Source organism: Microbacterium sp. NPDC089186, from assembly GCF_040685115.1.
In the GTDB taxonomy this organism is placed as follows: Bacteria; Actinomycetota; Actinomycetes; order Actinomycetales; family Microbacteriaceae; genus Microbacterium; species Microbacterium galbum.
Window position 1 is genome coordinate 731,104 of the sequence record NZ_JBFBHJ010000002.1, and the last position, 92,914, is coordinate 824,017.

Sequence of the window (92,914 nt, forward strand, 5' to 3'; positions counted from 1 at the left end):
TGAAGATCAGCAGACCGATCTGCTCGGGGATCGACATCGGCGCGCCCATCGCGGTGGCGATGAACAGCGAGGCCATCGTCAGGTAGATCGCGGTGCCGTCGAGGTTGAACGAGTACCCGGTCGGGACGGTGATACCGACCACGGGCTTCGAGACGCCGAGGTGCTCCATCTTCGCGATGAGGCGGGGCAGCGCGGCCTCGGACGACGAGGTGCCGACGATGAGGAGGTACTCGCGGCCCAGGTACTTCATGAGAGAGAAGATGTTGACCCGCGTGACGGCGTAGAGCAGTCCGCCGAGGACGATCGCGATGAACAGGAAGCACGTGAGGTAGAACGAGCCCATCAGGATGCCGAGGCTGACGACGGCGCCGAAGCCGGTCTTGCCCACCACCGCGGCGATGGCACCGAACGCGCCGATGGGAGCCAGCCACAGGATCATGCCGAGGATGCGGAACACGAGCACCTGGAAGTTGCGGATGCCCTCGACCATGCGGGCCCCGCGCTCGCCCATGCCCTGCAGGGCGAAGCCGCAGAGGAGGGCGATGAAGAGCACCTGGAGGATGCTGCCGCCGGTGAACGCCGAGAAGAACGTCGTCGGGATGATGCCCAGGATGAAGTCCTGCGTGGTGGTGGCCTCGGGGACGGCGTCGTACGCCGCGCTGCCGATGTTGAGGCCCTCGCCGGGGTGGATGATGTTGCCGACGAGCAGGCCGATGCCGAGGGCGAAGGTCGACATCACGAGGAAGTAGCCCAGCGCGAGGCCGCCGATCTTGCCGACCGTCGAGGCCTTCGCGATCGAGCCGATGCCGACCACGATCGTGCAGAAGATGACCGGGGCGATCATCATCTTGATGAGGTTGACGAAGCCCTTGCCGACCGGCTCGAGGCCGACGGCGAACTGCGGGGCGACGAGGCCGACGATCACGCCCGCTACGACGGCGACGATGACGGCGATGTAGAGCCAGTGGTTGCGATCGATCTTCTTACGCGGTCGACCGTCGCGAGTGGTGCGGAGTGAGAGAGCCATCAGCGCCTATCCCTTTCCTAACGTCTTCGTTGTCCGGCGGGATCGCCGGAGTGGATGACATGACTGTGGACGAGGGCGAACCGATCGGCGATTTGTGGTCGTATTGTTCACGGCAGGCGCGACGAAGGGCGGTGGACATGCGACTGAGCGTGGGTGGGCGACTGGCCCTGGTGTCGCTCGGCGTCGTCGTCCTCGTCGCCGGCGTCCTCGCCGCGCTGCTGTCGGTGCAGCTCAGCGACTCCGGTCAGCGCGAGGCCGAGAAGGTCACGCGCTCGGTCGCCGAGACGATCGCGCACGAGCCCGACGTGGCATCCCTCGCCGCCGCCGGCGACTCCGAGCGTCTGCAGCCGATGGTCGAGCAGATCCTCGCCGAGACCGACGTGTCGTTCGTCACGATCATGACGCCCGACGGCATCCGCCTCACGCACCGCAACCGTGCGGAGATCGGCCTGCCGTACATCGGCTCGCGCGACGAGGCCCTCGCCGGTCGGACGTTCACGGAGGTGTACGAGGGCACGCTCGGCCCGTCGGTGCGCACCATCGCGCCGATCCGCGACAACGGCGACGAGGAGGGCGCGATCGTCGCCCTCGTCTCGGTGGGAGTCACCCTCGGCGCCGTTCAGCAGGACATCGCCGCCCGCGCTCCGCTCATCGTGCTGGCATCCGCCGCCATCGTCGGACTCGGCGTGCTGGGGGCGCTGTACGTGCGCCGCAGCGCGCGCCGCGTGACGGGGTCGTACACGCCGGGGGAACTGTCGCGCCTGGTCGAGAGCTACGAGACCGTGCTGCACTCGCTGCGCGAGGGCCTCGTCGTCACCGACCGCTCCGGGCGCATCGTGCTCTACAACGACGAGGCCGCCGACCTGCTGGGTCTTCCCCCGGCGACGGCCGGGCAGGTCTCTCTCGACCCGCGGGATGCCGAGATGGATGCCGCTCTGGCCGAGGCCATCGCGACGGGACGCCGCATGGTCGAGGAGACCGTCGTGAACGGCGACCGCGTGCTGCTGATCAACCAGGAGGAGGCGCGCGACCTCACCGGCCGCCGCGCTCCCGCCCGCGGACAGGTCATGACGCTGCGCGATCGGTCCGAGCTGCAGGCGCTCCTCGGGGAGCTCGAGGGCGTGCGCACCCTCAGCGACACCCTGCGGTCGCAGACGCACGAGCACGGCAACCGCCTGCACGCACTGCTCGCGCTGCTCGAACTGGGCCGCGTCGATGATGCGCGGCGCCTGATCGTGGCATCCACCGGGGAACGCCAGGAGCTGGCGGATCGTCTCGTGTCGCACGACGAGGGGGCGATCGTGGTGGCGCTGCTGCTGGGCAAGCTCGACGAGGCGGCCGAGCGCGGCGTGCGGCTCGACCTCGACGTCGCCGAGCCCACCCCCTCGCTGCCGCTCGCCCCGGAGGAGGCCGTCACGGTCGTCGGCAATCTCGTCGACAACGCCCTCGATGCCGCCGCCGCCGGGGCCGAACCCCGCTGGGTGCGCGCCACGCTGCGCGAGAACGGCGACGACGTCGTGATCGAGGTGTCCGACGGAGGCGCGGGGTTCGACCCGACGCTGGAGGATCCGTTCGCGTTCGGCTCCTCGACGAAGACCGCCCACGCGCCCGGCGGTCGGGGCGTCGGCCTCGCCCTGGTGCGCGACATCGTGGCCGCCCGGGGCGGGACGCTGCAGGTGAGGGCGGACCCCACGACGGTCCGCGTCTTCCTCCCGGCGGTCGCCGAGGCGGTGACCGCGTGATCCGCGTGCTCGTCGTGGACGACGACGCCCTCGCGCTCGAGCTGCACAGCGCCTACGTCGCGCGCGTGCCCGGCTTCGAGGTGGTCGGGCAGGCCGCCGGCGCCCGCGCGGCGCTCACGGCGCTGAGCGAGCCGGACCGCCGCATCGACCTCGTGCTGCTGGACATGACGATGCCCGACGGCGCCGGCCTCGACGTCGCGCGGCGGGCACGCGCGATGGGCTCGCGCGCCGACATCATCGCCGTCACCGCGGTGCGCGATGCGGAGACCGTGCGCGCGGCCGTGTCGATCGGCGTCGTGCAGTACCTCATCAAGCCCTTCACCTTCGGCGCCTTCCGGGAGCGGCTCGAGGGGTATCGCGCCTACGTCGAGGGACTCGACCGTGCGGCGGGCGACGCCACGCAGTCCGAGGTCGACGCCCTGCTCGGCTCGCTGCGCACGGTCACCTCCCCCGCCCTGCCGAAGGGCCTCAGCGACGCCACGCTGCAGGCCGTCGCCGAGCGCGTGCGCACCACGGCGGGCGCCGTCTCCTCGACCGAGGTTGGCGAGAGCGAGGGCATGTCGCGGGTCACCGCGCGGCGCTACCTCGAGCACCTCGCCGACGTCGGCCGCGTCCGTCGCGAGCCGCGCTACGGCGGCCAGGGTCGCCCCGAGATCACGTACGCGTGGGTGCGCGGCTGAGCTGCCGGGCGTCCGCCATCTCCGTGCGCGCATAAGGCCGGGTGCCGAGTGTCCGAAACACCCGGACGGTTTCGAGATCCGTCCGGGTGTCGTGGACACTCGATCAGGGTCGGAGGCGCCGCGAGGCTCAGAGGTCGAAGGCGGCGCGGACGCCCTCGTTCACCACGACGCCCGCGCGCACGTTCAGGCCCTTGGCGAGGGCGGGATCGGCGGATGCCGCGGCCTCCCAGCCGGCGTCGGCGATGCGCGTGACATAGGGCAGGGTGGCGTTGGACAACGCGCGCGTGGAGGTGTGCGGGACGGCGCCGGGCATGTTGGCGACGCAGTAGTACAGCGCGTCGTGCACGCGAAACGTGGGCTCGTCGTGGGTGGTGGGGCGCGACCCCTCGAAGCAACCGCCCTGGTCGATCGCGATGTCGACCAGCACCGAACCGGGCTTCATCGCCGCCACCATGTCGTCGGTCACGAGCTTGGGCGCGGCCGCTCCCGGGATGAGCACCGAGCCGATCACGAGGTCGGCGTCGGCGAGCTGCTCCGCGATCTCGAGGCGCGTCGATGAGCGGGTCTCGATCGCTCCGCCGAAGCGCTCCTCGAGCTGACGGAGCTTCGGCAGGGAGATGTCGACGACCGTGACGCGCGCGCCGAGACCGAGGGCGTTGGCGGCGGCGTGCTCGCCCGCGACGCCACCGCCGATGACGACGACCTTCGCGCGCGGGGTGCCCGGGACGCCGCCGGGAAGGAGCCCCCGCCCGCCCGAGGCGCGAAGGAGGTGGTGCGCGCCCTCGATGATCGACAGACGACCCGCGACCTCGCTCATCGGCGCGAGCAGCGGCAGGGCGCGGTCGGCGGTCTGCACGGTCTCGTAGGCCACGGCCGTGGTGCCCGCCGCCATCAGGGCGTCGGTGAGGGGGCGGTCGGCCGCGAGGTGCAGGTAGGTGAAGAGGATGAGGTCGGGACGGAGGAAGCCGTACTCGGGAGCGATGGGCTCCTTCACCTTGACCAGCAGTTCGGCGCGCGCCCACGTCTCGTCGGCCGTCGCGACGATCTCCGCCCCGGCTACGGTGTACTGCTCGTCGGAGAACCCGCTGCCCTCCCCCGCTCCGGCCTGCACGAGCACCTCGTGTCCGCGGTGCACGAGGGCGTCGACCCCCGCCGGCGTCATCGCGACGCGGTTCTCGTTGTTCTTGATCTCGGTCGGCACGGCGACGCGCATGGGTTCCTCCTCGAGCGGATGAGCGTTGCCGGAAGAATCGCAGAAAGATGTATTTCCGTGGTGTTTCCCCGCAGATCATTCGGCGCAGTTCGCCTGAACACGCGTATCATCGACGCGGACGGGCTCACCGGGAGTCCTCACGCGAAGGATCTGCGATGGCCGACGACGATCTCCACCCGCTCGACGCCCGCATCATCGAGCTGCTCTCCGCCGACGCCCGGATGACGAACGCCGCCCTCGCCGAGACGCTGGGGGTCGCGGCATCCACCGCCCACGCGCGACTGCGCGCCTTGGTCGATCGCGGCCTCATCACCGGCTTCCACGCGGCCGTCGACCAGAGCAGGCTCGGACGCGGGCTCCAGGCGATCGTCGGGGTGACGCTGCGACCCGGCCAACGACAGGAGAGCATCCGGGCGTTCGCGCACGAGGTCCGCCGCCACCCCGACGTCATCCAGCTGTTCTTCCTGGGCGGCGCCGACGACTTCCTCGTGCACATCGCCGTGGACGACTCCTCGGCGGTGCGCCGCTTCGTCGTCGATCACCTCTCGGCGCGGCACAGCGTGGCATCCACCCGCACGAGCATCATCTTCGAGTACCACCGCAACGCCCTCGCCGCGGACTTCGACTGAGCCGCGGGCTCCCGCGTCAAGCCCGGGCACCGCACGTCGGGGCGGGCACCGGAGCGAGCATGATGGCCGTGGAGGCCTCCATGGTGCTGTCGATCGGACTCGCGGTGATGTGCGTCGCGCTCGGCGTGAGCATGATCGGCGTGATCCTGCCGCAGCTCGGCAGCCGCGTGCCCGTGCACTTCTTCCTCCGGGTCACCTCGATGGCGGGCGTGCTGGCCGTGGGCTCGACGGCGATGTACGTGCTGGCGTTCCAGGGCGGCGGCCCCGTCGCCCTGACGATGGCATCCACCGCGATGGTCCTCGCCCCCGCGATGCTCTGCATCGCCGTGAGCCCGCCCCGGTCGCGGCGCGTGCGGGCGCTCGTAGCGTTCGCGGTCGTCCTCGCGCTCACCGTGGGGATCACCACGACCGCGCTCGAGGCGTCGGCGGCGCTCACGGTGCGCATCCTCGCGGTTGCCGCGGCGTGCGGGCTGTGCGCCGTGCTCAGCGCGCGGGCGCGCACCATCCCCCGGCGCTCGGCGATCGTGCTGGCGGCGACGACGGGAGGCTTCGCCGCGTACTCGCTGCTGCGGGTGGCCGTGTCGCTCAGCCCTCTCGCGGGCACTCCTCTGGACCGCATGCTGTTCTCCGTCGAGGCCACGGGGGTCGCCGCGACGGCGTCGGTGCTGCTGACCGGCCTCGCGGTGGTCCTCGTGCGCCGCTCTCCCGCCCTCGGCGGACCGGACCGCACCGCGACGTGGACGCGGGTCGCGTTCGGCGACTGGCCTCGCGCCCGCACGGAGCTCGGCGCCGACGGTCTACTGGCCCTGCTCACCGAGTTGCGCATGGCCGCGCGCGAGGTCGACCCCTCGGCGGTCGACGTCTACCGGGGCGTCGAGGTGTCGCTCCCGTCGGCGCTCCCGGCCGTGCGCTCGCGCCTGCGCGACGGTTACGGCTGGCGCGCCGCGCAGCTCTCGCTGCTGACGGAGAGCGCCGACGCACCCCGCGGATCGTGAGCTGTCAGCCGCGGACCGCCGCGGCGATCGCGGCGATGTCGGCCGGCGTCGAGCGGCAGCACCCGCCGACCAGGCGAGCACCGGCGGCGACCCACGACGGCGCGTCATCGGCGAGCGGAGCCGTCCCACCGTGCCACGTGCGGGTGGCGGCATCCCAGGTCTCCCCCGTATTGGGGTAGACGACGAGCGGGATGTCGGGCGCCCCGGCGAGCGCGCCGGGCACGCTGTCGGGAGCGCAGCAGTTGACGCCGACCGCGACGACGGAGCGGACGGATGCCGCGGTCCGCAGCGCCGATGTGAGCGACCCGGTTGCCGAGAACCCGGTGCTGTCGGCCGAGAGACTGACGAACGCGGGGACGTCGAGGTCGGCGAGTTCGAGGGCCAGGGCCTCCACCTCGAGGGGAGACGGGATCGTCTCCACGGCCAGCACGTCGGCGCCGGCGTCGGCGAGCACGTGCAGGCGCCGGCGGTGCGCGTGCCGGAGCTCGGCGAGCGTCAGACCGTAGGCGCCGGTGTACTCGCTGCCGTCGGCGCGGAGCGCGCCCACCGGCCCGACGGATGCCGCGACCACGGCCTCGCCCGCGTCTCTGGCGAGCGACACCGAACGGCGCAGGAGCGCCTCGACGTCGTCATCCGGGATCTCGCCGGCGAAACCGAGCTGGTACGACGCGGTGATGACGACCTCGGCGCCCGCGTCGATGAAAGCCGCGTGCGCCGCGCGCACCTCGGCGGGATCGTCGCGCAGCACCCGCGCCGACCACAGCGCCGACGTCACGTCGTTGCCCCGCGCCTCGAGGAGGGTGCCGAGACCCCCGTCCAGGACGACGGGGCGGCGGGCGAGGGTGTCGACGAGGTCGATCACGCCTCGTGCGTCTCGCCGGCGGCGAGCACGCGCAGCGCGCTCGCGAGCAGGGCCTGATCGGCGCGACTGACGTCGCGCAGCGCCTCGGCCTCGAGGCGCACGAGCTCGGTCATCGCGGCATCCACCCGTTCGATCCCCTCGGGGGTGATCGCCACGAGGATCGCCCGCCCGTCGGACGGGTTCGGGCGGCGGTGCACGAGACCGCGGTCGGCGAGCTTGTCGAGGCGGTTGGTCATGGCCGCGCTGCCGATCATGGTGGCGGTGATCAGGCGCGTGGCGCTCAGTTCGGTGCCGGCGCGGCGGAGCACCGCGAGCACATCGAACTCCCACACGGCGATCCCGGCGCTCGCGAACGCCTTCGCGCGCAGCTTCGACAGGTGGAAGGCGGCGCGGCGCAGCCGCGACATCACGTCGAGGGGCGTCAGGTCGACCTCGGGAAGCAACTGCGACCACGCGTCGATGAGGAGGTCGACCTCGTCGTCCTTGCTGCTCGCGGTAGGCATTCTTCGACGGTACCGGAGCCGCGGGGTGGTGCGGCGCGCGGGGCGCGGTGTGGCGCCGGGCGTCTCCCCGTCGAGTGTCCCGGCCTCGCCGCGCCATCGCGCGGGATGCGGCGTGTCGTGGACACTCGACGAGGGGTGCGGGGAGCGCGGCTCAGCGGGTGCGCGGGGGCGCGGTCGTTCCGCGCGCGACGAGCCGCGTGGGCAGCTCGATGTGCGTCTCGGGCAGGTCATCGCCGGCGAGCAGCGCCAGGACCATGCGCACGGCCTCGGCGCCGAGCCGCTTCATCGGCTGACGCACGGTCGTGAGAGCAGGTTGGGCGCGCGCCGCCTCGGGAACGTCGTCGAAACCGACCACCGACAGGTCGTCGGGCACGTGCAGGCCGCGCTCGGCCGCGACCTCGACGATGGACAGCGCCGACAGGTCGTTCGCGGCGAACACCGCCGTGGGCGGGTCGGCGAGCGCCAGCATCTCGTGGGCGGCTTCGCGCGCGACGTCCTGCTCGTAACGACCGACCCCCACCAGCGCGGGGTCGAACGGGATGCCGGCGGCCGCGAGGCCGGCACGATAGCCCGACGCGCGTGCCACCGCCGAGCGCAGGTCGGGACGCCCCGCGATGAAACCGATGCGGCGGTGCCCGAGTTGCACGAGGTAGTGGACGGCCTGCTGCGCGCCGGTGTAGCTGTCGGATTCCACGGTGGGGACGTCTCCGCGGCCGGTGTGCGGGTCGATCGCGACGATCGGCACCTCGCTCGAGACGTTGACCACCGTCGGGGTGACGATGATCGCGGCGTCGATCAGCGTGCCGCTCAACCGGCTGAGCGAACGGCGCTCCCACCCCTCGCCGTCGCGACGGGCACCCGTGTACGCGAGCAGGTCGTACCCCGTGTCGGACAGCGCTCCCCCAACGCCCTTGAGGATCTCGGCCGAGAACGGCTCGATGTCGGCGACGAGCACGCCGATCACGCCCGTCCGGCGCGATCGCATGCTGCTCGCGACGAGGCTGGACTCGTACCCGAGGACTTTCACGGCCTCGAGCACGCGCCCGACGGTCTCGGGCGAGACGCCGTAGCGGCCGTTCACGGCCTTCGACACCGTGGCCACCGACACCCCGGCCGCCGCGGCGACGTCGTGGATGGTCGCTCGCCTCATGGCATCCGACCCTAGCGTGGAAATCATTTTCGAAAACGTTTGACGACCCTCCGGCGACGGGTGACACTGCTGACACCTCAGCGGGCCGCAGACCCCGGGGTGGTGAACGAACGGCACAGCAGCCGGAACCGACGCGTCTTCGGACGCACCTCGACGAAGAGAAACGGGACATCACATGAACACGCGCAAGATCATCGCCGGAGCGGCCCTCGCCGTCGCCGGCACCCTCGCCCTCGGCGGCTGCGCCGCCGGCGGGTCCGGCGGACAGAACGCCGACGGCAGCGTCACCCTGACGATGTGGCACAACTCCACCACCGGTGACGGCAAGAAGTACTGGGAAGACACCGCGGCCGCGTTCGAAGCCGCCAACCCGGGCGTCACGATCGAGATCCAGGCCCTGCAGAACGAAGAGGTCGACGGCAAGCTGCAGACCGCGCTGAACGCCGGCGACGCCCCCGACATCTTCATGGCCCGCGGTGGCGGCAAGCTCGCCGACATCGTCGCCGCCGGGCAGGCGATGGACCTCACCGACAAGATCACTCCCGAGGCGAAGGCCGCGCTGGGCACCTCCCTCGGCGCGTTCGAGGTGGACGGCAAGAACTACGGCATGCCCGTGGCCGTGCTCCCCTCCGGCATCTTCACCTCGCAGGATCTGCTCAGCGCCGCCGGCGTGACCGCGGCGCCCGCCACGATCGACGAGCTCGAGGCGGCGAACACCAAGATCCGCGCCACCGGCGTCGCCCCCATCGCCGTCGGGGCCAAGGACGCCTGGCCGGCCGCCCACTGGTACTACAACTTCGCCCTGCGCGCGTGCGCGAAGGACGTGCTCGACGCCGCTGCGCAGAGCCGCAGCTTCGACGACCCGTGCTGGATCGAGGCCGGCGAGAACCTGCAGTCGTTCCTCGCCACGCAGCCCTTCAACGACGGCTTCCTCACCACCGCCGCCCAGCAGGGTGCGGGTTCGTCGGCGGGCCTGCTCGCCAATCACCAGGCCGCGATGGAGCTCATGGGGGCCTGGAACCCCGGAGTGATCGCCTCGCTCACGCCCGACGAGCAGCCGCTCGCCGACCTGGGCTGGTTCCCCTTCCCCGAGGTCCCCGGCGGTGACGGGGAGGAAGGCGCCATCATGGGCGGCGTCGACGGGTACGCGTGCTGGGTCAACGCCCCCGCGCAGTGCACCGACTTCCTGAACTTCGCCGTCAACAAGGAGAACCAGGAGCGCTACGCCGACGCCTTCCAGACGATCCCCGCCTCGAGCGAGGCGACGGATGCCGTCACCACCCCCGCCCTCCAGTCCGCGCTGCAGGCGTACACCGACGCGCCCTACGTCTCGGTCTGGCTCGACACGCTGTACGGCCAGAACGTCGGCAACGCGCTCAACGTCGCCGTGGTCGACATGTTCGCCGGCAAGGGCTCGCCGCAGGGCATCGTCGACGCCGTCAACGCGGCCGCCTCGCGCTGAGGACACCGATCATGGCCACTCAGCTCGCCGCCTCGGCGGCCGACACCGGGTCTCGCCGCCCGGTCGAGGAGGGCGCCCGACGCGCCCCCTCGGCCGGGCGGCCGCCCGTGCGCCGGCGCCGCGAAGCCTGGCGTATCCGCGGCGAACTCGCGATCCTCCTCGGCCCCGCCCTCGTGGTGTTCGTGTCGTTCGTCATCCTCCCCGTCGCCCTGGCCGCCTACTACGGCTTCTACAAGTGGTCGGGCTTCGGCGCTCCCACCGACTTCGTCGGCATCCGGAACTACGTCACGATCCTCACCGACCCCGCCTTCCACGAGGCGCTCGGGCACAACGCCCTCATCGTGGTCGGCTCCCTCGTGCTGCAGGGACCGCTCGCACTCGGACTCGCCCTTCTGCTGAACCGCAAGATGCGCGCGCAGTCGCTCATCCGCGTGCTGATCTTCGTGCCCTACGTCATCTCGGAAGTCGTCGTCGGCCTCGGCTGGGGACTCATGCTGCAGTCGGGCGGCGCCCTGAACGGTGCGCTCGAGAAGGTCGGACTGGGCGCGCTCCGCGCCGACTGGATCTCCGACCCGGCGCTGGCGATCTGGACGCTGCTGATCATCATCACGTGGAAGTACATCGGCTTCGCCGTGATCCTCTTCCTCGCCGGCCTCCAGGGCATCCCCGAGGAGCTCAGCGAGGCCGCCGCGATCGACGGCGCGACCTACTGGCAGATCCAGCGGCACATCGTGCTGCCGCTCATGGGCCCGACCATCCGCATCTGGGCCTTCCTGTCGATCATCGGCTCGCTGCAGCTGTTCGACCTCGTCTGGATCATCTGGGGCCAGTACGTCGCCTCGACCGCGGGCACCTCGACCATGGCCACCTACATGGTCGCGAACGGCCGCAATGCCGGCAGCTTCGGCTACGGCAGCGCCGTGGCCGTGGTGATGTTCCTCATCTCGCTGGCCGTCGCCCTCGTCTACCAGCGGTTCGTGCTGCGGCGCGACACCGCCGGCGCCCTCACCGGAGGTTCGAAATGACCGCCACCGCCACGCTCGTCACTCCGAAGGCTCCGCGTCGGGTCGCCGCGGGCTCGAAGCGCTCCACGAACATCGTCGTGGCCTTCGTCGCCCTGCTGCTCATCGGCATGATGCTCGCGCCGGTCGTGTACATCATCCTCGGCGGCTTCCGCTCGAACGCCGAGATCACCGTCGATCCGGCCGGATTCCCGACCGCCTGGAACGGACAGAACTACCTCGACGTGCTCGCCAGCGGCGTCTTCTGGGGACAGGTGGGCAACTCCGCGATCACCGCGATCGCCACCACGCTCTTCGTCGTCGCCCTGGGTCTCATGGCCGCCTACGCCCTCGCGCGCTATCGCTTCCGCGGTCGGGGCATCGTGTTCGCGCTGTTCACCGCGGGGCTGATGTTCCCGATGACCGTCGCGATCACGCCGCTGTACATCCTCGTGCGCAACCTGGGTCTGATGAACTCCCTCGCGGGCGTCATCGTGCCGCAGATCGCCTTCGCGCTGCCTCTGACGATCATCATCCTGTCGCCGTTCCTCGCCGCCATCCCTCACGAGCTGCAGGAGGCGGCCTCGATCGACGGCCTGGGCCGGCTCGGGTTCTTCTGGCGCATGGTGCTTCCCCTCGCCGTCCCCGCGGTGGTGACGGTCGGCATCCTGGCCTTCGTCAACAGCTGGAACTCGTACATGCTGCCGCTGTTCATCCTCAACAACGAAGCCGCGTACACGCTGCCGCTCGGAACGCAGGCGTTCGCGTCGCAGTACTCCGTCGACACCGCCCGCGTGCTCGCGTTCACCTCGCTGTCGATGATCCCCGCTCTGCTGTTCTTCAGCGTGTTCGAGCGGCGCATCGTCGGCGGCCTCACCGGCGCCGTGAAGGGCTGACCCGATCATGACCATCCACACGACCGACGTCGGCGCTGCCCTCGAATCCGGGGTGTCCGCGCGCGTGCGGGACCTCGTCGCCGAGATGACCCTCGATGAGAAGCTCGCGCAACTCGTCGGCTACTGGGTCGACCAGGGCGACGAGGTCGTCGCCCCCCTCTCCGGTGAGAAGGTCACCACCACGGCCTACACGGATGCCACCGTGCACGGCCTCGGGCACCTGACACGCGTCTACGGCACGCGCCCGGTCGACCCGATCGAGCGGGCGGCGTGGCTGTGGGGCGAGCAGCGGCGTCTGCAGACCGAGACGCGGTTGGGCATCCCCGCCCTCGTGCACGAGGAGTGCCTCACCGGATTCGCGGCGTGGAAGGCCGCGACCTTCCCGACCCCGCTCGCCTGGGGCGCCTCGTTCGATCCGGATGCCGTGGAGCTCATGGCATCCGCCATCGGCCGCTCGATGCGCGAGCTCGGCGTGCACCAGGGCCTCGCCCCCGTGCTCGACGTCGTTCGCGACGCCCGGTGGGGACGCGTCGACGAGTGCATCGCGGAAGACCCCTACGTGGTCGGCACGATCGGCACGGCCTTCGTCCGCGGGCTCCAGGACGCCGGCGTGCACGCGACGCTCAAGCACTTCGTCGGGTACTCCGCCTCGCGCGCCGGGCGCAACCACGCCCCCGTCTCGGTCGGACAGCGCGAGCTGCAGGACGTGTTCCTCCCGCCGTTCGAGATGGCCGTGCGCGACGGAGGGGTGCGCAGCGTCATGAACTCGTACACCGAGATCGACGGTGTCCCCGTGGCCTCGTCGCGCGAGCTGCTCACCGACCTCCTCCGCCGCCGGTGGGGCTTCGACGGCACGGTCGTGTCGGACTACTTCGCCGTGGAGTTCCTGCGCTCGATGCACGGCATCGCCGCCGATCGCGCGGAGGCGGCCCAGCTCGCGCTCGAGGCCGGGATCGACGTGGAGCTGCCGGGGCCCGACGCCTATCCGCACCTCGCCGAGCGGGTGGCATCCGGAGCCCTTTCCGAGGCGGTCGTCGATCGCGCCGTCGCCCGCGTGCTCGCCGAGAAGGAGGACCTCGGCCTCCTGGATGCCGACTTCTCCGCGCCCCCGCAGAGCATCGACCTCGACGACGCCGAGCACCGCGCGCTCGCCCGCCGCCTCGCGGAGGAGTCGGTCGTGCTGCTGCGCAACGACGGGGTGCTGCCGCTGCGCGCACCGGGTCGGGTGGCGCTGATCGGTCCGAACGCCGACAGCACCGACGCGCTGATGGGCTGCTACTCCTTCGCGAACCACGTGCTCGCGCACCACCCGGGGGTGCCGCTCGCATTCTCCCTGCCGACGGTGCGCGACGCCCTCACCGAGCGCTTCGGCGAGGTCGCGTACGCTCCCGGCTGTGCCGTCGAGGGCTCCGACACCGCCGGCTTCGCCGCGGCCGTCGCCGCCGCCCGGGATGCCGACGTCGCGATCATCGTCGTGGGCGACCGCGCGGGCCTGTTCGGACGCGGGACCGTCGGCGAGGGCAACGACGCCGACTCCCTCGAGCTGCCCGGCGTGCAGCGGCAGCTCGTCGAGGCGGTCGTGGCCACCGGCACCCCCGTGGTGCTCGTGCTGCTCACCGGCCGACCGTACGCGCTCGACTGGGCGCTCGATGGGGCCGGGGCTCCGGCGGCGGTGCTGCAGGCGTTCTTCCCCGGCGAAGAGGGCGCCCCCGCGCTGGCCGCGCTCCTGACGGGGGATGCCACCCCCTCGGGCCGTCTGCCCGTCTCGCTCCCCCGCTCCGCCGGGTCGCAGCCGTACTCCTACCTGCACCCGCTGCTCGGCGGGCCGTCGGGGGTGACCAGCACGGATCCCACGCCCGTGCGGCCGTTCGGGTTCGGGTTGTCGTACACGTCGTTCCGCCGCGAGGGTCTCGCGGTCGACGGGGCGAGGGCATCCGCGACCGCCGAGGTGCGCGCGGGCGACACCTTCTGCGTCGCCGCGCGAGTGACGAACACCGGGGCGGTGCGCGGTGCCGACGTGGTGCAGGTCTACGCCCACCGGTCGGCGGCGAGCGTCACGCGGCCTCTCGCCCAACTCGTCGCCTACGCGCGGGTCGAGCTCGAACCGGGCGAGAGCGCCGAGGTGCGCTTCACCGTGCCCGCGTCGCGTCTGGCCTACAGCGATCGTGCGCTGCGGCGGGTGGTCGAGGCGGGCGAGGTCGAGCTGCGGCTGGGGTCGTCGTGTGCGGACGTCGATGAGGCCGTGGCGCTGCGGATCACCGGGCCGACGTACGAGCTGGGCGCCGATGACGCACGGTTCGTCGAGGTCGAGGTGCGGCGGGGGTGAGGCGCGGTTGCGGCGCGAGGCGGATGGCCCCGTCTCGCGCCGCGAGGGAAAGCCGGCTGCCCGAGACGGTCGCGTGATCCGCTGGGTCAGCTGGTGCGGTCGAGGATGAGTCGTGTCGCTTCGCGAGGAGCATCCCACTGGGGGAAATGGCCGCACCGTTCGAACCAATGGAGCGAGGCGTCCGGGAACAGTCGCGCGGCGCGATCAGCCTGTTTCGGCACCGTCACCAGATCGCGCCGGCCCCACCCGATCGTGACCCGGCCGGGTGCCGTCCCCGCCGGGGCGCCCTGTTGCAGGGGACCCTTGGTGAGGGCGTCCATCGCGGCTCCGACCGACGGGGAATCGGCCAGTCCGCGCACGTCCGGCAGCACGGTTTCGCGCGAGAGGGCCCAGGGTCGCGCCGACAACTGCGCCAGCAGCAGAGTCCTCCCCACGGGGGTACCGAGCAAGGCCGGCAGAGCGCCGCGCAATGCGCGGACCAGCACGATCGACGGCCGCAGCGTGGCGGCGAAGACCGCACGCTCGCGGGGACTCCAGAAGCCGCCGGGGTCCAGAGCCACGGTGTCCCCGCCGACTCCCCTCCGCGCGAGCTCGAGCACGATTCGTCCACCCATCGACTGGCCGACGGTGGAGACTCCGTTCAGTCCGTGCTCGCGGATGAAGTCCGCGACGGAATCGGTCAGCGCGGCGATGGAGACGTCACCGGACAGTGGCGGCGTCTCACCGAACCCCGGCAGGTCGACGGCGATGACCTCGCGGTGCCGGGCCAGGTCGTCGAGGATCGGAGCCCAGGATCGCCAGCCCGCGCCCAGGCCGTGCACCAGCAGCAGAGGACTGCCCGTCCCGCGTCGGATATGGTTCAGCGTCACACGTGCAACGCTAACCCGGGCAGCTTCCCCGTGGCGGGCGGCCCAGACGATTGCGTCGGTCAGCAGGGAGGCGTATAACCCGGGACTGCGTGACTCCATCCTCGGTCGTGCCGCGTCGGGCCGGATCGCCTCGATCGTCGCGCCCGCGCCGAACTCGTGCCGTCAACGGGAACGAAGGAGCAGACACCGCGCGTTAGCGTGGACACACGTCGTCGACGCCCCGAGAGGATCACCGTGCTCCCCGACCAGATCACTCCCCCGGCAGTCACCGCGCGCCTGGGGCACGGGACCGCCGATCAGGATGCCGTCGTCGGCAACGCGGCATCCCGGGTGTTCGCCGACCACGACGACGCCCGCGCCGACCCCTGGTCCATCGACCTCGAGCGCATCCAGTTCTCGCCGTATTTCTCGCGCCTGTCGGCGGTGACCCAGGTGGTGTCGCCGTCGATCTCGGGCGCCCCGGTGCACAACCGCCTCACCCACACCCTCAAGGTGAGCGCCATCGCGCGCGTCGTCGCTCTGCAGCTCAACACGATCTCGCGCCGGGCCGGCGAGGGCGACGTCTGCAACGCCACCGTCGTCGAGGCGGCGGCCTACGCGCACGACCTCGGTCACCCGCCCTTCGGCCACCTCGGGGAGTCGACCCTCAACCGCCTCGCGCGCGAGGAGCTCGACCTCCCCGACGGGTTCGAGGGCAACGCGCAGACCTATCGCATCCTCGTCTCGCTCGACGTGGTCGAGAACGCCCCGCGCGGACTCAACCTCACCGCCGCCGTGCGCGCGGCCTCGGCGAAGTACCCCTGGGCACCGTCGGTCGCGGCCGACGACGTCGAGCGCATCGGTCCTCCCCGCGGTATCCGTCGCTCCCCCGACGGCGCGTATCGCGTGCACAAGTACTCCGCGTACGACCTCGACCTCGCCGATCTCGACGAGGCCCGACAGGGAGTGGATGCCGAGCCCCTCCGGCAGAGCATCGAGGGGGCCGTGATGGACCTCGCCGACGACATCGCCTACTCGGTGCACGACGTCGACGACTTCTATCGCGCCGGCATCCTGGATCATGCCCCGATCGCGGCGGAGTTCCGCGGCTGGCTCGACGACGTGCTGGAGTGGCGCGCCCGTGACGACGACGAGGTGCGCGCCGAGCTCGCGCCGGGCGCGGGCCTGGAGCGCCTGCGTCGCAAGATGCGCCGCGACGACCCGTGGATCGCCGACGACGAGGCCTTCCTCGCCGCCGTCAGCGACGTGGATGCCGAGATGGTCACCGACCTGCTCGCCCGCCCGTTCGACGGCTCCCTGACGGCGGAGCGGCGGCTCGCCGCCTTCACCGACCGCTGGATCCGCCGGTTCCAGGAGTCGGCGCGCCTGCGCCCCCTCGACACGCCCCGCGCGGGACCCGTCGTGCTGTCGCCGTGGGCCTGGCATCACGTCGAGGTGTTGAAGTTCGTGCACAAGCGCTTCGTGCTCAGCCGCCCCGATCTGGCGATCCAGCAGCGCGGAATGAGTCGCATCCTCGCCCGCTCCGTGCGCGCCCTCGGCGAGTGGCTCGACGACGACCTCGACCGCGCACGCACGCCGCGGCGCCTGCGCGAGCTCATCGCCCTGGCACGCGAGCAGTACTCCGCCCTGCCCGCGGAGCACCGGCCGGCGGATGCCGAGCGCCTCGCCCGATCGCGTGGGATCGTCGACTACGTGGCATCCCTCACCGATGCACAGGCCTTCGCGCTGTCGGAGGCCATCTCGGGGCGCGCCGACCGGCTGTGGGCGCTGGGGCAGCGCCTGTGACGGGGAGGGTGATCTTCCGCGGTCCGACGCCTGGCGTGGACGACAGGGCTCAGCGGCCTGGGCTCTCCGACATCGCGGCCCACTGACGGGGCGTCTTCGCCTGCAACCAGGTGGTGAACGCGGAGAAGCCCCGGTACACGCTCATCACCTCGAAGAGCGTGCGCCCGCGCGCGTCCCTCCCCCGCAGCCGTCCCGACATGAGCGCCGCGAGCTCGGCGATGTCGGATGCCGGCACGACCCGTGCGCGGCGTCGCCCCGAACGGACGACGAGGTGGTCCTCGAACACGAGGACGCGCGCTCTGCCCAACGACAGGGCGAAGAAGAAGATGATCGCGCCGAGACCGCCCAGTGTGGTCAGCCACACGGTGACGCCGATGTACGCGAGACGATCCTGCTCGATGATCTCCGACGCGGCGAGCACCACGGCCCCGACCATGAACAGGATGCCGATCCACCGGGCGACCAGGTGCTGCGACGGATACCTCTGCACGACGAAGAGCGGTTCCGCCGAGGAGCGGTCCACGGCATCCTCAGGTTGCGACATTGTTCTCCGATGCACGGGCCGGGTGGCGCGGTTACGGGCCGTGAACAGACCCCGGACCATCGAATCATGCGCGCACGCTCCGACAGAGCGCGGCGGGCGAGCGTGGCGCCTCCCCGCGGTGGGGGGCGGGTCCTGTCACGCCGCCGTCATCGCCGGCTTCGCTGTGTGCGAGGGCATCGAGGCGCGGTGGGCGACGTGTGCGCGACGTCGGCTGGAACGGTGTCGAGGACGCCGCCCCGGCCGACGACCGCGACGAGGCTCAGGGGATGAGGCGTGCCGCGCGGTAGCGCTCGAACAGCCGGCTGAAGGAGTCGCGCGTGCGGTGGTGCTCGGTGAAGCCGGCGAGGCGGCTCTTCGACATATCGGTCATCACCTCGATGTCGCGTCCGAGGTCGGCGTCGGTGTGCCACCACGAGGCCACCCGGGTGATGTCGGGCTCGACGAGACCGTGCTGCGCGACGATCTCGGCCCAGACGGGCGCAGCCTCCGCCATCTGCTGCTCGAAGGGTCGCGGCTCGGTGTCGAAGCCCGCGGCCGCCACGCCCAGGTCGGCCGCGATCCGCGGCCACATCCACCGCCACCGGAAGACGTCGCCATTGGCGGTGTTGAACGCCTCGTCGGCACCCTCGGGGTGGGTCGATGCCCATACCATCTGGGCGGCGAGCAGGTCGGCATCCGTCACGTCCGTCAGACCGTTCCACTGCGTCTCACTCCCCGGGAAGACCAGGGGCCTGTCGAGGTGCCGGCTGATGGCGGCCGCCACGGCGATCGTGAGGCCCATGTTCATCGCGTTGCCGACCGCGTGGCCGAGCACGGTGTGGGAACGGTGCACCGACCAGGTGAAGCCCTGCCGCTCCGCCGCGGCGAACAGCTCGTCCTCCTGCGCGTAGTAGAAGTTGTCGACGTCGAGTCGGGGCTCGTCCTCGTGGAAGGGGGTGTCGGGCATGGCGCCCTGGCCGTATGCCTCGAAGGGACCGAGGTAGTGCTTGAGTCCCGTCATGAGCGCGACGTGGCGCACCGGGGCGTCGGCGAGAGCGGCGAGCAGGTCGCGGACCATTCCGCCGTTGACGGCGATGTTCTCCGCCTCGGTGTCCTGTCGCGACCACGCCGTGAAGAACACGTGGGTGAGGGGGACGCCGTCGAGGGCGGATGCCAACGAACCCGGCGACCGCAGGTCGGCAGACCGCCACGTGACCCCGGGCCGCTCCGCGCCGGGCCGCCGCGAGAGCGCCGTCACCTCCCAGCCGTCGCCGGAGAGACGGTCGAGCAGGGCGCCGCCGGCGATGCCGGTCGCGCCGACCACGAGAGCGTGTGAGGTGTGAGACAAGACGAGCCTTCCATCGGTTCGGGTGAACCGTCCGCAACGACCGGCGACGCGGCGGTATTCCGCCCCCGCGCGTCGTCTCATCGCCCCGCCGATACGGTGGGGCGATGAGACGACGCGCGATGGCCGCCTGCGCCACGACGGTTCTGCTCGGCATCCTCGTCGGGTGCGCGTCGGCCCCGCCGCCGCAGCGCGCGCTCGGATACGGCTACCCGGGCACGTGTCTCCCCGATCAGCTCAGGTGGCCGACCGATTTCCTGGAGTCCCTTCCGGGGGAGTCGACGGGCACCGTCGTGGGTCTGCGGCTCGAGTACCTCGATGAGAAGTGGGCCTGGCGCGTACGCAGCGTGACCGGGAACGACCCGGCCCGCGGCGAGGAGGCCCTGCTCGACGTGCAGACGCTCGAGAAGCGCGCGTCGCACGAGGTCGACCTCACCGATGCCGAGCAGAGAGCCGATGCCCCCTCCGCATGGGCCGCAGCGCAGCAATCGGGCGAGACGTACCCCAGCCCCCTCATCATCGACATGAAACGGATCGTCGACGATGGTGCTCCCGCGTGGCAGGTCACGACGTGCGACACCGAGACGAGCGCGCAGGCGAAAGTGATCGTCCGATGAGGAAGCCGGGGGCGTTCTCGATCTCGCGCCCACGAACCCCTCACAGACGGGGCACGCGCCATCACGAGTGGGACACGGGTCCCCGTCGACCGGATGCCACCGCCCGTCGCCCGCAGACCACGGCGGTGCCCGCGCTGAACGCAGAGATGCCCCGGAACCGCCGCAGCCCACCGCTGCGGAGATTCCGGGGCACGGTCCGCGCGCCGGTCGAGCCGGTGCGCGGCACGCGCCCCGAGAGAGCGAGGCGCGCGAGTGCCGCACCGCCCCCGGATCGGCGGAGGATCCGAGGACGGCGGGGTCTTACAGGCCCTGGGCCAGGCGGTAGTACGCCTGGTTCCAGCGCAGCTCGCTCTGGAAACCGCGGACCGTCGTGTCGTCGTCGATGACGACGAGCTCGGTCTTTGCGATCTCGGCGAAGTCGCGGAACACCTCGATGCCCACGGCCGTGGTCATGACGGTGTGGTGCGCGGCTCCCGCGGCGAGCCAGCATCCGGCCGAGGTGGCGAAGTCGGGCGCGGGCTTCCACACGGCGCGGCCGACGGGGAGCTTGGGCAGGTCGGGGGCGTCGACGTTCTCGACGACGTTGGCGACCAGGCGGAAGCGGTCGCGCATGTCGCTCATCGCGACGACGAGAGCGGGGCCCGCGTCGGCGGTGAAGACCAGGCGCACCGGGTCGTCCTTGCCGCCGATGCCGAGCTCGTGGATCTCGAGGCGCGGCTTCTTCGTGGTGAGCGAGGGCGAGACCTCGAGCATGTGCGCGCCGAGGATGCGCTCGGAGCCGGGGACGAGGTCGTAGGTGTAGTCCTCCATGAGCGAGGCGCCGCCGGGCAGGCCCGCGCCCATGACGTTCGCGACGCGCACGAGGATCGCCGTCTTCCAGTCGCCCTCGGCACCGAAGCCGTACCCCTCGGCCATGAGGCGCTGCACCGCGAGACCGGGCAGCTGCTTCAGGGCACCGAGGTCTTCGAACGACGTGGTGAAGGCGCCGAAGCCGCCCTCCTCGAGGAACGAGCGCAGGCCCAGCTCGATCGCCGCGCCGTCGCGCAGCGACTGGTGGCGCGCACCGCCGGGGAGCAGTTCGTCGACGACGTCGTAGCTGTCGACGTACTCCTGCACGAGCGCGTCGATGTCGGCATCCGACGCCTTCTCCACGGCCTCGACGAGCTCGTTGACGCCCCACGTGTTGACCTGCACGCCGAAGCGCAGTTCCGCCTCGGTCTTGTCGCCCTCGGTGACCGCGACGAAACGCATGTTGTCGCCGAAGCGCGCGAGCTTGAGGGTGCGGGCGGCGGTCCAGCCGGCGGCGGCGCGCTCCCAGTCCTCGATCTGCTGGCGCACGGCCGGGTTCGACACGTGCCCGACGACGGTCTTGCGCGACACACCGAGGCGCGTCTGGATGTACCCGAACTCGCGGTCGCCGTGCGCGGCCTGGTTGAGGTTCATGAAGTCGAAGTCGATGTCGTTCCACGGCAGCTCGACGTTGGCCTGCGTGTGCAGGTGCAGCAGCGGCTTCTGCAGGGCGTCGAGGCCGGAGATCCACATCTTGGCCGGGCTGAAGGTGTGCATCCACGCGATGACGCCGATGACGTCGTCGCGGCCGTTGATCTCCAGCGCCATGCGGCGGATGCTGTCGGAGTCCTTCAGTACGGGCTTCCAGACGACCTTCACCGGCAGGCCGTTCAGGCCCTCGACGACGGCCTGCGACTGCTGGGCGACCTGCTTCAGGGTCTCTTCGCCGTAGAGGTTCTGGCTGCCGGTGACGAACCAGACCTCGTAGCCGTCGAGGTCGTTCTTGAGCTTCGTGCGGGTCATCACTGTTCCTTTTCGAGTGTTCAGAGGGATGCCACGGCGGCGGCCTCGACGGCGAGGCCTGCGCGGTAGCGGTCGAGGTAGGACGCGAAGCCGGCCACGTCGGCCGGCTCGGGGTCGGCGGTGAGGATCGGGGCGGTGGCGAAGACCGCCTCGCGCAGCCACTGGTCGAGGTCGCGGCCGGAGTCGTCGGCGACGTACGCGGCCAGCACGGCCATGCCCCACGCGCCGCCTTCCGAGGCGGTCTCGGCGACCGCGACCGGGGCGTCGAGGGCCGCCGCGAGGAAGCGCTGCGCGACGCCGGCCGTGCGGAACATGCCGCCGTGCGCGTACATGCGGTCGAGCTGCACCCCCTCCCCGTGCAGCACGTCCATGCCGAGCGCGAGCGTCCCGAAGACGCCGTAGAGCTGCGCGCGCATGAAGTTCGGCAGGGTCAGGCGGCTGTCGGGCGTGCGCACGACGAGCGGGCGCCCCTCGTCGAGACCCGCGATGGGCTCACCGGCGAGGTGGTTGTAGGCCAACAGCCCGCCGGCGTCGGGTTCACCCTCGAGCGCGGCGGAGAAGAGCGCCGCGTACGTGGCATCCGGGGTCTGGGGCGCGCCCGCCGCGGCGGAGAACGCGGTGAACATGTTCGCCCAGGCGGCCAGCTCGCTCGCGCCGTTGTTGCAGTGCACCATCGCGACCGCGTCGCCCGAGGGCGTCGTGACGAGGTCGAGCTCGTGGTGCACCTCGCTGAGCGGGCGCTCGAGCACGACCATCGCGAAGATGCTCGTGCCGGCGCTGACGTTGCCGGTGCGGGGAGCCACGGCGCAGGTCGCGACCATGCCGGTGCCCGCATCGCCCTCGGGCGGGGCGAACGGGATGCCGGGACGCAGGGTTCCGGTCGGATCGAGCAGGGCCGCGCCCTCGTCGGTGAGGTTCCCGGCGGCGGTACCCGCGACGAGCACGCGCGGCAGCAGGTCGTTCAGCGCGGGGACGCGTCCGGCAGCCAGGCCGTCGTAGCGGGCGACCAGGGCGGCGTCGTAGTCGCGCGTCGCGGAGTCGATCGGGAACATGCCCGAGGCGTCTCCCACGCCCAGCACCTTCTCACCCGTCAGCGTCCAATGCACGTACCCGGCGAGGGTGGTGAGGAAGCGGATCTCGGGCACGTGGGGCTCGGCATCCACGACCGCCTGGTGCAGGTGGGCGATCGACCAGCGGAGTGGGATGTTCACGCCCAGGAGCTCGGTGAGTTCGGCCGCCGCCACACCGGTGTTGGTGTTGCGCCACGTGCGGAAGGGAGCGAGCAGCTCGCCGTCGGCGTCGAACGCGAGGTAGCCGTGCATCATCGCCGAGACGCCCATCGCGGCGTAGCGTTCGGGGGTGACGCCGTACTGCTGCTGCACGTTCCGGACCAGCTCGGCGTAGGCGGCCTGGAGGCCCGCCCAGACGGCATCCAGGGAGTAGGTCCAGAGCTTGTCGGCGTAGACGTTCTCCCACTCGTGGGAGCCGGTGGCGAGCACCTCGGCATCGGGGCCGATGAGGCAGGCCTTGATGCGGGTGGAGCCGAGCTCGATGCCGAGGCTGGCCCGGCCTTCGGTGATGGATGCCGCGGTGTCGGCGCCGACGGCCCGGGCGCCGGTGGTCGCGGATCCGGTGCCCGCGGTGTCGGGGTTCTGCGCGTTCATCGGCGGTCGTCCGTGCTCTGTCCGTAGACGTTCTGGTAGCGGTTGTAGAGGGCGTCGATCTTGTCCTGCGGGATCGGGATGAGGGGGCCGGCCTCGCGCGCGATGTGCACGGTGCGGGCGACGTCCTCGAGCATGACCGCGGCCTTCACGGCGTCCTTCGCGTTCGTGCCGATCGTGAAGGGGCCGTGGTTCTGCATGATGACGCCGCGCGAGCGGTGGCCGCGCAGGGTCTCGACGATGCCGCGGCCGATCGAATCGTCGCCGATGATCGCGAAGGGGCCGACCGGGATGGGGCCGCCGAACTCGTCGGCCATGGCCGTGATGACGCAGGGGATCTCCTCGCCGCGAGCCGCCCAGGCGACGCCGTAGGTGGAGTGCGTGTGGACGACTCCGCCGACCTCGGGCATGTTCCGGTACACGTAGGCGTGCGCGGCGGTGTCGCTCGAGGGACTCCGCTCACTGCCCGGGGTGCCCGGGATCGCGTTGCCGTCGAGGTCGCAGAGGATCATGTTCTCGGGGGCGAGGTCGTCGTACGAGACACCCGACGGCTTGATGACGAACAGGTCGGCGCCGGGAACGCGGCCCGAGACGTTGCCGCCGGTCCAGACGATGAGGTTGTAGCGCACGAGCTCGGCGTGCAGCTTCGCGACGTCGACGCGGAGGGCGTCGATCGCCTCCTGCACCTCGGGCGCGAACGGGGCGGCTTCGGACACGCGGGTCTCCTTCGACTCTGTCGGTGGCGGATTGCGCCTGCCATGTTACCGGTAACATCCCCCGGTGGCGAGCCCTCCTGCCCGTCGACCGGCCGGGCCCGCCCCTCGTGGGCTCCCCGCGGCTCCCCGGTCCGGGCGCGGTTCTCGCTGCAGGGCGGAGAACCAGCGCCCGACGAGAGGAACGCGCCCCGAACCGCCGCGAAGACGGATGCCGGTGCGACACGCCTCCCGGCGCGCGGCGATCAGCGCGGGGCTGCCCCGCGCGGCGCCGCCGTCGAGGCCCGCGGCACCAGGACGGGGTCGGCCGGCGGCTCGGCGACCTCGCCGAGCACGGTCGCCACGGCCTCCGCGGCCTCGCCCTCGACGTCGAGACGCACCGTGGTGAGCGCGGGCGTGTAGAACGCGGCATCCGGGTTGTCGTCGAAGCCGGCGACCGAGACGTCGCCGGGAACGGCGAGCCCCCGCTCGACCAGCCCCGCGACGAGGCCGAGAGCCATCTGGTCGTTCGCGACGGCGACCGCGGTCGCGCCCGCGCGGACGAGGTCGGCGACGGCGCCGGCGATCGCGGATCCGGACGCGGCGCTCCAGTCCCCCTCGACGCAGCCGTCGCGCTCGACGCCTCGACGATGCAGCGCGTCGGCGACGCCCCGGGTACGCGCGCGCGCCTCGCGCCAGTCGGCGGGACCGGCGACCTCCACGATCCGGCGGTGGCCGAGGTCGACCAGATGATCGACGACGAGCGCGGCCGCGGCGCGCTGGCGCGACCCGGACTCGCCGTACAGCGGCACGAGCGGCACGTCGTAGCCCTCGAGCGAGGTCGCACCGTGGGCGGCGACCAGCACGATGCCGTCGACGCCCTGGTCGAGCAGGTGGCGCACCGCGGCGTCGATGTCGGCCGGGTCGTCGGAGTCGGTGTACGCGGTCGAGATCCAGCGCCCCCGCCCTCGCGCCGCCCTCTCGAGCGCCGCGATCCCCGCCGACGGCCCGTGCAGGACGGCGTCGGACGCCACGACCCCCACGGTGCGCGTCTGGCTCGTGCCGAGAGCGCGGGCGGCGTTGTTCACGCGGTAGTCGAGGGCGGCGACCGCGTCGAGCACGCGTTCGCGAGTGACGTCGCGGATACCGGGGTAGCCGTTCAGCACCCGCGAGACCGTCTGCGTCGAGACGCCCGCCGCTGCCGCGACCTCGCGGACGCCGATGCGTTTCGCCCCGGTGTCGCCGCTCATGGTGACTCACAGTAGCGGCGCGCAACCCCCTCGGCGTGCACCGGGTTCGTGAGGTGCTCTCGGAGCGTGACCACGACCACCGGCATCCCGTCCGTCCGCCGATCGCCGCTCGCGCGCGCGATCGGGTCGGCTCTGTCCGCGGCCTTCGGCCTCCTGCAACGAGTGAGGCACCCCCGTCCGATCCACAGCCGTGGCGTGGTGCTGAGCGGAGAGATGCGGTGGATCCCGGGTGCCGCACCCTCCGGCATCGCCTTCATCGACGACGCCCCGGGCAGTCCGGTCCGGGTCGTCGCCCGCGTCTCGCGATCGCTCGGGCTGCCCGCGCCTCTGCCCGACATCATCGGTCTCGCGCTGAGGATCGACGTCGACGGCACCGCCTGCGACCTCGAGCTCGCCTCCACGGGGTGGAACGTGCCCGGGCGCTTCCTGCTGCTGCCGCACCGTCGGCCGGAGCGCGCCCGCCTGGGGACGCTGCTGCCGTACCGCGGACCGCGCGGACCCGTCGTGCTGATCGCCCGGACGCGGCGGGGGCGTCCCCCGGCGACCGATCCGCGAGAGCTGCCCGGGCACGACGACTCCGCCTGGACGCTCACCGTCGCTCATGCCACTCCGGCGGGCCCGTGGCATCCGTTCGCCGTCCTCGAGCTGCGACGGGATGCCGACCAGGACGACCACGGTCTGCGCTTCGACACGGTCCGGCGGCCGATCCCGGGCGCTCGGGCATACCGCTGGGTGAGCGCGCTCCGTCAGCCGTCGTACGAGCGGGTACAGCCGGCGGAAGGCGCCGCCCGGACGCCGTGACCGCCGCGCCCCTCAGCCCGCCGCCGCCGGGATGTACCGCGGCAGCCCGCCGATCTCGCCCGCGTGGGCCCAGGTCATCCCCTCGACCTCGACGAGGGGCTCCGCGTCGTCGACGTCGACGTCGCGCTGGAAGGCCGGGGACTCGAGTCGGATGCGCACCATGCGGCGACGCTAGGGCGCCTCAGGCCGAGGCGGTGAGGGTCTTGACGCACGACACCGGGAGCGCTCCCGTGAAGAACCCGCCGACGCCCCCCTTACAAGGCGTCGACGGGTCCGGTCCTACTCTGACGTATTCCGGCCGCCCGAATCCACTGCGAATGGCGCGATCAGCTCTCCTGGGCGCGCAGGGCCGCCACCGCGTCGTAGCGCGCCCGGATCTGCGGGCGGTGGTCGGGCTCGACCGCCCGGGTCGTGGCCACCGTCCACTCGACCGGTCCACCCGCCCGCACGCCCGCGGCCTGGCGCGCCGCACCGAGCGCGACGTACTCCCCCGCCGCCGGCACGACGATCTCGGCGTCGAACACCTGCGCGGCGATGCGCGCCACCCCGTCGTTGGCCGCCGCCCCGCCGATCAGCAGCACGCGGCGCACCTCGACGCCCTGCGCCTGGATCGCCTCGAGACCCACGGCCAGCCCGCTGAGCATCCCCTCGATCGCCGCGCGCGCGAGCGTCGGACGGTTCGTGGATGCCAGGGTCAGGCCGGTCAGCGAGGCCTGGGCGTTCGGCAGGTTCGGGGTGCGCTCGCCCTCGAACCACGGCACGAGCACCACGCCGTCGGCCCCCGGCTCGGCCTGCAGCGCCAGAGCGCCGAGCTCGTCGTGCGTGACGCCGAGCAGGCCCGCGAACGCGTCGAGCACGCGCGCGGCATTGAGGGTCGCGACCAGGGGGAGGAACTTCCCGGTCGCGTCGGCGAAGCCGGCGACCGTCCCGGTGGTGTCGCGACTCGGGGTGTCGGATACGGCGAACACCGTGCCCGACGTGCCGAGCGACACGACGACGTCGCCCACGCCCGCGCCGAGGCCGAGGGCCGCGCCGGCATTGTCCCCGGCGCCGGGGCCCACGAGAGCCCCGCCCGGGAGCGTCCCGGCGCTCTCCCACGGTCCCAGTACGCGCGGGCGCACCGCGTCGTGACCGAGGGCGCGCACGAAGAGGTCGTCGTCGTATCCGCCGGCGCCCCAGTACGCCGTGCCGGACGCGTCGGAGCGATCGGTGACCAGTTCTTCGAGCACCGCGTTGCCCGGACCGAACCCGCGAAGGCGCCAGGTGAGCCAATCGTGCGGCAACGCGACCGCGGCCACGCGCGCCGCGTTGTCGGGCTCGGCATCCCGCAGCCAGCGCAGCTTCGTGCCGGTGAACGAGGCGACCGGCACCGCACCCGTGCGCTCGGCGAACTCGGCCGCGCCGACCTCGTCGATGAGGTCGCGTGCAGCCGGGGCCGACCGCGTGTCGTTCCAGAGCAGGGCGTCGCGGATGACGGCCCCCTCGGCATCCAGCACGACCATGCCGTGCTGCTGCCCGGCGATCGAGACCGCGGCGATGTCGTCGAGCCCGCCCGCTCGGGCGATGGCGTCCTGCAGCGCGATCCACCATGCCTCGGGGTCGACCGAGGTTCCGGCGGGATGCGATGCGCGCCCCTCACGCACCGCGCGCCCGGTCTCGGCGTCGACGACGACGACCTTGCACGACTGCGTCGACGAATCGACTCCCATGACGAGCGCCATGCTCACTCCCTCTGTTCGCGCCGCAGCGGTGCGGCATCCCGTTCAGTGTCCACGACACGCCGTGCCGCGCGAGGCGATGCGGCGTGTCGTGGACACTCGACGGAAAGGGGCCCGGATGCCGTGGCATCCGGGCCCCGCGGGGCTCAGCGCGCGCCGAGCAGGTGCTCGGTCGCGAGCTGCTGCAGGCGGACGAAGCCGAAGCCCTTGCCGCCGAGGTACGCGTCGGTGTCGAAGTCCTCGTAGGCTGAGCGGTCGGCGAGGAAGTCGTCGTAGGTCTCGCCCTCGTTGAGCGTCGGCTGCGCGAGCTCGGCGACCTTCGCGGCCTCCAGGGCCTCCTGCACCTCGGGGTCGGCGCGGAAGGCCGCGGCGCGCTCCTTGAGCAGCAGGTAGGTGTTCATGTTGGCCGACACGGAGTCCCAGACACCGGTCTCGTCCTCGGTGCGCGAGGGCTTGTAGTCGAAGTGACGCGGGCCGTCGTAGGCGGGCACGCCGCCGGGGCCGCCGTTCTCGAGCAGATCGACGAGCGCGAAGGCGTTGTGCAGGTCGCCGTGGCCAAACACGAGGTCCTGGTCGTACTTGATGCCGCGCTGACCGTTGAGGTCGATGTGGAAGAGCTTGCCGTGGTACAGCGCCTGGGCGATGCCGGCGGCGAAGTTCAGTCCCGCCATCTGCTCGTGGCCGACCTCGGGGTTCAGGCCCACGAGCTCGGGGCGCTCGAGCGAGTCGATGAACGCGATCGCGTGTCCGAGGGTCGGCAGCAGGATGTCACCGCGGGGCTCGTTGGGCTTGGGCTCGATGGCGAAACGGATGTCGTAGCCCTTGTCGGTGACGTAGTCGCCGAGGAGGTTCACGGCCTCGCGGTAGCGCTCGAGCGCCTGACGGATGTCCTTCGCGGAGTCGTACTCGGCACCCTCGCGGCCACCCCACATGACGAACGTCTTCGCCCCGAGCTCGGCGGCGAGGTCGAGGTTGCGCAGCACCTTTCGCAGCGCGAAACGACGCACCTGGCGGTCGTTCGAGGTGAAGCCGCCGTCCTTGAAGACGGGGGCCGAGAAGAGGTTGGTGGTCACCATCGGCGTGACGATGCCGGTGTCGCTCATCGCGCCCTTGAGGCGGTCGATCTGCTTCTGGCGCTCGGCATCGGTCGAGCCGAAGGCGAAGAGGTCGTCGTCGTGGAACGTCAGGCCGTAGGCGCCGAGCTCGGCGAGCTTCTCGACGACGTGCACGACGTCGAGGGGCTCACGCGTGGGGCCGCCGAACGGGTCGGTGCCGTTGTAGCCGACGGTCCAGAGTCCGAACGAGAACTTGTCATCGCGGGTGGGGGTGGGCATTCCTGCTCCTTCGCATGGAGACGCACGAGTGCGCGGTGACGCGCGCCGGGTTTGTTGGTGCTCACAACATATACCCCGGATGCCACGGCGTCCAGCCCCGCGTCAGTCGCCGAGCGCGGCATCCACCACCGCGAACACCGCGGGGTCCCAGGTCAGGGCGCGCTCCCACGGCAAGCCGAAGGCCTCGGCGAAGAAGATGCTGTGCACGTGGTCGCCGAACGAATGGCGTTCGACCTTCGGCAGCACCGTCGTGGGCACCTCGTCGGCACGGCCGCTCGTGAGCGACACGAGGCCGTCATGCGGCCACAGCTGGGTCGGCTCGCTCGCCGCCGCGAAGTAGCCCGCGCCGACCGCGGTGACCGGGATGCCGTCGAGCACCCCCGCCTGCGCGTCGTTCCAGCCGCGCAGGAACCGGCGCGAGACCTCGGCCGCCGCCCCCTGGGAGTTGGCATCGGCGTACGGACGCGCCTCGGCGAAGATCTGCCGCGTGGCGGGGTCGCCGTGCGCATCGGCCTCCGAGAGCTCGCCGTCGAGCAGGTCGCCCAGCACCGAGCCGTCCCACGGGGTGCCGAGGGTCACCAGATGCTCGATGCGCGGGCCGCCGCCCCCGAGCTCGCGGATCGCGGCGCGCGAGAACAGCCCGCCCATCGAGTGACCGACGAGGTCGACGCTCCCGACCTCCCGCTCGTCCGCGAGCCACCGCAGGAAGGCGGCGAGCGCCACCCCCGCGTCGTCGACACGACCGACCGCGTTGATCGTCACCCCGGCCGGCAGCACGACGGGTACGTCGTCGAAGCCCTGCCACCCGGCATCCTCCCGCACCTCCCCCGCACCGATGCGGGCGGGAGCGGTGAAGACCCGGATGCCGCGTGCCACGAAGTGCGCGCGCAGTGCGGTCATCGTGTTGCCCGCCGCGAGCCCCGCGGCCGCGGCGCGCTCGGGGTCGGTGTACGGGGTGACGGCGGCTCCGCCGGAAACGAGGACGACGGCATCGGCCATGACGGCTCCTTCGAAGGTCGGGTTCCCGGTCAGGATAGGGCAGCCGTCGGGCGCCGTTTCCCCCCTCGAGTGTCCAGGACACGCCGTGTCGGCCGAGGCGCGACGGCGTGTTCCGGACGCTCGACGAGGTGCGACCGCGGGAGGGCGGGCGCCGGCGCAGGGCGCGGGTCAGCGCGGGAGGGCGTCCTCGATCGCGGCGACGACCTCCGGCGCGTCGGGCAGGGTGCGCGGGCTGAACCGCGTCACCCGCCCGTCGGGGGCCACGACGAATTTCTCGAAGTTCCACGAGATGCGGCCGGTCTTGCCCTCGGCATCCGGGGTCGAGGTCAGCTCCTTGTACAGCGGGTGGGCGTTCCGGCCGTTGATCTTGACCTTCTCCGACATCGGGAAGGTGACGCCCCACGTGGCGGAGCAGTATTCGGCGATCTTGTCCTCATCGCCGAGCTCCTGAAGGAACTGGTTGCTGGGGAAGCCGATGACCGTGAACCCGCGGTCGGCGTACTTCTTGTGCAGCGCCTCGAGCGCCTCGTACTGCGGCGCGAGCCCGCACCGCGAGGCGACGTTGACCACGAGCGCCGCCTTGCCGTCGGTCAGGTCGCCGAAGGTCGTCTCGTCGCCGCGGATGGTCGTGATGGGGATGCCGGAGAGGTCCATGCGTCGATCCTGGCACCGCCCGCTTTGCCCGGGGTGGGAATGCGCGAGTCGCGACGATCGGGAGGTGGACGCCCTCGCCGGAGGAAGCGCCGCGCGCCGCCGCTCGCCCCTCGGGAGGGCGTGCACACGGCGAGGTCGCGGCTCGCCGGGCTCCCGGGACGGACGGGAAGAGTGCCACGGTCGGACGCCGACGGCATGGCACAGTGGTCGGATGGTCACCGAGGGCACCCGCGGCGACGGCATGCGCCGCGCCAACCTGTCGCTGGTGCTGCGCACGGTGCACCGCCAGGGTCCGCGCTCCCGGGCCGCCCTCACCGAGGCAACGGGCCTGAATCGCTCCACGATCGCCGACCTCGTGGGCGACCTGCAGCGATCGGGACTCGTCGTCGAGCGCGCATCCGACGCGCAGGGACGCGTCGGTCGCCCCTCCCCCATCGTCGCGCCCGACCCGCGGGTGGTCGCGATCGCCGTCAACCCCGAGGTCGACGCCCTCGACCTCGGCGCGGTCGCCCTCGACGGCACGATCGTGGCGCGCGAGCGACTCGAGCAGACCGAACTGCTCACCCCCGAACGCACCGCCGAGCTGGTCGGCGCGCACCTCGCACGGTGGCGGGGCGACGTCCTCACCGACGCCCGCATCGTCGGGGTCGGCGTCGCGGTCCCGGGCCCCGTGCGCGCCGCCGACGGCGTCGTGCGCGAGGCTCCGCACCTCGGCTGGATCGACGCCCCGCTGCCCTCTCTCATGACGGATGCCACGGGCCTGCCCGCCCACGTCGGCAACGACGCCGCACTCGGCGCCCTCGCCGAGCACCTCTTCGGCGCCGCGCGCGGGGCGCACGACGTGGTCTACCTGAACGGCGGCGCGAGCGGGATCGGCGGCGCGGTGATCGTGGGCGGGGTGCCGCTGGGAGGCGCGGGAGGGTACGCCGGCGAGTTCGGGCAGAACCGTCCCGGCATCGTCGATCCCCGCGACCGCCGGGCGGTCGACGGCGTGCTCGAGGACGAGGTCAGTCGCGCGCTCCTGCTCGCGGCGGTCGGGCTCGACAGCGCCGACGAGGCGACGCTCTCCGCGGCTCTGGGCTCCGCCGACGATCCGGCCGTTCGCGCGGAGATCGCGCGCCAGCGACGGATCCTCGCGACCGCTCTCGCGAACGCGGCGAACGTGATGAACCCGGCGGTGATCGTGCTCGGCGGCTTCCTCGCGACCCTGGCCGAGCTCGATCTGGCGGGACTCGACGACGCCGTGCGCGCGCAGACCCTGCCCGCGTGCGCGGAGGGTCTGCGCCTGGCGGCCGCGGAACTCGGCGAGGACCGCCTGCTCGTGGGCGCGGCCGAGGCCGTCTTCGAGGCCGCCCTGTTCCCCGCCCGTTGAGGGCTCTGCACGGAACGAAACCCTTCCCGAAACCGCCCGCGCGGGCATCGACGTCGCGCGTCCGGGTCATGATGGGTGGGCGACGACGCGAGGAGACACGATGACCGAGACACGAGCCGCCGGAGCAACCTGGTCGGGCAATCACCACTATCGCGCCGCCGAGGTGCTGCTGCCCGCCGACGCGGGCGAGCTCGCCGAGGTCGTGGCATCCCGTCCGGCTCTGCGCGTGCAGGCGACGCGCCACACCTTCAACGACATCGCCGACGCCGACGGCGCCCTCGTGTCGCTCGAGCGGATGCCGACGCGCATCGACGTCACCGACGACCGCGTGCGCGTCGAGGGTCTCGTCACGTTCGCGCAGCTCGCCCCCGTGCTCGAGGCCGAGGGGCGCGCCCTGCACAACCTCGGATCGCTCCCCCACATCTCGGTCGCCGGGGCCGCCGCCACCGGAACGCACGGGTCGGGCATGGGCAACGGCAACCTCTCGAGCGCCGTCACGGCCCTCGAGATCTTGGATGCCGACGGCCGCACGCACCACATCGACCGGGGCCACCCGTGGTTCGGGGCCGCGGCCCTGGGGCTCGGCGCCTTCGGCGTCGTCACGGCCGTCGAGCTGCGCACCGTCCCGTCGTACACGGTCGTGCAGCAGGCGTTCACGGGCGTCGCCTGGGACGACCTCGTGTCCGATCCGGCGACGGTGTTCGGCGGTTCGCGCAGCGTGAGCGTGTTCACGACGTGGGGAGACCCGGCCGATGACCTCGTGTGGGCCAAGAGCGACACCGGGGCGCCGACGTGGGTCGAGGAACTCGGGGGCCGCGCGGTCGGGGACGACCTGCACCTCGGGCGCATCCGCACGCTCGACAACACCACCGAGCGCGGAACCCCGGGGCCGTGGCACACCCGTCTGCCGCACTTCCGCGCCGACGCGCTGCCCAGCGACGGCGACGAGATCCAATCGGAGTACTTCGTGCCGATCACGGCGGCCGCCGAGGCACTGGCGGCCGTGCGCGCGATCGCCCCCGCCTTCGACGCCCACCTGCTGGTGACCGAGCTGCGCACGGTGGCCGCCGACGGTCTCTGGCTCAGCCCGGCATTCGAGCGCGACGTGCTCGCGATCCACTTCACCTGGCGCAACGACACCGACGGCGTACTCGGGGTGCTGCCGCACATCGAGCGGGCCTTGGCGCCCTTCGACGTGCGTCCGCACTGGGGGAAGGCGTTCACGATGCCCGGCGAGGCGGTGCGCGCGACGCTGCCCCGAGCCGAGGACTTCCTCGCCGCGGCGCGCGAGGCGGACCCGCGCGGGGTCTTCCGCAACGCCTACCTGGAGCGCACGCTCGGCCTGTGACCACGGGCGCGGGCGAAGGTCCCTGAGCCCGGCGAAGGGACCGCAACCCCCGGAGGCTTCGACAGGCCCAGCCTTCTCGCGTCACCACCGCGAACCCAGGTCCCCGAGCCCGTCGAAGGGACCGCAATCCCCGGAGGCTTCGGCATGCTCAGCCTCCTTGCGTCGCGACCTCCGCGCGCCGAGACCGCGAAGCGGCGCCGCCCACCGCGGCGCCGCTCCGTGGCATCCGGATCAGCGGCTGGAGTAGCCGCCGTCGATCGGGAGCGAGACGCCGGAGATCATGCCGGCCCCGTCGCTGAGCAGGAAGACGATCGGGGCGGCGATGTCGTCCTCGGTCGCCCACTTGTGCAGCGGCATGGCCTCGAGGAAGGGGCCCTCGATGTCGGGACGACCCCAGTACCAGGCCGACATCGGCGTCATGACGACCGTGGGGTTCACGCTGTTGACCCGGATGCCGTAGCCGCCGAGTTCGAGGGCGGACACGCGCGTGATGTTGTCGAGGGCCGCCTTCGACGAACCGTACGAGATGTGTCCGGTGAGGGCGACGAGGCTGGCCTGGCTCGAGACGTTGACGATCGCGCCGCCCTTGCCGACGCGGATCATCTCGCGCGAGGCGTACTTGGTCACCAGCAGCGAGCCGCGGGCGTTGATGCTCATGACCTTGTCGAACACGTCGATGTCCGTCTCCATGGGTGTCGCGATCTCGCCGCCCCACCCGCCGCAGTTCACGACGCCGTAGAGGTCTCGGCCCTCGATCGCGGAGCGGATCTCGTCCTCGGATTCGAGGTCGAACACGACGGGCTCGGCTCCGGTCTCGGCGGCGATCGCCTCGACGCTGTCAGCCGTGCGGCCGGCGGCGAGCACGGTGGCGCCGGCGGCGACGAGGTGTCGCACGGTCGCCCCGCCGATACCGCCACCGGCTCCGGTGACGAGGATGGTGCGGTCGGTGAATTCGGTCATGGGAGGGCTCTTTCGCGGGTCCTGAGGGCGGGGACGACGGCGGTGTCGTCGCGGCCCATGATAACCACAGAATCCCGCGGATGACTTCGGTGTCATGACGAATTGATCACGGGTGTTGACACCGGTGTCACGGTGGGCTTACCGTAACCAACGTTCGACCGGTGGACAGCTCCACCGGACCGCTCCACCGGCGCAGCACTCCGACGTGCGGCGTCCCCGGAAGGACCACACCGCCGTGACCCGCACCTCGCAGAACGCCGCACCGATCGCCACCGCGACCGTGCACCTCGACGACCTCGTCGAGCGTGCGCGGCTGCTCGCGGCATCGGGCGAGCGCCGCGTGCTGGGACTCGCGGGAACCCCCGGCGCCGGCAAGTCCACCGTGAGCGACGCGCTGCTCGCCGCGCTCGGCTCCGACGCGGTGCTGGTCGGGATGGACGGATTCCATCTCGCGAACGAGGAGCTCATCCGCCTCGGTCGCCGCGACCGCAAGGGCGCCCCCGACACGTTCGACGTCGACGGCTACGTGGCCCTGCTCGACCGCATCCGCGCCGGGCACGAGGTCTACGCGCCGCGCTTCGATCGGGACCTCGAGGAGTCCATCGGCTCCGCGGTTCTGGTGCCCGCCGACGTTCCGCTCGTCATCACCGAGGGCAACTACCTGCTGCACGAGGGATTCGGGTGGGATGCCGTGGCATCCCGTCTCGACGAGGTCTGGTTCCTCGACATCGAACCCACCGCGCGCCGCGAGCGGCTCGTCGCCCGCCGCCTGTCCCACGGCCACCCCCATGACGATGCCGTCGCCTGGGTCCGCGACGTCGACGAGGCGAACGCCCTTGTCGTCGAGCGCGGCCGCCACCGCGCCGACCTCGTCGTCACCGTCTCCGACACCCCCGCCGGGGGCGCCGGCCACCACGAAGGAGCTTCCTCATGAGCACCACCACGGCTGTGCCCGTGCTGCAGGCACGCGGTCTGTCGCGCCAGTTCGGATCCGTCCGCGCCCTCTACAACGTCGACTTCGAGGTCTACCCCGGCGAGGTCACCGCCCTCATCGGTGACAACGGCGCAGGGAAGTCGACGCTCGTGAAGGCCCTGTCGGGCAACCTCGCCGTCGACGAGGGAGAGATCCGGTTCGACGGATCGCCGATCGACATGTCCAACCCCCAGGTCGCCTCGTCGCTCGGCATCGAGACGGTCTACCAGGACCTCGCGCTCGCGCCCCACCTCGACCCCGTGCAGAACATGTACCTCGGCCGCGAGATCCGTCGCCCGGGGCTCGCCGGTGCCCTCGGCTTCATGAAGACGAAGGACATGGCGAAGGCGTCGCGCGCGGCGTTCGACGAGCTCGGCGCCACGGTGCGCAGCCTGACCTCGCCCGTCGGCGAGATGTCGGGCGGCCAGCGTCAGGCGATCGCGATCGCCCGCGCCGTCCACTGGGCGTCGCGCGTCGTCTTCCTCGACGAGCCCACCGCGGCCCTCGGCGTGCGCCAGACGAAGAACGTGCTCGAGACGATCCGCCGCGTGCGCGACAAGGGCATCGCCGTGGTCTTCATCTCGCACTCGATGCCGCACGTCATCGACGTCTCCGACCGCATCCAGGTGCTGCGACTCGGGACCCGCGTCGCGAACATCCAGGCCGCGGACACCTCCATGGAAGAACTCGTCGGGCTCATGACCGGCGCCGTCACGAAGGACGACCAGAAGTGAGCACCACGACCCCTCCCACCGAGACCGTCGCGATCGGCACGTTCGACGACAACCAGAAGGTGAACCCGGTCCGCCGGATCCTGCGTACGCAGGCCTTCCAGATCCTCCTCGTGCTGCTGGCGATCATCATCGTCTTCAGCATCATCGCGCCCGACTCGTTCGCGCAGTGGACCAACTTCCGTCTCATCATCCAGAACGCCTCGATCCTCGCGGTGCTCGCCGTCGGCATGACCTACGTCATCATCACCGCCGGCATCGACCTCTCGATCGGGTCGGTCCTGGTCTTCTCCGGCGTCGTCGCGGCCATCGTCATGCGGGCGATGGGCGGCGAGGGCTGGGGCGTCGCGATCGTCGGCATCCTCGTCGCGATCCTCAGCGGCGTGTGCTGGGGGCTGCTGAACGGCTTCCTCATCGCCAAGGCGAAGATCCCGCCGCTCATCGTCACCCTGGGTTCCCTGGGCATGGCCCTCGGTCTCGCGCAGATCCTCACCGGCGGTGTCGACATCCGCGACGTGCCGACCGTGCTCACGGTCTCGATCGGCTACGGCAACGTCTTCGGCAGCGTCCCGATCATCAGCGTCATCGCCCTCGTGGTCGTCGCGATCGGTGCGATCGTGCTGCACTACACGCGCTTCGGCCTCTACACGCTGGCGGTCGGGTCGAGCGAGATCGCCGCCCGTCGCGTCGGCGTCAAGGTCGACGCGCAGCTGATCAAGATCTACACGATCTCCGGCGCTCTGGCCGGGCTCGGCGGCATCCTGTCGCTCTCGCAGTTCTCCACGACCGCGATCGCCGGCCAATCGCAGACCAACCTCAACGTCATCGCGGCCGTCGTGATCGGTGGCACGTCGCTCTTCGGCGGCGTCGGCACGATCATGGGCACCGTCGTGGGCCTGTTCATCCCGGCGGTGCTGCAGAACGGCTTCGTCATCACCGGTGTCCAGCCGTTCTGGCAGCAGGTCGCCGTCGGCGCGGTGCTGATCACGGCGGTGTACGTCGACCAGGTGCGCCGCACCGCCGCCACGCGCGGCAACTCGCAGGGCCTCTGGCGCAAGTTCCTCAGCGGAGGTCGGCGCGGCTGAGCCGCGGCGGCATCCATTCCCTCTCCACCCCTTACCCAACCCGACAGCAAGAACTCACAACAGAACGGTGATCACGATGAAGTGGAACAAGAAGGCGACCGCCCTGACGGTCTTCAGCATGGCCGCGACCCTGACTCTCGCGGGCTGCTCCGGTGGCACGGCCTCGGGCGGTGCGTCCGGCGGCTCCGACGGCGGCTACAAGATCGCGTTCGTGCAGGGCGTCGCCGGAGATGAATTCTACATCTCCATGCAGTGCGGCATCGAAGCCGAAGCCAAGACCGAGGGCGCCACCGTCACCACTCAGGGCCCGGAGAAGTTCGACCCGACCCTGCAGAAGCCGATCGTCGACGCCGTCGTGGCGTCGAAGCCCGACGCGCTGCTGATCGCGCCGACCGACGTGTCGGCCATGCAGGCGCCGATCGCGGCGGCGGAGGCCGCGGGCATCAAGGTCGTCCTCGTCGACACGACGCTCGAGGACCCCTCGGGAGCCGTGTCGCAGATCTCCTCCGACAACGAAGGCGGCGGAGCTGCCGCATTCGAGGCGATCCAGAAGGCGAACCCCAACGGCGGCAAGGTGCTCGTCGTCTCGACCGACCCCGGCGTGTCCACGACCGACGCCCGCGCCCAGGGCTTCGAAGACGCCGTCGCGAAGGACAGCAAGTTCGAGTCGGTGGGTGTGCAGTACTCGCACAACGAGCCCTCGACCGCGGCCGAGATCGTCACCGCCGCGCTGCAGAAGGACCCCGACATCGTCGGCATCTTCGCCGCCAACCTGTTCGCCGCCGAGGGCTCCGCGACGGGTGTGCAGCAGGCCGGCAAGCAGGGTTCGGTCACGATCGTCGGCTTCGACGCCGGTCCCGCCCAGGTCAAGGCCCTCGAAGCCGGAACCGTCCAGGCCCTCGTCGCGCAGGAGCCCGCCACCATCGGCTCCGACGGCGTCAAGCAGGCCATCGCCGCACTGAAGGGCGAGTCCACCGAGGAGAAGATCCAGACCGGCTTCACCATCCTCACCAAGGACAACATCAACGGCGACGGCAAGGACGCGGTCTACAAGTCCTCCTGCTGACCCACCTCGGATGCCGGGACCCCGCACACGCGAGGTCCCGGCATCCACCCCCTTCCCTTCCCCGGTTCGGGGCGGCTTCCTCACCTCGGGGCGCGTACCTCACGCCCCACGTGATGAAACACGTCCCGAACCCCGGGGCACCTCCGACGCGACGAGCACGCCCCGAACCTCCCGCCCCACCCACACGGAGCCCCGCATGACCGAACTCACCGCCGCCGCCCTCCCCTCCCTCGCGGCGGACGTCTCCGTTCCGACCTACGACAGGTCGGCCGTGCGCTCGCGCATCGTGCACGTCGGCGTCGGCGGGTTCCACCGCGCCCACGAGGCGATGTACCTCGACAGGCTCCTGGAGGCCGGGCGCGGCGACTGGGGACTGTGCGGGGTCGGGGTGCTGCCGTTCGACGCCGCGATGCGCGACGCCCTCGCCGCCCAGGATCGGCTCTACACGCTCGTCACCACCGCTCCCGACGGGTCGTCCGCGGCCCGCGTCGTCGGCTCGATCGTCGACTACCTCTTCGTCCCCGACGACCCCGAGGCGGTCGTCGCCAAGCTCGCCGATCCCGACACCGCGATCGTCTCGCTCACGATCACCGAGGGCGGCTACGGCATCGACGACGCCACCGGCGGCTACGCTCCGCGCGACGAACCCACCCTCGCCGACCTCGACGGGGCCCTGCCTCCGCGGAGCGTGATGGGCCTGCTGACCGAGGGGCTCCGCCGACGGAGGGATGCCGACATCCCGGCCTTCACGGTCATGTCGTGCGACAACATCCAGGGCAACGGCCACGTTGCGCGCGCCTCCCTGCTCGGGTTCGCCGAGCGTCTCGACCCGGAACTCGCCGCCTGGATCGCGCAGAACGTGTCGTTCCCCACCTCCATGGTGGACCGCATCACCCCGGTCACCACCGACGAGACGCGCGCGTCCATCGCCGAGGAGTTCGGCGTCGACGACCGCTGGCCCGTGCGCTCGGAGTCGTTCGCCCAGTGGGTGCTCGAAGACGCCTTCCCCCTGGGGCGTCCGGCCTTCGACGAGGTCGGCGTACAGCTGGTCCAGGATGTCGAGCCGTACGAGCTCATGAAGCTGCGGCTGCTGAACGCGTCGCACCAGGCGATGAGCTACCTCGGCATCCTGTCGGGCGCGCACTACGTGCACGAGGTGTGCACCGACGAGCTGTTCGTCGCGTTCCTGCAGGGCTACATGCACGCCGAGGCGATTCCGACGCTGCGACCGGTGCCCGGGATCGACCTCGACGCCTACTGCGACGAGCTCATCGCGCGCTTCGGCAGCGAGGCCATCCGCGACACGCTCGCGCGTCAGGTCGTCGACGGCTCCGACCGGCTCCCCAAGTTCTTGTTGCCCGTCGTCCGAGAGCAGCTCGCCGCCGGGGGCCGGATCGACCACGCGGCCCTCGTGCTCGCGGGGTGGAGCGTGTTCCTCGAGGGGCGCACCGAATCGGGCGAGGAGACCCCCGCGGTCGACAGTCGGCTCGACGAGCTGCGGGCCATCGTGGCCGACGACCCGGCGGCGCTGCTCGACTACGCGCCCGTCTTCGGCGACCTCGGGCAGGACGCGCGGCTGCGCGAGGCCTATCTCGCCGCCCGCGCGCTGCTGGCCGAGCGCGGCGCGCGCGGTGCGATCGCGGCGGTCGTCGACGCCTGAGTGCTGCGGCGGCCTCGACCCGGTCGAACCGAGGTCGCTGAGCCCGTCGAAGCCAGCGGAACCCGCCACGCCCCCGGTCCCTTCGACAAGCTCGGGGACCTTTTGCGGCTCAGCGGGCGCGGAGCCAGCGGGCGATCGCGTCGTGGAAGCGCTCGGGCTCCTGGTTGGCCTCGTTGCAGTGACCGGTGGCGTCGAAGGCGACCAGCTCGGCATCCGGATGCCGTTCGACGAACGCCACCGATCCCGAGAACGGCACGACCGGATCGACGCGGCTGTGCAGGATGATGGTCGGCACCCCCGGCCCGGGCCGGCCCTCGCCCACCCACGTGAGGGCGCGCGCGTCGACCGACTCGACGAGGCCGAGGGCCCGCGCCCCGATGCGGCTCGCGAGCACGCGCATCGACGCGGCGGCGACCGTGCGCGGCAGGTGCGCGTTCGCGACGGCGTTGTCGACCACCCGGGGCCAGTCCAGCGCCGGCGCGACGAGGACGAGTCCGGCGATCGCCTCGCGGTGCGCCGAGTGCTCGAGCGCGAGCATCGCGATCGTGCCGCCCATCGACCAGGCCACGAGCACGATCTCCCGGGCACCGCGCGCCAGGGCGTACCCGATCGCGTCGTCGACGTCGCGCCACTCGCGCGTTCCCAGGGTCGAGGGCAGGGCGTCGGCGGGGGCGCACTCCTCGTCGCCGGCGTACGACACCACGAGCGCCATCCATCCGGCATCCACCGCCGCCGGCGCCGAGCGAAGCGCTCCGTTGCGACTGGAGCGCAGCCCGTGCACATGGATCGTCCAGCGGCCGTCGGCGGTGTCGGGGTCGCCGATCTCCCACGCCTCGGCGACGCCGCCGCGCCGCAGCGGCACGGAGACGTGCCGCGTGGGCCCGACGTCTTCGGGGGAACCGATGCTCTGCGAGGTCCAGGTCGCCACGGCCTCACCGTCGACGAGTCCATCGGGACGCGACGCGAGCTCGCGCACGACCCGGTCCTTCCCGACGCGCAGCGGTTCGCCGACGACCACGTGCCGACCGTCGTCGAGCCACAGGCCGTAGGTGCCCGGCTCGCGGCTCTCGAGCGTGGCCGGCACGGTGACCGTGCCGCCCGCGAAAGTCACGGGTGCGTAGACCTTGGCGGCGCGCGGGGCGATGAGTCTTCGCGCGACATAGCCGGCGAGCGCGGTGTGGGCGAGCGCCACGGTGGCGACGGCGATGCCCGTGCCGAGGGCGAGGGGGCGGATCATGGGCGGGCTCCCGTGGATTGGCGGGTGAGGTGGGCGTCGACGTCGTCGAGGAGCTCGCGCTCCTGAGCGCTCAACGGCGACGAGGTGGCGATGGCGTCGTCCTCGACGGCCACGCGCAGCGCGTGCAGGCGCGTGTCGACGAGGGGGTCGTCGGCGAGGCCCGGCAGGCCCGCGACACCGCGCCGCCGGGCCACGGCGCCGAGATCCTCCAGCAGCGCCTCGCCCCGCCGACGGATGCGGCCGGTCACGCGCGAGGCGCGGAAGATGCCGATGACGAAGGCGAGCACGCCGAGGTAGAAGAGCGGGTCGAAGAGCGCGCTCACGATCGGAACGGGGGCGAAGAAGCGCGTCAGGGTGAGATCGGCGATCTCGCTCACGCAGCCCAGCACGATCCCGATCGCCCCGGCCCGGAAGAACCAGCGCACACCCGGGAGCGAGACGTGGGCCGAGACGCACAGCAGCACCCCGACCAGGGCGATGCCCGCCATGTGGACCACCCCGTAGACCCACGCGCCCGTCGAAGTGGCGGCGGCGTCCTCGATGAAGCGGAACGATGTCGGCCCGCGCTCGGGCAGGGCGACGAAGAACACGACGGCGAACACTCCCGCGAGCAGCGCCGGGAAGCGCCAGCGCAGTGTCGAGACGCGCGCCGTCACGGGGGCGATCCCGGCCTGGATGCCGAGCCACAGCGCCACCATCGTGAGCACGCCCTGCACGAGCTTGAGGATGTTCGTGCCCCCGAGCACGCCGTCGAGCACACCGAGCGGGATGACCGTGCCCTGGGTCAGCAGTGCGATGGCGCCGACCAGGCCGGCGAGCCATGCGATGCGCGCCCGCGGCTGACGCCGAGCGGCGCGCGCGCGGCCCACCACGAGCAGCAGCAGCGCGACGAGGGCCGCGTCGATGAGGAGAACGGTCACCACGATGACTCGGCCACCCGGGGGCTCGCGTACAGCAGGCGGGAGATGCGGTGGGCGACGTGCTCGGCGACGAGTTCGGCCTCGACTTCCGGCGTCGTCAGCGTCGGATCGTCGTACGGCGTGATCGAGGAGCGTTCGCGTGCACCCCGCTCGTGGAGGGCGCCGGTGCAGTGCGCGTCGTCGAGCAAGTGGCCGAGCTCATGCGAGGCGGCGAACTGGCTGTACAGCGCCGCATCCGATGCGCGCACGTGGATGCTCGCCTCTCCCCTGTCGGCGAACAAGGTGAGGTAGCCGGTGAGGGTCCCCCATCCGCTCGTGTCGGTCTCGCGGATCACCCGGAGACGGATGCCGACGGCTCGCTCGACCGCTCGCACCACGTCGTCGAACCCCATGTCGGCCGTCAATCGCGCGCGGGCGATCGCCCGATCGGCTCGCGCCCGCACTCTCGCCTGCATGTCCTCCGCAGCCACCGCTCTCCCCCCGTCGCGGTCGCTCATGTCGCCGGCGGCCTGCTTCGCAGCGACTGGGCGATGGCGCGCAGGGCGTCGGGCGACATCTCGCCGAGAGCCCGGAACTGGATGCTGCTGGCTCCGGCCTCGCGCATCGCGTCGCGCAGGTCGAGCTCGGCATCCGTTCGATCCGTCACCGCGGCATCGGTGTAGTCGGTGAGGTACTCGGTGGGCACGTCGCCCCAGTGGGTGATGAGCCGCAGGACCTCTTCGTCGAGCACGACGCTCGTCGCGCCCTCCGCGAGCAGCGCGCGCGCTCCGTCCGCGGCCTGCGGGTCGATGTCGTCGAGGTGCGCGAGCAGGTCGTCGGCGGTGGCGGTCTGCGCGGAGATGAGTCGTCGGACGCGGGATGCCAGGGGCCCGGCCGGCACGCGCATCTCGACCCGCGGCGCCGTGTCGGGGCTGGCGAGGTCCTCGGGCGTGACGCCGAGCGCCACCGCGAGGGCTTCCAGATCGTTCGTGTTGTACGGCAGCGAAAGGCCGGCGCGCGACTGGTAGTAGCTCTTCGTCATTCCGGCGCGGCTGAGCAGCTCGCCGACGGTGAGCCCCTTGGCCCTCCGCAGGCGATCCACGTTCGCCACCACTCGACGGGAGTACCGGGAGGGTGGTCCGACTGCGCCGCGACCCACAGTCCGATCGTAGACGACCCTCCGTTTCACCTACGGTCGTATTTACGATCACCCCTCGGGTGCTAATTACGACACGCTGTGCTTGTATGGATCAGACCGCGCGCGGGGCGGACGTGGGGGAACCCCTGCGCGCGAGCGATCGGGAGAGGCTTCCCGATCCGGTCGGTGACGGGCGCGGCACCATTGGGGGGTGCCGCGCCCGATCACTTCCGCCTGCCCCCGCGTGCGTCAGGCGATGCGCCGCTCCCCCGGCCGGATCACCCGCCACCACCGGTAGCCGTACCCGTCGAGCGACACGTCGAATCCGGATCCGTCGAGCGTCTCCGCCCCCGCCGCATCGTCGAGCAGGTTCACCACACGCCATTGCTCGGCATCCGCCCCCTCGATCTCGAGGCGGAACGTGCGCCCGTCGGGTGCGAAGTTGTGCGCCGCGACGAACAGGCCCAGCTCACTGCTGAGCGAGTGCGCGAGCACGCAGCTGTGGGGTTGATCCAGGATCCCGAACTCCCCCCATCCGATCTCGGGCGAGGCGCGGTAGTGACGCACGAGGTTCTGCACGAATCTGAGCACCGAGTCGGGATCATGACGCTGCTGGGCGACGTTGACGTGCTGCGGCCCGAACCCGCCCGGAACGATGTCGGCGATGAGGTCGTCGGCCGTCGAGAAGCCGGCGTCGGGGGCGCCCGTCCATTGCATCGGCGTGCGGACGGCGGCGCGACTGCCCTCGATCTCGGGGTTCTCTCCCATGCCGATCTCCTCGCCGTAGTACAGCACGGGCGCTCCCGGCAGCGAGAACATGAGGCTGTAGACCATGCGGATGCGGCGCGGATCGCCCTCGAGCATCGCCGGCAGCCGCCGCGTGATCCCCCGCCCGTGGATGCGCTGCCCCGGCTCCGGGGCGAAGGCGGTGAAGACCTCTTCGCGCTCGGCCTCCGACAGCTGATCGAGGGTGAGTTCGTCGTGGTTGCGCACGAAGTTGCCCCACTGGTTTCCCCGGGCGATCTCGGGCCGCGACTCCAGCGCCTCCCGCAGCGGCGCGGCGTCCTGACGCGCGAGGGCGAGGTAGAGCCGCTGATTGGCGACGAAGTCGAACTGCATCGTCAGCTCGTCGCCGTCGGCGTCGCCGAAGAAGCGCAGCTGCTCGTCGTAGGGGAGGTTGACCTCGCCGAGCATCATGGCGTGACCGCTGCGGCGCGAGACGTAGCCCCGCAGCGCGCGGAGGAAGTCGTGCTCGGGGCCCTCGTCGCCGTCGATGAGGTGGGGCACGGCATCCACGCGGAAGCCGTCGATGCCGAGCTCGAGCCAGAAGCCGATGACCTTGGCGATCTCCTCGCGCACCTCCGGATGGTCGGTGGCGAGGTCGGGCTGGTGCCGGTAGAACGAGTGCTTGTAGTACTGCCCGGCGGTGTCGTCGAAGAACCACACCCCGTCCTCGACGTCGGGGAACATGCTCGCCGGAGCGTCGTCGGGCACCTCGTCGCGCCACTGGTAGAAGTGGCGGTAGCGGCTGTCGGGGCTCTGCCGCGCCTGCTGGAACCACGGATGCCGGTCGGAGGTGTGGTTCACGACGAGGTCGACGATCACCCGCATGCCGCGGTCGTGGGCGGTGCGCAGCACCTCGACCATGTCGCCGGGCGAGCCGTACCGCGCATCGACGCCGTAGTAGTCCTCGATGTCGTAGCCGTTGTCGCGCTGCGGCGAGGGGTAGAACGGCGCGAGCCACAGGCACGTCACCCCGAGTTCGGCGAGGTGGTCGAGCCGCTGCGCGAGGCCGCGCAGGTCGCCCACGCCGTCGCCGTCGGCATCCAGATAGGTCTTGACGTCGAGGTTGTAGAAGACGGCGGTCTTCCACCACAGGTCGCTGGTGTCGGTGAGCCTCACGACGTCACCTCCGTCCGAGCGGCGGTGCGGCGTTCGGAGCGCGGGAAGGTCGTCATCGGAGCCCTCTTCTCGGGAGCGGTGGCGTTCTCTGACTGCCTTTCCTATCGCGCCCGCCCGATCGTGGACGGGCTCTTGCCCCGGCCCGGCCATTGTGCGTCGACGCGTCCGCGCCATTCCTCGCACCCCGAACACGGGTCCCTGCGCCCGCCGAAGGGACCGGTGGCCGCGTGCCCCGGTGGCTTCGACGAGCTCAGCCGCCTCGCGAGAAGCGGAGGGGTCAGAGCGCGCAGGACTCCCGCTCGACCAGCGACACGTCGATCACCGTCAGCTCGTCGAGACCCAGGCCGGCATCGGGCTGCAGCCGCGCGAACACCCGCTCGGCGGCGAGCGCGCCGATGCGGCGCGGGTCCTGGTCGATCACCGTGACGGAGGGGGTGAGCGTGTCGGCCATGGGGAAGTCGCCGAAGCCGACGAACGGCAGCGGATCGCCGCGCAGCACGTGGGCGAGCGCCATCGACGACCGGGCGTTGGCGGAGAACAGGGCCGTGGGGGGCTCGTCGAGGCCGCGAAGACGCGCGAGAGCGGATGCCGCCGATGCGCGGTCGGCGACCTGCGAGGCGACGAGTCGCTCGTCGACGTCGACGCCCGCATCGCGCAGCGCCCGCCTCCAGCCCTCGACGCGCTTGGTCTCGGTCGAGAGGTGCACCATGTCGCCGACGTAGGCGATGCGGCGGTGCCCGTGCGAGAGCAGGTGGGTGGTGGCCAGGTGCGCGCCGGCTTCATCGTTCTCGGTGAACGTGTCGGTCAGCAGTCCCGCCGGCGCACGGTCGACGAACACGATCGGCGTGTGCCCGCGCCACCGCTCGAGCCACGAGTGGTCGGTGCCGACGGGGGCGATGACCAGTCCCGTGAGCTGGCGACCCAGCAGCGACTCGAGCGCGGGCCTCTCGTCGTCGGGGTTCTCGCCCAGGCTCGTGACGAGGGTCGACAGGCCATGGCGGCGCGCGGTGTCCTCGACCGCGCGGGCGATGGCGGCGAAGAACGGATCGACCACGTCGGGGACGGCGACCCCGATGACCGAGGCGCGGCCGGCGCGGAACGTCGTCGCCAGGGCGTTGGGGACGTAGTTGAGCTCGCGCATCGCGGCCTCGACGAGGGCTCGCGTGTCGGGGAGCACGTGCGGATCGTCGTTGAAGACGCGCGACACGGTCTTCGTGCTCACCCCGGCGCGCTGAGCGACGTCGCGCATCGTGGTCACGAGGCACCTCCGGGGTTCGGGCAAGTGGGGGCTTCGACGTGCCACCCTATCCGCCGGACCGACCGCGCGCCCCGCACGGCGGCACGGACGACGGGCGCCGAACCCCCGCGCGCCGCGGGGGTGGGCGCCGCGCGACCGGCGTCGCGGATCGACCCGAGTGCCCGCCCGGCACGGCGGCATCCGTCTTCCGCGTGCACCCGCGGGGAGCCGGTCCGAGGGGAGTCGGACGCGACCGGACGACGCAACCGGTGCCGGGCGGACGGGCTCATGTCAGCGGCCGTCGACGGCGTCGGCGAGCTCGCGCAGGCGCGGCAGGGCGCGGCCCGAGAGCAGCTCCTCGCGGCGGTCGGCGTCGATCGAGAGGCTGTCCTTCCACAGCGACCGGCCGGCCATCGCGCCCGAGGCGCCGTTGGCGACGGCCGTGCGCACCTGCTCGATGAACGTCTCGTGGTCGACACCGGCCGACAGCACGGCCCACGGCACGCCCTGGGCGGCCTCGGTCACGCGCGCGCTCGCCTCGGCCGAGCCGGGGTACTGCAGCTTGAGGATCTTCGCGCCGCACGCGACGGCGAGGGCGGCTCCGTCGACGACGAGGTCGGCGAACTTCTCCGCGTACTCCTCGTCGCTCTCGCCCTCGAGCTGGTACGTGAGCAGCTCGACGATGAGCAGCAGGCCCTCCTCGTCGCACGCCTTCACCAGGTCGCGGATCTCCTGCGCGACGCGGGAGTCGGCATCCTGCTTGTCGGGACGCGTGTACCAGAGCATCTTGGCCACGTCGGCGCCCTGCTCGCGGATGGAGTGCGGCGTGGTGCCGGGAACGAAGCGCGTGTACTTCAGACCGTCGACCGTCTCGGCACCCGAGGCGTCGAGACCGACGACGAGCGCGGTGTCACGGGCGAGCACGCCGTCGTCGACGATCTGCGGCAGCGCGACCTCGGGGTCGAGCAGGATCGCCGGCGCATGGTTGGCGAGGTGGCGGACGAGGTCGGCCTTCACCTCGGCGAGCTCCTCGCGCGAGATCCCGTCGGAGCCGTTGGGGGCGTCCTTGATGGCGGCCTTCATGCCGTTGCGCTGGTCGGCGGCGACGATGAGCATGTGACCGTCGGGCGTGCTGATCGACTGCAGCGCGCGGCGCTCGATCGTGGTGAGTGCGTTCATGATCTCTCTTCTCTGGGGTTCTCGCGCGCGGGTGGGCGCGGGTGGTCTGTTCAGGAGGGGACGGATGCCGAGACGAGGCGCCGCGCCATGTCGGCGGCTCCCCACGCGACGTCCTGCTCGCGGGTGGACAGGGACGGATCGGGGAGCACCTCGGCGCGGGCGCGACGGACGGACGCCATGCCCGCCCACCCGCCGGTGAGGGTGGAGTGGGTGGCGGGAGCCACCTCGCGGTCCATCGCCGCGATGAGCGCGGCGACCTCGTCGTTGCTGTGCCGCAGCACCGCGCCGAAGATCTCGGCGGGGCTCGCCTCCGTGTGCAGCGTCAGCCGCAGCACGCCGTCGTCGTTGCGGGCGCCGGTGACCTCGATCGCCCCGGCCGGCAGCTCGCCCTCGTACGGGAGCGCCATGACCGCGTCGTCGAGCGCATCACGGCCCGCGCGGTCGCTGACCCCGGCGGCGTGCAGCGCGCGGCGCAGCAGGAGACCGGTCTTCACCCCGGCGACGAGCACGTGCTTGCCCGGGACGACGTGGCGGACCTCGTTGATGAGCGCGTCGGCCAGTCGTCGGCGCGCCGCGAAGCCGAGAGGCGCATCGAGCACCCTCAGCAGCACCTCGGCCGTGCCGAGCGAGACGTGGTAGCCGTCGGCATCCAGGGTGCCGTTGGCCTGAGCGGCGACGAGGTGGTCGTGCCCGGCGACGGTGAGCGCGGCCCCCGCGACGCGGGGTCCGAAGGCGGCGGATGCCGTGCCCCAGGCCGTCCCGCCTCCCCGCAACGGCGGCAGAAGCGCGTCGTCGACGCCGAGCGCCTCGAGCATCGCCGGCCAGGCGGCGCCGGAATCCTGGTCGATGAGGCCGGTGCGCGAGGCGAGCGAGAGCTCGAGAGCCACGTCTCCGCCGAGGGCGGCGACGACGAACTCGGGCAGGTCGAGCCAGCGCAGGCCCGTGAGGTCGGTGCCCTGGTCGCGCAGCCATGCGAGCTTCGCGACGCTCACCTGGGCGCCGAGCGGCAGGCCGGTGCGGCCGGCGAACTCGTCGCGCACCTCGGCGGGGAGGGCGGCGATCTGCTCCCACCCGCGCGGGTCGAACCACGCGAAGCCGGGTGCTGAGGCTCGACCGTCGACGTCGATCAGGATGCCGGTCTCGCCCATACCCGCCACGGCCAGGGACGTCAGCGCAACGGACGTGACAGGGGCGAGCTCGGCGTCGACGAGATCGATGAGCGCGCGGACGGATGACCGGAGGTCGTCCGCGTCGATGTCGGTCGTGCCGCCCGGGCCGACCCGCCACGGGGTGGGCACCTGGGCCCCCGCGATCTCGGTGCCGGCGTCGTCGATGACGAGCATCTTGATGCCCGTGCTGCCCAGGTCGATGCCGCCGTGGAGGCGCGACTGCTCGGCGTCCATGTCACCGGTGTCTTGCATGAGCGGCCGTCCTCTCCGGAACCTCTTCGAGTCCCGGAATGACGAGCATGACACCGGTGACTTGCTACGTCTATGGTGGAGGTATGCCGTCGTCGTGTCAAATACCCGAATCGCTCGCCGTCCTCGTCGCCGGTCCCGCCGGCAGCGGCAAGAGCACGCTCGGACGCGCCCTCGCCACCGCGCTGCGCGCACCCCTCGTCGACCTCGACAGCGTGACCACCCCGCTGCTCGACGCCCTTCCCGCCGACGCCCTCGGCGGACACTGGCTCGCCTCCCCGCACGCCGGGGCCATCCGCGCCGGTCGCTACGCGGCACTGCGCGCAACGGCCGCCGATGCCCTCTCCACGTCGGGCCGCGTGGTCGTCGTCGCCCCGTTCACCGCGGAGCTCGCGGGCGGGGACGAGTGGACGGCGCTGCGCGAGGCACTGCTGCCCCTCGAGCCCGTCGTCATCCATGTCGACGGGGACCCGGCGATCCTGGCGTCCCGCCGCGCCGCGCGGGGCGCCTCCCGCGACGCGCACCGCGTGGACGTCACGCCGGTCGCACCCGCCGTCCCGGTGATCGCCGTCGACGCCGAGCTCACCACCGGGCAGCAGCTCGCCCGCGTCCTGCCCGCGCTCGGCATCCGCCGCCCCCTCGACGCGGGAGCCGCGATCTTCGCGCGCGAGTTCGACGCCGTGCTGTTCGACCTCGACGGAACCCTCGTCGACTCCACGGCATCCGTCGCCCGGTCCTGGCGGCGCTTCGCCGAGCACTTCGACGTGTCGATGGAGGCCCTGCACGCCAACCACGGTCAGCCCGCGCGCACGCTCGTGAGCCTGCTGCTGCCCGCCGAGCGGCATGCCGAGGCGCTCGCGCACGTCACCGACCTCGAGGTGGCGGATGCCGTGGGTCTCGCCCCCATCCGCGGCGCCGCCGACTTCTTCGCCTCCGTACCGGCCGACCGCCGCGCCATCGTGACCTCGGGGTCCGTCCCCATCGCCACGGCCCGCCTGGCCGCGGCCGGGTTCGCCCACCCCGACGTGTTCGTCACGGTCGACGACGTCGTCAACGGCAAGCCCGACCCCGAACCCTTCCTCCTCGCGGCCGAGCGTCTCGGCGTCGACCCCTCGCGCTGCCTCGTCGTCGAGGACGCCCCGGCCGGCATCGCTGCGGCCCGCGCGGCCGGCTGCGCCGTGATGGCGCTGACCGGCACGACCGCCGACGAGGAGTTGGGCGCCGATCTGGTGGTGGACGGACTGGATGCCGTTCGGCTCGAGGTCACGGCATCCGGGGCACTGCGGTTGCGGGGCTCCGTCGGCTGACCATCCGCGACCGGGATGCGGAGGATCCACCTCCCCGGAGGCGGGCGGCCCCGCGGGGCGATGATGGAGGGGATGACCCTCTCAAGCAGCCATGTCCTTCTCACCCGCATCACGCCGGCGATGGCACGACGGATCGTCGCGCGTGACGAGGAACCCGGAGACGACTGGCATCCGGACTATCCGTTCGTCGACGAGCTCGACCCGCTCGACGCCCTCGCGGCGTCCGAGTCGAGCGCGTCACCGTTCACGATGTACGCCATCCGTGAGCCGGCGACGCGGCTCGCCGTCGGCGGCCTCGGCTTCTTCGGCCCACCCGACGCGAGCGGAACCGTCGAATTCGGCTACGGCCTCATCCCCGCGGCACGAGGACGGGGGCTCGCGAGTGCCGCCGTCACCCTCGCCCTCGCGCACGCCCAGCACTGGGGCGCCCGCCGGGCGGTCGCCGACACCGAGACCGACAACGGCGCCTCGCGCCGCGTGCTGGAGAAGGCCGGGCTCCGCGAGACCGGGCGACGCGGCACCCTCGTGCTCTTCGCCCGCGACCTCCTCTGAAGGCGCGGGCGAGACGAGAGCCCGAGCGACGACGAAAGCCCGGACCGTTCGGTCCGGGCCGTCGTCGCTCACGGCCGGTGGACCGCGGCGCGAACGCTCGCTCAGCCGATGGGCGTCGGCATCCGCTCGACGTCGTAGCGGACGACGCTCGACTCCCCGGTGCTCTCGTCGAGCAGCTCGACCTCCCAGCGGTCGCTGAACTGGTCGACGCCCGCGACCATCGGGATCGTTCCCGAGATGAGGGCGACGCCCTCCTGGCGCTCGCCCCGCTCGGCCAGAACGTCGAGCCAGTACTGCGGCGAGAGCAGCTCGCCGACGCGGCCGTCCTGGATGAGGGTGCGCTCGGCGCCCACCCACGCCCGGAGGCGCAGGTCGTCGGCGCGATCGGCCAGAGACGACAGACGCCAGGCCCGGCGACCGAGCATGTCGGGACCGGCGTTCTTGCTCCAGGCGACGCCGTGCACCTCGAGGGCCCGATCGGTGTGGTCGCAGGCGACGGTGAGCAGCACGTCGTCCTCGCCGGGGCCGATGACGACGATGCCCCACTCGGCCTCGCCGGAAGTGCGCTCGTGCTGCGCCTCGACCCGGTCGCCCTGACGGGCCAGATACGACGAGACGGGGTACAGCGAGGGGGTGGTGGTGGGCGCCGGGACTCCCAGCTCGGCCAGTTCGTCGATGTGGTGCTTCACGGCCGCCTGGTCGCGACCGGCGTAGCCGGCGTTGTACATGTGCGTCACGTCGACGGAGACGAGGGTGCCCTCGCCGATGATCTCGAATTCCAGAGCGGTCACGTCGCCTCTTCCCATTGTTACGACGCGGGAAAATTTCCCCGTATCGGTTGCGTATACGTTTTGTATACAGGAAGTATGAGGGAAACGAAAACGCGGCGGTCCTCCTCGCCGACATCAGATGGGACTCTCATGACGAACGTTCGAAACGCTGTACCGGGCGGCCGGGAGCGCACGCGCTCGCTCGCCAAGGCGTACACCGCCAGCCTCACCGGCACCGCCCTGGAGTGGTACGACTTCGCCGTCTACTCCGCTGCCGCCGCCGTCGTGTTCCCGGCGCTGTTCTTCCCCGAGAACGACCCGCTCACGGGCGCGCTGCTGGCGTTCTCCACCTACGCCGTGGGGTACCTGTCGCGCCCGGTCGGCGGCATCGTGTTCGGCCGCCTCGGCGACAAGATCGGCCGCAAGAGGGTCCTCGTCATCACCCTCCTCCTGGTGGGCATCGCGACCTTCCTCATCGGCGTTCTTCCCACCTACGGCGCCATCGGCCCGCTCGCGGCCGTCATCCTCGTGCTGCTGCGCTTCGCCCAGGGCGTCGGCGTCGGCGGCGAATGGGGCGGGGCCGTCCTCCTCTCGAGCGAGTTCGGAACTCCGCGGCGCCGCGGCTTCTGGGCCTCCGCCGCCCAGGTCGGCCCGCCCGCCGGAAACCTGCTGGCCAACGGCGTGCTCGCCGTCCTGACCCTCGCCCTCTCCGACGAGCAGTTCCTCGCGTGGGGATGGCGCGTCGCGTTCCTCCTGTCCGCGGTGCTCGTCGCCTTCGGCCTGTGGATCCGCCTCGCCCTGGAGGACACCCCGATCTTCCGCGCCATCGAGCAGTCCGGCGACCGACCCGAGGCCCCCATCAAGGACGTGTTCCGCCTCGAGGGCCGCGGACTCCTCGCCGCCATCCTGTGCCGCCTCGCACCCGACATCCTGTACGCGATGTTCACCGTCTTCACCCTCACCTACGGACTCACGCAGCTCGGCATGGAGCGCTCGCAGGTGCTCACGGCCACCCTGATCGGCTCCGCCTTCCAGCTGGCGCTCATCCCCCTCGCCGGGTGGATCAGCGACATGGTCAACCGCCGCCTGCTGTACGCGATCGCCGCCGTGGCGGCCGCAGGATGGCCGTTCGTGTTCTTCCTCATGATCGGCGGCGGCTCCCAGCCGCTGTTCATCCTGGGCGTCGTCGTCGGTCTCGCCATCCACTCGTTCATGTACGGACCGCAGGCCGCCTTCATCACCGAGCAGTTCAGCCCGCGCCTGCGCTACACCGGATCGTCCCTCGCCTACACGATCGCCGGCGTCTTCGGCGGCGCTCTGGCTCCCGTGATCTTCACGGCGCTGCTCAGCGCGACCGGCAGCTGGGTCGCCCCGGCGATCTACCTCGGCGTCGCGGCCGTGCTCACCATCGTCGGACTGCTGCTCGGCCGCAACCCGCAGCACGCCGAAGACGAGGAGTACCTCGACGTGCTGACCGGAGCACGGGCCACGTCGTGACGACCGACGGCATCCGGTCCCCTCGGTCGGAGCGCTGCCCGCGCCCCGGCCGAGGGCCGCGCCTCACGCCCCGGTCAGGATCGTCCGGAGCGTGATGCTCAGGTGGTCGTCGATGGCCTTCTCGGCGGCCGCCTGATCTCCCGCGCGCAGGGCCTCGACGATCGCGCCGTGCTCGTGCGTCACGGCGTTCCACCGCGAGGGGCCGATGCTCAGCGCGGAGATCCCGACCCGAACCTGCTTCTCGCGCAGAGCCGCGTAGTTGCGCGAGATCAGCGCGTTGCCCGCGGCGTCGACCAGGGTCTGGTGGAACTCCCGGTCGAGCTCGATGCACTCGCGGGCCTGCTCGAAGGTCAGGCGGTCGAGTCCCGCGGTCACCGCGTCCTGACGCCGCATGACCTCGGCGAGTGCGTCGTGCGGCGAGAGCCGCTGGGCCAGGGCGCGCTGGACGGCGAACCGCTCGATCAGCCCGCGCATCTCCATCAGCTCGGCCGTCTCGCGCGGGGTGAGCGCGGCGACGCGGGCTCCGCGGCGGGGCTCGAGGTCGACCAGGCCCTCCGACGCCAGGATCAGCAGCGCTTCGCGCACCGGGGTGCGCGAGACCCCCACGGCGTCGGCCACGTCCTGCTCGTTGATGAAGCCCCCCTCGACCTGCGGGTCGGTCAGCAGCGAGCGGAGGTGTCCGAGAGCACGGTCTCGGCCCGAGGGGGGCGCGACAGAAGGCATACGACAGGTATACAACACGGGGATACCCGTACGAAGGAGACTCACATGCGCATCGCCCTGGCTCAGGTCGTCGCCGGTTCCGACCCCCTCGAGAACCTCTCGATCATCGCCCGCGAGGCCGCGCGCGCCGCCGAGGACGGCGCCGCACTCGTCGTCTTCCCCGAGGCGGTCATGTGCCGCTTCGCCGGCCCCGACCTCGCCGAGGTCGCGCAACCGCTCGACGGCGCGTGGGCCGACGAGGTGCGCCGCGTCGCCCGCGAGGCGGGTGTGACGATCGTCGTCGGCATGTTCACCCCGGCCGACACCCCCGGGCGGGTGCGCAACACGCTCCTCGTCGCCGGGGCGGCCGAGACCGCCTACGACAAGATCCACCTCTACGACGCGTTCGGCTATCGCGAATCGGATGCCGTCGAACCCGGCCTGCAGCCCGTGCTCTTCGATCTGGACGGCGTCCGCATCGGACTGGCCACCTGCTACGACGTCCGCTTCCCCGCCCTGTTCCGCGCTCTGGCCGACGACGGCGCCCACCTCGTGCTGGTGGCCGCCTCCTGGGGGTCGGGACCCGGCAAGCGCGAGCACTGGGAACTGCTCACCCGTGCCCGCGCCCTCGACGCGACGACCGTGGTAGTCGCGGTCGGCCAGGCCGACCCCCGCACCACCGGACGCGACGACGGCGTCGGAGCGCCCACCGGCATCGGCTACAGCGCGGTGGTCGCCGCCGACGGTGCGGACCTGGTCCGCCTCGGCGAGGCCCCGCAGACGCGGGTCGTCGACGTGTCCGAGGCCCTGTCCGCGGTCGCCGAGGTGCGCGCGAAGATCCCGGTCCTCGCCAACGCCCGGCGGTTCTGACCCGGGCACGCATCCCCGCCCGCCGGAGCACGCCTTCCGCCGCCGCTCCCGCGGTGCAGCCGCGCGCCCGCGCTCCACGACGCGGCCCCTCAGCCGAGGGGTCGCGTCGCCTCCTCCAACAGCTCCAGCACGTGCACGTACGACTCCCCCGTCGCCTTCGTCATCCCGAGCTCGCAGGTGCGGTTGCACGACGCGAAGGCATCAGCGCCGAACCCGGCGACCTCGGCCGCCTCAGGGGCGGTCGCCGCCTCGGTCAGCTCGGGGTGCAGCATCCCCCGGTCGCCCGCGTACGCGCAGCATCCCCATGCGTCCGGCACGCGCACCTCCGACGCCACGGCCGCCCCCACCGCCCGCAGCGCCGGATCGATCCCCAACTGCGTCGACGAGCAGGTCGGATGCAGGGCCAGCAGCTGCGCCACCGGCGTCGGCGTGAGACGCGGAAGAAGAGTGGATGCCGCGAAGGCCACGGCATCCACGACCTCCACGCCCTCGTCGCGCAGGGTCGCGGCGAAGCCCTCGGTGCAGCTGGACGCGTCGCAGACGACCGGGAGGGCCCCGTCGCGCGACGCCGCGCGCACCGCGGCGCGCACGCGGGAGGTCATCGTGGCGTGTCCCTTCGCGTAGCCCTTCGACGACCACGGCGTCCCGCAGCAGAGCGCGTCGATGCCGTCCGGCACGACGGCTGAGACCCCCGCACGTTCCAGCAGGCGCGTGAACGCCGCGGTCGCACCGATGCCCTCGGCGGGCCCGAACATGCTGCCCACGCACGCGGGGAGGAACACCGCGACCGGCTCCACTCCGGAAGCCCCGACGACGGTCCCGAGCGATCGACGAGACGCCCCACCCGCGGGCAGCTCCGCCGCGTACCGGGGCACCGTGTCGGTGCCGAGCACCGCGCGAGCGGCATCCGTCACCGCGCGCACGGCGGGAGTGGGGAGGGCCGATGCGACGCTCAACGCGGCGGCCCCCGCCCGTGTCACCGCACCCCACCCGGTCGCCGCGGCGGACCAGCCCGCAGCGAGCACCGGGTTCGCCTCATCGCGGCGGAAGCGCTTCATGAGCGCCCCGGTGTTGATCTGCACGGGGCACGCCGTCTGGCACATGCCGTCGACGGCGCAGGTCTGCACGCCGTCGTAGTCGTAGTCCTTCTCGAGCTCCGCGACGAGGGCGCCGTCGCCGCGTTCGCGGGCGGCGGTCGAGGCGCGCCGAACGACGATGCGCTGGCGGGGGGTCAGCGTCAGCGACCGACTCGGACACACCGGCTCGCAGTACCCGCATTCGACGCACCGGTCGGCCTCGGGCTCGATCGACACCGGGGTCTTGAGGTTCCGCATGTGCGCGGCCGGGTCGTCGTCGATGATGACGCCCGGATTCAGGACGCCGCCCGGGTCGAGCAGCCGCTTCAGTCGGACCATCACGTCGTACAGTTCGTCTCCGTACTGCCGCCGCACGTACGGCGCCATGGCGCGGCCCGTGCCGTGCTCGGCCTTGAGATTCCCGCCGGCGTCGAGGACGAGGTCGACCATCGCGTCGGTGAAACCCTCGAAGCGCCCGAGGGCCTGCGCGCCCTCGAAGCGGTCGGTGAGCATGAAGTGGATGTTGCCGTCCTTGGCGTGGCCGAAGATCACACTGTCGCGATAACCGAAGCGTTCGAACAGCTCCTGCAGACCCTCGCACGTGTCGGCGAGGCGCTCGACCGGCACCACGACGTCCTCGAGCAGTGCGGTCGTGCCGCTCGGCCGGGCACCCGCAACCGAGGCGTAGAGGCCCTTGCGGAACGTCCACGCGGCGGCGCGCTGCGCCGGGTCGCTCGAGAACACCGCGGGCTCGAGCAGCGGTTGCTGCCCGAGCACACGGGCGCCGGCGGCGGCGAGATCGTGCAGCGCGGGGGCGTCGTCGGCGTGGTACTCGACGAGCAGCGCCGCCTGCGTCGTGGCCTCGAAGCCGTGGATGGCGGCGGGCGTGCCGGCCAGACGCTGTCCGACGCGCAGGGAAGTGGCATCCATCAGCTCGAGCGTCGCCGCGCCCGTGGCCACCAGAGCCGGGAGCGAGCGGGTGGCCGCGTCGAGGGTCGGGAAGACGGCGAGGGTGGTCGCGATCGCCGAACGGATCGGCACCGTGCGCAAGGTCGCCTCCGCGACGAAGGCGAGCGTCCCCTCCGACCCGACGACGAGGTGCGCGAGCAGCGCCGCGGGGCTGTCGAAGTCGAGGAACGCGTTCAGGGCGTAGCCCATCGTGTTCTTCATCGCGAACTGCCGCTCGATGAGGGAGACGCTCGCGGGGTCCCCCACGACGCGCTCGCGCAGCCGCAGCAGCCCCTCGACGAGGGCGGGCTCGCGCTCGTGCAGCAGCCGGTCGGCATCCGGGTCGGCCGTGTCGACGACGGTCCCGGATGCCAGCACCAGCACGAGCGATTCGAGGGTGCGGTACGAGTTCTCCACCGTGCCGCACGCCATGCCGCTGGAGTTGTTCGCCACGACACCGCCGATCGTGCACGCGGCCTCGCTCGCGGGGTCGGGGCCGAGGCGATGCCCGTGGCGCGCGAGCCGCGCGTTGACCTGCCGCACCGTGGCGCCCGGTTGCGTGCGCACGCGGCGTCCGTCGTCGAGCACGTCGATGCGTCCGAACCCCTGGCGCACGTCGACGAGCAGTCCCGCCCCCGACGACTGGCCCGACAGGCTCGTGCCGCCCGAGCGGAAGGTCACCGGGGTGCGCGAGGCGGAGGCGGCGCGCAGGATCGCGCCGACCTCCGCGGCGTCGGCCGCGACGACCACGGCATCCGGAGTGAGCAGGTAGTGCGACGCATCGTTCGCGTAGGCGACGCGGTCGATCGCGCGCGTGCGGATGCGGGAGGAATCGGCGACGGCCGCGGCGACCTCCGGGGCGAGCGGGGTCATGCCTCCCCCTCGGGACTGAGCGCCCGTGTCAGATCCGGTTCGGTCTCCACGAGAGCCCGGATGCCGTGCGGCGGTCCCGCGACCAGCGTCGAGGCGTGCGCGACGGCGTGCGCTCCCCACTCGGCGGCCGACGCCGCGGCGAGGACGAGGGCATCCGCTCCGACTGCGACGGCCGCGGGTTCGCGGGTCACGCCGAGGAGGTAACCGGCGAGGGCGGCGTCTCCCGCCCCGGCGGTGTTGGCGACGAAGGGGGCGTCGGCCCGCGCGAACACCGCGCGCTCCGCCGTCACGGCGACGAGGCCGTCGGCGCCGAGGCTCGCGAGCACCGTGCCCACGCCCCGCTCGACGATCTCGCGCGCGGCGGAGACGACGTCGCCGAGGCTCGTGAGGGGGCGACCGACCGCGGCCGCCAGCTCGTCGGCGTTGGGGGTCAGCAGGTCGATGCCGGCGGGGTCGGCGAGCAGTGCGTCGAGAGCCGTTCCGCTGGTGTCGACGGCGACGCGCGCGCCGTGCTCCCGGGCCACCGCGCGGACCGCGTCGAGATCGACCGGCGCGCCGGCGCCCGCGAGGTCGGGGAGGCTCCCCGAGATCACGAGCCACGGCTCCGTGCGCGCGGCGAGCTCCGCGCGCAGCGTCGCGACGGTGGCATCCCATGCCTCCGGTGACAGCGGCGGGGTGGGGGCGTTCACCTTGGTGGTGGCACCGTCGGCGTCGATGATCGAGGTGTTCACACGGGTCGACCCGGGTACCTCGACAATCCGCAGCAGCGGAGCGGTGAGCCCGCAGCGCGCGAAACGCACGTCGTCGGCGCCCAGCACGACCACCGCCGCGGTGTCGGCACCCCCGGCGGCGAGGGCGGCCGAGACATTCACGCCCTTGCCGCTCACCTCGCGCGTGTAGCTCTCGGCGCGCGTGAACGCTCCGCGCCGCAGCGCGCCGACGCGGTACGTGGCGTCGATCGCCCCGGCGGCGGTGAGGGTGACGACCCCGGTCACGCGCGGACCTCCGTCGCGACCCGGCCGGTGACGACGTCGAGCAGACGGTGCACCTCGGCCGCGACCGCGGAGCGCCCGGGGGCGAGCCAGCGGCGCGGGTCGATGGCATCCGGATCCCGATCGAGCTCGGCGCGCACGGCCGCCGTGAGCACGGTGTTCAGGTGCGTACCGATGTTGATCTTGCGCATGCCCGCGCGCACGGCGCCGTCGATCCCGGCGTCGGCTACTCCGCTGGAGCCGTGCAGCACGAGGGGCACGGACACGGCCGCGGCGAGCTCGGCGATCAGCGTTTCGTCGAGCCGGGCGCTGCGCTCGCGCATGGCATGCTCGCTGCCCACGGCGACGGCGAGGGCGTCGACGCCCGTGGCCTCGACGAAGCGCACCGCCTCGGCGACGTCGGTGCGCACGCCCGGCGTGTGGGCGCCCTTGCCGCCGATCTCCCCCAGCTCGGCTTCGATCCAGGCTCCCGCGTCGTGGACGCGGGCGGCGACGGCGGCGGTGCGCTCGAGGTTCTCGGCATCCGTCAGGTGGGCGGCGTCGAACATCACCGAGCGGATGCCGACGGCCAGCGCCTCGTCGACGAGCGGCTCGTCGGTCGCGTGGTCGAGGTGCACCACGACGTCGACGTGCGCGGCGTCGGCCAGGCGCAACGCGGCGCCGGCGGCCGGGGCGAGACCCCCGTGGAACGCGATGGCGTTCTGCGACAGCTGGAGGATCACACCGGTGCCGGCCGCCTCGGCGCCGGTGACGATGGCCTCGGCGACCTCGAGGGTGATGAAGTTGAAGGCCCCGACCGCGCGGTGCGCGGTGAGGAGGGCGGGCATGTCTGCCAGGGGCACGGCGGTGTCTTTCTCGTCGGGTACGGCCCCGTGACGAGTACGCCGCGCGGGCGCATCCCCGGGGTGGGGCCGTGTCTTTCTCACCGGGGCGCGGGGCGCGTCCGGGTTCGGGGCGTGTTTCGTCGTTCGGGGCGTGAGGTTTTCGCCCCACGGCGCGGAACCCGCCCCGAACCGGGAAGGGAAGGGGGGGTGGATGCCGGGACCTCGCGTGTGCGGGGTCCCGGCATCCGGGTGTCAGCAGGAGGACTTGTAGACCGCGTCCTTGCCCTCGCCGTCGATGTTGTCCTTCGTGAGGATGGTGAAGCCGGTCTGGATCTTCTCCTCCGTCGACTCGCCCTTCAGTGCGGCGATGGCCTGCTTGACGCCGTCGGAGCCGATGGTGGCGGGCTCCTGCGCGACGAGCGCCTGCACCGTGCCGGCCTGCAGGGCCTTGACCTGGGCGGGGCCCGCGTCGAAGCCGACGATCGTCACGGCGCCCTGCTTGCCGGCCTGCTGCACACCGGTGGCCGAGCCCTCGGCGGCGAACAGGTTGGCGGCGAAGATGCCGACGATGTCGGGGTCCTTCTGCAGCGCGGCGGTTACGATTTCGGCCGCGGTCGAGGGCTCGTTGTGCGAGTACTGCACGCCGACGGATTCGAACTTCGAGTCCTCGGCGACGGCGTCTTCGAAGCCCTTCGCGCGGGCGTCGGTGGTGGAGATGCCGGGATCGACCGACACGACGAGCACCTTGCCGCCGTTGGGGTTGGCATCCTGGATCGCCTTGAACGCGGCAGCTCCGCCGCCTTCGTTGTCGCTGGAGATCTGCGACACCGCACCGGAGGGGTCCTCGAGCGTCGTGTCGACGAGGACGACCTTGATGCCCGCGGCCTCGGCTGCCGCGATGGGTGCCTGCATGGCCGACACGTCGGTCGGCGCGATCAGCAGCGCGTCGGGCTTCGACGCCACGACGGCGTCGACGATCGGCTTCTGCAGGGTCGGGTCGAACTTCTCCGGGCCCTGGGTCGTGACGGTGGCGCCTTCTTTGGCGGCTTCGTCCTGGATGCCGCACTGCATGGAGATGTAGAACTCATCTCCCGCGACGCCCTGCACGAACGCGATCTTGTAGCCGCCGTCGGAGCCGCCCGAGGCGGATCCCGACGACGAGCCGCCGGAGCACCCGGCGAGGACGAGGGTGGCTGCGGCGCCGAGGGTGGCGAACGCGAGAACCTTCTTGTTCCACTGCATTGTGATGACCGTTCTCTCTTGGGGGTGTCGGATGCCGGGCCTCAGCCGCGGCGTCCTCCGCTGACGAACTTCCGCCAGAGGCTCTGGGTGTTGCCGCGGGTCGCGGCGGTGCGGCGCACCTGGTCGACGTAGACGGCGGTGATGAGCACCGCGCCGACGGCGACCTGCTGCCAGAACGGCTGCACGCCGGTGATGACGAAGCCGTTCTGCAGCACGGCCGGGATGAAGAGGCCGACCACCGTCCCGAAGATCGTGCCGACGCCGCCGAAGAGCGACGTGCCGCCGATGACCACGGCCGCGATGACGTTGAGGTTGGTCTGCGACTGCCCCGCGATCGCAGTGGTCGAGAACTGCGACAGGGCCAGGATGCCGGCGAGCCCGGCGAGCGCCCCCGACAGCGTGTAGACCGAGATGAGGTGGCGGTCGACCTTGACGCCGACGCGACGGGCGGCGAGTTCGCTCGAGCCGACGGCGTAGGTGTAGAGGCCGAATTTGGTGAAGTGCAGCACCACGGCGCCGATCACGACGACCACGAGGGCGATGACGCTGATGATCGGCAGCGACCCGAAGACGTTGCCGTAGCCGATCGACACCGTCAGCACGGTCGGCACATCGCGGATGTCGACACCGCCGGTGAGGATCTGCGCGAGACCGAGGGCCATGCCCAGGGAACCCAGGGTGACGATGAGCGGCGGGATCTTCGCCTTGGCGATGAGGAACCCGTTCAGCAGCCCCCAGCACACGCCGCTGAGGATGGACACGAGGATGCCGACGGTGGCCACTCCCCAGCCCTCGCCGCCGAGCGCGCGCATCGTCAGGGCCGAGACGACGCCCGAGAACACCAGGACCGAGCCGATCGAGAGGTCGATGCCCGAGGTGATGATGATGTACGTCATGCCGACGCCGAGCACCGCGAGGATCGAGGCGTTCTGGATGATCAGGCGGAAGTTCGACCACTGTGCGAACGAGTCCGGCGCGAGCGCGCTGAAGATCAGCACGATGACGATGAGGATGAGCAGGATCTGGAAGGCCTGCGCCTTCAGCAGTCCGACGAAGAAGTTCGGCTTGGTGTCTTCGAACGTGCCGATGGCCACCGTCTCGGTGGGAGGGGTCGTGGTGCTCACTTCTGGTCGTCCTTCGTGACGGCGCCGGTCATGAGCCCGACGAGTTCTTCCATGGAGGTGTCCTTGGCGGAGACGTTGGCGACGCGTGTGCCCAGACGCAGCACCTGCACGCGGTCGCACACCTCCATGACGTGCGGCATGGAGTGCGAGATGAGCACGACGGCGATGCCCTTGTCGCGCACACGGCGGATCGTCTCGAGCACGTTCTTCGTCTGACGCACGCCGAGGGCTGCCGTCGGTTCGTCGAGGAAGACGAGGCGACCGGCCCAGTGCACCGCGCGGGCGATCGCGATCGCCTGACGCTGGCCGCCCGACATCTCGCCGACGGGCGAGGTGAGCGAGCGCACCGTGGCGCCGAGCTCGTCGAACGCCGCGCGGGAGGCGACAGCCATTTCCTTGGTCTTCATGAACCCGAGCGCGCCTGCGAGCCCCGGGCGACGGATCTCGCGGCCCAGGTACATGTTCTGCACCGGGTCGAGATGCGGGGCGAGCGCGAGGTCCTGGTAGACCGTCTCGATGCCGAGCGACGAGGCGACCTGGGGGTTCGACATCTCGATCGGCTTGCCGTCGAAGAGGATCTCGCCCTCGTCGATGGCGAGGTTGCCCGACAGGGCCTTCACGAGCGTCGACTTCCCCGCGCCGTTGTCACCGATGAGGGCGGTGACCTCGCCGGGGTAGACCTCGAAGTCGACATTGCTGAGGGCGCGGACATGACCGAACTGACGCGACAGACCGCGTGCCTGGAGCACGGGGACCGCCGTGGTGACTGACGACATCGTCAGCTCCTTTCCGTGGTGAGAAGAGGGGAGGAGAGGAACGTCTCGGCGACGTCCTCGAAAGAGCGGGGGTCGACGGCGAACGCGGCGAAGAGCGCGGCGCCGTACGCGGTGCCCTCGTCGTGGGTGGACACCGTGACCGCGGGCAGCAGCGCCGAGCGCGAGCGCACGACGGATGCCATCGACGACCAGCCGCCGGTGAGCACCGTGGACGTGGGCGGGGCCACCTCGCGGTCCATCACGGCCATGCATTCGGCGAGCATGTCGTTGCCGTGGCGCAGCGACGCCGCGAACAGCTCGGCGGGACTGAGCCCGTCGCTCTGCGCGACGATCTTCAGCACGCCGTCGTCGTTGCGGGCGCCCGAGACGGCGAGTCCGGCATCCGAGACGGTGCCGGCGACGGGCAGCCCCATGGTCTCGTCGTCGATGCGCGCGCGGCCCACGGCATCCGTGATCCCGAGCATCTGCAGCACACGGCGCATGAGCAGACCCGACTTGGTCCCGGCCAGCAGCACGTACTTGCCGGGGATGACGTGGCGGACGCAGTTGATTCCGGCGCGCGCGAGGCGCTCGCGGGCGTCGAATGCGAGGGTGTCGTCGAGCACGCGCACGAGGGCTTCGGCGGTGCCCATCGAGTCGTACAACTGCCCCGTGTGCGTGGCTCCGGCGGCGACCGCCGAGACGAGGTGGTCGTGCCCCGCGACGGTGAGGGCCGCGCCCCGGAAGCCCGCGGGCAGCAGCGGGTCGGTGATCGTCCCCACCGCTTCGCCCGCACTGACGAGAGTCCCGAGGATCGCCTCGTCGACGCCGAGCACATCCAGCGCCGCCTGCCAGGGGGTGCTGTCGTCCTGGTCGATGAGCCCGGTGCGCGACACGAGCGAGTACTCGGCCACGCGCGGTCCGCCCAGGGCGTGCACGACGTACTCGGGCACGTTCAGGAAGGTGGTCCCCCGCAGCTCCACACCCTCGTCGCGCAGGTGGAGGAGTTTCGAGAGGGATGCCAGGGGCCCGACGGGCAGGCCGGTTCGCCCGAGGAACTCGGCGCGGAACGCGTCGGGCGTCGCCATGATCTGCGCAGCCCCGCGCGGGTCGAACCACGCCATGATCGGCGCGAGCGCGGTGCCGTCGGCATCGACCAGCACTCCCGCCTCGGCCATTCCCGACACTCCGAGCGCCAGGATGCGGTATCCGCCCTCCAGCCGCGCGTCCGCCTCGGCGGCGAGGTCGCGCACGACCGCGATGGCCTGCGCGGCGGTCATCTCGGCTCGACCGTGGTCGAGGTTCGTCCAGGGCGACCGGCGGCTCACCACGAGCACCTGGCGTCCGTCGGGCGTGGCCACCAGCAGCTTGGTGCTGGTCGAGCCCATGTCGACGCCGACGACGTAGTCGGTCATCGCACCCCACCCCCGCGCAGGGTTCCGGGCCACCCGGCGCCGGGGGCGGCGACGAGCACCTCGGCCTCGCCGGTCAGACGCCACGCCCCGAAGGCGTGGGGCACGGCGTAGACCTGGCCGCGCTCGACATCGACCGACGCCGTATCCGACACGAGCGCCCCCGACCCCTCGCGCACGAGCACGACGGCGAAACCGGCCTCGCGCGCCGCGGTCTCTCCCGCGGCGTCGAAGAGGCGGAAGTACGGGTCGGCGACCGCGGGGAGCAGCGAGCGGAAGTCCGCCCCCGCCGGGGTCGTCCCGGCGGTGCTGGTCAGGGCGTCGAGGGCAGCGACATCCAGCTTCTCGGTCGACACCGAGGGCATGACGGCGTCGAAGCCGAGGTCGAGGTGCGACTCCTCGCGGGTCGAGGTCGTGACCGACCACTCCAGCAGGATCGAGAAGTCGGTGGGTTCCTGCACTTCGGCGACGAAGATGCCGCCGTCGATCGCGTGCACGGTGCCGGCGGGCACGAGCACGCCCATCCCCGGTCGCACGACGACGCGGTTCATGCGCGAGAGCATCCACTCGCTGTCCTGCGCGTCGCGGCGGCGGTCGAGTTCGTCGCGGTCGACGGACTGGTTCCAGCCGACGTGCACGGCGCAGTCGTCCTCGGTCTCGAGCACGTACCAGGCCTCGGTCTTGCCGTAGGGGCAGTCGAGGTGGGCGGCGGCGAAGTCGCGGCCCGGGTGCACGTGGACGGGGAGGCGCTGACGCGCGTCGAGGAGCTTGACCAGGATGCCGAGATCCGCGGCATCCCGTCCTCCGCGCGCCCCCACCCACGCGGCACGATCCCCCGCCACGAGGTCGCGCAGGAGATCGCCGTCGTCGGTGACCGCGAGGCCGACCTCGTCGGATCCGAAGCGCGAGACGGTCGAGCCGAGCCACTCCTCGGGCTGTCGGTCGGTCTGGGGCACGATGCCGCGGAGGGCGGCGATGCGATCGCCGCCGCGGTAGAAGTGCTGCACGGGGTTGGGCGGCAGGAGGACGGGCTTCATCACGGGGCTCCGATGGGGGCTGCGGCCGACACGTCGGCGTCGCCGGCCGGCTGGGGGTGGACGAGGGCGAGGGCCGTCGCCGCGAGGGCGGCGGCGGGTTCGGAGAGAACGGGGAGAGGGGCGGCGTCGGGCGAGGGATCTCCCGCGACCACGCCGGCGGCGTCAGCGGATGCCTCCGAGCCCGCCGAGCGCACCGCGACCCCAGCCGTGGCCCCTGAGCCCGTCGAAGGGTCCGCCGCGGTGCCCGCCGGTGGTTCGACCTCGCCCGACCCCCGGGGCACGAGCCGCGTCGGCACGACGATGCGCACCGGCCCCTCGTCGGGCCGCTCAGCCCGCTCGCGCAGCCGCCGGAACGCGGCGGCACCGAGCAGACGCGGGTCGTGGTCGACGTACGTGATGCCGGGCTCGAGCACCTCGGCGAGCGTGAAGTCGCCGAACGAGACGAGCGCCGGCATGCGCAGCCCCCGCGCGCGGATGGCGCGGACCGTGCCGATGGCCGCCAGGCTCGTCGCGCACAGCAGCGCGGTGGGAGCGTCGTCGCGCTCGAGCAGGAGCGCGGCCTCGGCGGCGTCGCCCGAGCCGAACCGCTCGTGCGTCACCACGAGCGACGGGTCGAAGGGCAGTCCCGCCGCCTCGAGAGCCGACCGGTAGCCGGCGAGCCGGTCGCTCACCGTGGGGTACGACACGTCCTCGCGCATGAAGGCCACGCGACGATGCCCGCGCGCGATCAGGGCGGTGGTGGCCTCGACGGCCGCACCGACGTCGTCGATGACGACCGCGTCGATTCCCTCCCGCGCCCGGTCGACGGTCACGACGGGGAAGCGCGCGCCGAGACCGGCGAGCGTCTCCGCCTCCACCTCGACGGGGGCGACGATGAGTCCGGCCAGACGGTGACCGGTCAGGCGGTCGAGCTGCGTGCGCTCGCGCGCCGCGTCGTATCCGGTGCTGGCGAAGATGACGCTCAGTCCCTCGGCGACCGCGAGCTCCTCGACGACGCTCACGAAGGCGGCGAAGAACGGGTCGGAGATGGCGTCGATCAGGATGCCGACGGTGTCGGCCGCACGCCGCTTGAGCTCCCGGGCGCTCCGGTCGGGCACGAAGCCCAACGCCCGCACCGTCTGCCGCACGCGGTCGCGGGTCTGCGGCAGCACGCCCGGCTCGTCGTTGATGACGCGCGAGACGGTCTTGGGGCTGACGCCCGCCGCGGTGGCGACGTCGATGAGACGAGCGCGGGGGCGGGGCGCCGGGGCCTCGCCGACCGTGGTCGCGGCCACCGTCTCGTCGTGCGTCATCGCATCTCCGACATCGTTGTCATTCGGGGCGAAACCCAGGGCCGGGCTTCGATGGAGTCATCCTGCGACTACGTGGACAACGTTGTCAAGTCTCGGATCGGTCACGGATGACATCGATGTCGAGACCCAGCTCCCACGAGGCGCCCGGCGCGAGGGCGCGCAGCAGCCCCGCGGCGCGCGCGTCGGCACGACCGAGGATCGTCGCCGCGGTGGCAGGCTCGACCCCCAGCACCGATCCGTCGTCCTGCGCCACGCGCCACTGGAACATCGCCGGCAATGAGGCGGTGTCGAAACCGATGCGGATGCCGAGCCCCGACGTCGCGACGACCTCCGCGCTCACCCGCCGGCCCGCCGGCAGATCATGGCGGAACACCTGCTCCGGATACTCGGACGCCGGCGCGGGGAACTCCGCCCAGGTCGCTGCCCCGGCCGCCGCGGCCGCGTCGCGCGGAAGAACGCGCCCCGCCGGAGACCGCAACAGCGTCCCCTCGTCCACGAGGGGCCAGCCGAGGTTCACGTGGTAGAGCACCATCGGCTCGACGGGACCCGCCCCGCGGTTGACGATCTCGTCCCGCAGCTCGATCCGCGCCTCGCCGAGCGGCACGCGCACGCGGCGACGCAGCTCCAGGTGCGCGCCGAGCACGGTGGCCTCCACCACGGTCGCCTCGACGACCACGGCATCCGCGCCGACTTCCGCTCGCCGGACGGATGCCGACAGCCCGCTGTAGCGACCGTGCTGCGGGTGGTCGCCCTCGGCGTCCGACGACGGCGGCCCGAACGAGAGCAGGCCGCACGTCGTGACGAGCCCTCCCCCGAACGACGCGCCGAAGCCGCTCGCGCCCGGCCGCGGCCACCCCGTGGGAGACACCCACGCGAGCGGGACGCCGCGATACCGCACCTGCCCGATGTCGAGCCCGCGGTCGGGCAGCAGCTCGATGTCGAGGTCTCCGGCGACGACCCGGAGGCGCCGGGTCCCGGCATCCGGTCCGTCGGTGCGCAGCGACTGCTCCACCGACGCGACCTGCGCCGCCGAGCCCGCGCGCCGGAGCGCCTCGTCGATCGATCGTCCGTACAGCTCACCCATGAGCTCCGCCTTCCTCGCCGTGCTGCGCCTCACGCTAGCAGCGATTGACAACGTTGTCTTGCCCCCGCATACTGACCGTCGAGCGCAGAGCCGCGCCCCGACCCGACGTCTCGGAGACCCACACCCCATGTCGAAACCCCGCCTCAACCGCCTCTTCAACGCGCGCTCCGGTCGCGCGTTCGACGTCGCCGTCGACCACGGCGCGTTCCACGAACCCTCGTTCCTGACCGGCATCGAAGACATGGCGAAGACCGTCGCCACCCTCGTCGACGCCGGCCCCGATGCGGTGCAGCTCACCCTCGGCCAGGCCCCGCTGCTGCAGTCCGTCCCCGGCAAGCAGAAGCCCGGGCTCGTGCTGCGCACCGACATCGCGAACGTCTACAACGACCCGCTCGAGGCGCCTCTGCACAGCATCCACGTGCCCGACGCCATCGAAGTGGCGGTCCGCCTGGACGCCGTGGCCGTGTGCGTCAACCTGCTCGACCTGCCCGGAGAGCCCCAGGTGCGCGAACAGTGCATCCGCTCGATCCTGGCGCTGCGCACCGACGCCGAGAAGTACGGGATGCCGCTGATGATCGAGCCCCTCGTGATGCAGACCAAGCCCGGCAGCGGCGGATACGGCGTCGACGGCGACACCGCCAAGGTCGTCACCCTCGTCCGTCAGGCGCGCGAACTCGGCGCCGACCTCATCAAGGCCGACCCCACCGACGACATCGGCGACTACCACCGCGTCATCCAGGCCGCCGGCGACACCCCCGTGCTCGTGCGCGGCGGCGGGCGCGTCGACGACCGCACGCTGCTCGAGCGCACGCAGGCGGTCCTCGAGCAGGGCGCCCGCGGCATCGTCTACGGCCGCAACGTCATCCAGCACCGCGACCCGGCGGGCATCACCGCCGCCCTCATGGCCGTCGTGCACGAGAACGCTTCGGTCGACGAGGCGCTCGCCCTGATCGGCGGTGCGGCATGACCGGCAGGAAGATCGGCGTCGGCATCATCGGCGGCGGCCTCATGGGGCGTGAGATCGCCGCGGCGCTCCGCCGCTGGCCCGCCCTCATCGACCACCCGGCAGAGCCCGAGCTCGTCGCGGTGTGCGACATCAACCCCGCGGCGCTCGAATTCTTCGAACGCATCGACACCGTGCAGCTCACGGCGACCGACCACCACGAGCTGCTCGCCGACCCGCGCGTCGACGTCGTCTACATCGCCGTCCGGCACGACCTGCATGAGCGTCTCTACGTCGACACCGTGCGCGCGGGCAAGGCGCTGCTGGCCGAGAAGCCGTTCGGCATCGATCAGGCCGCGGCCGACGCCGTCGTCGCGGCCATCGCCGAGACCCCGGAGTCCTTCGTCCGCGTGTCGAGCGAGATGCCGTTCTTCCCCGGCGCGCAGTGGGCCGTCGACTACGTGCGGTCCGGCGCCCTCGGCCGCATCGTCGAGGCGAAATGCACCTTCCTGCACTCCAGCGACATCGACGTGAACAAGCCCCTCAACTGGAAGCGGCAGAAGCAGTTCTGCGGCGACGCGGGAGTGCTCAACGACCTGGGCATGCACACATGGCACGTCCCTCTGCGCCTGGGCTGGACGCCCGAGAGAGTCGTCGGCATCCTGCAGGACATCGTCACCGAGCGCCCCGGTCCCGACGGCTCGCCGCAGCCCTGCGACACGTGGGACAACGCCGTCATCCACTCCTGGGCCCGCCACGAGGGCGCACCCTTCCCCCTCACGACCGAGACCAAGCGCATTGCGCCGGGCCAGAAGAACACCTGGGAGTTCGAAGCCATCGGCATGTCCGGCGGCGTCCGCTTCAGCACGAAGAACCCGAAGCAGGTCGAGGTGTTCGCCTTCGTCGACGTGCCCGGCGTCGGCCGGGAGCAGAGCTGGCAGAGCGTCGACGCCGGCAGCCAGTCGGTGTGGCCCACGGTGACGGGTCCGAACTTCGAAACCGGATTCTCGGATGCCATCCTGCAGATGTGGGCGGCCTTCCTCGCCGAGTACGTGGGCGAGCTCGGCGACGGGTTCGGCTGCGTCCGCCCCGAAGAGGCGGCGCTCACCCACCGCCTGTTCGCCGCGGCCATCGCCTCGCACGAGACCGGCACGCTGGTGGCCCCCACCGCCTGACCCCCTCGAGTGTCCACGACACGCCGCCTCCCTCCCCGCGACGCGGCGCGTCGTGGACACTCGACAGTCGGTCGCCTCCGCGTCGGCGGCCGGGATCCCTATGCTCGGAGGATGCCGTCCGACGGCATCCACCCGAGGAGACGCATGCGAAAGACCGGCCGGCCGACGATGGTCGACGTCGCGGCAGAGGCGGGCGTGAGCTTCAAGACGGTCTCGCGGGTCATCAACGGCCAGCCCAACGTCGACCCCGCGATGGCGGAGCGCGTGCTCGCCGCGGTCGATCGCCTCGGCTACCACCGCAACGCCCTCGCCGCCAGTCTGCGCTCCGGTGACCGCGACACGGTCGGCTTCATCGCCGCCGATCTGTCGAACACGTTCTACATGTCGGTCGCCGCCGCCGTCTCGTCGGTCGCCTCCCGCGAGCGCATGCACCTGGTGATGGCATCCAGCGAAGAGGATGCCGCGACCGAGCGCACCCTCGCTCTCGACCTCTGCCAGCGCCAGGTCGGCGGTCTCATCGTGGTGCCGACGGCCGATGACCACTCCTACCTGCAGCGCGAGGTCGAGCTCGGCACCCCGGTCGTGTTCCTCGACCGCCCGGGCAGCGGCATCCCCGCCGATGCGATCCTCCTCGACAACCGCGGGGGTGCGCGCGCCGCGGTCGCCGAGCTGCTCGAGGCCGGGCACCAGCGCGTCGCCGTCCTCCTCGACGCGCGGAGCATCTTCACGATGACCGAGCGCTGGGCCGGCGTCGAAGAAGCCTTCGCCGCCGCCGGGCGCGCGGCCGACCCCGCCCTCGTCGTCGACGGCCTCCACACCCCGGCCGTCGCGCGCGACGCCATGCTCCGCCTGCTCGACTCCGACGCCCCGCCGACCGCCGTGTTCTGCGCCAACAACCGCGTCACGATCGGTGTCCTCGAGGCGATCCTCCCCCGTGGCGCCGACATCGCCCTCGCGGGCTTCGACGACTTCGAGCTGTCCCATCTGCTTCCGCGCCGCATCCGCATCGTCGACTACGACGTCTCCGGGCTCGGTCGCCTCGCCGCCGAGACCCTGCTCGCGCGTCGCAACGCCCCGGCGACCGGCTCGCACACGCATCTCGTGCCGACGCACCTGGTCGACCGGGGCGGCGTCCGCTGACAGCCGCGCGCGCGTGACCCGCCTCAGCGGGCGCGCCGGCGGAGAGCGGCGCGCGTGAGCGGGGCGACCGGGGCGTCTGCGGCAGCAGACCGGGCGAACGCCTCCTCCTCCCGTTCGATCCAGGGCCGGCCCGCCACGACGACGAGCGGGACCAGCACGGATGCCGACAGCGGACTCCACCCGACGAGCTCCATCGGCGTCTCCGTCGCCCCGATCACGAGCAGGCCGATGACGAAGGCGATGCCGACCGCGCGTTCCCGAGCCGACGGATGCCGCAGCGCCGAGACGAACGCTGCGACGATCAGCACGCCGCCGGTGAGGGCGACCACCGCCCCGCCCTGCACCATCGTCGTCAGCGCGAGATTGTGCGCGTGACTGGCGGCGCTGGAGAGCACGTTGCGCAGGAGCGGGTAGTTGTCGGCGAACCAGTGCGCGCCGAGCCCGAACATCCCGTGACCACCGAGCTGCCCGCGGTCGAAGATCCAGATCGCGCCGCGGTAGGTGTAGGCGTCCGGATCGGTCTCGGTGAAGGGCAGCCAGAAGACCGCGAACACCGAGGTGAGGAAGCCGACGACGGCGACGGGGAGGAAAGCCGCCCGGGGAAGCAGTCGAGCGAGCAGCATGACGGCCAGGACCGCCCCCGCCCCGGCGAGCGCGGTCCGCGACGACGACAGCACGAGCGCGGCGCAGATGACCGCCACGAGCAGCAGACGCACCAGGAGACGGCGGGCGAGGAACGCGCACGGAAGGGAGAGCGCAAGGAACATGCCGAACGTGTTCGAGTGCGAGAAGATCCCGGCGAGCAGTGGCGCGCCCGTCAGCGACTTGTCGAACGTGCCGATGCCGCCGGAGACGAGCACCTTCGAGGGGACGACGACGAACGCGAGGATCGACGCGCCGGCCACGACGGCGCCGACATGGCCGAGGATCGCCAGGTCGGGCATTTTCACCCGCACACTCACCAACAAGGCCCCCACCGCCGAGGTGATGAGCAGGCCGAGCGTGGGTGACCGGCCGTGGACGAACTCGTTCGCCGCGAGCATCAGACCGGGCGCGATCGCCAGAAGCAGGGGCGGCCCTTCGACCCGCCAGAAGAGCAAGACGACGAAGGTCGCCGCGATGGCGATCGCCGGGACGACGACGGCACCCAGGTCGTCGAGGGCCGCCGCCACGGCGACCGTGGAGGTCTTCCCCTCCACGTAGTGCTGTCGGTCGCCCAGGAGGGTCTCCACGATCGGCGAGGCGAGGGAGTACAGCCCCACCACGATCACCATCAGACGGCGCGCACGGAGGGAGTCCGCTAACCCCCGCTTCGGGAAGTCGGCGCCCCCGGGAACGGCTCGAGGGGTGGTTAGCGTGCTCACGGCCGCCACCGTATTGCGCAAGGAGCCCTCCGTGACCACCACCGACGTCGTCGCCCCCCGGAGGAAAGGGGCGTTCCTGCTGCTCGGGGCGCAGTGGGGGCGGTACCTCTCGCAGGTGCTCGGGATCGTCATCCTCGCGCGGCTGGTCGGCCCGGGCGATTTCGGCATCGTGGCGCTCGGCGCCTCGGTGGCGGGGCTCGCGGCCGTGCTCGGGGACTTCGGCCTCAGCATGGCGGCGTTGCGCGCTCCCGCCCTCACCGACCGACAGCGCACGAACCTGTTCTGGATGAACACCGGCATCGGCACCGCGGCCGCGGGTCTGGTCGCCGGGGTCGCCCCGGCCTTCGCCGCCGTCTTCGACGACACACGGCTGGTCGTCGTGCTCCTCCTGCTCGCGCCCGCGTTCCTCCTGCGCTCGGCGAGCGCGCAGCTCCGCGTGGAGTTGAACCGGTCGGGTCGACTCGAAAGGCTCGCCGGGTCAGAACTCGCGGGCGACCTGTCGGGACTCGCGGGCGCCGTCGTCCTGGCCCTGCTGGGCGGGGGCTACCTCGCCCTCGCCCTGCAGGGAACGCTGGCCGCCGCGGTCACCCTGGCGGTGGCGTTCGCGTGCACGACGTGGCGGCCCGGTCTCCCCCGTCGCGGAGCGGACATGCGCGGGCTCCTCGCGTTCGGCGGGAACACCTTCGTCGTGCACGCCCTGAACTACGCCTCCACCAACGTGGGCACGCTGATGATCGCGCGGTCCGCCTCCGACCAGGTGATCGGCTTCTACAACCGGGCGACACAGCTCGTGAACCTCCCGATCGACCAAGTGATCACCCCTCTCACGCGCGTCGTCATCCCTCACCTCGCGGGTGCGACCTCGGCATCCGATCTGGGCACGCGACTTGCGAAGTTCCAGGTCGTGCTCTGCTATCCCGCCTTCGCCTACCTCAGCCTGTTCGTCGCCGCGGCGCCCCCCGCCATCGAGGTGGTGCTCGGGCCCGCGTGGACGCCGGCCGCGGCGTTCGTCCCGGTGCTGGCCGTCGGCGCGCTGTTCCAGACCCTCGGCTACCCCCAGTACTGGGCGTTCGTGTCCACCGGTCGATCCGCCCTGCTCCTGGCCTCCGAGGCGGCGGGACGCCTCGCCATGATCGCCCTGGCGATCGGGCTCGCGCCCCTCGGCCCCCTCGCGGTGGCGACGGCGGTCGCGGCCGGGCAGTTCCTGTTGTGGGTCGCGGCGGCCGTCGTCTTCCTGCCGCGCACGGGGGTGCCGTCGTGGCCGCTCGTTCGCGCCGGACTGCGACCCATCGCGATCTTCGCCACGGCACTGGCGGCCTCGACCCTGGTCGATCAGCTGTTCTCGGCCTCCTTCGTTGCCCTCGCCCGCCTCTGCGCCATCGTCGGCGTCTGGGGCGTCGTCGTGACAGCGCTGATCCTGCTCGCCGGCCGTCGCGACCTGCGCGTCATCGCCGGGAGCCTCAGACGTCCGTGACGGCTCCGCGCGTCACGAGACCGCGGGTGAGGTGCGTCGCAAGACAGGACCACGGGGCGGGTGATCCCCCTGACGGACGACTGCTCCTGGGGCGCATACCCGCCTCGACCCCTCCCTGAAGACGCCACAGTGGGGGTTTCCCTTCCTCTCCCCGGAGCAGCATGACGTCCACCGCCTCGCCCGTCATCGCCTGGACGGCGATCGCCGCCGGCGTCCTGGACGTCCGCGCGTCGCCGACCTTCGGCGCAGAGGCCGAGATCCTCCTCCTCCCCGCGCTGCCCGCCGAGGCGTTCTGCCTCACCTCGATCGGAGCGGCGCTGTGGCGACGTCTCGTCGACGACGGGCCGCTCGCCCCCCACCACGTCTCTCCCGCGGAAAGAGCCCTCCTGGAAGAGATGGAGGAGCACGCGATCGTCGCCCGCGATCCGACGCACCGCGCCCGCGTGCACCGGATCGACCGGCCGACGCTGTCGTCGCCCTTCCACGAGCTGGTCCACGCGCTGGTGGCTCACGTCGCGGACGAGCGCGGCATCCGGTGCGTCTTCATCAAGGGGCCGACGCTGCACCGGCAAGGACTGCGGACCCGCGAGCACTCCGGCGACGTCGACCTGTGGTGCGCGCCCGACCGATGGGATGATCTCGCCGACGCGCTGCAGGCGTGGGGATGGGAGCGGGAGCCCCACCCCTGGAGGGGCGCCCAGGCCCACCACACCATCACGATGAAACCGACGGGCTGGGGCTGCGAGATCGACGTCCATCGACGCATGCCGGGGCTCACCCTCCACGACGCCGATGCCTTCGCTCTCTTGATGAGGGATGCCGCCGCCGTGCGATTCGCGGGTGCCGAGGTGCTCGTGCCCCGGGCCGACGCGCACGCGGTGCTGGCGGCGCTGCACGCCGTCCGTCCGGAGATCGGTCGCCCGCGGCCCGCGGGAGCTCATGCCGTCGCCGTCGATCTGCTGACCCGCGCGACCGGATCGATCGCCGCCGCGCGGGAGATGGGTGCCGTCCCGGCGCTGCTCGACGAGCTGCGCGAGATCGATCCAGGAACGGACTTCTCACAGGATGCCGGGGGCACGCCGCGCGACTGGGAGTGGCGTCGTCAGCCGACACGGGCGCGCGCGTACTGGATCGCTCTGCGCGACGAGCCCCCGCTGGTCCTGCTCCGCTGCGCGGTGAGATCGCTGTGGGCGCCCGACGACGTCGCCCTCGCCTCGGCCCGCCGCCGGGGAGAGCCGACGACGAGCGTCGTTCGCGCCCGTTATCGACGCGTGAAGCGGGGAATCAGCGATCTCGCGAGGACGGTGCGTTCCCCCGCCGGCACCGAGGCCGACGGGACGAGGCGATGACCCCCGAGCGCGCGAAGCCGACGGGGATCGTGACGGGCACCGGCTCGGATCGACCGAGCCAGAGGGAGAAGGAATCCTGAACGCCAGCAGCACCGTCGTCGTCAACGGGCGGTTCCTCACCCACACCCCGACCGGTGTGCAGCGGTTCGCCCGCGAGGTCACGCGGGCGCTCGCGACGATGCGCCCCGTCACGGTCGTCGCACCCCCGGGCGATCTCATCGACGCCGATCTGGGCGCGGAGATCGTGCAGGTCGGCCGGCTGAGCGGACACGCGTGGGAGCAGGTCGCCCTGCCCCTCCACCTCCGCCGCAGCGGGTCCCCCCTCCTCCTGGGGTTGGCGAACACCGGCCCTGTCGCCTATCGCCCGCAGGTGGTGACGTGTCACGACATCATCTGGGCGCGGCATCCCGAGAGCTTCGCCCGGTCGTTCCGCCTGCTGTACGCGACGATGACGCCGCTGCTTCTGCGCCGGAGCGCCCACGTGCTGACCGTGAGCCCCTTCTCGCGCGGCGAACTCGTCCGGGAGTTCGGCATCGACCCCCGCCGCATCACCGTGGTCGCCAACGCCGTCTCGCCCGCGTTCCACGCCGACGGTCCGGCGCACGACGAGGGCGTCCCGTACGTCCTCGCCGTCTCGTCTCCGAACCGCCACAAGAACTTCGACGCCCTCGTCGCGGCGTTCGAGGCGGCCGACCTCACGCATATCCACCGGCTGCTCATCGTCGGTCAGCAGGCGCGCGCCTTTCACACGCAGGCGACGACGGCCGCTCCGCGGACGCGCGCGCTCGGCCGCGTCGACGACGACGAGCTCATGCGGCTCTACCGCGGCGCCACGGCGTTCGCCTTCCCCTCGTTGTACGAGGGTTTCGGCATCCCCCCGCTCGAAGCGCAGCGCATGGGCACCCCGGTCCTGGCCGCCCGGTCGAGCGCTCTGCCCGACGTGCTCGGCGACAGCGCACTCTGGGTCGACCCGCACGACATCGACGACATGCGCCGCGGGCTCGAGACGCTCGACGGCGATCCGGCTCTGCGCGCCGACCTCGCGCGACGGGGGCGTGAGAACGAGGCGCGCTTCTCCTGGGAGGCCTCCGCCCGCCGGGTCTCCGACGTCATCGACCGGGTCATGACGACGCGGCGGTGACGACGTCGCCCCTCACCCCCAGACGCGCTCGAGCGCGACGCGCTGAGACGGCGGTGTGAACCGACCGGCGAGGTAGCGCCCCCACCGCGCGCGATTGTCGGCCGCCCAGTGGTCCAGACGTCCCGCCCGCACCGCCTCGACGAGCCTCGGCATCCCGGTGTCCAGACGCACCGCCGGCGGCAGCTCGGGCATGGCCGGGATCGATCGGGCGAGGATGGGGATGCCGCATTCGTACGCATCGAGCACGGCGATCGCCACGGCCGCCTCCCACGCCGCCGTGTGCACGTAGACGTCGAGGCCGGCGAGCTCGGCGGCGACCCCTTCCGGCGACTGCCACCCGGTGACCTCGACGTCATCCGGCGCGTCCTCGGCCCCCTCTCCCCCGCCGATCCACTTCGCCCGCACGTTCACCCCCGGCAGCTCGGCCCGCAGACCGCGGACGACGGAGACGAACGCGTCGGGATCCTTCTGCGGCGCCCAGCGCCCCAGCATCCCCACGGTCACCGTGTCCGCCGCGCTCTCCGACCGGGGCCGCGCGGACGGAGCGCGACTCACCGACGGCACGTTGGGGATGACGAGGAGCCGATCCTCGGGATAGCCGAGGCCTGCGGCGGCGAGCGCCTCCCCGGGGCCGCCTGCCGCCAGGACGTCGGCGCGGGGGCGCAGGATCCTCTCGATCGCCCGGTACAGCATCCGGGCTGCGGCGCCGATGTCGCGACGCTCGAAGGCGAAGCAGTGCGGGGTGTACACGAGCCGCGCTCGTCCCGTCCCGAGCACCCGCGAGTAGACCCCGGGGAAGCTGGAGTGCGCATGTACGACGTCAGGGCGCACATCGGCGACGATCCGGCGCAGCGACGACAGCGCGCGCAACGATGTGGTGACGTCCCAGGCGGCATGGCGGATCTCCCCCACCCCGTTCCCCTCCCGCCAGACCGGAGCCGGAGCGCCGTCGAAATGGGGGGAGGCCACGACGTGCGTCAGACCCGCGGGCGTGTTCGCGATGTAGCTGCGGACGGCGACGGGCACGCCACCGGTCGTGCGGTCCACGAGATGGAGGACGACACGAGGCGGGCGGGGCGGATGGATCGCGGGAGGCACCCCGAGACGCTAGAACCGCACGGCGAGCGTGCGGTCCCGCTCCGAGCGGGCGCCGCCCGGGTGACACGCACCCGTGGGCGCCGCCACCCCGAGCCGTCAAGGCCCGGCCAGGACAGCCGGCCCCTGTCTACCGTCGTCCCATGAGCCACGATCGCGACCAGTTCACCTTCGACAACCCGGTCACGCGCTACGCCCGCGTCGAACCGCCCGTGCAGCACCAGCCCGAGCCGGGGGTGCAGGCCGATATGACGCCCGTGCCCGACCTGGGCGAGAAGACCTATCGCGGCCTCGGACGCCTCACCGGACGCAAGGCCCTCATCACCGGCGGCGACTCGGGGATCGGCGGGGCCGTCGCGATCGCCTTCGCACGCGAGGGCGCCGACGTCGCGATCGTGCACCTGCCCGACGAGCAGCGCGACGCCGACCACATCCTCGACCAGATCCGGGATGCCGGCCGCACCGGCGTCTCGATCGCGACCGACATCACCGACCCGGGCGCGTGCCGCGACCTCGTCGCCCACGCGGCCGAGGCGCTCGGTGGACTGGACATCGTGGTGAACAACGCCGGAAAGCAGGTCATGGTCGAGAAGGTCGACGACCTCTCCGACGAGCAGTTCGAGCAGACGTTCCGCACGAACGTCTTCGCGCCGTTCTGGATCACCAAGGCCGCGCTCGCCCACCTCCCGGAGGGCGGCTCGATCATCAACACCGCGTCTCTCGAGGCCTATGTCCCGGCACCCGACCGCCTCGACTACGCCGCCACGAAGGCGGCGATCAACAACCTGTCGAAGGGCCTCGCGCAGCAGCTCGCCTCCCGCGGCATCCGCGTGAACGTGGTCGCGCCCGGCCCGACCTGGTCGGCGCTGCAGGTGAGCCAGGGGGTCTCCGACGACCAGATGGAGCACTTCGACGACGAGAGCACGTACCAGCGCGCGGGGCAGCCCGCCGAGATCGCGCCCGCGTTCGTCTTCCTGGCATCCGCCGAATCCAGCTACGTCTCGGGCGAGACGCTGAACGTCAACGGCGGCATGGTCACCCCCTGACCCGGCGTCGATGCGCGCCCCGGCCGTCCTTCACCCGACGGCCGGGGCGTTCGTCGTCTCACGGCGGAGATCCCGTCTCGTCGGGCGACGACGGCGTCCGGCGCGGTGAGGCCGCCCGTCCCGACGTCCGACGTTCTGCCCTCGCCGCGCGCTTGCGTAAAACGTTCGGATCCGCAAGCGACCCTTCCCCGACCGCGCGGTACGAAACGGTGAAGACATGTCCGAAGACACCGCCTCCGCTCCCGACGAGGCGCCCCTCACCCTGTACATGCTGCACGCGCTCGGAGCGAGCGCCCGGTCGTTCGACCGTGTGGCCGCGCGACTGGCCGGACGCGTCCGCGTCGTCGGCATCGACCTCCCCGGATTCGGCTCCGAGGCCCACTCCACTGAAACCGACCTCGCCCACACCGTCGCACACGTCGAGAAGGCGCTCGCGGCCCACGAGGGCGGCCGATGGCTGCTGGGCGGCCACAGCATGGGCGGCAAGATCACGGCACTCGTGGCCTCCCGCGTCCTCCGCGGAGAGGCGGCCCTGTTCGGCCTGGCCGGCGTCGTCCTCATGGCCCCGTCGCCACCCCGCCCCGAGCCCATGGACGAGGAGCGGCGTCAGCGCATGCTCTCGTGGGTCGCCGACGGACCGCTCTCCGATGAGGATGCCGAAACCTTCCTCGCCCAGAACGTCGCCGAGCCGCTCGACGCCGAGGCGCACGCGGTGGCCCTCGACGGCCTGCGCCGCACCTCTCCCACGGCGTGGCGCGCGTGGCTCGAGACGGGCAGCACCGTCGACGCCTCGGCCGAAGCGGGCCTGCTCGACCTGCCGGCGCTCGTGCTGGCCGGTGAGGACGACGCCGATCTCGGCGCCGCGGCTCAGCCCGGCTTGCTGGCCTCGGTCTACCCGCGGGCCCGCTTCGTCGCCCTGCCCGACACGGGGCACCTCATCCCCCTCGAGCGCGACGCCGAGGCGGCCGAAGCGATCGCCCGCTTCGTCGATGAGGAGGTGCGGGTCGGCCCTGTCGTCGCCGATGACTGGGCCCGCCTCATCGCCGGTGATCGCGTCGATGACCGAGTACGCGGCATCCTGGCCCGCCGGGCACTGCCCGACGACCGCGGCTACGCGCCCGCGGTGCTCGACCTGGCGCAGTTGACTCTTCTGCGCGAGATCGCCGACCTCGTGGTCCCGCAGGATGGCCTCGCGATCGACATCGCGGCCCGCGTCGACGCACAGTTGGCGCGCGGAGAGGGGGACGGATGGCGCAACGCCGACCTGCCGCCCGACCCCGAGGCGTACCGCGCCGGACTCGACACGCTCGCCGCCGTCTGGCCGACGGACCCCGTCGATCGCGAGAGCATCCTGCGCGCCGCGATCGACGGCGAGAGCACCGCCGAGGGTCCGTTCGACGCGGCACGCCTGAAGGTGTGGCTCGAGGATGTGCGCAACGACCTCGTCCGTCAGTGGCTCGCGCACCCCGCGAGCATGGCGCGCGTCGGGTACGACGGGTTCGCCACCGGCGGCTCGCCCATCCGCGGCTACGTGGAGCTGCGGTTGGGACGCCGAGAAGACTGGGAGCCGTCCGGAGTCGGCGGCACGATCGCGACGGGAGACGCCGCATGAACCTCGAAGCCATGCGCACGTTCGCCGATGACGAGACGGTCGACGTCGTCGTCGTCGGGACCGGCGCCGGTGGTGCGCCGCTCACGGCCGAACTGGCCCGCAAGGGGCTCAGCGTGGTCGCCCTCGAGGCCGGGCGCCACTTCGCGCTCGACGATCTGACCCCCGACGAGACCGAAGCGGTCGAGATCAACTGGATGTCGGAACGCCTGAGCGGCGGCGATGACCCCACGGCGTTCGGACCGAACAACAGCGGTCGCGGCGTCGGCGGCTCGATGCTGCACTGGGGCGCCTTCACGCCGCGTCCCGACCGCCGTGATCTCGCCCTCCGCACGGAGTCGGGCGTGGGCCGCGACTGGCCGGTCGACCCCGACGAACTGTTGTCGTACGTCGAGCGCGTCGAGGGCGACATCGGCGTCTCGGGCCCGAATCCCTACCCGTGGGACCCCGGCCGCACCTACGCCTACGCCCCCGCCAAGCGCAACGCGCCCGCGAACCTCGTGGCCAAGGGCTGCGACGCCCTGGGCGTGCGGTGGGCCGATGCCCCCGCCGCGGTGCTCACGCGTGCACGCCTGCAAGACCACCACGGCGAGCGCAGCGCCTGCGTCAACTGCGGAGAGTGCCATCAGGGATGCCGGGTGGATGCCAAAGCCTCCACCGCGAACACCTACCTGCCGGCGGCGGTCGCGGCCGGCGCCGAGATCCGCAGCGAGTCGATGGTGCACGGCATCGAGCTCGACGACCGCGGCCACGTCTGCGCGGTCGTGTACCGCAAGGACGGCGTGGATCGCCGTCAGCGCTGCCGGGCGCTCGTGCTCGCGGGCGGCGGGGTCGAGACCCCGCGTCTGCTGCTGCACACGGGACTGGCCAACGACAACGGTCAGGTGGGCCGCAACTTCCTCGCGCACGGCGCGACCCAGGTGTGGGGACGCTTCGACGAGCCGGTGCGCGGACACCGCGGCTATCCGTCGTCACTCATCTCCGAAGACATGATGCGCCCGGCGGACGCGGATTTCGCGGGCGGCTACCTCGTCCAGAGCCTCGGTGTCATGCCCCTGACCTTCTCGACGACGCTCGTGCGCGGCGGGGGCCTGTGGGGTCCCGAGCTCATGCAGCGGCTCGAGCAGGCGCGCTTCATGGCGGGCATCGGCATCAACGCCGACTGCCTGCCGGCCGACGACAACCGGTTGGTGCTGAGCGACGAGACCGACGAATTCGGCATCCCGCGGGCGCGCGTGAGTTTCACCGCCGGAGAGAACGAGAAGGCGATCGACAAGCACGCGACGGCGTTCATGTTGCGGGTGATGGAGGCCGCCGGCGCGCGCGAGACGATGGTGCTGGCTCGGACGGCCCACACGATCGGCACGTGCCGCATGTCGAGCGATTCCTCGGACGGCGTGGTGGATGCCGACGGCCGCTCCCACGAGATCCCCAACCTGTGGATCTGCGACAACTCCGTCTTCCCCTCGGCGATCGCCGCGAATCCCGCCCTGACGATCATGGCGCTGTCCCTGCGCACCGCCGACCGCTTCCTGGCATCCACCACCGCCTGACCCCTCCCTGCCGAGTGTCCAGGACACGCCGTACGCACCCCTCGCGACGCGGCGTGTCCTGGACACTCACCACCACGTGGCTCCGCACGGGAGAATGGATGCCATGAAGCTCGAGCACCTCGTCCGGTTCGCCGCCCTCGCCGAGGAGCTGCACTTCCCGCGCGCGGCCGACAAGCTCGGCATCCCCCTCGCCTCGCTCTACACGACGCTCGACAAGCTCGAGGAGGAGGTGGGGCAGCCGCTGGTGCAGCGCACGGCGCCCACGCGCCTGCTCCCCGCGGGCGCCCTGCTGCTCGAGGAGGCCCACCGGCGCATCGCCGATGCGCCTCCGCCCGCGCCGAAGCAGAAGGCTCCCGGCGGCGGCAAGGCCAAGGCCAACAAGGGCAAGGGTCGCGCGCCGATCGTGAAGGGTCAGCCCAAGCCCTACAAGAAGCGCCAGGGCCGCTGACCCGCGGAATTCTCCTTCCCCCCTTCCGCGCCTGATCGATCTTCGGGTCGACCCGACGCTCACCGCTGCCTGTACCCAGGAACGCTGCTGACACGGCATTCCTCGTCACAGGCGGGAGGGCAGCGGCCTCGCATCTCGACGAACGGCGGGCCCCTGGCGACCGGATCTAGAGCTCCGAGACCCGCCCGGCCTCCACGTGCCAGCGACGATCGGTCTCGACGGCCGCGAGCATGCGCCGGTCGTGGGTGACCAGCAGCAGCGTCCCGGTGTACGAGCCCAACGCCTGTTCCACCTGCTCGATCGCGGGAAGGTCGAGGTGGTTCGTCGGCTCGTCGAGCACGAGCACGTTGACCCCGCGCGCCTGCAGCAGCGCGAGCCCCGCGCGCGTCCGCTCCCCCGGCGACAGACCGTCGACCGGCCGGGTGACGTGATCGGCCTTGAGGCCGAACTTCGCCAGCAGAGTGCGGACCTCTCCGGCGTTCAGCTCCGGCACGAGCGCTTCGAACGTCTCCGCGAGCGGCCGCTCCCCCACCAGCAGCGACCGCGCCTGGTCGATCTCGCCGATCGCGACGCTCGTCCCGAGCGACGCCGTGCCCTCGTCGGGCGACTGTCGACCCAGGATGCCGCGCAGCAGCGTCGACTTCCCGGCACCGTTCGGCCCGGTGATGCCGATGCGCTCGCCGGCATTGATCTGGACCGAGACGGGTCCGAGGGTGAAGTCGCCCTGTCGGAACACGGCCCCGGAGAGCGTCGACACGACCGAGCTCGACCGCGGGGCCGACCCGATCGTGAATTCGAGCTGCCACTCCTTACGGGGCTCCTCGACCTCGTCGAGTCGCGCGATGCGGCTCTCCATCTGCCGCACCTTCTGCGCCTGCTTCTCACTCGACTCGGTAGCGGCCTTGCGGCGGATCTTGTCGTTGTCGGGTGACTTCTTCATCGCGTTGCGCACGCCCTGGCTCGACCACTCGCGCTGCGTCCGGGCTCGAGACACGAGATCGGCCTTCGTCTCGGCGTACTCCTCGTACTTCTCCCGCGCCTGTCGCCGCAGCGTCGCGCGCTCCTCGAGGTAGGCGTCGTACCCTCCGCCGTAGACGCGGTGCGTGTTCTGCGCCAGGTCGAGCTCGAGCACCCGGGTCACCGATCTGGCGAGGAACTCGCGGTCATGGCTGACCAGCACCACGCCGCCGCGCAGGCCCCGCACGAAGTCTTCGAGCCGCTCGAGGCCGTCGAGGTCGAGGTCGTTCGTGGGCTCGTCGAGAAGCGCGATGTCGAAGCGCGACAGCAGCAGCGCCGCGAGCCCCACGCGCGCCGCCTGACCCCCGGAGAGCCCGGTCATCCCGGCATCCGGTCCCACCTCCAGCCCGAGGTCGGCCAGAACCTGCGGCATCCGCTCGTCGAGGTCGGCGGCGCCGCTCGCGAGCCACCGCTCGAGGGCCGTGGCGTAGGCGTCGTCAGCGCCCACGGCCGTGGGGTCGCCGAGGGCCGCCGCCGTGGCATCCATTTCGCGGGTCGCCTCCGCGCACCCGGTGCGACGAGCGATGTACTGCGCGACCGTCTCACCCGCGACGCGCTCGTGCTCCTGCGGCAGCCACCCGACGAACGCATCGGCGGGCGCGAGGCTGACGGTTCCGGCGAGGGGCTCGTCGGCCCCGGCGAGCAGCCGCAGCAGGGTCGACTTGCCGGCCCCGTTGGCCCCGACGAGCCCGACCACGTCGCCGGGCGCGACCGTGAGGTCGACGCCCTCGAAGAGCGTGCGGTGGCCGTATCCCCCGGCGAGGTTCTGGGCGACGAGGGTGGCGGTCATCCCCCTATCCTCCCAGGCCGGCCGCCACGCACTGCGCCGTCACCGGTGGGCCGAAGGCCCCGCCGGCGCTCCGCGTCGGTCACGTCGCTCGACCACGACGACGATGAGCCCCAGGATGCCGAGACCGGCGACCGGGAGTGCCCTGGCGACGACCGCGGTGCGCACCGCCGGCACGACCGGCGCGTCCCGCGCCTCACCGCGCCCGCGGATGAGAGGTCGCGTACACGTCGCGCAGCGCGTCGACCGAGACGTGCGTGTAGATCTGGGTCGTCGCGACCGAGGCGTGGCCCAACAGCTCCTGCACGACCCGCACGTCGGCGCCGCCCTGCAGCAGATGCGTCGCGAACGAGTGCCGCAGGGTGTGCGGTGAGACGTGGGCGGTGAGCCCCGCGCCGTCGGCCGCGGCCTGGATGATCAGCCAAGCGCTCTGACGCGACAGCGGGGCGCCGCGGACGCCGAGGAAGAGGCGCGGCGTCGCGCGTCCCTTCGCGGCGAGGGCGGGTCGCACGCGCGTCAGGTAGGCATCGAGGGCAGCCCGGGCGTACGAGCCGACCGGCACGATGCGCTCCTTGTCGCCCTTGCCCCGCACGCGCAGCAGGTCCCCCTGAGCGACGTCGTCGACGTCGAGGTGGACGATCTCCGACACGCGGGCTCCCGTCGCGTAGAGCAGTTCGAGCAGCGCCCGATCGCGCACCGCAGCGGGGTCCGCGGCCGTGGCGTCCGCGGATCCGGGCACCGGTCCTGCGGCATCCAGCAGGGCGTCGACCTGCGTGATCGTCAGTGCCTTCGGCAGACGCCGGGGCGCCTTCGGCGGCCGCAGGCGTCCGCTGGGATCGGCCTCGGACCGCCCCTCGCGCACGAGGAAGCGGTGGAGTCCCCGCACGGACGACTGCATCCGCGCCAGGGACGATGCCGCGGGAGGAGGCTCGGCCGAGGCGCGCTCCGCGCCGAAGTCGGCGACCCGTTCCGGCGTCACCGCGTCGACGTCGACGATCCCGCGTGCGCGGAGCCACTCCACGTACACGTCCAGATCGCGGCGGTACGCGGCGACGGTGTGATCCGACAGGCCCCGCTCGAGCGCGATGTGACGCAGATACGTCTCGACGGCGCGCTCGAGCTCCACGTCAGGCCGACGCGGCCTCGCGGCGGAGGACCTCGGCGGCGGCGAGCGCCCCCGCGGCCAGGATGCCGTTGCGCAGGCGCCCGCCGATGACCCCGTCGATCACGTCGGCGAGCGGCACGCGCTCCACCCGCATGTCGGACTCCTCGTGCTCGCGCTCGTAGTCGGTCTCGACCGTGCGCAGGCCGCGCGCGAGGAAGAGATGCACGACCTCGTCATTGCCCCCGGGCGTGGTGTGCATCGACAACAGGTGCTGCCAGCGGTCGGCTTCGAGGTCGACCTCCTCGGTCAGCTCGCGCTTCGCGGTCTCGATCGGCGGCTCGCCCGCCACATCGAGCAGGCCAGCCGGGATCTCCCAGTCGCGCTCCTTGATGGGGTGGCGGTACTGCTGGATGAGCACGACCCGTCCCTCGTCGTCGATCGCCACGACGGCCGCGGCCCCCGGGTGCTCGACGTACTGGCGGGTCATCTCCCCGTCGCCGTAGCGCACGGTGTCGCTGCGGACGTCCCATACGGCACCCTCGTAGACCACCTCGGTCGAGACGACCTCGAGGTCGACCGGCTCGTCGCGCAGCTGCTCCACGTCAGTCCTCCTCGACGTCGAACAGTTCGCTCGAGCGGTGACGCTCGAGGGCCGCGCCGACGAGCCCGCGGAACAGCGGGTGCGGCTCGGTCGGACGCGAGCGCAGCTCGGGATGCGCCTGCGTGGCGATGTAGTACGGGTGCACGTCGCGCGGAAGCTCGACGAACTCCACGAGGTCGAGGTCGGGGTTCAGTCCCGAGAACACCAGGCCCGCGTCGCTGAGCTGCTGACGGTAGGCGTTGTTGACCTCGTAGCGGTGGCGGTGGCGCTCCGAGATGCTGTTCGCTCCGTAGACCTCCGCCGCGAGCGAGCCCTCCGCGAGGGCGGCCGGGTACAGCCCCAGACGCATCGTGCCGCCCAGGTCGCCGCTCTGGAGGATGTCGACCTGCTCGGCCATCGTCGCCACGACGGGGTGAGCGGTGTCGGGATCGAATTCGCTCGACGACGCGCCCTCGAGACCGGCGACGGTACGCGCGTACTCGATGACCATGCACTGCAGGCCGAGGCAGATGCCGAGAGTGGGGATGCCCTGCTCGCGAGCGAAGCGCAGCGCACCGAGCTTGCCCTCGATGCCGCGGATGCCGAACCCGCCCGGCACGATGATGCCGTCGACGGCTCCGAGGGCCTTGGCCGCCCCCTCGGGCGTCTCGCACAGGTCGGACGGGATCCACGTGATCTTGACGTGGGTCTCCTGCCCGAAGCCACCGGCCTTGATGGCCTCGGTGACCGACAGGTACGCGTCGGGGAGGTCGATGTACTTCCCGACGAGACCGATCGTGACCTCGTGCTTGGGGTTGTGCACCGCCTGCAGCACGCGGTTCCAGCGCGACCAGTCCACGTCGGCGGCCTTGGAGATCTCGAGAGCGTCGACGATGTACGCGTCGAGACCCTGGTCGTGCATCATCGACGGGATGTCGTAGATGCTCGGCACATCGATGGCGTTGACGACCGCGTCCTCGTCGACGTCGCACATGAGCGCGATCTTGCGCTTGTTCGACTCGGTGACGGGCCGGTCGCTGCGCAGCACGAGGGCGTCGGGCTGGATGCCGATGGAGCGCAGGGTCGCGACGGAGTGCTGCGTCGGCTTGGTCTTCTGCTCGCCCGAGGCGCCCATGAAGGGAACGAGCGAGACGTGCACGAAGAAGACGTTCTTGCGACCGAGCTCGTGACGGATCTGCCGCGCCGACTCGATGAACGGCTGCGACTCGATGTCGCCGACCGTGCCGCCGATCTCGGTGATGATGACGTCGGGCTGCGGGCTCTCGCTCGCCTGCAGGCGCATGCGGCGCTTGATCTCGTCGGTGATGTGCGGGATGACCTGCACGGTGTCGCCGAGGTACTCGCCGCGACGCTCGCGCGCGATGACCTGCGAGTAGATCTGGCCCGTCGTGACGTTGGCCGCCTGGCTGAGCTCGATGTCGAGGAAACGCTCGTAGTGGCCGATGTCGAGATCGGTCTCCGCGCCGTCGTCGGTCACGAAGACCTCGCCGTGCTGGAACGGGTTCATGGTGCCCGGATCCACGTTGAGATAAGGATCGAGCTTCTGCATGACCACGCGGAGTCCGCGGGCCGTGAGGAGGTTGCCGAGGCTTGCCGCCGTCAGGCCTTTACCCAGGGAGGAGACGACCCCTCCGGTCACGAAGATGTGCTTCGTCGTGAAGGTCGTGCTGTCTGAATGTCCCGCGTCCGAAGTCTGCATCACGGGCTTCGATCCTATCAGTCGGGTGTGGGGGTTCGCCTCAGAGTCTGGCAGCCCCTTCCGACATCCACGTCACGCCCGCGTGTCGATCGGGGGTCGAAGCACTCGGATCAGCGCGTCCGGCCGGTCTCGAGCAGTTCCCGCGCGTGCGTCAGAGCGGCATCCGAGTCGGAGAGTCCCGACAGCAGCCGCGCCATCTCCGCTTCGCGCTCCGCTCCGTCGAGCCGACGGACGCTGGATGCCGTGACCGCGCCGTCGTTCCCCTTGACGACGGTGAGGTGGTTGCCCGCGAACGCGGCGACCTGCGCGAGGTGCGTGACCGCGATCACCTGCGAGGATTCGGCCAGGCGCGCCAGACGTCGTCCGACCTCGATGGCCGCGGCGCCGCCGATCCCGGCATCCACTTCGTCGAAGACGAACGTCGGCACCGGGTCGACGCCGGCGATGACCACCTCGATGGCGAGCATCACACGGCTGAGCTCTCCGCCCGACGCCCCGCGCGACACCGGCCGCGGGTCGGCTCCGGGGTGCGGAGCGAGGAGGATCGAGACGTCGTCGCGGCCGTGCGCCGCGGGCGCGGCGGCAGCCACGTCGACGGTCAAGCGCGCATCGGGAAGGGCGAGGGCGTGCAGCTCCTCGGTCACCGCCGCGCCGAGCCGCTCCGCCGCGTCCCGGCGGGCCGCGGTCAGGGCGTCGGCGGCCGCGTCGAGTTCGCGGGCGGCGGCGTCGCGCTGAGCGGTGAGGCGCTCGACCCGATCGCCGTCGTCGTCCAGTTCGACGAGGCGGGCCGATCCCGTCGCCAGAAGCTCGATCGCGGCGTCCACGGAGCCGTGGGTGCGCGCCAGCGCCGCGAGCACGCCGCGGCGCTCGTCGACCGCCGCGAGCTCGTGGGGACCGGACTCGTCGAGGTCGGCGAGATAGCCCGACAGTGCGACGGAGGCATCGGTCGCGCGGTACCCCAGATCGGCGACCTGCTCGCCGATCGCCGCCAGAGCGGCGTCGCTTCCCGAGATGCGTTCGAGGGCGCGACGGGCCTCCGCCAGGAGTGACACGACGTCCGGGGCGCCGTCCTCGTTCGACAGCGCCGCGTGCGCGGTCACCGCGGCAACGCGCAGTTCCTCGGCGTTCGCGAGGCGCTCGGCGCGGCGCGCGAGCTCGTCCTCCTCGCCGGGGAGAGGAGCGGCCGCCTCGATCTCCGCAATCGCGGCACGCAGCTGCTCGGCCTCGCGAGCCCGGTCATCGCGGTCGCCGGTCAGCGCCGACAGCTCGGCGTCGAGGGTGCGCCAGGCGTCCCACGCGGCGCGATAGGCCGTCCGGGCCGCGGTCACGGTGTCTCCGCCGAAGCGGTCGAGCGCATCGCGCTGCGCCGAGGCCGACCGCAGCCGCAACTGGTCGGATTGCCCGTGCACCACGACGAGATCGTCGGCGAGGTCGGCGAGCACTCCCGCGGGAGCGGTCCGGCCGCCCACGGTGGCGCGACCCCGGCCCTCGCTCGACACGGTGCGCCCGAGGTACAGCTCCGCCGCCCCCTCGCCGACCGGCTCGACGTCGCCGCCCGCCTCGCGCACGCGAGCGGCCACGGGGCCGTCCTCCGGTACGAGCCACACGCCCTCGACCGCGGCCTGAGCGGCGCCCGAGCGCACCGCGCCCGAGTCCGCCCGCTGCCCCAGCAGCAGTCCGAGACCCGTGACCACCATCGTCTTGCCCGCGCCGGTCTCCCCCGTGATCGCCGTGAACCCACGCCCGATGGGCAGGGTCGCGTCGGCGATCACGCCGAGGTCTTTGAGCCGCATCTCCTCGATCACGCCGCACCTCCGGTGGCGCCGCGCCACCCGGTGACGGGAAGGCGGAACTTGCGGACCAGTCGATCCGTGAAGGCCGCCGGGTGCAGGCGGGCGAGACGCACCGGCCGCGACGATCGCCGCACGACGACTCGCGCCCCGGGCGGCAGCTCGTGAGAGCGACGACCGTCGCACCACAGGATGCCGCTTCCGCTCGTGCGCTCGAGCACCTCGACGGCGACCGTGGCGTCGGGGCTCACCACGAGGGGGCGAGCGAAGAGCGCGTGCGCTGACAGCGGCACCACGGCGATGGCTTCGACGGTGGGCCAGATGACCGGCCCCCCGGCCGAGAAGTTGTACGCGGTTGATCCGGTGGGCGACGCGACGACGACCCCGTCGCATCCGAATGACGACAGTGGTCGGCCGTCGACCTCCATGACCACCTCGAGCATGCGCTCCCGGCTGGCCTTCTCGACAGTGGCCTCGTTCAGTGCCCAGGTCTCGAAGATGACGCTGTCGTCGGCATCCAGCACACGCACGGCGAGGGCGAGACGTTCCTCGACGGTGTAGTCCCGCGCGATCACGCGGCGGACGGCGTCGTCCATGTCGTCGCGCTCGATCTCGGCGAGGAACCCGACGTGCCCCATGTTGATGCCGAGGATGGGCGCCCGCCCTCCGCGCACGGTCTCGGCGGCGCGCAAGATGGTGCCGTCGCCGCCGAGGACGATCGCGAGTTCCACGTCGGCGATGTCGACGTCGACGCCGAGAGTCTCGACGCCCTCGAGCGAGAGCCGCTCGGCCAGTTCGGGTCGGTCCTCCGCCGAGACGACGGGGGTCGCCCCCGCCGCGCGCACGGCGGTGAGGATGCGTTCGGCGGCTTGGACGGTGTCGTCACGACGGGCGTGCACGACGAGGAGGATTCGGCGATCGCTGGGGGTCATCGGCTTCCGGTCAGTTCGGTCACGGTGCTCTCCCATTCTGAGGGGTCACCGCCCCGGACGGCCGAGAACCACGCGACATACTCCTGGTTGCCGTGCGTTCCGACGAGGGGCGACGCGATCAGGCCGGCCGTGCGCAGTCCCGTGTCCCATGCCGCCCACAGCACGCCGTGCACCGCGTCGGAGCGCAGGGCGGGGTCGGTGACCAGCCCGCCCTTCACCGCCGTGCGACCCACTTCGAACTGCGGTTTGATCAGCAGGACCACGTCGGCGTCGGGGGCCGCGGTGTCCGCGACGGCCGGGAGCACGTGGTGCAGGGAGATGAACGACAGATCGCCGGTCACCACGCGCGGGCGCTCGTCGACTCCCGTCGCGGCGGCGAGGGAGTCGGCGGTCATGAACCGCACGTTATACCCCTCGACCGACACGACGTCGGGGTCGCCGGCCAGAACGGTGGACAACTGCCCGTGGCCGACATCGACCGCCATGACCGGTCGGGCACCGCGCTCGCGCAGCACCTGCGTGAACCCGCCCGTCGATGCCCCGAGGTCTAGGGCGGTGCGCCCCTCCACCTCGATCGGGAAGGCGTCGAGTCCCGCGATCAGCTTGTGCGCCGCGCGGCTGACGTAATGGTCGGCGCCGGCGACGGAGATCTCGTTGTCGTCCACGACCGGCGTCGACGGCTTGACCACCGGCCGCCCGTCGACGCTCACGACGCCCGAGGCGATGAGCTGCGCCGCGTGCGAGCGCGAACGGGCGAGTCCGCGGGCGGCGAGGGCCGCATCGAGGCGGGTCGTCACGGGCGCGACGCGGCCGACGAGTCGGTGGGGGCCGACGCGAGGCGCTGCGCCAGTTCGTCGTGCACGGCGGCGTAGGCGTCCGCGCGCACGTCCAGCGGCTGCTCCTCGATGAGGCGCAGCCGATCGATCAGATCGGTCGGGGCATCCGGGGCGGCATCGTCCGACATGGATGCCATGCTACCGACGTCAGCGCACCCGGAACGGGTCCGCGTACAGCTGCTCCGGCACGCGGAAGCCGAAGATGGCCCGGCCCGAGTTCCAGATGGCGGCTGCTCCCGCGCGCAGGAGGTCGATCTGGCGGTCGCCGGTCGACACGATGCGCAGGTCGACGCCGTCGATCTCGACGACCGCGTCGCCGACCCGCGTGCGGTCACCCTTGACGACGGTGGCCGGGTACGGCTCGAACAGCTGACGCAGGTCTTCGACGATGTAATCAGGGCGCTGGGAGGGCGGTGCCGCCAGCACCTGCTTGGGCCGGTCGATGCCGGTCAGCACGAGGACCGACGGCATCTCGGCGACGCGCGCGCCCTGGATGTCCGTGTCGAGACGGTCGCCGATGAACAGCGGCGAGGTCGCGCCCGTGCGGGCCACGGCTTCGTCGAAGATGGGGCGTTCCGGCTTGCCGGCGATGGTCGCCAGGCGCCCCACCGCCGTGTGGACGGCCGACACGAGCGTGCCGTTGCCCGGGGCGATGCCCCGCGCCTGAGGAATGGTCCAGTCGGTGTTCGTGGCCACCCAGGGGATGCCACCCTCTTCCACCGGCGTCGCCAGCGCGTAGGCGGCCTCGGCGAGGTGCTTCCACCCCACCTCGGGCGCGAAGCCCTGCACGACCGCGGCCGGGGAATCGTCGGCGCTGCGGGTGACGACGAAGCCCGCCTTCTCCACCTCGACGACGAGTCCCTCCCCGCCGATGACGAGGAGCGTCGAGCCCGCCGGGACGAGGTCCTTCATCAGCCGCATCGCGGCCTGCGGGCTCGTGGTCACGTCCTCGGCCGCGACGCTCAACCCGAGCGAACTCAGGTGCTCCGCCACCGACGCGTCGGTGCGCGAAGCGTTGTTCGTGATGTACCCGAGACGGAGCCCCGCGGCCTGGGCGCGGTTGAGGCTGTCGACCGCGTGCGGGAGTGCACCCGGGCCCGCGTAGACCACGCCGTCGAGGTCGGAGAGCACGACGTCCACCCCGTCCAACGGGGTGGGCTGCGCGGCCGCGCGGCGGAAGATCATCGCGACCCCTCGGCCTCGTCGTCCGACGCGGTCCCCTCGTCATCCGGGACGACGTCCTCGTCCGACGCGGATGCTTCCTCGTCGGAGGTGGCAGAGCCCGGGTCCGTCGCAGCGGAGTGCTCGTCGGGCTCGGCGCCGGCCGTGTCATCGGACGCCTCCGAGGTGTCGTCGTCGTCGACGTCGTCGACGGGAATGACACCGGATGCCACGTCCACTCCGCCGTCGTCATCGATCAGGTCGATCTCCTCGACGACGATGACCTCGCGATCGGCCACTCCGGCAGCGGCGTCCAGCGCCTCTGCGGCGATGTCCGCGCGCCGTTGCCACTCCGCGGCCTCCGCGTCGCGCCCCAACTCCTCGAGGACGGCCGCACGCGCGGAGAAGAGAGCGGGGCTCCATTCGAACGCGCGGTCGGGATCGGCCTCGGGGATCTCCAGCTCCTGCAGGGCACGATCCGTCTGCCCGAGGTCGAGGCGGGCACCCGACATGGCGATCGCCAGCTGGACGCGCACGGGCACCGACAGAGTCGAACGGTCGACCGCCCGGCCTTCCTCGAGTGCGCGGTCGGCACGACCGACGCCGCGTTCGCTGTCGACGATCAGCGGCAGCTGCTCGTCGGAGCCCGTGATGCGGCGGTGCGTGCGCAGCTCGCGCAGGGCGAGCGCGAAGTCGCCCACCGCGTAGGCGGTGATCGCGACGGTCTCCCGGACGACGCCCACGCGACCCGCGCTGCGCGAAGCGGCGAGGGCGTGCTGGTGGGCGAGCGCGGGGTCCTCGTCGATGAGGCGGGCCGCCATCGCCAGATGCCGGGCGACGTTGTCGGCGTTGTCCTTGCTCAGGGTCTTGAGCTCGTTGCGCGCCGCGCCGGGCAGGTCGAAGGCCGTGATGTCGTCGGGCAGCTCGGGGCCACGTTCGCGCCGGTCCTGCGGCGGGCGGGGCGCGCGCGCATCGTCCCGGTCGAAGCGGCGGGGCGCTCCCGCGCCGGGGCGGCTGTCGCGCGAAGGACGCCGATCGCCGCCGCCGAAGCCACGCTCACCGCCGTCACGACGCACGGGACGGTCGCCGTCGCGACGGAACGGACGGTCACCGTCGTTCCGGTACGGACGCGCCTCCCCGTCACGACGCACAGGTCGGTCGCCGTCACGACGCGCGGGACGGTCGCCGTCACGACGGAACGGACGGTCACCGTCGTTCCGGTACGGACGCGCCTCCCCGTCACGACGCACAGGTCGGTCGCCGTCACGACGGACAGGACGGTCGCCATCACGACGAACAGGACGGTCGCCGTCACGACGCACGGGACGGTCGCCATCACGACGCACGGGACGGTCGCCGTCACGACGGAACGGACGGTCACCGTCGTTCCGGTACGGACGCGCCTCCCCGTCACGACGCACAGGTCGGTCGCCATCACGACGGACAGGACGGTCGCCGTCACGACGGAACGGACGGTCACCGTCGTTCCGGTACGGACGCGCCTCCCCGTCACGACGCACAGGTCGGTCGCCATCACGACG

Annotated in this window: 83 protein-coding genes (1 of these 83 cut by a window edge); 33 read left to right on the forward strand and 50 right to left on the reverse strand. The window is 72.0% G+C overall.

Features of this window, described 5'->3' with window-relative positions:
• Positions 1-1,027: the 5' portion of a cation:dicarboxylase symporter family transporter gene (locus AB0N82_RS09820; protein ID WP_315995177.1), read on the reverse strand. It extends 422 nt beyond the left edge of the window; only the first 1,027 of its 1,449 coding nucleotides appear in the window; the start codon lies at positions 1,025-1,027; the stop codon falls past the left edge of the window.
• A gap of 137 nt (positions 1,028-1,164) precedes the next feature.
• Between AB0N82_RS09820 and AB0N82_RS09825 the strand changes: the two genes are divergently transcribed.
• The gene (locus AB0N82_RS09825) at positions 1,165-2,769 is read left to right on the forward strand and encodes an ATP-binding protein (protein ID WP_363391220.1); all 1,605 of its coding nucleotides are present in this window, start codon (positions 1,165-1,167) and stop codon (positions 2,767-2,769) included.
• Positions 2,766-3,449: a response regulator gene (locus AB0N82_RS09830; RefSeq protein WP_315995178.1), complete on the forward strand. Its 684-nt coding sequence runs from the start codon at positions 2,766-2,768 to the stop codon at positions 3,447-3,449. The genes AB0N82_RS09825 and AB0N82_RS09830 overlap by 4 nt, the downstream gene beginning before the upstream one ends.
• A 127-nt stretch (positions 3,450-3,576) precedes the next feature.
• Here the strand turns inward: AB0N82_RS09830 and ald are convergent, their stop codons facing one another.
• The gene (gene ald / locus AB0N82_RS09835) at positions 3,577-4,662 is read right to left on the reverse strand and encodes an alanine dehydrogenase (RefSeq protein ID WP_363390983.1); all 1,086 of its coding nucleotides are present in this window, start codon (positions 4,660-4,662) and stop codon (positions 3,577-3,579) included.
• 155 nt (positions 4,663-4,817) lie between these two features.
• Between ald and AB0N82_RS09840 the strand changes: the two genes are divergently transcribed.
• Together AB0N82_RS09840 and AB0N82_RS09845 are read left to right on the forward strand one after the other, a co-directional pair.
• Complete coding sequence (locus AB0N82_RS09840; protein ID WP_315995180.1) at positions 4,818-5,291, forward strand: Lrp/AsnC family transcriptional regulator; 474 nt, start codon at positions 4,818-4,820, stop codon at positions 5,289-5,291.
• 68 nt (positions 5,292-5,359) lie between these two features.
• Positions 5,360-6,286 (forward strand): hypothetical protein, encoded by a 927-nt coding sequence (locus AB0N82_RS09845; RefSeq protein WP_363390987.1) that lies wholly within the window; start codon positions 5,360-5,362, stop codon positions 6,284-6,286.
• Between the two features lie 4 nt (positions 6,287-6,290).
• Here the strand turns inward: AB0N82_RS09845 and mmuM are convergent, their stop codons facing one another.
• The 3 genes from mmuM to AB0N82_RS09860 form a co-directional block, all read right to left on the reverse strand.
• On the reverse strand, positions 6,291-7,148 hold the full coding sequence (mmuM, locus tag AB0N82_RS09850) for a homocysteine S-methyltransferase (RefSeq protein ID WP_363390990.1): 858 nt from the start codon (positions 7,146-7,148) through the stop codon (positions 6,291-6,293).
• A complete protein-coding gene (locus AB0N82_RS09855; protein WP_315995183.1) occupies positions 7,145-7,651 on the reverse strand; it encodes a MarR family transcriptional regulator in 507 nt (168 codons plus the stop codon). Before AB0N82_RS09855 ends, mmuM begins: the two co-directional genes overlap by 4 nt.
• A 151-nt stretch (positions 7,652-7,802) precedes the next feature.
• Positions 7,803-8,801 (reverse strand): LacI family DNA-binding transcriptional regulator, encoded by a 999-nt coding sequence (locus AB0N82_RS09860; RefSeq protein ID WP_315995184.1) that lies wholly within the window; start codon positions 8,799-8,801, stop codon positions 7,803-7,805.
• A 175-nt stretch (positions 8,802-8,976) separates the two neighbouring features.
• Here AB0N82_RS09860 and AB0N82_RS09865 point away from each other — a divergent pair, with 175 nt between their 5' ends.
• Genes AB0N82_RS09865 through AB0N82_RS09880 form a run of 4 tightly spaced genes read left to right on the forward strand, consistent with a single transcriptional unit; the run spans position 8,977 to position 14,486 of the window.
• The gene (locus tag AB0N82_RS09865; protein WP_363390995.1) at positions 8,977-10,263 is read left to right on the forward strand and encodes an extracellular solute-binding protein; all 1,287 of its coding nucleotides are present in this window, start codon (positions 8,977-8,979) and stop codon (positions 10,261-10,263) included.
• 11 nt (positions 10,264-10,274) lie between these two features.
• Positions 10,275-11,288 carry a sugar ABC transporter permease gene (locus AB0N82_RS09870; RefSeq protein ID WP_315995186.1) on the forward strand — a complete coding sequence of 338 codons (1,014 nt, stop codon included), beginning with the start codon at positions 10,275-10,277 and terminating at the stop codon, positions 11,286-11,288.
• Entirely contained in the window at positions 11,285-12,160 is an 876-nt protein-coding gene (locus AB0N82_RS09875) for a carbohydrate ABC transporter permease (protein ID WP_315995187.1), read from the forward strand. Before AB0N82_RS09870 ends, AB0N82_RS09875 begins: the two co-directional genes overlap by 4 nt.
• A 7-nt stretch (positions 12,161-12,167) precedes the next feature.
• Positions 12,168-14,486: a glycoside hydrolase family 3 N-terminal domain-containing protein gene (locus tag AB0N82_RS09880; protein WP_363390999.1), complete on the forward strand. Its 2,319-nt coding sequence runs from the start codon at positions 12,168-12,170 to the stop codon at positions 14,484-14,486.
• Positions 14,487-14,572: 86 nt separating this feature from the next.
• Here AB0N82_RS09880 and AB0N82_RS09885 read toward each other — a convergent pair whose 3' ends face one another.
• Complete coding sequence (locus tag AB0N82_RS09885; RefSeq protein ID WP_363391002.1) at positions 14,573-15,355, reverse strand: alpha/beta fold hydrolase; 783 nt, start codon at positions 15,353-15,355, stop codon at positions 14,573-14,575.
• Between the two features lie 234 nt (positions 15,356-15,589).
• Here AB0N82_RS09885 and dgt point away from each other — a divergent pair, with 234 nt between their 5' ends.
• Positions 15,590-17,140, forward strand: a complete 1,551-nt coding sequence (gene dgt, locus AB0N82_RS09890) for a dGTP triphosphohydrolase (RefSeq protein ID WP_315995190.1) — start codon at positions 15,590-15,592, stop codon at positions 17,138-17,140.
• A 49-nt stretch (positions 17,141-17,189) separates the two neighbouring features.
• Here the strand turns inward: dgt and AB0N82_RS09895 are convergent, their stop codons facing one another.
• Both AB0N82_RS09895 and AB0N82_RS09900 read right to left on the reverse strand, forming a co-directional pair.
• On the reverse strand, positions 17,190-17,684 hold the full coding sequence (locus AB0N82_RS09895; protein ID WP_363391006.1) for a hypothetical protein: 495 nt from the start codon (positions 17,682-17,684) through the stop codon (positions 17,190-17,192).
• A 259-nt stretch (positions 17,685-17,943) separates the two neighbouring features.
• Positions 17,944-19,011, reverse strand: coding sequence for an SDR family oxidoreductase (locus AB0N82_RS09900; RefSeq protein WP_363391009.1), 1,068 nt, complete (start codon positions 19,009-19,011; stop codon positions 17,944-17,946).
• 104 nt (positions 19,012-19,115) lie between these two features.
• Here AB0N82_RS09900 and AB0N82_RS09905 point away from each other — a divergent pair, with 104 nt between their 5' ends.
• On the forward strand, positions 19,116-19,625 hold the full coding sequence (locus tag AB0N82_RS09905) for a hypothetical protein (RefSeq protein ID WP_363391012.1): 510 nt from the start codon (positions 19,116-19,118) through the stop codon (positions 19,623-19,625).
• 300 nt (positions 19,626-19,925) lie between these two features.
• Here the strand turns inward: AB0N82_RS09905 and araA are convergent, their stop codons facing one another.
• The 4 genes from araA to AB0N82_RS09925 all read right to left on the reverse strand — a co-directional run bounded on the left by araA (position 19,926) and on the right by AB0N82_RS09925 (position 25,040).
• On the reverse strand, positions 19,926-21,437 hold the full coding sequence (gene araA, locus AB0N82_RS09910; RefSeq protein WP_363391015.1) for an L-arabinose isomerase: 1,512 nt from the start codon (positions 21,435-21,437) through the stop codon (positions 19,926-19,928).
• A 20-nt stretch (positions 21,438-21,457) separates the two neighbouring features.
• Positions 21,458-23,101 (reverse strand): FGGY-family carbohydrate kinase, encoded by a 1,644-nt coding sequence (locus tag AB0N82_RS09915; protein WP_363391018.1) that lies wholly within the window; start codon positions 23,099-23,101, stop codon positions 21,458-21,460.
• Positions 23,098-23,814, reverse strand: coding sequence for an L-ribulose-5-phosphate 4-epimerase (locus AB0N82_RS09920; RefSeq protein ID WP_315995196.1), 717 nt, complete (start codon positions 23,812-23,814; stop codon positions 23,098-23,100). Before AB0N82_RS09920 ends, AB0N82_RS09915 begins: the two co-directional genes overlap by 4 nt.
• 242 nt (positions 23,815-24,056) lie before the next feature.
• Positions 24,057-25,040 (reverse strand): LacI family DNA-binding transcriptional regulator, encoded by a 984-nt coding sequence (locus AB0N82_RS09925; protein WP_363391021.1) that lies wholly within the window; start codon positions 25,038-25,040, stop codon positions 24,057-24,059.
• 66 nt (positions 25,041-25,106) lie between these two features.
• On the opposite strand from AB0N82_RS09925, the gene AB0N82_RS09930 reads away from it, so the two are divergent.
• A complete protein-coding gene (locus AB0N82_RS09930) occupies positions 25,107-25,841 on the forward strand; it encodes a hypothetical protein (RefSeq protein ID WP_363391024.1) in 735 nt (244 codons plus the stop codon).
• A 12-nt stretch (positions 25,842-25,853) separates the two neighbouring features.
• Here the strand turns inward: AB0N82_RS09930 and AB0N82_RS09935 are convergent, their stop codons facing one another.
• The 5 genes from AB0N82_RS09935 to AB0N82_RS09955 all read right to left on the reverse strand — a co-directional run bounded on the left by AB0N82_RS09935 (position 25,854) and on the right by AB0N82_RS09955 (position 30,546).
• Entirely contained in the window at positions 25,854-26,003 is a 150-nt protein-coding gene (locus tag AB0N82_RS09935) for a hypothetical protein (RefSeq protein WP_363391027.1), read from the reverse strand.
• A gap of 164 nt (positions 26,004-26,167) precedes the next feature.
• Positions 26,168-27,562 carry an FGGY family carbohydrate kinase gene (locus tag AB0N82_RS09940; protein WP_363391030.1) on the reverse strand — a complete coding sequence of 465 codons (1,395 nt, stop codon included), beginning with the start codon at positions 27,560-27,562 and terminating at the stop codon, positions 26,168-26,170.
• A 143-nt stretch (positions 27,563-27,705) separates the two neighbouring features.
• Positions 27,706-28,893 (reverse strand): xylose isomerase, encoded by a 1,188-nt coding sequence (xylA, locus tag AB0N82_RS09945; RefSeq protein WP_279366134.1) that lies wholly within the window; start codon positions 28,891-28,893, stop codon positions 27,706-27,708.
• Positions 28,894-28,995: 102 nt separating this feature from the next.
• Entirely contained in the window at positions 28,996-29,892 is an 897-nt protein-coding gene (locus AB0N82_RS09950) for an alpha/beta hydrolase (RefSeq protein ID WP_363391034.1), read from the reverse strand.
• A 168-nt stretch (positions 29,893-30,060) separates the two neighbouring features.
• Entirely contained in the window at positions 30,061-30,546 is a 486-nt protein-coding gene (locus AB0N82_RS09955; protein WP_363391037.1) for a glutathione peroxidase, read from the reverse strand.
• 211 nt (positions 30,547-30,757) lie between these two features.
• Here AB0N82_RS09955 and AB0N82_RS09960 point away from each other — a divergent pair, with 211 nt between their 5' ends.
• Positions 30,758-31,918: an ROK family transcriptional regulator gene (locus AB0N82_RS09960; protein WP_363391040.1), complete on the forward strand. Its 1,161-nt coding sequence runs from the start codon at positions 30,758-30,760 to the stop codon at positions 31,916-31,918.
• A gap of 100 nt (positions 31,919-32,018) precedes the next feature.
• Positions 32,019-33,266 carry a D-arabinono-1,4-lactone oxidase gene (locus AB0N82_RS09965; protein ID WP_363391043.1) on the forward strand — a complete coding sequence of 416 codons (1,248 nt, stop codon included), beginning with the start codon at positions 32,019-32,021 and terminating at the stop codon, positions 33,264-33,266.
• A 231-nt stretch (positions 33,267-33,497) separates the two neighbouring features.
• Here AB0N82_RS09965 and AB0N82_RS09970 read toward each other — a convergent pair whose 3' ends face one another.
• Positions 33,498-34,226 carry an SDR family oxidoreductase gene (locus AB0N82_RS09970; protein WP_315995205.1) on the reverse strand — a complete coding sequence of 243 codons (729 nt, stop codon included), beginning with the start codon at positions 34,224-34,226 and terminating at the stop codon, positions 33,498-33,500.
• Positions 34,227-34,461: 235 nt separating this feature from the next.
• Between AB0N82_RS09970 and AB0N82_RS09975 the strand changes: the two genes are divergently transcribed.
• The 5 genes from AB0N82_RS09975 (at position 34,462) to AB0N82_RS09995 (ending at position 39,741) form a co-directional block, all read left to right on the forward strand.
• Positions 34,462-35,160, forward strand: a complete 699-nt coding sequence (locus AB0N82_RS09975) for a nucleoside/nucleotide kinase family protein (protein ID WP_315995206.1) — start codon at positions 34,462-34,464, stop codon at positions 35,158-35,160.
• The gene (locus AB0N82_RS09980) at positions 35,157-35,933 is read left to right on the forward strand and encodes an ATP-binding cassette domain-containing protein (protein WP_363391047.1); all 777 of its coding nucleotides are present in this window, start codon (positions 35,157-35,159) and stop codon (positions 35,931-35,933) included. The genes AB0N82_RS09975 and AB0N82_RS09980 overlap by 4 nt, the downstream gene beginning before the upstream one ends.
• Positions 35,930-37,015, forward strand: a complete 1,086-nt coding sequence (locus tag AB0N82_RS09985) for an ABC transporter permease (RefSeq protein WP_363391050.1) — start codon at positions 35,930-35,932, stop codon at positions 37,013-37,015. The genes AB0N82_RS09980 and AB0N82_RS09985 overlap by 4 nt, the downstream gene beginning before the upstream one ends.
• 76 nt (positions 37,016-37,091) lie before the next feature.
• A complete protein-coding gene (locus AB0N82_RS09990) occupies positions 37,092-38,081 on the forward strand; it encodes an ABC transporter substrate-binding protein (protein ID WP_363391053.1) in 990 nt (329 codons plus the stop codon).
• Between the two features lie 196 nt (positions 38,082-38,277).
• Entirely contained in the window at positions 38,278-39,741 is a 1,464-nt protein-coding gene (locus AB0N82_RS09995) for a mannitol dehydrogenase family protein (RefSeq protein ID WP_315995210.1), read from the forward strand.
• 109 nt (positions 39,742-39,850) lie between these two features.
• Here AB0N82_RS09995 and AB0N82_RS10000 read toward each other — a convergent pair whose 3' ends face one another.
• From AB0N82_RS10000 to AB0N82_RS10035, 8 genes are all read right to left on the reverse strand, one after another.
• A complete protein-coding gene (locus AB0N82_RS10000; RefSeq protein ID WP_363391056.1) occupies positions 39,851-40,978 on the reverse strand; it encodes an alpha/beta hydrolase in 1,128 nt (375 codons plus the stop codon).
• Positions 40,975-41,898 (reverse strand): hypothetical protein, encoded by a 924-nt coding sequence (locus AB0N82_RS10005; protein WP_363391059.1) that lies wholly within the window; start codon positions 41,896-41,898, stop codon positions 40,975-40,977. Before AB0N82_RS10005 ends, AB0N82_RS10000 begins: the two co-directional genes overlap by 4 nt.
• Entirely contained in the window at positions 41,895-42,395 is a 501-nt protein-coding gene (locus AB0N82_RS10010; RefSeq protein WP_315995213.1) for a hypothetical protein, read from the reverse strand. The genes AB0N82_RS10005 and AB0N82_RS10010 overlap by 4 nt, the downstream gene beginning before the upstream one ends.
• Positions 42,392-42,988: a helix-turn-helix transcriptional regulator gene (locus tag AB0N82_RS10015; protein ID WP_315995214.1), complete on the reverse strand. Its 597-nt coding sequence runs from the start codon at positions 42,986-42,988 to the stop codon at positions 42,392-42,394. Before AB0N82_RS10015 ends, AB0N82_RS10010 begins: the two co-directional genes overlap by 4 nt.
• Before the next feature lie 276 nt (positions 42,989-43,264).
• Complete coding sequence (locus AB0N82_RS10020) at positions 43,265-44,917, reverse strand: alpha-amylase family protein (protein ID WP_363391063.1); 1,653 nt, start codon at positions 44,915-44,917, stop codon at positions 43,265-43,267.
• 277 nt (positions 44,918-45,194) lie between these two features.
• Positions 45,195-46,166 (reverse strand): LacI family DNA-binding transcriptional regulator, encoded by a 972-nt coding sequence (locus AB0N82_RS10025; RefSeq protein WP_363391223.1) that lies wholly within the window; start codon positions 46,164-46,166, stop codon positions 45,195-45,197.
• Positions 46,167-46,445: 279 nt separating this feature from the next.
• Positions 46,446-47,333, reverse strand: a complete 888-nt coding sequence (locus tag AB0N82_RS10030) for a hypothetical protein (RefSeq protein WP_315995216.1) — start codon at positions 47,331-47,333, stop codon at positions 46,446-46,448.
• A 50-nt stretch (positions 47,334-47,383) separates the two neighbouring features.
• On the reverse strand, positions 47,384-48,754 hold the full coding sequence (locus AB0N82_RS10035; RefSeq protein ID WP_363391066.1) for an FGGY family carbohydrate kinase: 1,371 nt from the start codon (positions 48,752-48,754) through the stop codon (positions 47,384-47,386).
• Positions 48,755-48,801: 47 nt separating this feature from the next.
• On the opposite strand from AB0N82_RS10035, the gene AB0N82_RS10040 reads away from it, so the two are divergent.
• Together AB0N82_RS10040 and AB0N82_RS10045 are read left to right on the forward strand one after the other, a co-directional pair.
• Complete coding sequence (locus AB0N82_RS10040; protein ID WP_363391069.1) at positions 48,802-50,058, forward strand: HAD-IA family hydrolase; 1,257 nt, start codon at positions 48,802-48,804, stop codon at positions 50,056-50,058.
• A gap of 72 nt (positions 50,059-50,130) precedes the next feature.
• Positions 50,131-50,610: a GNAT family N-acetyltransferase gene (locus AB0N82_RS10045; RefSeq protein WP_363391072.1), complete on the forward strand. Its 480-nt coding sequence runs from the start codon at positions 50,131-50,133 to the stop codon at positions 50,608-50,610.
• A 101-nt stretch (positions 50,611-50,711) separates the two neighbouring features.
• Here the strand turns inward: AB0N82_RS10045 and AB0N82_RS10050 are convergent, their stop codons facing one another.
• Positions 50,712-51,401, reverse strand: a complete 690-nt coding sequence (locus AB0N82_RS10050; RefSeq protein ID WP_363391075.1) for a DUF2848 domain-containing protein — start codon at positions 51,399-51,401, stop codon at positions 50,712-50,714.
• Positions 51,402-51,530: 129 nt separating this feature from the next.
• Here AB0N82_RS10050 and AB0N82_RS10055 point away from each other — a divergent pair, with 129 nt between their 5' ends.
• Entirely contained in the window at positions 51,531-52,877 is a 1,347-nt protein-coding gene (locus AB0N82_RS10055; RefSeq protein ID WP_315995221.1) for an MFS transporter, read from the forward strand.
• Positions 52,878-52,940: 63 nt separating this feature from the next.
• On the opposite strand, the gene AB0N82_RS10060 is transcribed toward AB0N82_RS10055, so the two are convergent.
• Positions 52,941-53,600, reverse strand: a complete 660-nt coding sequence (locus tag AB0N82_RS10060) for a GntR family transcriptional regulator (protein ID WP_363391078.1) — start codon at positions 53,598-53,600, stop codon at positions 52,941-52,943.
• Between the two features lie 45 nt (positions 53,601-53,645).
• Here AB0N82_RS10060 and AB0N82_RS10065 point away from each other — a divergent pair, with 45 nt between their 5' ends.
• A complete protein-coding gene (locus tag AB0N82_RS10065; RefSeq protein ID WP_363391081.1) occupies positions 53,646-54,449 on the forward strand; it encodes a carbon-nitrogen hydrolase family protein in 804 nt (267 codons plus the stop codon).
• A gap of 89 nt (positions 54,450-54,538) precedes the next feature.
• On the opposite strand, the gene AB0N82_RS10070 is transcribed toward AB0N82_RS10065, so the two are convergent.
• From AB0N82_RS10070 to AB0N82_RS10115, 10 genes are all read right to left on the reverse strand, one after another.
• On the reverse strand, positions 54,539-57,346 hold the full coding sequence (locus AB0N82_RS10070; RefSeq protein ID WP_363391084.1) for an FAD-binding and (Fe-S)-binding domain-containing protein: 2,808 nt from the start codon (positions 57,344-57,346) through the stop codon (positions 54,539-54,541).
• Positions 57,343-58,341, reverse strand: a complete 999-nt coding sequence (locus AB0N82_RS10075; protein WP_363391087.1) for a PfkB family carbohydrate kinase — start codon at positions 58,339-58,341, stop codon at positions 57,343-57,345. The genes AB0N82_RS10070 and AB0N82_RS10075 overlap by 4 nt, the downstream gene beginning before the upstream one ends.
• A complete protein-coding gene (locus AB0N82_RS10080) occupies positions 58,338-59,180 on the reverse strand; it encodes a class II fructose-bisphosphate aldolase (protein ID WP_363391090.1) in 843 nt (280 codons plus the stop codon). The genes AB0N82_RS10075 and AB0N82_RS10080 overlap by 4 nt, the downstream gene beginning before the upstream one ends.
• Before the next feature lie 234 nt (positions 59,181-59,414).
• Positions 59,415-60,404 (reverse strand): ABC transporter substrate-binding protein, encoded by a 990-nt coding sequence (locus AB0N82_RS10085; protein ID WP_363391093.1) that lies wholly within the window; start codon positions 60,402-60,404, stop codon positions 59,415-59,417.
• Positions 60,405-60,445: 41 nt separating this feature from the next.
• Positions 60,446-61,528 carry an ABC transporter permease gene (locus AB0N82_RS10090; RefSeq protein ID WP_363391096.1) on the reverse strand — a complete coding sequence of 361 codons (1,083 nt, stop codon included), beginning with the start codon at positions 61,526-61,528 and terminating at the stop codon, positions 60,446-60,448.
• Positions 61,525-62,304 carry an ATP-binding cassette domain-containing protein gene (locus AB0N82_RS10095; protein ID WP_315995229.1) on the reverse strand — a complete coding sequence of 260 codons (780 nt, stop codon included), beginning with the start codon at positions 62,302-62,304 and terminating at the stop codon, positions 61,525-61,527. Before AB0N82_RS10095 ends, AB0N82_RS10090 begins: the two co-directional genes overlap by 4 nt.
• Positions 62,305-62,306: 2 nt before the next feature.
• Positions 62,307-63,698, reverse strand: coding sequence for an FGGY family carbohydrate kinase (locus AB0N82_RS10100; RefSeq protein WP_363391100.1), 1,392 nt, complete (start codon positions 63,696-63,698; stop codon positions 62,307-62,309).
• Entirely contained in the window at positions 63,695-64,732 is a 1,038-nt protein-coding gene (locus tag AB0N82_RS10105) for a class I mannose-6-phosphate isomerase (protein WP_363391103.1), read from the reverse strand. The genes AB0N82_RS10100 and AB0N82_RS10105 overlap by 4 nt, the downstream gene beginning before the upstream one ends.
• A complete protein-coding gene (locus AB0N82_RS10110; protein WP_363391106.1) occupies positions 64,732-66,024 on the reverse strand; it encodes a LacI family DNA-binding transcriptional regulator in 1,293 nt (430 codons plus the stop codon). The genes AB0N82_RS10105 and AB0N82_RS10110 overlap by 1 nt, the downstream gene beginning before the upstream one ends.
• A gap of 85 nt (positions 66,025-66,109) precedes the next feature.
• A complete protein-coding gene (locus AB0N82_RS10115; RefSeq protein ID WP_363391109.1) occupies positions 66,110-67,141 on the reverse strand; it encodes a DUF4432 family protein in 1,032 nt (343 codons plus the stop codon).
• Positions 67,142-67,235: 94 nt separating this feature from the next.
• Here AB0N82_RS10115 and AB0N82_RS10120 point away from each other — a divergent pair, with 94 nt between their 5' ends.
• The 3 genes from AB0N82_RS10120 to AB0N82_RS10130 all read left to right on the forward strand — a co-directional run bounded on the left by AB0N82_RS10120 (position 67,236) and on the right by AB0N82_RS10130 (position 70,366).
• Positions 67,236-68,075, forward strand: coding sequence for an aldolase (locus AB0N82_RS10120; RefSeq protein ID WP_363391112.1), 840 nt, complete (start codon positions 67,236-67,238; stop codon positions 68,073-68,075).
• Positions 68,072-69,226 (forward strand): Gfo/Idh/MocA family oxidoreductase, encoded by a 1,155-nt coding sequence (locus AB0N82_RS10125; protein WP_363391114.1) that lies wholly within the window; start codon positions 68,072-68,074, stop codon positions 69,224-69,226. Before AB0N82_RS10120 ends, AB0N82_RS10125 begins: the two co-directional genes overlap by 4 nt.
• A gap of 144 nt (positions 69,227-69,370) precedes the next feature.
• On the forward strand, positions 69,371-70,366 hold the full coding sequence (locus AB0N82_RS10130) for a LacI family DNA-binding transcriptional regulator (protein ID WP_363391117.1): 996 nt from the start codon (positions 69,371-69,373) through the stop codon (positions 70,364-70,366).
• A 23-nt stretch (positions 70,367-70,389) separates the two neighbouring features.
• Here AB0N82_RS10130 and AB0N82_RS10135 read toward each other — a convergent pair whose 3' ends face one another.
• Positions 70,390-71,730 (reverse strand): hypothetical protein, encoded by a 1,341-nt coding sequence (locus AB0N82_RS10135; protein WP_315995237.1) that lies wholly within the window; start codon positions 71,728-71,730, stop codon positions 70,390-70,392.
• 31 nt (positions 71,731-71,761) lie between these two features.
• On the opposite strand from AB0N82_RS10135, the gene AB0N82_RS10140 reads away from it, so the two are divergent.
• From AB0N82_RS10140 to AB0N82_RS10150, 3 genes are all read left to right on the forward strand, one after another.
• Entirely contained in the window at positions 71,762-73,204 is a 1,443-nt protein-coding gene (locus AB0N82_RS10140) for an oligosaccharide flippase family protein (protein ID WP_363391121.1), read from the forward strand.
• 161 nt (positions 73,205-73,365) lie between these two features.
• On the forward strand, positions 73,366-74,553 hold the full coding sequence (locus tag AB0N82_RS10145; RefSeq protein ID WP_363391124.1) for a nucleotidyltransferase family protein: 1,188 nt from the start codon (positions 73,366-73,368) through the stop codon (positions 74,551-74,553).
• Positions 74,554-74,689: 136 nt separating this feature from the next.
• Positions 74,690-75,694 (forward strand): glycosyltransferase family 1 protein, encoded by a 1,005-nt coding sequence (locus AB0N82_RS10150; RefSeq protein WP_315995240.1) that lies wholly within the window; start codon positions 74,690-74,692, stop codon positions 75,692-75,694.
• A 12-nt stretch (positions 75,695-75,706) separates the two neighbouring features.
• Here AB0N82_RS10150 and AB0N82_RS10155 read toward each other — a convergent pair whose 3' ends face one another.
• Positions 75,707-76,792, reverse strand: coding sequence for a glycosyltransferase family 4 protein (locus AB0N82_RS10155; protein WP_363391127.1), 1,086 nt, complete (start codon positions 76,790-76,792; stop codon positions 75,707-75,709).
• A gap of 140 nt (positions 76,793-76,932) precedes the next feature.
• Between AB0N82_RS10155 and AB0N82_RS10160 the strand changes: the two genes are divergently transcribed.
• The 4 genes from AB0N82_RS10160 to AB0N82_RS10175 all read left to right on the forward strand — a co-directional run bounded on the left by AB0N82_RS10160 (position 76,933) and on the right by AB0N82_RS10175 (position 81,445).
• A complete protein-coding gene (locus AB0N82_RS10160; RefSeq protein ID WP_315995242.1) occupies positions 76,933-77,835 on the forward strand; it encodes an SDR family oxidoreductase in 903 nt (300 codons plus the stop codon).
• A gap of 217 nt (positions 77,836-78,052) precedes the next feature.
• Positions 78,053-79,447, forward strand: a complete 1,395-nt coding sequence (locus AB0N82_RS10165) for an alpha/beta fold hydrolase (RefSeq protein ID WP_363391130.1) — start codon at positions 78,053-78,055, stop codon at positions 79,445-79,447.
• Positions 79,444-80,997 (forward strand): GMC family oxidoreductase, encoded by a 1,554-nt coding sequence (locus AB0N82_RS10170; protein WP_363391133.1) that lies wholly within the window; start codon positions 79,444-79,446, stop codon positions 80,995-80,997. Before AB0N82_RS10165 ends, AB0N82_RS10170 begins: the two co-directional genes overlap by 4 nt.
• A 103-nt stretch (positions 80,998-81,100) precedes the next feature.
• Positions 81,101-81,445 carry a LysR family transcriptional regulator gene (locus AB0N82_RS10175; protein WP_315995245.1) on the forward strand — a complete coding sequence of 115 codons (345 nt, stop codon included), beginning with the start codon at positions 81,101-81,103 and terminating at the stop codon, positions 81,443-81,445.
• 166 nt (positions 81,446-81,611) lie between these two features.
• Here AB0N82_RS10175 and AB0N82_RS10180 read toward each other — a convergent pair whose 3' ends face one another.
• From AB0N82_RS10180 to AB0N82_RS10225, 10 genes are all read right to left on the reverse strand, one after another.
• Positions 81,612-83,252 carry an ABC-F family ATP-binding cassette domain-containing protein gene (locus AB0N82_RS10180; RefSeq protein WP_363391136.1) on the reverse strand — a complete coding sequence of 547 codons (1,641 nt, stop codon included), beginning with the start codon at positions 83,250-83,252 and terminating at the stop codon, positions 81,612-81,614.
• A 193-nt stretch (positions 83,253-83,445) separates the two neighbouring features.
• A complete protein-coding gene (gene xerD / locus AB0N82_RS10185) occupies positions 83,446-84,375 on the reverse strand; it encodes a site-specific tyrosine recombinase XerD (RefSeq protein ID WP_363391139.1) in 930 nt (309 codons plus the stop codon).
• Between the two features lies 1 nt (position 84,376).
• Entirely contained in the window at positions 84,377-84,955 is a 579-nt protein-coding gene (locus tag AB0N82_RS10190; RefSeq protein WP_363391142.1) for an NUDIX hydrolase, read from the reverse strand.
• Between the two features lies 1 nt (position 84,956).
• Positions 84,957-86,654, reverse strand: coding sequence for a CTP synthase (locus tag AB0N82_RS10195; RefSeq protein WP_315995279.1), 1,698 nt, complete (start codon positions 86,652-86,654; stop codon positions 84,957-84,959).
• 110 nt (positions 86,655-86,764) lie between these two features.
• Complete coding sequence (gene recN, locus AB0N82_RS10200; protein WP_315995249.1) at positions 86,765-88,459, reverse strand: DNA repair protein RecN; 1,695 nt, start codon at positions 88,457-88,459, stop codon at positions 86,765-86,767.
• The gene (locus AB0N82_RS10205; RefSeq protein WP_363391146.1) at positions 88,456-89,376 is read right to left on the reverse strand and encodes an NAD kinase; all 921 of its coding nucleotides are present in this window, start codon (positions 89,374-89,376) and stop codon (positions 88,456-88,458) included. The genes recN and AB0N82_RS10205 overlap by 4 nt, the downstream gene beginning before the upstream one ends.
• On the reverse strand, positions 89,373-90,173 hold the full coding sequence (locus AB0N82_RS10210) for a TlyA family RNA methyltransferase (RefSeq protein ID WP_363391149.1): 801 nt from the start codon (positions 90,171-90,173) through the stop codon (positions 89,373-89,375). The genes AB0N82_RS10205 and AB0N82_RS10210 overlap by 4 nt, the downstream gene beginning before the upstream one ends.
• The gene (locus AB0N82_RS10215) at positions 90,170-90,340 is read right to left on the reverse strand and encodes a hypothetical protein (RefSeq protein WP_363391152.1); all 171 of its coding nucleotides are present in this window, start codon (positions 90,338-90,340) and stop codon (positions 90,170-90,172) included. Before AB0N82_RS10215 ends, AB0N82_RS10210 begins: the two co-directional genes overlap by 4 nt.
• Positions 90,341-90,359: 19 nt before the next feature.
• Positions 90,360-91,397 (reverse strand): HAD-IIA family hydrolase, encoded by a 1,038-nt coding sequence (locus AB0N82_RS10220; RefSeq protein WP_315995253.1) that lies wholly within the window; start codon positions 91,395-91,397, stop codon positions 90,360-90,362.
• The gene (locus AB0N82_RS10225; protein WP_363391156.1) at positions 91,394-92,194 is read right to left on the reverse strand and encodes a hypothetical protein; all 801 of its coding nucleotides are present in this window, start codon (positions 92,192-92,194) and stop codon (positions 91,394-91,396) included. Before AB0N82_RS10225 ends, AB0N82_RS10220 begins: the two co-directional genes overlap by 4 nt.
• Before the next feature lie 6 nt (positions 92,195-92,200).
• Between AB0N82_RS10225 and AB0N82_RS10230 the strand changes: the two genes are divergently transcribed.
• A partial coding sequence (locus tag AB0N82_RS10230; RefSeq protein ID WP_363391159.1) for a hypothetical protein occupies positions 92,201-92,914 on the forward strand: 714 nt, incomplete at its 3' end.

Bases quoted from the DNA above. Each gene is read 5' to 3' on its own strand.
- AB0N82_RS09825 (WP_363391220.1), top strand. From the start codon at position 1,165: ATGCGACTGAGCGTGGGTGGGCGACTGGCCCTGGTGTCGCTCGGCGTC.
- AB0N82_RS10060 (WP_363391078.1), bottom strand. From the start codon at position 53,600: ATGCCTTCTGTCGCGCCCCCCTCGGGCCGAGACCGTGCTCTCGGACAC.
- AB0N82_RS09955 (WP_363391037.1), bottom strand. From the start codon at position 30,546: ATGGACCTCTCCGGCATCCCCATCACGACCATCCGCGGCGACGAGACG.
- AB0N82_RS09940 (WP_363391030.1), bottom strand. From the start codon at position 27,562: ATGGCGCTCGTCATGGGAGTCGATTCGTCGACGCAGTCGTGCAAGGTC.
- AB0N82_RS10085 (WP_363391093.1), bottom strand. From the start codon at position 60,404: ATGCAGTGGAACAAGAAGGTTCTCGCGTTCGCCACCCTCGGCGCCGCA.
- AB0N82_RS09870 (WP_315995186.1), top strand. From the start codon at position 10,275: ATGGCCACTCAGCTCGCCGCCTCGGCGGCCGACACCGGGTCTCGCCGC.
- araA (WP_363391015.1), bottom strand. From the start codon at position 21,437: ATGACCCGCACGAAGCTCAAGAACGACCTCGACGGCTACGAGGTCTGG.
- AB0N82_RS09960 (WP_363391040.1), top strand. From the start codon at position 30,758: ATGGTCACCGAGGGCACCCGCGGCGACGGCATGCGCCGCGCCAACCTG.
- AB0N82_RS10100 (WP_363391100.1), bottom strand. From the start codon at position 63,698: ATGACCGACTACGTCGTCGGCGTCGACATGGGCTCGACCAGCACCAAG.
- AB0N82_RS10095 (WP_315995229.1), bottom strand. From the start codon at position 62,304: ATGTCGTCAGTCACCACGGCGGTCCCCGTGCTCCAGGCACGCGGTCTG.
- AB0N82_RS10035 (WP_363391066.1), bottom strand. From the start codon at position 48,754: ATGCAAGACACCGGTGACATGGACGCCGAGCAGTCGCGCCTCCACGGC.
- AB0N82_RS10180 (WP_363391136.1), bottom strand. From the start codon at position 83,252: ATGACCGCCACCCTCGTCGCCCAGAACCTCGCCGGGGGATACGGCCAC.
- AB0N82_RS10030 (WP_315995216.1), bottom strand. From the start codon at position 47,333: ATGAACGCACTCACCACGATCGAGCGCCGCGCGCTGCAGTCGATCAGC.
- AB0N82_RS10215 (WP_363391152.1), bottom strand. From the start codon at position 90,340: ATGTCGGACGATGCCGCCCCGGATGCCCCGACCGATCTGATCGATCGG.
- AB0N82_RS10125 (WP_363391114.1), top strand. From the start codon at position 68,072: ATGACCGGCAGGAAGATCGGCGTCGGCATCATCGGCGGCGGCCTCATG.
- AB0N82_RS10045 (WP_363391072.1), top strand. From the start codon at position 50,131: ATGACCCTCTCAAGCAGCCATGTCCTTCTCACCCGCATCACGCCGGCG.
- AB0N82_RS10175 (WP_315995245.1), top strand. From the start codon at position 81,101: ATGAAGCTCGAGCACCTCGTCCGGTTCGCCGCCCTCGCCGAGGAGCTG.
- AB0N82_RS10160 (WP_315995242.1), top strand. From the start codon at position 76,933: ATGAGCCACGATCGCGACCAGTTCACCTTCGACAACCCGGTCACGCGC.
- AB0N82_RS09970 (WP_315995205.1), bottom strand. From the start codon at position 34,226: ATGACCGAATTCACCGACCGCACCATCCTCGTCACCGGAGCCGGTGGC.
- AB0N82_RS09935 (WP_363391027.1), bottom strand. From the start codon at position 26,003: ATGGTGCGCATCCGACTCGAGTCCCCGGCCTTCCAGCGCGACGTCGAC.
- AB0N82_RS10105 (WP_363391103.1), bottom strand. From the start codon at position 64,732: ATGAAGCCCGTCCTCCTGCCGCCCAACCCCGTGCAGCACTTCTACCGC.
- AB0N82_RS10000 (WP_363391056.1), bottom strand. From the start codon at position 40,978: ATGATCCGCCCCCTCGCCCTCGGCACGGGCATCGCCGTCGCCACCGTG.
- AB0N82_RS10205 (WP_363391146.1), bottom strand. From the start codon at position 89,376: ATGACCCCCAGCGATCGCCGAATCCTCCTCGTCGTGCACGCCCGTCGT.
- AB0N82_RS09995 (WP_315995210.1), top strand. From the start codon at position 38,278: ATGACCGAACTCACCGCCGCCGCCCTCCCCTCCCTCGCGGCGGACGTC.
- xylA (WP_279366134.1), bottom strand. From the start codon at position 28,893: ATGCCCACCCCCACCCGCGATGACAAGTTCTCGTTCGGACTCTGGACC.
- ald (WP_363390983.1), bottom strand. From the start codon at position 4,662: ATGCGCGTCGCCGTGCCGACCGAGATCAAGAACAACGAGAACCGCGTC.
- AB0N82_RS10025 (WP_363391223.1), bottom strand. From the start codon at position 46,166: ATGCGCGACGTCGCTCAGCGCGCCGGGGTGAGCACGAAGACCGTGTCG.
- AB0N82_RS10055 (WP_315995221.1), top strand. From the start codon at position 51,531: ATGACGAACGTTCGAAACGCTGTACCGGGCGGCCGGGAGCGCACGCGC.
- AB0N82_RS10010 (WP_315995213.1), bottom strand. From the start codon at position 42,395: ATGAGCGACCGCGACGGGGGGAGAGCGGTGGCTGCGGAGGACATGCAG.
- AB0N82_RS10225 (WP_363391156.1), bottom strand. From the start codon at position 92,194: ATGGCGGCCCGCCTCATCGACGAGGACCCCGCGCTCGCCCACCAGCAC.
- AB0N82_RS10145 (WP_363391124.1), top strand. From the start codon at position 73,366: ATGACGTCCACCGCCTCGCCCGTCATCGCCTGGACGGCGATCGCCGCC.
- AB0N82_RS10170 (WP_363391133.1), top strand. From the start codon at position 79,444: ATGAACCTCGAAGCCATGCGCACGTTCGCCGATGACGAGACGGTCGAC.
- AB0N82_RS10065 (WP_363391081.1), top strand. From the start codon at position 53,646: ATGCGCATCGCCCTGGCTCAGGTCGTCGCCGGTTCCGACCCCCTCGAG.
- AB0N82_RS10070 (WP_363391084.1), bottom strand. From the start codon at position 57,346: ATGACCCCGCTCGCCCCGGAGGTCGCCGCGGCCGTCGCCGATTCCTCC.
- AB0N82_RS10120 (WP_363391112.1), top strand. From the start codon at position 67,236: ATGTCGAAACCCCGCCTCAACCGCCTCTTCAACGCGCGCTCCGGTCGC.
- AB0N82_RS09925 (WP_363391021.1), bottom strand. From the start codon at position 25,040: ATGAGCGGCGACACCGGGGCGAAACGCATCGGCGTCCGCGAGGTCGCG.
- AB0N82_RS10040 (WP_363391069.1), top strand. From the start codon at position 48,802: ATGACACCGGTGACTTGCTACGTCTATGGTGGAGGTATGCCGTCGTCG.
- AB0N82_RS10220 (WP_315995253.1), bottom strand. From the start codon at position 91,397: ATGATCTTCCGCCGCGCGGCCGCGCAGCCCACCCCGTTGGACGGGGTG.
- AB0N82_RS09865 (WP_363390995.1), top strand. From the start codon at position 8,977: ATGAACACGCGCAAGATCATCGCCGGAGCGGCCCTCGCCGTCGCCGGC.
- AB0N82_RS10110 (WP_363391106.1), bottom strand. From the start codon at position 66,024: ATGACGCACGACGAGACGGTGGCCGCGACCACGGTCGGCGAGGCCCCG.
- AB0N82_RS09855 (WP_315995183.1), bottom strand. From the start codon at position 7,651: ATGCCTACCGCGAGCAGCAAGGACGACGAGGTCGACCTCCTCATCGAC.
- AB0N82_RS10130 (WP_363391117.1), top strand. From the start codon at position 69,371: ATGCGAAAGACCGGCCGGCCGACGATGGTCGACGTCGCGGCAGAGGCG.
- AB0N82_RS09895 (WP_363391006.1), bottom strand. From the start codon at position 17,684: ATGTCGCAACCTGAGGATGCCGTGGACCGCTCCTCGGCGGAACCGCTC.
- AB0N82_RS09840 (WP_315995180.1), top strand. From the start codon at position 4,818: ATGGCCGACGACGATCTCCACCCGCTCGACGCCCGCATCATCGAGCTG.
- AB0N82_RS10195 (WP_315995279.1), bottom strand. From the start codon at position 86,654: ATGCAGACTTCGGACGCGGGACATTCAGACAGCACGACCTTCACGACG.
- AB0N82_RS09880 (WP_363390999.1), top strand. From the start codon at position 12,168: ATGACCATCCACACGACCGACGTCGGCGCTGCCCTCGAATCCGGGGTG.
- AB0N82_RS09905 (WP_363391012.1), top strand. From the start codon at position 19,116: ATGAGACGACGCGCGATGGCCGCCTGCGCCACGACGGTTCTGCTCGGC.
- AB0N82_RS09965 (WP_363391043.1), top strand. From the start codon at position 32,019: ATGACCGAGACACGAGCCGCCGGAGCAACCTGGTCGGGCAATCACCAC.
- AB0N82_RS09915 (WP_363391018.1), bottom strand. From the start codon at position 23,101: ATGAACGCGCAGAACCCCGACACCGCGGGCACCGGATCCGCGACCACC.
- AB0N82_RS10165 (WP_363391130.1), top strand. From the start codon at position 78,053: ATGTCCGAAGACACCGCCTCCGCTCCCGACGAGGCGCCCCTCACCCTG.
- AB0N82_RS09875 (WP_315995187.1), top strand. From the start codon at position 11,285: ATGACCGCCACCGCCACGCTCGTCACTCCGAAGGCTCCGCGTCGGGTC.
- AB0N82_RS09990 (WP_363391053.1), top strand. From the start codon at position 37,092: ATGAAGTGGAACAAGAAGGCGACCGCCCTGACGGTCTTCAGCATGGCC.
- AB0N82_RS09980 (WP_363391047.1), top strand. From the start codon at position 35,157: ATGAGCACCACCACGGCTGTGCCCGTGCTGCAGGCACGCGGTCTGTCG.
- AB0N82_RS09950 (WP_363391034.1), bottom strand. From the start codon at position 29,892: ATGGCCGATGCCGTCGTCCTCGTTTCCGGCGGAGCCGCCGTCACCCCG.
- AB0N82_RS09860 (WP_315995184.1), bottom strand. From the start codon at position 8,801: ATGAGGCGAGCGACCATCCACGACGTCGCCGCGGCGGCCGGGGTGTCG.